This is a genomic window from Burkholderia sp. NRF60-BP8 (assembly GCF_001522585.2).
In the GTDB taxonomy this organism is placed as follows: Bacteria; Pseudomonadota; Gammaproteobacteria; order Burkholderiales; family Burkholderiaceae; genus Burkholderia.
Genome location: NZ_CP013373.1, coordinates 2044966 through 2158505, shown reverse-complemented (window position 1 = coordinate 2158505; position 113540 = coordinate 2044966). Strand labels below are relative to the sequence as shown.

The 113540-nt window shown below is 67.5% G+C and carries 102 protein-coding genes and 3 tRNA genes (2 of these 105 only partly in view); 57 read left to right on the top strand and 48 right to left on the bottom strand.

Going from position 1 to position 113540, the window contains the following annotated elements:
* The 9 genes from rseP to WS54_RS23405 form a co-directional block, all read left to right on the top strand.
* Nucleotides 1-1101, top strand: partial view of an RIP metalloprotease RseP gene (gene rseP / locus WS54_RS23445; RefSeq protein WP_059780850.1) — the 3' portion only. Its footprint begins 273 nt before the window's first position; the window shows 1101 of its 1374 coding nt (coding positions 274-1374); the start codon falls outside the window, past its left edge; the stop codon is at nucleotides 1099-1101.
* A 61-nt stretch (nucleotides 1102-1162) separates the two neighbouring features.
* Entirely contained in the window at nucleotides 1163-3472 is a 2310-nt protein-coding gene (gene bamA, locus WS54_RS23440; RefSeq protein WP_006478499.1) for an outer membrane protein assembly factor BamA, read from the top strand.
* Between the two features lie 64 nt (nucleotides 3473-3536).
* Nucleotides 3537-4034, top strand: coding sequence for an OmpH family outer membrane protein (locus WS54_RS23435; protein ID WP_034207658.1), 498 nt, complete (start codon nucleotides 3537-3539; stop codon nucleotides 4032-4034).
* 16 nt (nucleotides 4035-4050) lie between these two features.
* A complete protein-coding gene (gene lpxD / locus WS54_RS23430; RefSeq protein ID WP_059780851.1) occupies nucleotides 4051-5130 on the top strand; it encodes a UDP-3-O-(3-hydroxymyristoyl)glucosamine N-acyltransferase in 1080 nt (359 codons plus the stop codon).
* A gap of 129 nt (nucleotides 5131-5259) precedes the next feature.
* Entirely contained in the window at nucleotides 5260-5727 is a 468-nt protein-coding gene (gene fabZ / locus WS54_RS23425; RefSeq protein ID WP_006495559.1) for a 3-hydroxyacyl-ACP dehydratase FabZ, read from the top strand.
* 67 nt (nucleotides 5728-5794) lie between these two features.
* A complete protein-coding gene (gene lpxA, locus WS54_RS23420; RefSeq protein ID WP_059780852.1) occupies nucleotides 5795-6583 on the top strand; it encodes an acyl-ACP--UDP-N-acetylglucosamine O-acyltransferase in 789 nt (262 codons plus the stop codon).
* A 3-nt stretch (nucleotides 6584-6586) separates the two neighbouring features.
* Nucleotides 6587-7756 carry a lipid-A-disaccharide synthase gene (gene lpxB / locus WS54_RS23415; RefSeq protein ID WP_059780853.1) on the top strand — a complete coding sequence of 390 codons (1170 nt, stop codon included), beginning with the start codon at nucleotides 6587-6589 and terminating at the stop codon, nucleotides 7754-7756.
* A complete protein-coding gene (gene rnhB / locus WS54_RS23410) occupies nucleotides 7753-8397 on the top strand; it encodes a ribonuclease HII (RefSeq protein ID WP_034207654.1) in 645 nt (214 codons plus the stop codon). Before lpxB ends, rnhB begins: the two co-directional genes overlap by 4 nt.
* Nucleotides 8394-9176, top strand: a complete 783-nt coding sequence (locus WS54_RS23405; protein ID WP_059780854.1) for a TrmH family RNA methyltransferase — start codon at nucleotides 8394-8396, stop codon at nucleotides 9174-9176. Before rnhB ends, WS54_RS23405 begins: the two co-directional genes overlap by 4 nt.
* A 102-nt stretch (nucleotides 9177-9278) precedes the next feature.
* Here WS54_RS23405 and ppsR read toward each other — a convergent pair whose 3' ends face one another.
* Nucleotides 9279-10094, bottom strand: coding sequence for a posphoenolpyruvate synthetase regulatory kinase/phosphorylase PpsR (gene ppsR / locus WS54_RS23400; RefSeq protein ID WP_034207652.1), 816 nt, complete (start codon nucleotides 10092-10094; stop codon nucleotides 9279-9281).
* A gap of 376 nt (nucleotides 10095-10470) precedes the next feature.
* On the opposite strand from ppsR, the gene ppsA reads away from it, so the two are divergent.
* From ppsA to WS54_RS23380, 3 genes are all read left to right on the top strand, one after another.
* On the top strand, nucleotides 10471-12870 hold the full coding sequence (gene ppsA / locus WS54_RS23390) for a phosphoenolpyruvate synthase (RefSeq protein ID WP_034207651.1): 2400 nt from the start codon (nucleotides 10471-10473) through the stop codon (nucleotides 12868-12870).
* Nucleotides 12871-13079: 209 nt separating this feature from the next.
* A complete protein-coding gene (locus tag WS54_RS23385; RefSeq protein ID WP_059780855.1) occupies nucleotides 13080-13514 on the top strand; it encodes an NfeD family protein in 435 nt (144 codons plus the stop codon).
* A 32-nt stretch (nucleotides 13515-13546) separates the two neighbouring features.
* The gene (locus WS54_RS23380) at nucleotides 13547-14482 is read left to right on the top strand and encodes an SPFH domain-containing protein (protein WP_034207649.1); all 936 of its coding nucleotides are present in this window, start codon (nucleotides 13547-13549) and stop codon (nucleotides 14480-14482) included.
* Between the two features lie 271 nt (nucleotides 14483-14753).
* On the opposite strand, the gene smpB is transcribed toward WS54_RS23380, so the two are convergent.
* Nucleotides 14754-15200 (bottom strand): SsrA-binding protein SmpB, encoded by a 447-nt coding sequence (smpB, locus tag WS54_RS23375; RefSeq protein ID WP_034181129.1) that lies wholly within the window; start codon nucleotides 15198-15200, stop codon nucleotides 14754-14756.
* Nucleotides 15201-15299: 99 nt separating this feature from the next.
* On the opposite strand from smpB, the gene WS54_RS23370 reads away from it, so the two are divergent.
* The gene (locus tag WS54_RS23370; protein WP_034188832.1) at nucleotides 15300-15737 is read left to right on the top strand and encodes a type II toxin-antitoxin system RatA family toxin; all 438 of its coding nucleotides are present in this window, start codon (nucleotides 15300-15302) and stop codon (nucleotides 15735-15737) included.
* A 4-nt stretch (nucleotides 15738-15741) separates the two neighbouring features.
* On the top strand, nucleotides 15742-16065 hold the full coding sequence (locus WS54_RS23365; protein ID WP_050012887.1) for an RnfH family protein: 324 nt from the start codon (nucleotides 15742-15744) through the stop codon (nucleotides 16063-16065).
* A gap of 42 nt (nucleotides 16066-16107) precedes the next feature.
* On the opposite strand, the gene WS54_RS23360 is transcribed toward WS54_RS23365, so the two are convergent.
* From WS54_RS23360 to WS54_RS23350, 3 genes are all read right to left on the bottom strand, one after another.
* Nucleotides 16108-17073, bottom strand: a complete 966-nt coding sequence (locus WS54_RS23360; RefSeq protein WP_059780857.1) for a DMT family transporter — start codon at nucleotides 17071-17073, stop codon at nucleotides 16108-16110.
* A 117-nt stretch (nucleotides 17074-17190) separates the two neighbouring features.
* A complete protein-coding gene (locus tag WS54_RS23355; RefSeq protein WP_059781090.1) occupies nucleotides 17191-17877 on the bottom strand; it encodes a Vgb family protein in 687 nt (228 codons plus the stop codon).
* Nucleotides 17878-17908: 31 nt separating this feature from the next.
* Nucleotides 17909-19129 carry a hypothetical protein gene (locus tag WS54_RS23350; protein ID WP_059780859.1) on the bottom strand — a complete coding sequence of 407 codons (1221 nt, stop codon included), beginning with the start codon at nucleotides 19127-19129 and terminating at the stop codon, nucleotides 17909-17911.
* A 114-nt stretch (nucleotides 19130-19243) separates the two neighbouring features.
* Between WS54_RS23350 and WS54_RS23345 the strand changes: the two genes are divergently transcribed.
* The 5 genes from WS54_RS23345 to guaA all read left to right on the top strand — a co-directional run bounded on the left by WS54_RS23345 (nucleotide 19244) and on the right by guaA (nucleotide 24905).
* Nucleotides 19244-20008 carry a DUF899 domain-containing protein gene (locus WS54_RS23345; protein WP_059780860.1) on the top strand — a complete coding sequence of 255 codons (765 nt, stop codon included), beginning with the start codon at nucleotides 19244-19246 and terminating at the stop codon, nucleotides 20006-20008.
* 27 nt (nucleotides 20009-20035) lie between these two features.
* The gene (locus tag WS54_RS23340; RefSeq protein ID WP_059780862.1) at nucleotides 20036-20839 is read left to right on the top strand and encodes a DUF2182 domain-containing protein; all 804 of its coding nucleotides are present in this window, start codon (nucleotides 20036-20038) and stop codon (nucleotides 20837-20839) included.
* Nucleotides 20840-21111: 272 nt separating this feature from the next.
* Nucleotides 21112-22572: an IMP dehydrogenase gene (gene guaB / locus WS54_RS23330; RefSeq protein WP_034207642.1), complete on the top strand. Its 1461-nt coding sequence runs from the start codon at nucleotides 21112-21114 to the stop codon at nucleotides 22570-22572.
* A gap of 6 nt (nucleotides 22573-22578) precedes the next feature.
* On the top strand, nucleotides 22579-23178 hold the full coding sequence (locus WS54_RS23325; protein WP_059780865.1) for a hypothetical protein: 600 nt from the start codon (nucleotides 22579-22581) through the stop codon (nucleotides 23176-23178).
* Between the two features lie 107 nt (nucleotides 23179-23285).
* Nucleotides 23286-24905: a glutamine-hydrolyzing GMP synthase gene (gene guaA, locus WS54_RS23320; protein ID WP_059505925.1), complete on the top strand. Its 1620-nt coding sequence runs from the start codon at nucleotides 23286-23288 to the stop codon at nucleotides 24903-24905.
* A 212-nt stretch (nucleotides 24906-25117) separates the two neighbouring features.
* Here guaA and WS54_RS23315 read toward each other — a convergent pair whose 3' ends face one another.
* On the bottom strand, nucleotides 25118-25735 hold the full coding sequence (locus WS54_RS23315; protein ID WP_059780866.1) for a 3'-5' exonuclease: 618 nt from the start codon (nucleotides 25733-25735) through the stop codon (nucleotides 25118-25120).
* Between the two features lie 154 nt (nucleotides 25736-25889).
* On the opposite strand from WS54_RS23315, the gene WS54_RS23310 reads away from it, so the two are divergent.
* On the top strand, nucleotides 25890-26474 hold the full coding sequence (locus tag WS54_RS23310; RefSeq protein ID WP_059780867.1) for a 2'-5' RNA ligase family protein: 585 nt from the start codon (nucleotides 25890-25892) through the stop codon (nucleotides 26472-26474).
* An 84-nt stretch (nucleotides 26475-26558) separates the two neighbouring features.
* On the opposite strand, the gene WS54_RS23305 is transcribed toward WS54_RS23310, so the two are convergent.
* The 8 genes from WS54_RS23305 to WS54_RS23270 form a co-directional block, all read right to left on the bottom strand.
* A complete protein-coding gene (locus WS54_RS23305; RefSeq protein WP_059780868.1) occupies nucleotides 26559-27008 on the bottom strand; it encodes an acetyltransferase in 450 nt (149 codons plus the stop codon).
* A gap of 94 nt (nucleotides 27009-27102) precedes the next feature.
* Nucleotides 27103-27582, bottom strand: coding sequence for an NUDIX hydrolase (locus WS54_RS23300; RefSeq protein ID WP_082725067.1), 480 nt, complete (start codon nucleotides 27580-27582; stop codon nucleotides 27103-27105).
* A gap of 43 nt (nucleotides 27583-27625) precedes the next feature.
* On the bottom strand, nucleotides 27626-28663 hold the full coding sequence (locus WS54_RS23295; RefSeq protein ID WP_335671746.1) for an NAD(P)-dependent oxidoreductase: 1038 nt from the start codon (nucleotides 28661-28663) through the stop codon (nucleotides 27626-27628).
* Nucleotides 28617-28895, bottom strand: a complete 279-nt coding sequence (locus WS54_RS23290) for a gamma-butyrobetaine hydroxylase-like domain-containing protein (protein WP_059780877.1) — start codon at nucleotides 28893-28895, stop codon at nucleotides 28617-28619. Before WS54_RS23290 ends, WS54_RS23295 begins: the two co-directional genes overlap by 47 nt.
* Nucleotides 28892-29887, bottom strand: coding sequence for a HEAT repeat domain-containing protein (locus WS54_RS23285; protein ID WP_059780879.1), 996 nt, complete (start codon nucleotides 29885-29887; stop codon nucleotides 28892-28894). Before WS54_RS23285 ends, WS54_RS23290 begins: the two co-directional genes overlap by 4 nt.
* Before the next feature lie 134 nt (nucleotides 29888-30021).
* Nucleotides 30022-30267, bottom strand: coding sequence for a 4Fe-4S dicluster domain-containing protein (locus WS54_RS23280; RefSeq protein WP_059780882.1), 246 nt, complete (start codon nucleotides 30265-30267; stop codon nucleotides 30022-30024).
* Nucleotides 30268-30278: 11 nt separating this feature from the next.
* On the bottom strand, nucleotides 30279-32018 hold the full coding sequence (locus tag WS54_RS23275; protein ID WP_059780887.1) for a fumarate reductase/succinate dehydrogenase flavoprotein subunit: 1740 nt from the start codon (nucleotides 32016-32018) through the stop codon (nucleotides 30279-30281).
* Nucleotides 32015-32785 (bottom strand): GntR family transcriptional regulator, encoded by a 771-nt coding sequence (locus WS54_RS23270; RefSeq protein WP_034207584.1) that lies wholly within the window; start codon nucleotides 32783-32785, stop codon nucleotides 32015-32017. Before WS54_RS23270 ends, WS54_RS23275 begins: the two co-directional genes overlap by 4 nt.
* Nucleotides 32786-33101: 316 nt before the next feature.
* Between WS54_RS23270 and WS54_RS23265 the strand changes: the two genes are divergently transcribed.
* From WS54_RS23265 to WS54_RS23210, 12 genes are all read left to right on the top strand, one after another.
* Complete coding sequence (locus WS54_RS23265; RefSeq protein ID WP_034207583.1) at nucleotides 33102-34325, top strand: MFS transporter; 1224 nt, start codon at nucleotides 33102-33104, stop codon at nucleotides 34323-34325.
* Nucleotides 34326-34629: 304 nt separating this feature from the next.
* Nucleotides 34630-35031, top strand: a complete 402-nt coding sequence (locus WS54_RS23260; protein ID WP_027784729.1) for a DnaJ family domain-containing protein — start codon at nucleotides 34630-34632, stop codon at nucleotides 35029-35031.
* Nucleotides 35028-35624: a tRNA adenosine(34) deaminase TadA gene (gene tadA / locus WS54_RS23255; RefSeq protein WP_059780889.1), complete on the top strand. Its 597-nt coding sequence runs from the start codon at nucleotides 35028-35030 to the stop codon at nucleotides 35622-35624. Before WS54_RS23260 ends, tadA begins: the two co-directional genes overlap by 4 nt.
* Before the next feature lie 101 nt (nucleotides 35625-35725).
* Nucleotides 35726-36664, top strand: coding sequence for a muramoyltetrapeptide carboxypeptidase (gene ldcA / locus WS54_RS23250; protein ID WP_059780891.1), 939 nt, complete (start codon nucleotides 35726-35728; stop codon nucleotides 36662-36664).
* Between the two features lie 309 nt (nucleotides 36665-36973).
* Nucleotides 36974-37678: a GntR family transcriptional regulator gene (locus WS54_RS23245; RefSeq protein WP_059780893.1), complete on the top strand. Its 705-nt coding sequence runs from the start codon at nucleotides 36974-36976 to the stop codon at nucleotides 37676-37678.
* Nucleotides 37679-37827: 149 nt separating this feature from the next.
* Nucleotides 37828-39312 (top strand): NCS1 family nucleobase:cation symporter-1, encoded by a 1485-nt coding sequence (locus WS54_RS23240; protein WP_059780896.1) that lies wholly within the window; start codon nucleotides 37828-37830, stop codon nucleotides 39310-39312.
* A 10-nt stretch (nucleotides 39313-39322) separates the two neighbouring features.
* Nucleotides 39323-40114, top strand: coding sequence for an aspartate/glutamate racemase family protein (locus WS54_RS23235; protein WP_059780898.1), 792 nt, complete (start codon nucleotides 39323-39325; stop codon nucleotides 40112-40114).
* 161 nt (nucleotides 40115-40275) lie between these two features.
* Nucleotides 40276-41229 carry an allantoinase PuuE gene (puuE, locus tag WS54_RS23230; RefSeq protein WP_034207577.1) on the top strand — a complete coding sequence of 318 codons (954 nt, stop codon included), beginning with the start codon at nucleotides 40276-40278 and terminating at the stop codon, nucleotides 41227-41229.
* The gene (uraD, locus tag WS54_RS23225; RefSeq protein WP_059780900.1) at nucleotides 41226-41747 is read left to right on the top strand and encodes a 2-oxo-4-hydroxy-4-carboxy-5-ureidoimidazoline decarboxylase; all 522 of its coding nucleotides are present in this window, start codon (nucleotides 41226-41228) and stop codon (nucleotides 41745-41747) included. The genes puuE and uraD overlap by 4 nt, the downstream gene beginning before the upstream one ends.
* Nucleotides 41748-41820: 73 nt before the next feature.
* Nucleotides 41821-42834 (top strand): allantoicase, encoded by a 1014-nt coding sequence (gene alc / locus WS54_RS23220; protein ID WP_034207575.1) that lies wholly within the window; start codon nucleotides 41821-41823, stop codon nucleotides 42832-42834.
* Complete coding sequence (locus WS54_RS23215) at nucleotides 42831-43343, top strand: ureidoglycolate lyase (protein WP_059505958.1); 513 nt, start codon at nucleotides 42831-42833, stop codon at nucleotides 43341-43343. Before alc ends, WS54_RS23215 begins: the two co-directional genes overlap by 4 nt.
* Before the next feature lie 201 nt (nucleotides 43344-43544).
* A complete protein-coding gene (locus WS54_RS23210; protein ID WP_059780902.1) occupies nucleotides 43545-44909 on the top strand; it encodes a hypothetical protein in 1365 nt (454 codons plus the stop codon).
* Between the two features lie 99 nt (nucleotides 44910-45008).
* On the opposite strand, the gene WS54_RS23205 is transcribed toward WS54_RS23210, so the two are convergent.
* Entirely contained in the window at nucleotides 45009-46202 is a 1194-nt protein-coding gene (locus tag WS54_RS23205) for a urate hydroxylase PuuD (protein WP_059780904.1), read from the bottom strand.
* Nucleotides 46203-46255: 53 nt separating this feature from the next.
* Complete coding sequence (uraH, locus tag WS54_RS23200) at nucleotides 46256-46609, bottom strand: hydroxyisourate hydrolase (RefSeq protein WP_027784716.1); 354 nt, start codon at nucleotides 46607-46609, stop codon at nucleotides 46256-46258.
* 529 nt (nucleotides 46610-47138) lie between these two features.
* On the opposite strand from uraH, the gene WS54_RS23190 reads away from it, so the two are divergent.
* Nucleotides 47139-48551, top strand: coding sequence for an 8-oxoguanine deaminase (locus WS54_RS23190; RefSeq protein WP_059780906.1), 1413 nt, complete (start codon nucleotides 47139-47141; stop codon nucleotides 48549-48551).
* Nucleotides 48552-48689: 138 nt separating this feature from the next.
* On the opposite strand, the gene WS54_RS23185 is transcribed toward WS54_RS23190, so the two are convergent.
* Together WS54_RS23185 and WS54_RS23180 are read right to left on the bottom strand one after the other, a co-directional pair.
* Nucleotides 48690-49619, bottom strand: a complete 930-nt coding sequence (locus tag WS54_RS23185) for a LysR substrate-binding domain-containing protein (protein ID WP_006762467.1) — start codon at nucleotides 49617-49619, stop codon at nucleotides 48690-48692.
* Between the two features lie 216 nt (nucleotides 49620-49835).
* Nucleotides 49836-50045, bottom strand: a complete 210-nt coding sequence (locus tag WS54_RS23180; RefSeq protein WP_006493215.1) for a dodecin — start codon at nucleotides 50043-50045, stop codon at nucleotides 49836-49838.
* Between the two features lie 147 nt (nucleotides 50046-50192).
* Here WS54_RS23180 and WS54_RS23175 point away from each other — a divergent pair, with 147 nt between their 5' ends.
* A complete protein-coding gene (locus WS54_RS23175) occupies nucleotides 50193-51086 on the top strand; it encodes an NAD(P)-dependent oxidoreductase (protein WP_059780908.1) in 894 nt (297 codons plus the stop codon).
* Nucleotides 51087-51152: 66 nt separating this feature from the next.
* On the opposite strand, the gene WS54_RS23170 is transcribed toward WS54_RS23175, so the two are convergent.
* From WS54_RS23170 to WS54_RS23155, 4 genes are all read right to left on the bottom strand, one after another.
* On the bottom strand, nucleotides 51153-51599 hold the full coding sequence (locus WS54_RS23170; RefSeq protein ID WP_179949053.1) for a hypothetical protein: 447 nt from the start codon (nucleotides 51597-51599) through the stop codon (nucleotides 51153-51155).
* A gap of 333 nt (nucleotides 51600-51932) precedes the next feature.
* Entirely contained in the window at nucleotides 51933-52364 is a 432-nt protein-coding gene (gene mscL / locus WS54_RS23165; protein WP_034207569.1) for a large conductance mechanosensitive channel protein MscL, read from the bottom strand.
* A gap of 236 nt (nucleotides 52365-52600) precedes the next feature.
* Nucleotides 52601-53779 carry a tetratricopeptide repeat protein gene (locus WS54_RS23160; protein ID WP_059780910.1) on the bottom strand — a complete coding sequence of 393 codons (1179 nt, stop codon included), beginning with the start codon at nucleotides 53777-53779 and terminating at the stop codon, nucleotides 52601-52603.
* 89 nt (nucleotides 53780-53868) lie between these two features.
* The gene (locus WS54_RS23155; protein ID WP_059780912.1) at nucleotides 53869-54549 is read right to left on the bottom strand and encodes a PspA/IM30 family protein; all 681 of its coding nucleotides are present in this window, start codon (nucleotides 54547-54549) and stop codon (nucleotides 53869-53871) included.
* 443 nt (nucleotides 54550-54992) lie between these two features.
* Here WS54_RS23155 and WS54_RS23150 point away from each other — a divergent pair, with 443 nt between their 5' ends.
* The gene (locus WS54_RS23150) at nucleotides 54993-57512 is read left to right on the top strand and encodes a penicillin-binding protein 1A (protein WP_059781093.1); all 2520 of its coding nucleotides are present in this window, start codon (nucleotides 54993-54995) and stop codon (nucleotides 57510-57512) included.
* 82 nt (nucleotides 57513-57594) lie between these two features.
* Here WS54_RS23150 and WS54_RS23145 read toward each other — a convergent pair whose 3' ends face one another.
* From WS54_RS23145 to mfd, 4 genes are all read right to left on the bottom strand, one after another.
* Nucleotides 57595-58029 (bottom strand): DUF3574 domain-containing protein, encoded by a 435-nt coding sequence (locus WS54_RS23145; protein WP_034207566.1) that lies wholly within the window; start codon nucleotides 58027-58029, stop codon nucleotides 57595-57597.
* A gap of 145 nt (nucleotides 58030-58174) precedes the next feature.
* Entirely contained in the window at nucleotides 58175-59194 is a 1020-nt protein-coding gene (locus tag WS54_RS23140; protein WP_034207565.1) for a threonine/serine dehydratase, read from the bottom strand.
* Between the two features lie 60 nt (nucleotides 59195-59254).
* Nucleotides 59255-60475, bottom strand: a complete 1221-nt coding sequence (gene argE, locus WS54_RS23135) for an acetylornithine deacetylase (RefSeq protein WP_059780914.1) — start codon at nucleotides 60473-60475, stop codon at nucleotides 59255-59257.
* A gap of 104 nt (nucleotides 60476-60579) precedes the next feature.
* The gene (gene mfd, locus WS54_RS23130) at nucleotides 60580-64050 is read right to left on the bottom strand and encodes a transcription-repair coupling factor (protein ID WP_034207563.1); all 3471 of its coding nucleotides are present in this window, start codon (nucleotides 64048-64050) and stop codon (nucleotides 60580-60582) included.
* A gap of 107 nt (nucleotides 64051-64157) precedes the next feature.
* Here mfd and ispD point away from each other — a divergent pair, with 107 nt between their 5' ends.
* On the top strand, nucleotides 64158-64868 hold the full coding sequence (gene ispD, locus WS54_RS23125) for a 2-C-methyl-D-erythritol 4-phosphate cytidylyltransferase (RefSeq protein ID WP_059780915.1): 711 nt from the start codon (nucleotides 64158-64160) through the stop codon (nucleotides 64866-64868).
* A 29-nt stretch (nucleotides 64869-64897) separates the two neighbouring features.
* The gene (gene ispF / locus WS54_RS23120) at nucleotides 64898-65380 is read left to right on the top strand and encodes a 2-C-methyl-D-erythritol 2,4-cyclodiphosphate synthase (RefSeq protein WP_034207561.1); all 483 of its coding nucleotides are present in this window, start codon (nucleotides 64898-64900) and stop codon (nucleotides 65378-65380) included.
* Nucleotides 65381-65491: 111 nt separating this feature from the next.
* On the opposite strand, the gene WS54_RS23115 is transcribed toward ispF, so the two are convergent.
* The 4 genes from WS54_RS23115 to ompR form a co-directional block, all read right to left on the bottom strand.
* Nucleotides 65492-66019 (bottom strand): carboxymuconolactone decarboxylase family protein, encoded by a 528-nt coding sequence (locus WS54_RS23115; RefSeq protein ID WP_006478562.1) that lies wholly within the window; start codon nucleotides 66017-66019, stop codon nucleotides 65492-65494.
* A 76-nt stretch (nucleotides 66020-66095) separates the two neighbouring features.
* Nucleotides 66096-66644: a peroxiredoxin gene (locus tag WS54_RS23110; protein ID WP_034207560.1), complete on the bottom strand. Its 549-nt coding sequence runs from the start codon at nucleotides 66642-66644 to the stop codon at nucleotides 66096-66098.
* Between the two features lie 189 nt (nucleotides 66645-66833).
* Nucleotides 66834-68195 (bottom strand): ATP-binding protein, encoded by a 1362-nt coding sequence (locus tag WS54_RS23105; RefSeq protein WP_034207559.1) that lies wholly within the window; start codon nucleotides 68193-68195, stop codon nucleotides 66834-66836.
* Nucleotides 68196-68236: 41 nt separating this feature from the next.
* Entirely contained in the window at nucleotides 68237-68971 is a 735-nt protein-coding gene (ompR, locus tag WS54_RS23100) for an osmolarity response regulator transcription factor OmpR (RefSeq protein WP_006478565.1), read from the bottom strand.
* A 258-nt stretch (nucleotides 68972-69229) separates the two neighbouring features.
* Here ompR and WS54_RS23090 point away from each other — a divergent pair, with 258 nt between their 5' ends.
* The 3 genes from WS54_RS23090 to WS54_RS23080 all read left to right on the top strand — a co-directional run bounded on the left by WS54_RS23090 (nucleotide 69230) and on the right by WS54_RS23080 (nucleotide 72415).
* Complete coding sequence (locus WS54_RS23090; RefSeq protein WP_034207558.1) at nucleotides 69230-69508, top strand: hypothetical protein; 279 nt, start codon at nucleotides 69230-69232, stop codon at nucleotides 69506-69508.
* Nucleotides 69509-69642: 134 nt separating this feature from the next.
* Nucleotides 69643-71139: a DUF1800 domain-containing protein gene (locus WS54_RS23085; RefSeq protein ID WP_059781096.1), complete on the top strand. Its 1497-nt coding sequence runs from the start codon at nucleotides 69643-69645 to the stop codon at nucleotides 71137-71139.
* Between the two features lie 55 nt (nucleotides 71140-71194).
* Nucleotides 71195-72415 carry a DUF1501 domain-containing protein gene (locus tag WS54_RS23080; protein ID WP_034207557.1) on the top strand — a complete coding sequence of 407 codons (1221 nt, stop codon included), beginning with the start codon at nucleotides 71195-71197 and terminating at the stop codon, nucleotides 72413-72415.
* 10 nt (nucleotides 72416-72425) lie between these two features.
* Here WS54_RS23080 and hpnD read toward each other — a convergent pair whose 3' ends face one another.
* Entirely contained in the window at nucleotides 72426-73259 is an 834-nt protein-coding gene (gene hpnD / locus WS54_RS23075; RefSeq protein WP_034207556.1) for a presqualene diphosphate synthase HpnD, read from the bottom strand.
* 246 nt (nucleotides 73260-73505) lie between these two features.
* On the opposite strand from hpnD, the gene WS54_RS23070 reads away from it, so the two are divergent.
* A tRNA-Leu gene (locus WS54_RS23070) sits at nucleotides 73506-73592 on the top strand.
* Here WS54_RS23070 and WS54_RS33760 read toward each other — a convergent pair.
* The 5 genes from WS54_RS33760 to WS54_RS23045 all read right to left on the bottom strand — a co-directional run bounded on the left by WS54_RS33760 (nucleotide 73583) and on the right by WS54_RS23045 (nucleotide 77919).
* Nucleotides 73583-73987 (bottom strand): hypothetical protein, encoded by a 405-nt coding sequence (locus WS54_RS33760; protein WP_159086702.1) that lies wholly within the window; start codon nucleotides 73985-73987, stop codon nucleotides 73583-73585. The two genes, WS54_RS23070 and WS54_RS33760, sit on opposite strands and share 10 nt — an antisense overlap.
* A 189-nt stretch (nucleotides 73988-74176) precedes the next feature.
* A complete protein-coding gene (locus WS54_RS23060; RefSeq protein ID WP_034207554.1) occupies nucleotides 74177-74407 on the bottom strand; it encodes a hypothetical protein in 231 nt (76 codons plus the stop codon).
* 110 nt (nucleotides 74408-74517) lie between these two features.
* Nucleotides 74518-75627 (bottom strand): class II histone deacetylase, encoded by a 1110-nt coding sequence (locus WS54_RS23055; protein ID WP_059780917.1) that lies wholly within the window; start codon nucleotides 75625-75627, stop codon nucleotides 74518-74520.
* A 14-nt stretch (nucleotides 75628-75641) separates the two neighbouring features.
* On the bottom strand, nucleotides 75642-76850 hold the full coding sequence (locus tag WS54_RS23050) for an MFS transporter (RefSeq protein WP_059780919.1): 1209 nt from the start codon (nucleotides 76848-76850) through the stop codon (nucleotides 75642-75644).
* A gap of 22 nt (nucleotides 76851-76872) precedes the next feature.
* Entirely contained in the window at nucleotides 76873-77919 is a 1047-nt protein-coding gene (locus WS54_RS23045) for a porin (RefSeq protein WP_059780921.1), read from the bottom strand.
* Between the two features lie 302 nt (nucleotides 77920-78221).
* Between WS54_RS23045 and WS54_RS23040 the strand changes: the two genes are divergently transcribed.
* Nucleotides 78222-79373 (top strand): helix-turn-helix transcriptional regulator, encoded by a 1152-nt coding sequence (locus WS54_RS23040; protein ID WP_059780922.1) that lies wholly within the window; start codon nucleotides 78222-78224, stop codon nucleotides 79371-79373.
* A gap of 105 nt (nucleotides 79374-79478) precedes the next feature.
* Nucleotides 79479-80477 carry a 2-dehydropantoate 2-reductase gene (locus WS54_RS23035; protein WP_059780924.1) on the top strand — a complete coding sequence of 333 codons (999 nt, stop codon included), beginning with the start codon at nucleotides 79479-79481 and terminating at the stop codon, nucleotides 80475-80477.
* Between the two features lie 263 nt (nucleotides 80478-80740).
* Here WS54_RS23035 and WS54_RS23030 read toward each other — a convergent pair whose 3' ends face one another.
* Complete coding sequence (locus tag WS54_RS23030) at nucleotides 80741-81190, bottom strand: MarR family winged helix-turn-helix transcriptional regulator (RefSeq protein ID WP_034207548.1); 450 nt, start codon at nucleotides 81188-81190, stop codon at nucleotides 80741-80743.
* A gap of 62 nt (nucleotides 81191-81252) precedes the next feature.
* Complete coding sequence (locus WS54_RS23025) at nucleotides 81253-82398, bottom strand: glycerate kinase (RefSeq protein WP_059780926.1); 1146 nt, start codon at nucleotides 82396-82398, stop codon at nucleotides 81253-81255.
* A gap of 390 nt (nucleotides 82399-82788) precedes the next feature.
* On the opposite strand from WS54_RS23025, the gene tig reads away from it, so the two are divergent.
* From tig to WS54_RS22995, 6 genes are all read left to right on the top strand, one after another.
* The gene (gene tig / locus WS54_RS23020) at nucleotides 82789-84135 is read left to right on the top strand and encodes a trigger factor (RefSeq protein ID WP_034207546.1); all 1347 of its coding nucleotides are present in this window, start codon (nucleotides 82789-82791) and stop codon (nucleotides 84133-84135) included.
* Between the two features lie 140 nt (nucleotides 84136-84275).
* The gene (gene clpP, locus WS54_RS23015) at nucleotides 84276-84929 is read left to right on the top strand and encodes an ATP-dependent Clp endopeptidase proteolytic subunit ClpP (RefSeq protein WP_006496351.1); all 654 of its coding nucleotides are present in this window, start codon (nucleotides 84276-84278) and stop codon (nucleotides 84927-84929) included.
* Between the two features lie 164 nt (nucleotides 84930-85093).
* The gene (clpX, locus tag WS54_RS23010; protein WP_006489345.1) at nucleotides 85094-86365 is read left to right on the top strand and encodes an ATP-dependent Clp protease ATP-binding subunit ClpX; all 1272 of its coding nucleotides are present in this window, start codon (nucleotides 85094-85096) and stop codon (nucleotides 86363-86365) included.
* 197 nt (nucleotides 86366-86562) lie between these two features.
* Nucleotides 86563-88986 carry an endopeptidase La gene (lon, locus tag WS54_RS23005; RefSeq protein WP_050013282.1) on the top strand — a complete coding sequence of 808 codons (2424 nt, stop codon included), beginning with the start codon at nucleotides 86563-86565 and terminating at the stop codon, nucleotides 88984-88986.
* A 207-nt stretch (nucleotides 88987-89193) separates the two neighbouring features.
* Nucleotides 89194-89269, top strand: a tRNA-Val gene (locus WS54_RS23000).
* Nucleotides 89270-89292: 23 nt separating this feature from the next.
* A tRNA-Asp gene (locus WS54_RS22995) sits at nucleotides 89293-89369 on the top strand.
* A 223-nt stretch (nucleotides 89370-89592) separates the two neighbouring features.
* Here WS54_RS22995 and WS54_RS22990 read toward each other — a convergent pair.
* Entirely contained in the window at nucleotides 89593-90984 is a 1392-nt protein-coding gene (locus tag WS54_RS22990) for a DUF1254 domain-containing protein (RefSeq protein WP_059780929.1), read from the bottom strand.
* A 494-nt stretch (nucleotides 90985-91478) separates the two neighbouring features.
* On the opposite strand from WS54_RS22990, the gene WS54_RS22985 reads away from it, so the two are divergent.
* The gene (locus tag WS54_RS22985) at nucleotides 91479-93413 is read left to right on the top strand and encodes a SurA N-terminal domain-containing protein (RefSeq protein WP_059780932.1); all 1935 of its coding nucleotides are present in this window, start codon (nucleotides 91479-91481) and stop codon (nucleotides 93411-93413) included.
* Nucleotides 93414-93496: 83 nt separating this feature from the next.
* Here the strand turns inward: WS54_RS22985 and WS54_RS22980 are convergent, their stop codons facing one another.
* On the bottom strand, nucleotides 93497-94165 hold the full coding sequence (locus WS54_RS22980; RefSeq protein ID WP_059780934.1) for an arylesterase: 669 nt from the start codon (nucleotides 94163-94165) through the stop codon (nucleotides 93497-93499).
* On the opposite strand from WS54_RS22980, the gene WS54_RS22975 reads away from it, so the two are divergent.
* On the top strand, nucleotides 94164-94877 hold the full coding sequence (locus tag WS54_RS22975) for an ABC transporter ATP-binding protein (RefSeq protein WP_011549613.1): 714 nt from the start codon (nucleotides 94164-94166) through the stop codon (nucleotides 94875-94877). The two genes, WS54_RS22980 and WS54_RS22975, sit on opposite strands and share 2 nt — an antisense overlap.
* 68 nt (nucleotides 94878-94945) lie before the next feature.
* Here WS54_RS22975 and pgi read toward each other — a convergent pair whose 3' ends face one another.
* The 3 genes from pgi to WS54_RS22960 form a co-directional block, all read right to left on the bottom strand.
* Nucleotides 94946-96568 carry a glucose-6-phosphate isomerase gene (gene pgi / locus WS54_RS22970; protein WP_059780936.1) on the bottom strand — a complete coding sequence of 541 codons (1623 nt, stop codon included), beginning with the start codon at nucleotides 96566-96568 and terminating at the stop codon, nucleotides 94946-94948.
* A gap of 111 nt (nucleotides 96569-96679) precedes the next feature.
* Entirely contained in the window at nucleotides 96680-98224 is a 1545-nt protein-coding gene (locus tag WS54_RS22965) for an NAD(P)H-hydrate dehydratase (protein ID WP_059780938.1), read from the bottom strand.
* Between the two features lie 55 nt (nucleotides 98225-98279).
* Nucleotides 98280-99581 carry an FAD-dependent oxidoreductase gene (locus tag WS54_RS22960; protein WP_059780940.1) on the bottom strand — a complete coding sequence of 434 codons (1302 nt, stop codon included), beginning with the start codon at nucleotides 99579-99581 and terminating at the stop codon, nucleotides 98280-98282.
* A gap of 328 nt (nucleotides 99582-99909) precedes the next feature.
* Between WS54_RS22960 and purL the strand changes: the two genes are divergently transcribed.
* On the top strand, nucleotides 99910-103974 hold the full coding sequence (gene purL, locus WS54_RS22955; RefSeq protein ID WP_059780942.1) for a phosphoribosylformylglycinamidine synthase: 4065 nt from the start codon (nucleotides 99910-99912) through the stop codon (nucleotides 103972-103974).
* 5 nt (nucleotides 103975-103979) lie between these two features.
* Entirely contained in the window at nucleotides 103980-104525 is a 546-nt protein-coding gene (locus WS54_RS22950) for a GNAT family N-acetyltransferase (RefSeq protein ID WP_059780944.1), read from the top strand.
* Between the two features lie 171 nt (nucleotides 104526-104696).
* Here WS54_RS22950 and WS54_RS22945 read toward each other — a convergent pair whose 3' ends face one another.
* The 5 genes from WS54_RS22945 to WS54_RS22925 all read right to left on the bottom strand — a co-directional run bounded on the left by WS54_RS22945 (nucleotide 104697) and on the right by WS54_RS22925 (nucleotide 108515).
* Entirely contained in the window at nucleotides 104697-105479 is a 783-nt protein-coding gene (locus tag WS54_RS22945; protein WP_034207536.1) for a peptidylprolyl isomerase, read from the bottom strand.
* Between the two features lie 18 nt (nucleotides 105480-105497).
* Complete coding sequence (locus WS54_RS22940) at nucleotides 105498-105806, bottom strand: BolA family protein (RefSeq protein ID WP_034207535.1); 309 nt, start codon at nucleotides 105804-105806, stop codon at nucleotides 105498-105500.
* Between the two features lies 1 nt (nucleotide 105807).
* Nucleotides 105808-106338 (bottom strand): septation protein A, encoded by a 531-nt coding sequence (locus WS54_RS22935; protein WP_006483893.1) that lies wholly within the window; start codon nucleotides 106336-106338, stop codon nucleotides 105808-105810.
* 130 nt (nucleotides 106339-106468) lie between these two features.
* A complete protein-coding gene (gene msrB / locus WS54_RS22930; protein ID WP_034207534.1) occupies nucleotides 106469-106900 on the bottom strand; it encodes a peptide-methionine (R)-S-oxide reductase MsrB in 432 nt (143 codons plus the stop codon).
* 46 nt (nucleotides 106901-106946) lie between these two features.
* Nucleotides 106947-108515, bottom strand: a complete 1569-nt coding sequence (locus WS54_RS22925) for a protein adenylyltransferase SelO (protein ID WP_059780947.1) — start codon at nucleotides 108513-108515, stop codon at nucleotides 106947-106949.
* Nucleotides 108516-108692: 177 nt separating this feature from the next.
* Here WS54_RS22925 and WS54_RS22920 point away from each other — a divergent pair, with 177 nt between their 5' ends.
* The 4 genes from WS54_RS22920 to WS54_RS22905 all read left to right on the top strand — a co-directional run.
* Nucleotides 108693-110336, top strand: a complete 1644-nt coding sequence (locus tag WS54_RS22920; protein ID WP_034207532.1) for a 3-(methylthio)propionyl-CoA ligase — start codon at nucleotides 108693-108695, stop codon at nucleotides 110334-110336.
* Between the two features lie 189 nt (nucleotides 110337-110525).
* A complete protein-coding gene (locus tag WS54_RS22915; protein ID WP_034207531.1) occupies nucleotides 110526-112610 on the top strand; it encodes a 3-hydroxyacyl-CoA dehydrogenase NAD-binding domain-containing protein in 2085 nt (694 codons plus the stop codon).
* A 44-nt stretch (nucleotides 112611-112654) separates the two neighbouring features.
* Entirely contained in the window at nucleotides 112655-113287 is a 633-nt protein-coding gene (gene pncA / locus WS54_RS22910; RefSeq protein ID WP_006483895.1) for a bifunctional nicotinamidase/pyrazinamidase, read from the top strand.
* A gap of 50 nt (nucleotides 113288-113337) precedes the next feature.
* Nucleotides 113338-113540, top strand: partial view of an acetyl-CoA C-acyltransferase gene (locus WS54_RS22905; protein ID WP_034207530.1) — the 5' portion only. 976 nt of this gene lie beyond the right edge of the window; the window shows 203 of its 1179 coding nt (coding positions 1-203); its start codon is at nucleotides 113338-113340; its stop codon lies beyond the right edge, outside the window.

Here is a 113540-nt window from a genome sequence, read left to right as displayed (position 1 = left end):
TTCAATCGCCAGTCGGTCTACAAGCGCATCGCGATCGTCGCGGCCGGGCCGATTGCGAACTTCCTGCTGGCAATCGCGCTGTTCTCCGCCGTATTCGCCACCGGCGTGACCGAGCCGGCCGCGATCGTCGCGCCGCCCGCCGCCGGCACGGCGGCGGCCCGCGCGGGCTTCGACGGCAGCGAGACGGTCGTGTCGATCCGCGACGCGCAGGGCGGCGAGTCCGAACCGGTGCGATCGTGGTCGGACCTGCGCTGGAAGCTGCTGTCGGCCGCGTTCGACCATCGCGAGGTCGTGCTCGGCGCGCGCGACGGCAATGCGACGTTCGATTTCCGCGTCGACCTGCGCAACGTGCCCGACAGCCAGCTCGACGACGACTTCATGGCTCATCTGGGCTTCGAGGCCGGCGGCGGCGCGTTGTCGGTCGCGTCGGTGCAGCCGGGTAGCGCGGCGGAGCAGGCCGGCCTGAAGGTCGGCGACAAGCTGGTCGCGCTCGACGGCAAGCCGCTCGGCGGCGCGGCGCGCTTCATCGATACGGTGAAGCACCACGCGGGCCAGCCGCTCGACCTGCAGATCGAGCGCAACGGCGCCGCGCAGACGGTGTCGATCGTGCCGCAGATGCAGCGCGACGACGAATCCGGGCAGCAGGTCGGCCGGATCGGCGCGGCGCTGTCGATGCACGCGCCGTCGGTGGACGTGCGCTACGGGCCGATCGAGAGCCTGCGGCTCGGCGCGCACCGCACGTGGGACATCTCCGTGTATTCGCTGAAGATGTTCGGGCGGATGATCACGGGTAACGCGTCGCTGAAGAACCTGTCCGGCCCGGTGACGATCGCCGACTACGCAGGCAAGAGCGCGCGGCTCGGCCCGTCGGCGTTCCTGTCGTTCCTCGCCCTTGTCAGCATTAGCCTTGGCGTCCTGAACTTGTTGCCGATTCCCGTTTTGGACGGGGGGCATCTGTTATATTATGCGGTTGAAGCCGCGACCGGGAAAGCCGTCTCGGAGCGTTGGCAGCTGATTCTGCAAAGAGCCGGGTTGATCTGCATCGTCGCATTGTCGGCGATCGCGCTGTTCAACGATTTGGCTCGGTTAATCCATTTCTGAAGCGTCAGGCGGCGGCCGCGGGTCAGCCGCCCGATTTGATGCAGCTAAATATTGGGGATGCATGTTGTTCAAACCTCATCGCTTTGTACCTAAGACAGTTGCAGCGGCCGCGCTCGCCGCGCACGGCCTCGCGGCGCATGCAGCGGCACCGTTCGTGGTGCAAGACATCAAGATCGAGGGGCTGCAGCGCGTCGAAGCGGGTTCGGTGTTCGCCTATCTGCCGATCAAGCAGGGCGATACCTTCACGGACGACAAGGCATCCGAAGCAATCCGCGCGTTGTACGCGACGGGCTTTTTCAACGACGTTCGCATCGCCACGCAAGGCAACGTCGTGATCGTGCAGGTGCAGGAGCGGCCGGCCATCGCGTCGATCGACTTCACCGGCACGAAGGAATTCGACAAGGACAACCTGACGAAGGCGCTGCGCGCGGTCGGCCTCGCCGACGGCCGCTACTACGACAAGGCGCTCGTCGACAAGGCGGAGCAGGAGCTCAAGCGCCAGTACCTGACGCGCGGCTTCTATGCGGCCGAGGTCAAGACGACGATCACGCCGGTCGACGCGAACCGCGTGTCGATCCTGTTCGCGGTCGCCGAAGGCCCGAGCGCCAAGATCCGGCAGATCAACTTCATCGGCAACAAGGCGTTCAGCACCAGCACGCTGCGCGACGAGATGCAGCTGTCGACGCCGAACTGGTTCTCCTGGTACACGAAGAACGACCTGTACTCGAAGGAGAAGCTCACGGGCGACCTCGAGGCCGTGCGCTCGTACTACCTGAACCGCGGCTACCTCGAGTTCAACATCGAGTCGACCCAGGTGTCGATCTCGCCGGACAAGAAGGACATGTACCTGACGGTCACGCTGCACGAAGGCGAGCCGTACACGGTGTCGGGCATCAAGCTGTCGGGCAACCTGCTCGATCGCGAGGCCGAACTCAACAAGCTGATCAAGATCAAGCCGGGCGACCGCTTCTCCGCCGAAAAGCTGCAGCAGACCACCAAGTCGATCGTCGACAAGCTCGGCGAATACGGCTACGCATTCGCGACCGTCAATGCGCAGCCGGACATCGACCAGGCGAACCACAAGGTGAACCTGAACCTCGTCGTCGACCCGAGCCGCCGTGTGTACGTGCGCCGCATCAACGTGGTCGGCAACACGCGCACGCGCGACGAAGTGGTGCGCCGCGAAATGCGCCAGCTCGAAAGCTCGTGGTTCGACTCGAACCGCCTCGCGCTGTCGAAGGACCGCGTGAACCGTCTCGGCTACTTCACCAACGTCGACGTGACGACGGTGCCGGTGGAAGGCACGAACGACCAGGTCGACGTGAACGTGAAGGTCGACGAAAAGCCGACCGGCGCGATCACGCTGGGCGCCGGCTTCTCGTCGACGGACAAGGTCGTGCTGTCGGCCGGCGTGTCGCAGGACAACGTGTTCGGTTCGGGCACGAGCCTGTCGGTGAACGTCAACACCGCGAAGAGCTACCGTACGCTGACCGTCACGCAGGTCGACCCGTACTTCACGGTCGACGGCATCAAGCGGATCACGGACGTCTTCTACCGCACGTACCAGCCGCTCTACTATTCGACGAGCTCGAGCTTCCGGATCATCAGCGCGGGCGGCAACCTGAAGTTCGGCATTCCGTTCTCGGAAGTCGATACCGTCTACTTCGGCGCGGGCTTCGAGCAGAACCGCCTCGACGTCGATTCGAACACGCCGCAGAGCTACCAGGATTACGTGAACGAGTTCGGCCGCGTGTCGAACACGGTGCCGCTGACGGTGGCGTGGTCGCGCGATGCGCGCGACAGCGCGCTGATTCCGAGCCGCGGCTACTTCACGCAGGCGAACATGGAGTACGGCGTGCCGGTCGGCAAGATCCAGTACTACAAGGCCGACCTGCAGGCGCAATACTACTATTCGTTCTCGCGCGGCTTCATCCTGGGCCTGAACCTGCAGGGCGGGTACGGTAACGGTATCGGCAACCCGTACCCGATCTTCAAGAACTACTACGCGGGCGGTATCGGCTCCGTGCGCGGCTACGAGCCGAGCTCGCTGGGCCCGCGCGATACGAAGACGAACGACCCGATCGGCGGTTCGAAGATGCTGGTCGGCAACATCGAGCTGACGTTCCCGCTGCCGGGCACGGGTTACGACCGCACGCTGCGCGTGTTCACGTTCCTCGACGGCGGTAACGTGTGGGGCAATGCGCCGGGCGGCACGAGTACGGGCGCCAACGGCCTGCGCTACGGCTACGGCGTGGGTCTCGCGTGGATCTCGCCGATCGGCCCGCTGAAGCTGAGCCTCGGCTTCCCGCTGCAGAAGCATGAAGGCGACCAGTACCAGAAATTCCAGTTCCAGATCGGGACGGCGTTCTGACCGAACGCATGACAACAGCAACGAGAGGGTAATTTTGCTAACCGGTAAGTTTTCGAAACGAGTGATGTGCGCGCTGACCGTTGCGCTGGCCCTGGGCGCGGCGACGGTGCACGCACAGGACGTCGCCCGCATCGCGGCGGTCAATTCGGATCGGATCCTGCGCGAGTCGGCGCCCGCCAAGGCGGCGCAGACGAAGCTCGAAGCCGAGTTCGCGAAGCGTGACAAGGATCTGCAGGATCTCGCGGCACGTCTGAAGTCGATGTCCGATTCGCTCGACAAGAACGGCACGTCGTTGTCGGCGGCCGATCGCGCGCAGAAGCAGCGCGATCTCGCGCAGCTCGACACCGACTTCCAGCGCAAGCAGCGCGAGTTCCGCGAAGACCTGAACCAGCGTCGCAACGAAGAGCTGGCTGCCGTGCTGGAAAAGGCGAACAAGGTCATCAAGCAGATCGCCGAGCAGCAGAATTACGACCTGATCGTGCAGGAAGCCGTGTACGTCAGCCCGCGCATCGACATCACCGACAAGGTGCTCAAGGCGCTCGCGTCCGGCTCGGCGAACTGAACGGAGCAGACGACGAATGGCATTGACGCTCGAGGAACTCGTAAAGCGGTTCGGCGGCGAGATCGCCGGCGACGCACAGTGCACGGTCGGCGGCCTCGCGCCGCTCGACCAGGCAGGCCCTCAGCAACTCGCGTTTCTCGCGAACCCGAAGTACCTGTCGCAGGTCGAGACGACCCGCGCCGGCGCGGTGCTGATCGCGCCGAAGGATCTCGAAAAGCTGGGCGCGGCCGCCACCGGTCGCAACTTCATCGTGACGCCGAATCCGTACGCGTACTTCGCGCGCGTCGCGCAGATGTTCATCGATCTCGCCACGCCGCCGCGTGCGGCCGGCGTGCATCCGAGCGCGACGATCGATCCGGCCGCGCAGGTCGCCGCGACCGCGGTGATCGGCCCGCACGTGACGGTCGAAGCCGGCGCGGTGATCGAAGACGGCGTGCAACTCGACGCGAACGTGTTCGTCGGTCGCGGCACGACGATCGGCGCCGGCTCGCATATCTATCCGAACGCATCGGTGTACCACGGCTGCAGGATCGGGCCGCGCGCGATCATCCACGCGGGCGCCGTGATCGGCTCGGACGGCTTCGGCTTCGCGCCGGATTTCGTCGGCGACGGCGACGCGCGCACCGGCAGCTGGGTCAAGATCCCGCAGGTCGGCGGCGTGACGATCGGCCCGGACGTCGAAATCGGCGCGAACACGACGATCGACCGCGGCGCGATGGCGGATACCGTCATCGAGGAATGCGTGAAGATCGACAACCAGGTGCAGATCGGCCACAACTGCCGGATCGGCGCGTACACGGTGATCGCCGGCAGCGCCGGCATCGCGGGCAGCACGACGATCGGCCGCCACTGCATGATCGGCGGCGCGGCGGGGATCGCCGGCCACGTGACGCTCGGCGACTATGTCATCATCACCGCGAAGTCGGGCGTATCGAAATCGCTGCCGAAGGCCGGCATCTATACCAGCGCATTCCCGGCCGTCGACCACGGCGAATGGAACAAGAGCGCCGCGCTCGTGCGCAACCTCGACAAGCTGCGCGAGCGCATCAAGGCGCTCGAAGCCGCGCTCGCCGCCCAGGGCGGCGCCCACGCCTGAGCCCATCATGCGAGACCACGAACCGGGCACGGCCAGCGCAACCGGCCCGGTTCGTCAGACTGGGCCGCACGGCGGCCCGCTTCAGCCTTTGCATCACCACCGCGCAGCCTCTGCGTGAGACGAACCATCATGAGCACTGAAAAAATCAATCTCGACATCCACAAGATCCTCACGCTGCTGCCGCATCGCTACCCGATTCTGCTCGTCGACCGCGTGCTCGAACTCGAACCGCACAAAGGGATCAAAGCGCTGAAGAACGTGTCGATCAACGAGCCGTTCTTCCAGGGGCACTTCCCGAAGCGGCCGGTGATGCCGGGCGTGCTGATCCTCGAGGCGCTCGCCCAGGCCGCGGCGCTGCTGACGTTCGCGGAAGAGCAGCCGAAGGATCCGGAGAACACGCTGTATTACTTCGTCGGGATCGACGGTGCCCGCTTCAAGCGCGTGGTCGAACCGGGCGACCAGCTGATCCTGAACGTGACGTTCGAGCGCTACATCCGCGGCATCTGGAAATTCAAGGCGGTGGCGGAAGTGGACGGCAAGGTGGCGGCGGAAGCCGAACTGATGTGCACGGTCAAGACGGCCGACGCGGCGCCCTGAGCGACGCGGCACGCATGGATAACGTAACGCGAGCAACGCGACACATCATATCGAGAGGCAACGGCGCATGACCAGGATTCATCCTACCGCGATCGTCGAGCCGGGCGCGCAGATCGACGAATCGGTCGAGATCGGCCCGTACGCGATCGTCGGCCCGCACGTCACGATCGGCGCGCGCACGACGATCGGCTCGCACAGCGTGATCGAAGGCCATACGACGCTCGGCGAGGACAACCGCATCGGCCATTACGCGTCGGTCGGCGGCCGTCCGCAGGACATGAAGTACAAGGACGAGCCGACCCGGCTCGTGATCGGCAACCGCAACACGATCCGCGAATTCACGACGATCCACACGGGCACCGTGCAGGACGTCGGCGTGACGACGCTCGGCGACGACAACTGGATCATGGCCTATGTGCACATCGGCCACGACTGCCGCGTCGGCAACAACGTGATCCTGTCGAGCAACGCGCAGATGGCCGGCCACGTCGAGATCGGCGACTTCGCGATCGTCGGCGGCATGTCGGGCGTGCATCAGTTCGTGCGCATCGGCGCGCATTCGATGCTGGGCGGCGCGTCGGCGCTCGTGCAGGACATTCCGCCGTTCGTGATCGCGGCGGGCAACAAGGCCGAGCCGCACGGGATCAACGTCGAAGGGCTGCGCCGGCGCGGTTTCTCGGCCGACGCGATCTCGGCGCTGCGCAGCGCGTACCGCGTGCTGTACAAGAACAGCCTGTCGCTGGAGGAAGCGAAAGTGCAACTGCGCGAACTCGCGCAAGCGGGTGGCGACGGTGATGCGCCGGTGAAGGCGCTCGTCGAGTTCATCGACGCGTCGCAACGCGGCATCATCCGCTAAGCGATGCCGCTCCCGACCAATCAGCTGCGGCTCGCGATGGTGGCCGGCGAGCCGTCGGGCGACCTGCTCGCGGCGTCGCTGCTCGGCGGCCTGCGCGAGCGGCTGCCCGAATCGGCCCAGTATTACGGGATCGGCGGGCAGCGCATGATCGCGCACGGCTTCGACTCGCACTGGCAGATGGACAAGCTGACCGTGCGCGGCTACGTCGAGGCGCTGGGTCAGATTCCCGAGATCCTGCGGATTCGCGGCGAACTGAAGCGCCAGTTGCTCGCCGAACGGCCGGATGCGTTCATCGGCGTCGACGCGCCCGATTTCAACTTCAACGTCGAGCAGGCCGCGCGCGACGCGGGCATCCCGTCGATCCACTTCGTGTGCCCGTCGATCTGGGCGTGGCGCGGCGGCCGGATCAAGAAGATCGCGAAGTCCGTCGACCACATGCTGTGCCTGTTCCCGTTCGAACCGGCGATTCTCGACAAGGCCGGCGTCGCATCGACCTACGTCGGCCATCCGCTCGCCGACGACATTCCGCTCGAACCCGACACGCACGGCGCGCGCATCGCGCTGGGCCTGCCGGCCGACGGCCCGGTGATCGCGGTGCTGCCGGGCAGCCGGCGCTCGGAGATCGCGCTGATCGGCCCGACGTTCTTCGCGGCGATGGCGTTGATGCAGCAGCGCGAGCCCGGCGTGCGGTTCGTGATGCCGGCGGCGACGCCCGCGCTGCGCGAGCTGCTGCAGCCGCTCGTCGACGCGCACCCGCAGCTCGCGCTGACGATCACCGACGGCCGCTCGCAGGTCGCGATGACGGCCGCTGACGCGATCCTCGTGAAAAGCGGCACCGTCACGCTGGAAGCCGCGCTGCTGAAGAAGCCGATGGTGATCTCGTACAAGGTGCCCTGGCTGACCGGGCAGATCATGCGCCGGCAGGGCTACCTGCCGTATGTCGGCTTGCCGAACATCCTGGCGGGGCGTTTCGTCGTGCCCGAGCTGCTGCAGCATTTCGCGACGCCCGAGGCGCTCGCCGACGCGACGCTCACGCAGCTGCGCGACGATGCGAACCGCCGCACGCTGACCGAAGTGTTTACCGAAATGCATCTTTCGCTGCGGCAGAACACGGCCGCGAAGGCGGCCGAGGCCGTCGTGCGCGTGATCGAGCAACGCAAGGGGCGCGCATGACCGCCGTCCGTGCACCGCGCCGCCGCGCGTCGAGCGACGTGCAGGGCGGTTTCGATTTCAGCCGCCCGGACGAGATCGTCTGCGGCGTCGACGAAGCCGGCCGCGGCCCGCTCGCGGGGCCGGTGGTGGCTGCCGCGGTGATTCTCGATCCGGCGCGGCCAATCGACGGGCTCGACGATTCGAAAGTGCTGTCCGCGAAGAAGCGCGACATGCTGTACGACCTGATCGTCGAGCGTTCGCACGCATACTGCGTCGCGTCGGCGAGCGTCGACGAAATCGATACGCTGAACATCCTGCACGCGACGATGCTCGCGATGAAGCGGGCCGTCGAAGGGCTGTCGGTGCTGCCGACGCTCGCGCAGATCGACGGCAACCGTTGCCCGACGCTGAACGTGCGCGCCGAGGCGATCGTCAGCGGCGACGCGCTCGTGCCGAGCATCTCGGCCGCATCGATCCTCGCGAAGGTCACGCGCGACCGGATGCTGGTCGATCTGCACGAACGCTTTCCGGTGTACGGCTTCGACGTCCATGCGGGCTACGGCACCGCGAAACATCTTGCCGCATTGCGCGAGCACGGCCCGTGCGAAGCGCATCGGCGCTCGTTCGCGCCCGTGCGTGCGGCGCTCGATCTGATTCGATGAAAAGCATTACTTCCCGCGACAACCCGCTGTACAAGCGCCTGAAGGCGCTCGCGGGTTCGACGGCCCATCAGCGCCGCAGCGGCCAGGCGCTGCTCGAAGGTTTCCATCTGGCGAGCGCATACCTCGACACGGGGGCGACGCCCGAGCTGTGCGTCACGACCGAAGGCGCGCTCGGCCACGCCGACGCGCAAGCGATCGTCGCGCGTATCGACGCGCAGCGGATTGTCACGCTGCCGGACGCGCTGTTCGGGCAACTGTCGAACGTCGTCAACGGCGTCGGCTTCCTGCTGCTGGTCGACCGGCCGGCGCAACCGCTGCCCGAACGCGTGACGGATACGGCGGTCGTGCTCGACGGCGTGCAGGATGCGGGCAACGTCGGTTCGATCCTGCGCAGCGCGGCGGCGGCCGGCGTGCGTCACGTGTTCTGCGCGCCGGGGACGGCCCATGCGTGGTCGTCAAAGGTGCTGCGTTCGGGCATGGGCGCGCATTTCCTGCTGTCGATCCATGAGGATATCGACGCGGCGGCGCTGGCCGAACGCCTCGACGTACCGGTCGCGTTGACCGACTCGCATGGCGCGCAGGCGGTCTACGACTGCGATCTGTCGGGGCCCGTTGCATGGGTGTTCGGCAACGAAGGTGCCGGCGTGTCGGCATTCTGGCGCGACGCGGCCACGCATCGCGTGACGATTCCGCAGCCGGGCGGGATGGAGTCGCTGAACGTTGCGGCGGCGGCGGCGGTGTGCCTGTTCGAGCAGGTGCGGCAGCAGCGGCCCGCGTGACGCCGCACGCGCGTATTTGCCGTCAAACGAAACGAGGCCGCGTTCGACGCGGCCTTTTTGCTGTTGGCGGCGGCCTCGCGGCCGCGCCGGCGGGGTGGGCCGTCAGTACGACTGCCGGTCGAGGCGGATTTCCTGCAGGATCGTCGTCGCGATTTCCTCGATCGACTTGTGCGTCGACGACAGCCACTTGATCCCTTCGCGGCGCATCATCGCCTCGGCCTCGTTGATCTCGTAGCGGCAGTTCTCGGGCGCCGCGTACTTGCTGCCCGGCCGGCGCTCGTTGCGGATCTCCGACAGGCGCTGCGGGTCGATCGACAGCCCGAACAGCTTGTCGCTGTACGGCGACAGCGCCGACGGCAGCTTGCCGCGTTCGAAATCCTCCGGAATCAGCGGATAGTTGGCGGCCTTCACGCCGTACTGCATCGCGAGGTACAGGCTCGTCGGCGTCTTGCCGCTGCGCGACACGCCGACGAGGATCACGTCGGCCTCCGACAGGTTGCGGTTCGACTGGCCGTCGTCGTGCGCGAGCGAGAAGTTGATCGCCTCGATCCGCGTCTTGTATTCCTCGGTGTCCGCATTCTGGTGGCCACGGCCCATCGCGTGACTCGACTTGAGTTCCAGTTCCTGCTCGAGCGGTTCGACGAAGCGCTGGAACATGTCGAGCACGAGCGCGTTCGAGCGCTTGACGATGTCGTTCGACTCGCTGTCGACGAGCGTCGTGAACACGATCGCGCGACGGCCGTCGTGCACGGCGGCCTCGTTGATCTTCTCGACGGTCGCATAGGCCTTGTCGAGCGAGTCGACGAACGGCACGCGCACGAGGCGGAATTTCTGGTCGAACTGGGAAAGGATCGAATGCGCGAAGGTTTCGGCAGTGATCCCGGTGCCGTCGGAGACGATGAATACGGTAGGCAGCATGAATCTGGACGTCGAGCGTGAAGGGCAGTTGCGCGGGCGGCTGGAGGCGAGCCTCCAGACCCAGTGACAAGGTCGCGCCACATCCGGCAGCCGGCACGGTAGAATAGCGGCAACCTGTTGGATAAGCAATTGCGGGGGCAGGGCGCGAACGGCGCTCGGTGGCTGGGCCGCGCGATTCCCGAATTCCCGGCAAGTCTGGCGATTTGTCTGAAAATATCGCCCTTCTGCCGGGATTTTTGCAAATCGGGTCGGAAGATTTCCGCCGCTGCGAGTGTTTATCTAACAGGTTGCGCAAGACGCGCCGCGCCTTTTTGCAAGCGCCCGCGTTCGAGCCCACTTGCGCGATCGAGCATTTTTTTCACACTTAGGGGCTTGTATGACTAACGCAGCAAACGTCGCAAAGGACCAGGCGTATGTAATTCCGTTCGAGCAGTTGCGGATGACCGATGTGGAGATCGTGGGCGGCAAGAATGCGTCGCTCGGCGAGATGATCAGCCAGCTTTCCGAAGCAGGCGTTCGCGTCCCCACCGGTTTCGCCACGACCGCGCTCGCATTCCGCGATTTCCTCAAGCACAACGACCTGACCGACCGGATCGCCAAGCGTCTCGAGTCGCTCGATATCGACGACGTGAAGGCGCTCGCCGAAGCCGGCGCCGAAATCCGCAAGTGGATCGTCGACGCGCCGCTGCAGCCGCGCCTCGAGCAGGAAATTCGCGCGCAGTTCGAAGTGCTGAAGAACGGCTCGCCGAGCGAACTGTCGTTCGCCGTGCGCTCGTCCGCGACCGCGGAAGACCTGCCCGATGCATCGTTCGCCGGCCAGCAGGAGTCGTATCTGAACGTCGTCGGCATCGACGACGTGCTCGACCGCATGAAGCACGTGTTCGCGTCGCTGTACAACGACCGCGCGATCTCGTACCGCGTGCACAAGGGCTTCACGCACGCCGAAGTCGCGCTGTCGGCCGGTGTGCAGCGCATGGTCCGCTCGGACGTCGGCGCCGCCGGCGTGATGTTCACGATCGACACCGAATCGGGCTTCAAGGACGCCGTGTTCATCACGTCGAGCTACGGTCTGGGCGAAACCGTCGTGCAGGGCGCGGTGAACCCGGACGAGTTCTACGTGTTCAAGACGACGCTCGCGCAGGACAAGTACCCGATCATCCGCCGTTCGATCGGCTCGAAGCTGATCAAGATGGAATTCACGCAGCCGGGCGAGCCGGGCCGCGTGAAGACGGTCGACGTGCCGCACGAGCAGCGCAACCGCTACTCGATCACCGACGACGACGTGATCGAGCTCGCGAAGTACGCGGTGATCATCGAGAAGCACTACCAGCGTCCGATGGACATCGAGTGGGGCAAGGACGGCCGCGACGGCAAGATCTTCATCCTGCAGGCGCGTCCGGAAACGGTGAAGAGCCAGGCAACCGGCAAGGCCGAGCAGCGCTTCAAGCTGAAGGGCCAGTCGCAGGTGCTGGCGACGGGGCGTGCGATCGGCCAGAAGATCGGCGCGGGCCCCGTGCGCGTGATCCAGGATCCGTCGGAAATGGAACGCGTGCAGCCGGGCGACGTGCTGGTGGCCGACATGACCGACCCGAACTGGGAACCGGTGATGAAACGTGCAGCGGCGATCGTCACGAACCGCGGCGGCCGCACCTGCCACGCGGCGATCATCGCGCGCGAACTCGGCGTGCCGGCCGTCGTCGGCTGCGGCGATGCGACCGACATCCTGAAGGACGGCGCGCTCGTCACCGTATCGTGCGCGGAAGGCGACGAAGGCAAGATCTACGACGGGCTGCTCGAGACGGAAGTCACGGAAGTGCAGCGCGGCGAACTGCCGGAAATCCCGGTCAAGATCATGATGAACGTCGGCAACCCGCAGCTCGCGTTCGACTTCTCGCAACTGCCGAACGCCGGCGTGGGCCTCGCGCGTCTCGAGTTCATCATCAACAACAACATCGGCGTTCACCCGAAGGCGATTCTCGAGTACCCGAACATCGACCAGGACCTGAAGAAGGCGGTCGAGAGCGTGGCGCGCGGCCATGCGTCGCCGCGTCAGTTCTACGTCGACAAGCTGACGGAAGGCGTTGCGACGATCGCGGCGGCGTTCTATCCGAAGCCCGTGATCGTGCGTCTGTCCGACTTCAAGTCGAACGAGTACAAGAAGCTGATCGGCGGTTCGCGTTACGAGCCGGACGAGGAAAACCCGATGCTGGGCTTCCGCGGCGCGTCGCGCTACATCGCCGACGATTTCGCGCAGGCGTTCGAGATGGAATGCCGTGCACTGAAGCGCGTGCGCGACGAGATGGGCCTGACCAACGTCGAGATCATGGTGCCGTTCGTGCGGACCGTGAAGCAGGCGGAGCGCGTCGTCGGCCTGCTCGAGAAGTTCGGGCTGAAGCGCGGCGAAAACGGCCTGCGCCTCGTGATGATGTGCGAAGTCCCGACCAACGCGATCCTCGCCGAAGAGTTCCTGGAACACTTCGACGGCTTCTCGATCGGCTCGAACGACCTCACGCAGCTCACGCTCGGCCTCGACCGCGATTCGGGCATGGAACTGCTGGCAGTCGACTTCGACGAGCGCGACCCGGCCGTCAAGTTCCTGCTCAAGCGTGCGATCGATACTTGCCGCAAGATGGGCAAGTACGTCGGTATCTGCGGCCAGGGCCCGTCCGATCACCCGGACTTCGCGCAATGGCTGACCGACGAAGGCATCGTGTCGATCTCGCTGAACCCCGACACGATCATCGATACGTGGCAGGCGCTCGCCAACCGGAAGTAACGGTCGGTCATGCAACTTCGGCGAAAGTGCGGTCCGCCGCGCTTTCGTTGAAGGCAAAATGCAAGGTTCGTGCTATAAACACCCCGGTAAGCACCGGGGTGTTTTTTTTCGTCGGTACGCGTGGGCCATCTCAAGCGCACCGGCCGCTGCGCACAGCCGCGCGCGCAGCGAATATAGTGAGCATCGGGGACGTTTTTCGGGAGACCACAATGATGTCGGGGCATCTGTTCTGGTGGGTCGGAGTCGGCGTGCTGGTCGTCGCCGAATTGCTGACCGGCACGTTCTATCTGTTGATGATCGCGCTCGGCTTTCTCGCGGGCGGGCTGTTGCAACTGGCCGGTTTCGCGCCGCACGTGCAGTTCGGCGCGGCGGCCGTGGTCGCGATCGTCGCGATGATCGTGCTGCGCCGTTCGGGGCTCGGCCGCAAGCAGAAGCGCGACACGTCGACGAATCCCGACGTCAATCTCGATATCGGCTCGACCGTTACGGTCGACGCGTGGCGTGACGGCCGCGCGCGCGTACGGTATCGCGGCGCCGACTGGGACGTCGAGCTCGCGCACGGCGAGCGCGACGATGCGCACGTGTACCAGGTGAGCGCCGTGCGCGGCAACCGCCTCGTGGTCGTGGCGAAACCCGCGGGCTGATCGTCCGCTGATACAACAAGGAGGAAATATTCATGGATTCGCTGATCATCTGGGTTGTCCTGCTCGTCATCGCGATCGTGATCGTGTCGAAGACGGTGAAGATCGTGCCGCAGCAGCATGCATGGGTGCTCGAGCGCTTCGGGCGCTATCACGCGACGCTGTCGCCCGGTCTCAATATCGTGCTGCCGTTCGTCGATCGCATCGCGTACCGGCACGTGCTGAAGGAAATTCCGCTCGACGTGCCGAGCCAGGTCTGCATCACGCGCGACAACACGCAGTTGCAGGTCGACGGCGTGCTGTATTTCCAGGTGATGGATCCGATGAAGGCGTCGTACGGGTCGAGCAACTTCGTGCTCGCGATCACGCAGTTGTCGCAGACGATGCTGCGCTCGGTGATCGGCAAGCTCGAGCTCGACAAGACCTTCGAGGAGCGCGATTTCATCAACCACAGCATCGTGTCGGCGCTCGACGACGCCGCGGCGAACTGGGGCGTGAAAGTGCTGCGCTACGAGATCAAGGACCTGACGCCGCCGAAGGAGATCCTGCACGCCATGCAGGCGCAGATCACCGCGGAGCGTGAAAAGCGTGCGCTGATTGCTGCATCCGAAGGCCGCAAGCAGGAACAGATCAACCTCGCGTCGGGGGCGCGCGAAGCCGCGATCCAGAAGTCCGAAGGCGAGCGGCAGGCCGCGATCAACCAGGCGCAGGGCGAAGCCGCCGCGATTCTGGCGGTGGCCGAGGCGAACGCGCAGGCGATCCAGAAAATCGCGACCGCGATTCAGTCGCAAGGCGGGATGGACGCGGTGAACCTGAAGGTCGCCGAGCAGTATGTCGGCGCGTTCTCGAATCTCGCGAAGCAGGGCAACACGCTGATCGTGCCGTCGAACCTGGCGGATCTCGGCACCGCGATCTCGTCGGCGCTGACGATCGTCAAGAGCGCGGGGGCGGCCGCGGGCGCGAAGGGCTGAACGTGACGCGCGTAGTTAGCGTGCCCGCGATGCAGCGTAGGAGAGGCTGTGCGACGGGATTGCGCCGCGCATGTGCTGAAGAGGTGCGCGGGCATGCGGCGAATCGTCGCGCAGCTTCAGCGTAGCCGCGTATGCATGGCCGGAGCGCGACGCAGCGATTCATCCGGCGTAGTGAGCGGCGGTCCGGCCGGCGCTCACACGCATTGCACGACACAATGCAACACGGCCCGCTTCGAGCGGGCCGTGTCGTTTGCGATGCAGGTCGTGCGGGTCAGGCGCCGGCGCGCATGATGCGCGCCTTCTCGCGTTCCCAGTCGCGTTTCTTTTCGGTTTCGCGCTTGTCGTGCAGCTTCTTGCCCTTCGCGAGCGCGATGTCGCACTTCACGCGACCGCCCTTGTAGTGGAAGTTCAGCGGCACGAGCGTGTAGCCGCGCTGCTCGACCTTGCCGATCAGCTTCTTGATTTCCTCGCGGTGCAGCAGCAGCTTGCGCGTGCGAACCGGGTCGGGCTTGATGTGCGTCGAGGCTTCGGGCAGCGGGCTGATATGGGTGCCGATCAGGAAGATCTCGGCGTTCTTCACCACGACGTAGCCTTCCTTGATTTGGCCGCGCCCGGCGCGCAGCGCCTTGACTTCCCAGCCTTCGAGCACGAGCCCCGCCTCGTAGCGTTCCTCGATGTGGTAATCGAAGTGCGCTTTCCTGTTGTCGATGATGCTCATGAAAGGATCGGGCCAAGTCGTTTAAAATCACGATTTTAGCAAAGCGGGGCGAGAATCGCCCGGCTTGGCGTTCCCACTTTGAGCGATGCCGCGCGATTTATGGCAGATGTCCAGAAAACCGTATTGATCCGTCATTCGGCGGAACAGATGTTCGACCTCGTCACCGACGTGGCCGACTACCCCAATTTCCTGCCCTGGTGCGGCGGTGTCGAGATTCGCCGTCAGGACGAGAGCGGGATGGAAGCGCGCATCGACATCAACTTCAAGGGCATCAAGCAGCATTTCGCGACGCGCAACACGCAGCAGCGCCCGACGCGGATCGACATGGAGTTCACGGACGGCCCGTTCAAGAAGTTCACGGGCTCGTGGCGCTTCACGGCGCTGCGCGCCGATGCGTGCAAGATCGAATTCGCGCTGCATTACGAATTTTCGAGCATCCTGCTCGAGAAGATCATCGGGCCGGTGTTCAGCCACATCGCGAACACGTTCGTCGATTCGTTCGTGAAGCGCGCGGACCAGCGCTACGGAAAGGGGTGACGCGATGCTGTCGATCGAAGTCTGCTACGCACTGCCGGACCGCCAGACGCTGATTCCGCTGTCGTTGCCCGAAGGCGCGACCGTGCGCTCGGCAATCGACGCGAGCGGCGTGCTCGCGCTGCATCCGGAGATCGATCTCGCACACGCGAAGACGGGCGTCTACGGCAAGCTCGCGCCGCTCGACGCGCCGCTCGTCGATCACGACCGCGTCGAGATCTACCGTCCGCTGATCGTCGATCCGAAGCTCGCGCGCCAGCGGCGCGTCGACAAATCTCGCCGCGACGGCTCGATCGAGGGCCGCAAGTGGATGCACAAGGACGCGCGCTGACGCGTCGTTCGCCCCGATTGGTCTGATCAAACGCCGCGGCGCTCAGTGGGCCGCGGCGTTTGCGTTTGCCGGCGCGCTGCCCGGCGTGTCGCCGTGCCGTCGCACCGAGCCGTATACGCCGGCGAGCAGTAGCACGAGTGCGGCGATCTCGAGCGCGTGCGGCATCCGCCGGTCGTACACGAACGCGTACAGCATCGCGAACACGGTTTCGAACACGATCAGCTGACCCGACAGCGTGAGCGGCAGCCGCTTCGACGCGGCATTCCACAGCCCGTTGCCGAGCCACGACGCGCCGATCGCGAGCACGAGGTTCAGCAGCCAGAACAACTGCCAGCGCGACGCCGGGACGGCCGGCTGCACCATGCCGGCCGGCAGCGCGAGGATCGCCAGCCAGCAGAGCCCGCCGAGCAGGCCCGTCACGACACCCCACAGCACCGACCATTCGTTGCCGCCGAAGCGGTGATGACGTTGCAGGTAGCGTGCATTCGCCACCGCGTACCAGGTCCAGCTCGCGAGCGCGCCCGCCGCGCACGCGATGCCCGCGAGTTTCTGGGCCAGCGTCGTGGCGTGCGCGGCTTCGGACGTGAACAGGTCGACGTTGATGCAGACGATGCCGGCGATCACCAGCGCGAGCGGGGCGGCGAGCCGCCGCAGCGGCACGGCGCCATGGTCGCCGAGGCCCGCGAGCGTGACGGTCACGGGCAGCACGCCGACGATCAGCGAACTCGGCGCGATGCCGATCAGGTGCACGGCGCCGGACAGCAGCATGTAATACGCGACGTTGCCGACGATGGCGAGCTTCACCAGGGCGGCGAGATCCTCGCGGGTCAGCCGCGCGAGCAGCGAGCGGGCGGCGGGCAACGCGGCCGCGAGCGACACGAGGCCGTACATCGCGTAGCGGCCGGCGCTCAGCAGCAACGGCGAGAAATCGGTCAGCAGCCGCGGAACGAGAAACACCATGCCCCACAGGGCGCCTGCCAGGACACCGTACACCACGCCGCGCTGCATCGACCGCTCCGAACAAATGACCGAGGTGCGCGCATCTTAGCGAGGCCGTCGCGGCGGCGTCTTGTTCATTCCTGCACTCGGGGCGCGGCGCGTCGAACGGCTTCGACGGGCGGCGCATCAATCTTCTGCCGGATCGGGTGGCGCCTGCGTGCCGTCGGTGGCGGCACGCGTGCGCGCCGGGCGGCGCACGGCGCGCAGCTTGCCGCTGTTGCCGCCGCCGCAGTAGAAGCGGTCGTGACCGTCGGATTCGAGCCCCGAGACGCCGACGCCGGCCGGCATGTCGATCTGCTCGACCACCTGGCCCGTGCGCGGATCGATGCGCCGCAAGTCGCTCTGGTCGGCTTCCCACGTGCCGTGCCACAGCTCGCCGTCGACCCACGTCACGCCGGTGACGAAGCGGTTCGATTCGATCGTGCGCAGCACGGCGCCCGATTGCGGATCCACCTGATGAATCTTGCGTTCGCGGTACTGGCCGACCCACAGCGTGCCTTCCGCCCACGCGAGCCCCGAATCGGCGCCGCCGCCGGGCGCCGGAATCGTCGCGAGCACGCGGCCCGATTCGGGGTCGATCTTCGCGATGCGGTCCTCGACGATCTGGAACAGATGGCGGCCGTCGAACGCGGTGCCCGCGTGCGCGGCGACGTCGAGCGAACGGACGGTCGTGCCGCGCTCGGGGTCGAGCGCATTCAGCTTGTCGCCGGACGCATACCACACGTGCTGCCCGTCGAACGTGACGCCGTGTACGCCGTCGACGCCCGGAAACGGGCCGTACTCGCGAAGGATGTCTGCAGCGGAGCGTTTCATGTTCGTCACCTCGTCGTTCGATGAGGCCATCCTAATCGCCCGGCAACGCGACCGGGAGTAACAAGGTCGTCGCGAATCCGGGCAGCGGCGGCGTCAGCCAGCGGCGCGCGCGTCCGCGCCCGAGCGCCTGTACCTTGCCGGTTTCCGCGAGCGCATCGAGCGCGCGCTGCACGGTGCGCTGGCTGGCGCCAAGTGCGAGCGCCAACGCGGAGCTCGACCACGCTTCGCCGTCGGCGAGGAGCGCGAGCACGGCCGCATGGCGATCGTCGACCGGGCGCGCGAGGACGACGGTCTCGCGCACGCCGAGCGGCTCGAGCGCGAAGCCGCGCGGCGTCGCGACGACGTTCGCGAGCGGGCGCAGCACCGCGCGCAGCCGGCCCATCTCGACACGCAGCCGCGCGCGATGCGATTCGTCGGCCTGTTTCGCGCGGAACGCGGCGGCGACGAGCGCATTTCTCGACACGTCGGCCGGCCATGCCTCGCCGAGCGCACGGGCGAGCACGAACAGCACCGGACGCCGCGCGAGGGACACGGTCGTGCGCGCATCGCGCACCGTGTGGCGGCACGCGTCGACGACGAGCGCATTCGACTCGAACAGCGTCTCGACTTCGTCGAGCGGCACGAGCCGCGACGTGCCGCGCGCGATGAGCCGCGCGGCCGGTGCGTCGAGCACGCGCGCGGCGGTGTCGACCTCGGCCGCCAGCGCGGCGATGCCGGCGGCGTGGGCGGCCGTTCGCGCCCGGGCAAGCGCCGCACGGGCCGCGTGCGTGCGAATGCGGCGCATCGCGATACCGGCCGCGATCAGTTCATGGGCGGCGCGCGACGCGGGCGGCAGCGGCGTGGGATCGAGATGCGCGAGCAGCCGCTCGGCCTCGTCGAGACGGCCGATCAGCAGCAACCGGCGCACGCCGAGGTAGCGGGCATGCGCGGCGTTCGCGCGGTCGCCGTGCGCATCGAGCGTCGCGCAGGCCGCATCGAGCGCACGCGCGGGCCAGTGCAGGTCGCGCGACGCGAGCGCGATCTCGGCTTCCGCGACGACGCAGCGCGCCCGTGCGACCGCTTCCTTCGCGCCGAACGCACGGGCGGCGCCGCGCACGAGCGCCCGTGCACGGTCGAAATCGCCGAGCTGCGCGAGCGCGATGCCGCGCAGCGCGAGCGCCGGCGCATCGTCGCGCAGCGCGACGCGGTTCAGCGCACCGAGCGCGTCACCGGCGGCGAGCGCGTGCGCGGCCGCGGTGATCAGCGAATCCATTCGAATCCCGACACACTTGTCACTCCCTCCGGTCCGATGCCCGGCACTAATCTAGCACCACGCACACGGCCCCGTACGCCGTGCCCGGATACCCATCGGAAGGAGGAACCCGCAATGACGACCCATCTCACCGGAACCCGCGACGAATGGCTGGCCGAACGCCGCGCGCTGCTCGATGCGGAAAAGGCGCTGACGCGGCAAAGCGACGAACTCGCGCGGCGGCGCCAGGCGCTGCCGTGGGTGCGCGTCGACAAGACCTACCGGTTCGATACCGAAGCAGGGCAGGCGACGCTCGACGACCTGTTCGGCGGCCGTTCGCAATTGCTCGTCTATCACTTCATGTTCGGCCCCGACTACAAGGCCGGCTGCCCGTCGTGCTCGGCGCTCGCCGACGGCTTCGACGGCTTCGCCGTGCATCTGGCGCATCACGACGTGACGCTCGCGGCCGTGTCGCGCGCGCCGCTCGCGAAACTGCTCGCCTACCGACAGCGGATGGGATGGACGTTTCCGTGGGCGTCGTCGGTCGGCAGCGATTTCAACTTCGACTTCAACGTGTCGTTCACCGAAACGCAGCAGCGCGCGGGCGACATCGAATACAACTATGCGCGGGCCGCTCACGCGATGGACATGGATCCGCCGCCGGCGCCCGTCGTGCAGTTCGCGGCCACGTGCGGCACCGACGCGGCCACGTATTCGCTCGACCGGCCGGGGATGAGTGCGTTCGTGCGCGAGGACGGCGCCGTCTATCACACGTATTCGACCTACGCGCGCGGCCTCGACGGATTGTGGGGAATGTACCAGTGGCTCGATCGCGCGCCGCGCGGCCGCAACGAGGCCGGCCCGTGGTGGCGCCGTCACGACGAGTACGCGCGCGGCTGAGCGGCCGGCTGCGAGCGGGAGCGCGCGATGACGCGGCCGACAACCGGCGACGCGGCAGCCGATCCGCGGGCCTTCGGCGCGGCGGCCGTGGCCGTGTTCGTGCTCGCCGCGATGGCGACGCTGGCGCAGCACGCGTCGATGGCCGCGATGGGCGGCGAACCGATGTCCGGCGGCTGGGTGGCCTCGGCCGTCTGGCTGCGGCCGTGCGGCCGGGGCGCCGGGCGCGCATTCGCGGCGTTCGTCGGAATGTGGGGCGCGATGACGGTGACGATGATGCTGCCCGTGCTCGCGCCGCAGCTCTGGCATGACTGGCAGCGCATCGGTCCGCGGACGGCGCGGTCGGCCTGGCTCGTCGTCGTCGTGGGGGCGGGATATTTCTCGGTCTGGATGGCGCTCGGGGCGCTCGTGTTTCCGGCCGGCGCCGCACTGACGACGGCCGGCGCCCGGCTCCCGGCGCTCGCCCGTGCGATGCCCTTCGCGGCCGGCGCCGTCGTGGCGGCCGCGGGCGCGTTGCAATTCTCCGGCTGGAAGGCGCGCCGGCTGGCGTGCTGCCGGCACGCGGCGGCGCACGCGCCCTGGCCGCGGGCGGCGCCGGTCACGGCATGGCGGTACGGCGTGCGCGCTGCCACCCGATGCGGCGCGTGTTGCGGGAACCTGATGGCGGTCGCGCTGGCGGCCGGCATGATGGATCTGCGCGTGATGGCCGCGGTGACGGTGGCGATCGCCGCCGAACGCGTGGCGCCGGCCGGCGAACGCGTCGCGCGGATCGTCGGTTGCGCGGCGGTGGCGGGCGGCGCGGCGATGATCGTCCGCGCGGCCGGGCTGGCGTGACGCGCGGCACGCCAGCCGCTGCGGCGGGGCGCCTGGCCGTGCGCGGCCGCCGCCGCGGCCGTGGCTCCGCCGCGACACGGCCGCGTGCCGCCCGGCCGCGGTTGCGCGAATGGCTCGATGCGGCGATGAAACGAAAAGCGATCGAAAACGAACCGAACGGCGATCCGAACGATTCGGCCCCCGAACGGCCGAAACCGGCTAAGCCGTTGTTCGTGTTGTGAAAATTCGCAGCGCTTCGCGTATAATTCGCTTTTGCGCCCATAGGATTTGCCATGCGTCTGATCCAAAAAGCACTCACTTTCGATGACGTGCTCCTCGTTCCCGCCTTCTCCGACGTTCTCCCGCGCGACACCAGCCTCAAGACCAAGCTGACCCGCAACATCTCCCTGAACATGCCGCTCGTGTCCGCCGCGATGGACACGGTCACCGAAGGTCGCCTCGCGATCGCGATGGCGCAGCAGGGTGGCGTCGGTATCGTCCACAAGAACCTCACGCCGGCCGAACAGGCCCGCGAAGTCGCGAAGGTCAAGCGTTTCGAGTCGGGCGTCGTCCGCGACCCGATCACGGTCCCGCCGCAAATGAAGGTGCGCGACGTGATCGCGCTGTCGCGCCAGCATGGCATCTCGGGCTTCCCGGTCGTCGAAGGCCCGCAGCTCGTCGGCATCGTCACGAACCGCGACCTGCGTTTCGAAACGCGCCTCGACGAGCCGGTCAAGTCGATCATGACGCCGCGCGAGCGCCTCGTCACGGTCAAGGAAGGCACGCCGCTCGCCGAAGCGAAGGCGCTGATGCACAGCCACCGCCTCGAGCGCGTGCTGGTCGTCAACGACGCGTTCGAGCTGCGCGGCCTGATGACCGTCAAGGACATCACGAAGCAGACCGAGCACCCTGACGCGTGCAAGGACGAACACGGCAAGCTGCGCGCAGGCGCGGCGGTCGGCGTCGGCCCGGACAACGAAGAGCGCGTCGAGCTGCTGGTGCAGGCCGGCGTCGACGTGATCGTCGTCGATACCGCGCACGGTCACAGCAAGGGCGTGCTCGAGCGCGTTCGCTGGGTCAAGCAGAACTTCCCGCACGTCGAGGTGATCGGCGGCAACATCGCGACGGCCGCCGCCGCGAAGGCGCTGGTCGAGTACGGCGCGGACGCGGTCAAGGTCGGTATCGGCCCGGGCTCGATCTGCACGACGCGGATCGTCGCGGGTGTCGGCGTGCCGCAGATCAGCGCGATCGCGAACGTCGCCGAAGCGCTGAAGGGCACCGGCGTGCCGTGCATCGCCGACGGCGGCGTGCGTTTCTCGGGCGACGTGTCGAAGGCCCTCGCGGCCGGCGCGAACGCGGTGATGATGGGCAGCATGTTCGCGGGCACCGAAGAGGCGCCGGGCGACGTGTTCCTGTACCAGGGCCGCCAGTACAAGTCGTATCGCGGCATGGGTTCGGTCGGCGCGATGAAGGACGGCGCGGCGGACCGCTACTTCCAGGACAACTCGGCGAACATCGACAAGCTCGTGCCGGAAGGCATCGAAGGCCGCGTCGCGTACAAGGGTTCGGTCAACGCGATCCTGTTCCAGCTGGTCGGCGGCGTGCGCGCCAGCATGGGCTACTGCGGCTGCCGCACGATCGACGAGCTGCACGAGAAGGCCGAATTCGTCCAGATCACCGCGGCGGGCATGCGCGAGTCGCACGTGCACGACGTGCAGATCACGAAGGAAGCGCCCAACTATCACGTGGACTGATCGCCGATGAAACCGCTGCTGCGAGCCGTGCTGATCGTCGATGCCGTGCTGCTGCTGGCGTTCGGCGTGCTGTTCGTGCTGACGCCCTGGCAGGCGCTGTTCAACGCGCTGCAACTGGCGAACGTCCAGCCGGCGATGCTCGGCCAGGCGTTCGGTATCGCGCTGCTCGGGCTCGCGTGGCTCGCGTTTCATGCGGCGTTCAACGGCGACCTCACGGCGCCCGTCGCGCGGTCGGTCGGCCACGTGTACTGGCTGACCGGCGTGCTGACGGTCGTGTGGTCGATCGGCACCGGCAGCGGGCCCGCGCTCGCGGCCGCCGGCCGGGTGCTGTCGGCCGTGGCCGGAGTCGCGCTGATCGTGCTCGGCCTCGGCGGCGTGCGGCTCGCATCGGCCGTGCGCCGGCGCGAGAAAGTGCAGGCGCTCGAAGGCCGGAGCGCGCAGCGTCCGGTCGAACCGGCGCCGGCCTCCGCAGCGCAGCCGCGGGTCGAGCCGGTCGTCGGCCGTCCGGTGGCGCCTTCGGCGCCGGCCGCGGCGACCTCGTCGGCCGCGTCCGACCGCGCATCAGGCAGCGTCGCGTTCGACGCGCGCCCGCCGTCGCAGGATTGACCGGCGATGCGTCGCGCGTGCCGCCTGCCGCCCGACGCCGCCGACCATGCTTTTGACGCAGCGCTCGATGCGCTGCTTTTCTTATTCTCTTCATCCCGTCCGCAGCCATGCACGACAAAATCCTGATTCTCGACTTCGGTTCGCAAGTCACCCAACTGATTGCACGGCGCGTGCGTGAAGCGCACGTCTACTGCGAAATCCATCCGAACGATGTGTCCGACGACTTCGTCCGCGAGTTCGCGCCGAAGGCGGTGATCCTGTCGGGCAGCCACGCGAGCACGTACGAAGACCATCAGCTGCGCGCGCCGCAGGCCGTGTGGGAGCTCGGCGTGCCGGTGCTCGGCATCTGCTACGGGATGCAGACGATGGCCGTGCAGCTCGGCGGCAAGGTCGAGTGGAGCGACCATCGTGAATTCGGCTACGCGGAAATGCGTGCGCACGGCCATACGCGCCTGCTCGACGGTATCGAGGATTTCACGACGGCCGAAGGCCACGGGATGCTGAAGGTCTGGATGAGCCACGGCGACAAGGTGGCCGAGCTGCCGCCGGGCTTCGCGCTGATGGCGTCGACGCCGAGCTGCCCGATCGCCGGCATGGCCGACGAGGCGCGCGGCTACTACGCGGTGCAGTTCCATCCGGAAGTCACGCACACCGTGAAGGGCCGCCAGATCCTCGAACGCTTCGTGCTGCAGATCGCCGGCGCGAAGCCCGACTGGATCATGAAGAACCACATCGAGGAAGCCGTCGCGAAGATCCGCGAGCAGGTCGGCGACGAGGAAGTGATTCTCGGCCTGTCGGGCGGCGTCGATTCGAGCGTCGCGGCCGCGCTGATCCATCGTGCGATCGGCGATCAGCTGACGTGCGTGTTCGTCGATCACGGCCTGCTGCGCCTGAACGAAGGCAAGATGGTGCTCGACATGTTCGAGGGCCGCCTGCATGCGAAGGTCGTGCACGTCGATGCGTCCGACCAGTTCCTCGGCCACCTGGCCGGCGTGACCGATCCGGAAGCGAAGCGCAAGATCATCGGCCGCGAGTTCGTCGAGGTGTTCCAGGCCGAGGCGAAGAAGCTGTCGAAGGCGAAGTGGCTCGCGCAGGGCACGATCTACCCGGACGTGGTCGAATCGGGCGGCACGAAGACGAAGAAGGCGACGACGATCAAGAGCCACCACAACGTCGGCGGCCTGCCGGAGACGCTCGGCCTGAAGCTGCTCGAGCCGCTGCGCGACTTGTTCAAGGACGAAGTACGCGAGCTGGGCGTCGCGCTCGGCTTGCCGCCGGAGATGGTGTACCGCCACCCGTTCCCGGGCCCGGGCCTCGGCGTGCGGATTCTCGGCGAAGTGAAGCGCGAGTACGCGGACCTGCTGCGCCGTGCGGACGCGATCTTCATCGAGGAGTTGCGCGGCACGACGGCCACCGCGCAGGACGCGGCTGCCGGCCTGTGCGGCGAGGCCGACGTCGGCAAGACGTGGTACGACCTGACGAGCCAGGCGTTCGCGGTGTTCCTGCCGGTGAAGTCGGTCGGCGTGATGGGCGATGGGCGGACGTACGACTACGTGACGTCGCTGCGCGCGGTGCAGACGACCGACTTCATGACCGCACACTGGGCGCACCTGCCGTATGCACTGCTCGGCCGCGCGTCGAACCGGATCATCAACGAAGTGCGCGGGATCAACCGGGTCGTGTACGACATCTCGGGGAAGCCGCCGGCGACGATCGAGTGGGAGTGAGCAATCCGACTGAACCGGCGTTCGATTCCGCTTGTGCCGTTGCGCATCGCTTGATGTCGCGATAGTTCGCAAGCGGGTTGCCGGTTTGGATGGCATGCTGCCCCGGCTCACGCGGGCAAGAAACGGCCTGGCAATTCATTGCCAGGCCGTTTTGCGTTAACGGGTGCAATCAGTCAGCGCGTGTCGTGTTTTCCGTTCCGGGACGGGATGCGTCACGCACACGCCCGCCCAAGCGACCGCAGATACATCGGCACCTTCGCCTTGGTCGTCGCCTGAACCCGCGACATCAGCGCGTGATCGATCCGGTCTAGCCCGTAAGTCCGCGAGATATCCTGCTGCAACCGGCACCACAGATGCCCAGCCATCTCGGCATCGACCATCGCGCGGTGCGCACGGCCCGTCTGCGGCAACCGCAGCATCTCGGCCAGGCTCGACAGGCGGTGACTCCTGGCGTCCGGGTAGATCCGTCTCGCCACCAGCATCGTGCACGCAAACGCATGGTCGGCCGACATGCCGAGCATCCCCAGTTCCGACTGCCAGAAGCGATTGTCGAAACCGGCGTTGTGGGCGACGACCGCATGCTTGCCGACGAACGCCGCCGCTTCCTTCATGACCTCGGACGCTGGTGGCGCCGCCGCGATCATGTCGTTGGTGATGCCGGTGAGCGCAACGACATCCGACGGGATGCGTCTGCCTGCATTCATCAAACTCTGGAAACGGTCGACGATTTGCCCGTCGCGCAGCAGGATGACGGCAATTTCGGTCGCACGGTCGCCCAGATTCGGCGACAGCCCGGTTGTTTCGAAGTCCAGTACCGCGACGGTTTGCATGGTTGAGTTCGGATGCTTCATCAGAGGGTGTCGAGTCTGGCCGAGAGGGTAGCATCTCCGTGCTCGCGAACGGCGGATTCATCGATCGGCGAGCGGGCCGGCGTTCGATTGACGATAATGAAAATCCCGTTCCAGGCCTGTCGGACGTGCTGTCGTGACTCAACTGACGCTACCCGGATTCGATGCGCCGCCGCCGGCGCCCGTGCACCGCTTCTTTTTCGCCGTGCTGCCGGACCTGGTCACGGCGGCGCGCATTGCCGGCCTTACCGAAAGCATGCGGCTGGAGAAGGACAGTCTGGTGGGCACAGAGCGTCTGCACATCACGTTGGGCTCGCTCGGCGACTTCGCTTACGTGCCGGGCGCTACCCTTGCACGGGCACGTGCGGTGGCGGACCGCATGGACGTGCCGTCTTTCTCCGTGACGTTCGACAAGATCGTCAGCTTCAACGGGCGTCCCGGTCATCAGCCGCTGGTGTTGATGGGGCGGGCCGGTCTGGACGGCTTGATCGATTTTCGGCGGCAGTTGCGAGAGGCGCTGAAACGGGCAGGCGTGCGCGTTTTTCCTTCGGGTTTCACCCCGCACGTGACGCTGCTGTATGGCGCACGGAGGCCCGATGAGTATCGGATCGAGCCGATTACCTGGACCGTGTTCGACTTCGTCCTGATCGATAGCTGGCTCGGCAAGTCGCACTACGACGTGTTGGGGCGCTGGCCGCTGGCGACCGGCAACTCCTCGTGATAATCGCGATACCGCAAGGGCGGTGTCGTTTCAGCGCGTCCGGCCCGGGCCGGTGCCGTGTCCCGTTCCTGCCCGGACTCCGGCTCAGTCCCGACCACTCCCGCGATAACGAAGATGAATCAGCGGATAAGGCCGCCCCTGTCCATCCACCTCCGACCTCCCGCAGCGCTCGAATCCGAGCCGCTCATAAAACCCCGCCGCCGCTTCGTTCTGTTCGTTGACGTCGGTCGACAGGTCGGGATGGCGCTCGAGTGCTTCTTCGACCAGCCGCCGCCCGACGCCCGTGCCATGGTGTTCAGGATCGACGAACAGCGCCTCCATGTGACTGCCGTCGAGCAGCATGAAACCGATCGGGCGATCGGTTTCGTCGACGGCCAGCTCGAGCGGTGCGCGCGGTAAAAACGCGACGACTTCGGATTCGATGGAACGACGATCGTCGTCGCTCAGGAAGTGATGGGTGGCGTCGACGGCGTTGCGCCAGATATCCAGCACGCGCGTGCCGTCGGCCTGGGTGGATGGTCGAATTCTGATCATGGTTTGATAGGTTGTGATTCGGCGGCGCTCGACAGGTTGTCGGCGCCGTGACGGAGCGAACGCATCGCGCCGATACGCAAGCGGCAGCGAAGCGTCAGGCGGATGGCGGACGCGCGTTGCCCAACACCGCCGCCCGCTCGATCGCCCGTCGCGCGACGTCGCGCACGCCCGCGCTCATCGGCAAATCGTCGCGCTCGAGTTCGTCGATGTCGAACCAGCGTGCGTCGAGCGCATCGTCGCCGGCGGCCGGCGTGCCGCGCAACCATCTGCACAGCACCGCGACCAGGATGAAATGCTGGCGCACGGCGCCGTGCGCATCGTAATCGAACGCGTCCAGCGCGGTAAAGGCGTCGAGCGCTTCCACGTCGACCGTCGTCTCTTCCGCGATCTCGCGCACGACCGCATCCGCGAGCGGCTCGCCCGGCTCGATCTTGCCGCCGGGGAAGCCCCAGCAGCCCGCATCGGGCGGATTCGCGCGGCGCACGAGCAGCACGTCGCGTTCGCGCAGCACGATGCCGATCACGGCGGGAACGGGGCGCAAGGAAGCTGCGTGGCCGGTTGCGGACAGGGTCATACGTATCCGTTGGTTCGAACGAGCGCGTGAGCGTACACGCGGCTCATCGGGCGTTCCCGGTACGCCGTTCGATCGCGCGGATCACGGCGACCATGTCGGCCGCGCCATGCCCGGCCTGCTCGGTTTCGCCGTAAAGCGCGTGGCAGATGTCGAGCAGCGGCGACGCGATGCCGATGCCCCGCGCGGATTCGGCGACGAGGCGCGCATTCTTCAGCACGTCGGTGATCGCCGCCTGCACCGAGAAATCTTCCGCGACGAGCTTGCCGAGCTTCACGCGCGACACGTCGCTCGCCATCGGGCCTGCGTTCAGCACGTCGGCGAAGCGCGCGAGGTCGATACCGTGACGCTGCGCGAAATGCGTGGCTTCGGCGAGACCGGTGACCATCGTGATCAAGAACAGGTTGACGGCGAGCTTCATCGTCAGCGCCGACGGCACGTCGCCGCACACGAAACTGTCGCGGCACAGCGGCTTCACGAGCGCGCGGACGGCATCGACGTCGTCGGGTGCGCCGGCCAGCATCACGACGAGCTGGCCGGCTTCGGCCGGCTTGCGCGAGCCCGATACCGGCGCCTCGACGTAGCGGCCCGACGCGGCGGCGATGGCGTCGGCGAGCGCACGCGAGTATTCGGGCGCATTCGTACCCATGTTGACGATCGTGTGCCCGCCGGCCCGCGCGGCAAAACCGGGCGTGCCGCGCGCGAGGACGGCATCGATCGCCGCGTCGTTCGCGAGCATCAGGATCACGGTGCGGCAGGACACGAATACGTCGTCGATGTCCTCGGCCACGCGCGCGCCGGCGTCGCGCAGCGCATCGTCGTTGCCGTGCGAACGGCTCCACACGACGAGCGGCGTGCCGGCCTGAGCGAGATTGAGCGCCATCGGCGTGCCCATCACGCCGAGGCCGATGAATCCGACTGGGGTTTGCATGGTGCTGCTCCCACGGTAGGTGGCGGCGATCGTGGGCGTCAGTATCGCAGCGTTTTCGCATGCCTGCCATCCAGCCCGCTCGACCGCGACAGCCGCATCGTCGCCGCTACGCGATCTCCGCCAGGTACGGCCACGGATAAATGCCGCGTGCATGACCGTCGCCGAACAGGAAGCGTACGCCGTAGCCGAGCGGTTCCACGCCGTCCAGCGTCAGGTCCGGCCGCGCGTCGATGCGGCCGCCGTCGAGCCGGATCTTGCGGCATTCCGCACACGGGCAATCGCTACGCAACCGCGCAAAGTCGATGCGTTGCGCCGAGCCGTCAGGCCAGGACAGCGTCAGTGCGCGTGCCGGGCGATCGAGTGCGATTTCGATCGGCGTAATCATCGCGACGCCTCGTCGATCTGTCCGATCGCGATCCGCACGGCCTTGCGGACTTCGGGGTCGCGATCGTCGAGCGCGTCGTGCAGCGCGGGCAGCGTCGCCCGGTCGCGCAATTCGCCGAGCGCGAGGGCGGCTTCCTTGCGCAGATTGCTGATCGCATGCGCGAGCAGCGCGACGACGGCCGGTGCCGCGGCCGCATCGCGCAATTGGCCGAGCGCGCGGACGGCGCGCACGCGCACTTGCCAGTAATCGTCGTCGAGCGCGGCGACGAGCGGGTCGCGCGCAACGGCGACGCGCAGCTTGCCGAGCGTGGCGGCCGCTTCCTCGCGCACCTGCCATTCGACGTCGCGCAGCGCCGCGAGCAACGCGGTGACGACGGCGGTATCGCCGGCCGCTGCAAACCCGATCGCGCCGACCGCGGCGCGCCGCACGTCGGCATCGGCGTCCGCGGTCGCGACGCGGGCGAGCGGCGGCAGCGCGCGGCCGTCCTTGAGCCAGCCGAGCACGACGACCGCCTCCGTGCGTACGGCGGCGGCGCTCGCGTCGAGCGCGCGCAGTGCGGGCGCGAACGCGTCGGGGTCGCGCAATTCGCGCAGGCCGCGCAGCACGGCGGTGCGCACGAACGGCTCGGGCCGGTCGGCCCAGCGGCGCAGCACGGCGCCCGATGCCGCGTCCTTCAGTTCGGACAGGCTGTGCGCGGCCGTTGCGCGCACGCCGTCGTCCGGATCGAGCAGCGCATGGCACAGCGCGTCGACGACATCGGGCTGCTCCCACGCGTCGAGCACGCGTGCGGCTTCGCTGCGCACGTCGGCCGACGGGTCGTCGCGCAGCGCCGCGACGAACGACGGCACGAGTTCGGGCGCCTCGAGATCGGCGAGTTCGAGCAGTGCGACGCGGCGCACCGAGGCATCGGCCGCGGCGAGGCGCGCGACGAGCGCCGCATGATCGGCGGACGGCATGCCGGGCAGCGGGAAAGCGGGGGAAGAAGCGGTCATGGCGAAAAGTCGGTGCGGTGAGTGGGCCAGTACGCGCGCTCAGGCGGCGTCGCGCAACAGCGCGAGACAGCAGCGCTCGATGTCGACGCACGCCGGCTCGATCGTACTGTCGTCGATGCGGGTGGCGCGCCGTGTCAGCGCAGCAGGTAAGGGATGTCGACCTTGACCGCGCCGGTCGGGCAGTCGCGTTCGCACGGCATGCAGTACCAGCATTCGTCGAACTGCATGTACGCCTTGCCCTTGGTGACGTCGATCGCGAGCAGGTCGAGCGGGCACACGTCGACGCAGACGGTGCAGCCCTTGTCGGCGATGCACAGCGTCTCGTCGATCGTCACGGGCGCGCTGCTGCGCTGGAAGATGTCGTGCGGGGTATGGGGCATGGCAAGGTTCCTCAAAGAGCGGCCGCGAGGGCGGCCGGTTCGCGGATGCGCAACTGCGCGTAGGCGCCGCGTTCGTCGTCGGCAAGCGGCACGACGTACGGTTCGACCGGCCGCTTCTCGCTGCGCATCGCGCCCGCGGCATCCTTGCGCAGCCACGTATGGCAGAACCATTCGGCGTCGTTGCGGTGCGGGAAATCGACGCGATGGTGGTACAACCCCCAGCGGCTCTCGGTGCGGAACAGCGACGCGCGTGCGGCCATTTCCGCGCAGTCGCGGATCGCGCGCACTTCGGCCGCGCGCATCAGTTCGTGCGGGTTATCGGCCTTGATTTCTTCGATATCCTCAGTAATTTCGTCAAAACGTTGCAGCCCGATTTCCATCTTGCGCGTCACCTTCGGCGGTTGCAGATAGTCGTTCACCATGCGGCGCAGCTTGTACTCGACCTGCGCCGGCGCCAGGCCGCGCTCGCGCAGCAACGGCGCGAGCACGCGCGAACGCTCGGCGTCGACCTGTCGGTCGTCCACCGGCGCGTGTTCGCGGCCGGCCGCGTAGTCGGCCGCATTTTGCCCGGCGAACCAGCCGTACGTGAATGCGCCGAGCATGTAGTTGTGCGGAACGGCCGCCATGTCGCCGGCCGCGTACAGCCCCGGCACGGTCGTCTCCGCGCGCGCATTCACATATACGCCCGATGCGCTGTGGCCGCTGCAGAAGCCGATCTCCGAGATGTGCATCTCGACCATCTGGCTGCGGTAGTCGGTGCCGCGCCCCGCATGGAAACGGCCGCGGCTCGGCCGTTCGTTCGTATGCAGGATCTGCTCGATGGTCCGGATCGTTTCTTCCGCGAGATGGTCGAGCTTCAGGAACACGGGGCCGTTGCCGCTCTGCAGTTCCTGGTAGAACTCCCACATCATCTGGCCGCTCCAGTAGTCGCATTCGATGAAGCGTTCGCCCTTGCCGTTCGCGGTGAAGCCGCCGAGCGGGCCGGTCACGTACGCGCAGGCCGGGCCGTTGTAATCCTTGATCAACGGATTGATCTGGAAGCATTCGAGGTTCGCGAGCGCCGCGCCCGCGTGATAGGCCATCGCGTAGCCGTCGCCCGCGTTGGTCGGGTTCTCGTACGTGCCCATCAGGTAGCCCGATGCCGGCAGACCGAGGCGGCCGGCCGCGCCGCAGCAGAGGATCACGGCCTTCGCGCGGATCACGTGGAATTCGGCGGTGCGGCAGTCGAAGCCGAGCACGCCGCTCGCGCGGCCCTGCGCGTCGGTCAGCACGCGCGTCGCGACGATCCGGTTCGTGATCGCGATGCGTGCGCGCTTCAGTTGCCGGTACAGCACCTTCTTGATGTCGTGGCCCTCCGGCATCGGCAGCACGTACGAGCCCATGTGATGGACCTTCTTCACCGCGTAGTCGCCGGTGCCGTCCTTCTCGAACTTCACGCCCCAGCGATCGAGCTGCTCGATCGTCGTGAAGCTGTGCGCGGCGTACGCGTATACGGCTTCCTGGTCGACGATCCCGTCGTTGGCGATCGTGATCTCGCGCGTGTACTGCTCGGGCGTCGCATGACCGGGGATCACCGCGTTGTTCAGGCCGTCCATCCCCATCGAGATCGCGCCGCTGCGTTTCACGTGGGCCTTCTCGAGCAGCAGCACGCGCAGGGACGGATCGCGCTCCTTCGCCTTGATGGCGGCCATCGGGCCGGCCGTGCCGCCGCCGACCACGACGACGTCGTATTCGTGCACATGGGTATTCATCGCGGGTTCCTTGCAGGTTTGCGTGCCTTCTGCCGGTCGACGCGCAGCCGGTACTGGAAGGCGTCGCCGCGGAAGTAGAGGGTTTCGTAGTCGATCGGCGCACCGGACGCATCGTGCGTGAGACGCTCGATACGCAGCACGGGGCTGCTTTCCTCGACGTGCAGCGCGTCGACGATTTCGTCGTCGGCGAGGATCGCGTCGATCGACACGTCGGCATGACCGAGCGCAATGCCGCAGTCGTTCTCCAGGATCAGGAAGATGTCGCGGGTCGCGAGATCGGCGCCGGCGAGGCGCTTGCCGAGCGCCTCGGGCACCCAGGTCTGTTCGAGCGACACGGGTTCGCGGTTCAGCAGCCGCACGCGATGGATCTCGACGAGCGGTGCGCCTTCGGGCACGTTCAGCTTCGTCGCGAGATGGCGATCGGCCTTCACGGTGCGCAGGCTGCGCAACTGGTTGACGATCTCGTAGCCCATCGACGACATCGCCTCCGCGAACCCCTGCAGCGACGTCACGTTCTGGAAGGCCTTCGGCTTCGACACGAACGTGCCCTTGCCGTGCAGCTTGAACAGCAGACCTTCCTTCTGCAGGTCGCCGAGCGCCTGGCGCACCGTGATGCGGCTGACGTCGAACGTCGCGCAGAGTTCGTGCTCGGACGGCATCCGGCTGTGCGGCGCATAGGTGCCGTCGAGAATGCGCGCGCGCAGCGTGTCCTTGATCTGCACGTAGAGCGGGGCCGCGGACAGCGGCACGACGTTGGGTGGCGTCATCGGTCGACTTGTTATGACAAGATGGGGCGAGTGTAGCCAGCGCACGTGCGCGCCCCAACCAACCATTTCTGCTTTCGAATTTCCCGTTGCGGAAAAGCGGGGCGGCAGGCGGCGGGGCGACCGGACGATCCGACCCTTGCGATCGGTGCGGGATCGCCGACAATAAAAAATCCGCAGATCATGCGCCGCGCATGTCGATTTCCCGATGCGTCGTCCGTCGTATCGATAACGACCGGGCCGCGCGCCGCGCCATGCAGCGGACACCCGGTTGCCGCGAATGGCGCAACGAACGAGGAGATACCCGATGACACGCCACATGCCGGATTCCCGATACCGCTGGGTGATCGTCGCCGCGGGCGGCCTGATGGGCTGCGTCGCGATCGGCGCGATGTTTTCGTTGCCGGTGTTCCTGCGCTCCATCGCGCGCGAGACGGGCTGGTCGATGACCGGCATTTCCGCCGCGATGACGCTCGGCTTCATCGCGATGGCGTTTGCGAGCATGGCGTGGGGCAGCCTGTCGGACCGCGTCGGCACGCGGCCGGTCGTCGTCGCGGGCGCCGTGCTGCTGTCGGCGAGCCTGGCGCTCGCGAGCCGCGCGCCGTCGCTGCTCGTGTTCCAGCTGAGCTTCGGGCTGGCCGTCGGCAGCGCGACAGCCGCGATATTCGCGCCGATGATGGCGTGCGTGACCGGCTGGTTCGACACGCACCGCAGCCTCGCGGTATCGCTCGTGTCGGCCGGCATGGGGATGGCGCCGATGACGATGGCGCCGCTCGCCGCATGGCTCGTGTCGGTGCGCGACTGGCGCACGTCGATGCTGCTGATTGCCGTGCTGGCGGCCGTCGTGATGATTCCGGTGTCGCTGCTGGTGCGCCGGGCGCCGGCGCTCGACGCTGCAGCCGCGCACGCGGCGCCCGCGCCAGCGTCCGCCGGCGCGCCCGCCGCGATGTCGGTCGCGGATGCGCTGCGCTCGCCGCAGTTCGCGGTATTGCTGCTGACCAATTTCTTCTGCTGCGCGACGCATTCGGGCCCGATCTTCCACACGGTCAGCTACGCGGTGACCTGCGGGATTCCGCTGATCGTCGCGGTGTCGATCTACAGCGTGGAAGGGCTCGCGGGCATGGGCGGCCGGATCGCGTTCGGGATACTCGGCGATCGCCTCGGCGCGAAGCGCATGCTGGCGGCGGGATTGCTCGCGCAGGCGTTCGGCGCGCTCGGCTATTACTTCGTGCGCTCGCTCGACGGCTTCTACGCGGTCGCGACGCTGTTCGGTTTCGTCTATGCGGGCGTGATGCCGCTCTATTCGGTGCTCGCGCGCGAGAATTTCCCGCTGCGGATGATGGGCACCGTGATCGGCGGCTGCGCGATGGCCGGCAGCCTCGGGATGGCCGCGGGCCCGGTCGCGGGCGGGCTGATCGTCGACGCGCTCGGCAGCTACGGCTGGCTGTACCTCGGATCGTTCGCGATCGGAGTCGGCGCGTTCCTGATCGCGACGATGTTCCGGCCGTTCGCGAAAGCGCGGCCGGAAACGGTAGCGGCGTAATCGGGCGGCAAAGGCGGGGTGGCGAAGGCGGGGAGGCGAGCAGGCGGCCGGCATTTTCGTCGGGGCGGCGGTGGGCTGCGGGATCGTCGTGGATCAAAAATGGGCAGGCCATCGCCGCCGTCCGGAAGCGTCCGCACCGGCGCTCGGCCTGCTGCGGCGCAGCACAGCGGCAAGTGACGGCGATCGGCGCGCATGCGCTGCGATTCGGTCCCTAAAAACGCAATATCGAGCATATATTCGAAGGGCCTGTCATACCGGCGTCACCCTGCTAGAATTCGGCCTGCCGCATTGTTCCGATTGACTGATGAGATTGCTTGACGCCCTGGTCGAACAACGTATTGCCGCCGCCGCCGCGCGGGGCGAGTTCGACGATTTGCCGGGTACCGGCGCGCCGCAGGCGCTGGATGACGACCTGCTCGTGCCCGAGGAGGTGCGGGTGGCCAACCGTATCCTGAAGAACGCGGGCTTCGTGCCGCCGGCCGTCGAGCAACTGCGCGCGCTGCGCAACCTGCACGACGAAGTGCAGGCCGTCAGCGACCGCGCCGCGCGCTGCCGGCTGCAGGCGAAGATCCTCGCGCTCGACATGGCGCTCGAATCGCTGCGCGGCGGCCCGATGGTGATGCCGCGCGATTACTGCCGGCGCATCGCGGAACGCCTGTGCGAGCGCGGGCTCGACGACGCGCCCGCCGAAGCGGGGACGATGTGACGTCCGACGCGGTGCACGACGCAGCCCGCTCGGCAGCCGCCGCGGCCGCTGACCCCGCCGCCGATTCTCCCGTTCACGAAGCCGCGCCCGTATCGGCGCGCGACCTGCATTTCATGCGTCTGGCGCAGGCCGCCGCCGAAGAGGCGCGCGCGGCCGGCGAAGTGCCGGTCGGTGCGGTGCTCGTGCGCGGCGACGAAGTGATCGCGCGCGGCTTCAACCATCCGATCGGCGGGCACGATCCGTCCGCGCATGCCGAAATGGCCGCGCTGCGCATGGCCGCGCAGCAGCTGCGCAATTACCGGATGCCCGGCTGCGAGCTGTATGTGACGCTCGAACCGTGCCTGATGTGCGCGGGCGCGATCATGCATGCGCGCATCGCGCGGGTCGTCTATGGCGCGGCCGATCCGAAAACGGGCGCGTGCGGCAGCGTGATCGACGCATTCGCGAATCCGCAGCTCAACCACCACACCGAAGTGATCGGCGGCGTGCTCGCCGACGAGTGCGGCGCCGCGCTGAAGTCGTTCTTCGCCGAGCGCCGTCGCGCGCTGCGCGAAGCGCGGCTCGCCCGCGACGCCGAATCGGGCGCGTCATAGGCGCCGCCGTCGCGCCCGTCGTGGCGGGCGTGCACGGTTTTCGTGAACCGGACACGGTTCGGACCCTCTAAGCAGGTTTGACGATCCCGACACCTTTCGCCATGTCCTTCCAGCCCGCCGCGTCCTACACCATCCGCCTGCTGGCGCCGTCCGGCTATCCGCACGACCCCGACGCGATCAACCGCGCGCTCGAGCGCCTCAGCAGCGCACAGCAGCGCATCGAGAACATCGAGGCGACGCAGCGGCGCTTCCAGCGTTTCGGCGGCACCGACGGCGAGCGGGCGGGCGACCTGAACCGCCTCGCCGATCCCGAGCGGCCGCTGCCGGACATCGCGCTCGCGGTGCGCGGCGGCTACGGCGCCGCGCGCATCCTGCACGGGCTCGACTATCGCGGGCTCGAGCGCCGGCTGCGCGACCAGCCGATCGCGCTCGTCGGTCACAGCGACTTCACGGCGATCCAGCTGGCGCTGTACGCGAAGGCGCGCATCAAGACGTTCGGCGGCCCGATGCTGTCGGCCGATTTCGGCGCGGAAACGCCGAGCGACTTCACGATGCAGCATTTCTGGCAGACGCTGACGCAGCCGAGCACGACGATCGTCGCCGACGCACCGCAGGTGCAGACGGTGAACGTGACGGGCACGCTGTGGGGCGGCAACCTCGCGATCCTCACGTCGCTGGTTGGCACGCCGTACATGCCCGACATCGAGGGCGGCATCCTGTTCATCGAAGACGTCAACGAGCAGCCGTTCCGGATCGAGCGGATGATCTATCAACTGCACCTGTCGGGGCTGCTCGCGCGCCAGCAGGCGCTCGTGCTCGGCCAGTTCACCGGTGCGCGGCCGTTCGAGTACGACAACGGCTACGACATGCAGGCGATGATCGACCAGGTGCGCGCGGTGGTCGGGATTCCGGTCGTCACGGGGCTCCAGTTCGGCCATGTGCCCGACCTGTTGACGCTGCCGTTCGGCGCCCAGGCCCAACTGGTCGCGAATGCGCACGGGTTCCGGCTGACGTTGTCGGACTATCCGCATCTCGGCTGATGCCGGCGCGATCGATTCGAAAGGCGGGTTTCCCCGCCTTTTTCTTTATGTAAGCGCGCAACTAACGGTCAATATTTTTCGTCGACGTCCACACGATCCATGTTTGATTTTGCACCATTTTTGTCAACAAAATTGCCGGGAGGGTATACGACGAGAAGGGCCTCCGTATTGCCTGACAGGCTTGTCGTGCATGGATTTCGTGCGCGTTGCACCGAATGGAGACGCGCCGACGCACGCCGATCGTGCGAAATCTCGCAAAAGAATTGTTGACAATCTTTATGTCCATCCTAGGATGAGGACCATCACACGATGCAGATCATGAACGAGCCCGATTCCCATCCGTCCGGCGCAGCCGGTCCCGAAGCGATCGCCGAGCGCATCCGCACCGCGATCCTCGAGCATCGGCTCGCGCCCGGCGCGAAGCTGACGGAGGCGCAGCTCTGCGACGTGTTCGGCGTGAAGCGCGGGACGATCCGCCAGGCGCTCGCGCAGCTCGCGACCGACAAACTGGTCGACCTCGAGCCGAACCGCGGCGCGTTCGTCGCGAGCCCGTCGCTGCAGGACGTGCACGAAGTGTTCGAGATGCGCCGGATCATCGAGCTGGCCGTGGTCGAGCGGCTCGCGACCGGCCCCGGCGCCAAGCGGCTGAAGGGCGTCGCGGCGCTGATCGACAAGGAACGCAAGGCGTTCGAGCGGCACGACTTCGCGGCGTGGATCCGGCTGTCGGGCGAATTCCATACGGCGCTCGCGACGCTGATGGGCAATGCGACGCTCAGCGAGTGCCTCGAAGGGCTCGTCGCACGCTCGACGCTGATGTCGGCGCTGTACGAATCGCACGGGCGCAGCCCGTGCTCGTGCGACGACCACGACGAGATCCTCGCCGCACTGGAGGCGGGCGATCCGAAGCAGGCGGTGACGCTGATGGCGCGCCACCTGCAGCATGTCGAACTGAAGATGCTGGACCGGCCCGCGCAAGGGCAGGTCGATTTGCGCGAAGTGTTCGGCGGCGCCTGAGCGGCGACGCGAACCCGGCCGCGCGCCACACGACGAGAGCAATGCAGGCCCGCGGTGTTTGCCGAGGGCCGCTGGTCCGACTCCGGGCGACGATCCGGAGCGATATCGATGACGGTGGAGCGGCCTGCCGGCCGCGTCAAGGAGAAGTCATGGCTCAATTCAGTGTGGCGCACGACAGCGCCTATCCGGCGGAAGAAGGCGGCGAGGGCGGCGGTCCGGCATTGCCGGACGGTTACAGCGAACGTCTGTACAACGAAGATTTGGCACCCCTTAAAAATCAGACATGGGGCGCGTACAACATCTTCGCGTTCTGGATGTCGGACGTGCACAGCGTCGGCGGCTACGTGTTCGCGGGCAGCCTGTTCGCGCTCGGACTGACGAGCTGGCAGGTGCTGATCGCGCTGATCGTCGGCATCGGTCTCGTGAACGCGCTGTGCAACCTCATCGCGCGGCCGAGCCAGCAGATCGGCGTGCCGTATCCGGTCGCGTGCCGCGCGACCTTCGGCGTGCTCGGCGCGAACGTGCCGGCCGTGATCCGGGGGCTGATCGCGATCGCGTGGTACGGCATCCAGACCTATCTCGCGTCGAGCGCGCTCGTGATCGTCGTGCTGAAATTCTTTCCGCAGTGGCTGCCGTATGCGGACGTCCATCGCTACGGCTTCCTCGGGCTGTCGGCGGTCGGCTGGGCCGGCTTCATGCTGCTGTGGGTGCTCCAGGCGTTCGTGTTCTGGAACGGGATGGAGACGATCAAGAAGTTCATCGACTTCGCGGGCCCGGCCGTCTATGTCGTGATGTTCATCCTGGCCGGCTACATGGTGTGGCGCGCGGGCTGGCGCAACATCGGCATCAACCTCGGCGGCGTCAAGTATCACGGCGCGGAAGTGATTCCGGTGATGATCACCGCCGTGTCGCTCGTCGTGTCGTACTTCTCCGGGCCGATGCTCAACTTCGGCGACTTCTCGCGCTACTGCCGCTCGTTCGGCGACGTGAAGCGCGGCAATTTCTGGGGGCTGCCCGTCAACTTCCTCGCGTTCTCGCTCGTCACGGTGATCACCACCGCCGCGACGCTGCCGGTGTTCGGCGAACTGATCACCGACCCGGTCGAGACGGTCGGCCGCATCGACCATCCGACCGCGGTGATCCTCGGCGCGCTGACGTTCACGATCGCGACGATCGGCATCAACATCGTCGCGAACTTCGTGTCGCCCGCGTTCGATTTCTCGAACGTCGCGCCGCGCCTGATCAGCTGGCGCGCGGGCGGGATGCTCGCCGCCGTCGCGTCGATCTTCATCACGCCGTGGAACCTGTTCAACAACCCGGCGGTGATCCATTACACGCTCGACGTGCTCGGCGCGTTCATCGGCCCGCTGTACGGCGTGCTGATCGCCGACTTCTACCTCGTCAAGCGCGGCCGCCTCGTGCGCGACGACCTGTACACGATGTCGGAAAGCGGCGCGTACTGGTACACGGGCGGCGTGAACCGCCGCGCGCTCGCCGCGCTGCTGCCGGCCGCGGTGATCGCGGTCGTGTGCGTGATGGTGCCGGGCTGGCAGGGCGTCGCGAATTTCTCGTGGTTCATCGGCGCGGGGCTCGGCTTCGGGTTCTACCGGCTGCTTGCAAGCGCGAAGGCGTAAGGAGCCTGCGATGAAGATCCGACTGATCAATCCGAATACGACGCAGCGGATGACCGACGCGATGGGCCGCTGCGCACGCGAGGTCGCGGCCGCCGGCACGGAGATCGTGGCCGTGAGTCCGCCGATGGGGCCGCCGTCGATCGAAGGGTATTACGACGAGGCGCTCGCGACGCCGGGGCTGCTCGCCGAGATCGCGCAGGGCGAGCGCGACGGCTGCGACGCATATGTGATCGCGTGTTTCGGCGATCCGGGCCTGTATGCGGCGCGCGAGCTCGCGCGCGGGCCGGTGATCGGCATCGCCGAGGCCGCGATGCATGCGGCGAGCGTGCTTGCGCCGGGCTTCTCGGTCGTCACGACGCTCGCGCGCACCTGCGGGATGGCGTGGCACCTCGCGGAGCGCTACGGGATGAAGCGGTTCTGCCGCAACGTGCGCGCGACCGACGTCGCGGTGCTCGAACTCGACCGGCCCGGCTCGGCCGCGCGCCGGATCATCGTCGACGAATGCCGGCGCGCGCTCGACGAGGACGGCGCCGACGCGATCGTGCTCGGCTGCGCGGGGATGGCCGAATTCGCGCACGAGATCGAGCAGCAGATCGGTGCGCCGGTGGTCGAGGGCGTCACGGCGGCCGTCAAGTGGGCCGAGGCGCTCGTCGCGTTGCGCCTCGCGACCGCGAAGCGCGGCGACTACGCGCGGCCGCTGCCGAAGCGCTACGACGGTGCGTTCGCCCGCTTCAGCCCGCCGGACGGGGAGGCGGCGGAACCGGTCGCGGATTTGCCGCACCCGCACATACACACCGTCTGACATGCACTATCTGCGCCGCTGTATGGGCGCGTATGAACGTTTTCGCTACACTGGGCCGTCGTCGCATCGGCTGGTGCGGTCCGCCTCCGGGCGCCGCGCAGTCGATGCGAACCCTATATTTCAGCCTGCTCACTCGGCCCGCTTTCGTTGCCTTTCGAACCATGTCACTCGATCCCAACTATCCTCGCGACCTGATCGGCTACGGCCGCCATCCCGTTCAGGCGAACTGGCCGGGGCGCGCCCGCGTCGCCGTGCAATTCGTGCTGAATTACGAGGAGGGCGGCGAGAACTGCGTGCTGCACGGCGATCCGGGCTCCGAGCAGTTCCTGTCCGAAATCGTCGGCGCGGCCGCGTATCCGGACCGCCACATGAGCATGGAGTCGATCTACGAATACGGGTCGCGGGCCGGCGTGTGGCGCATCCTGCGCGAATTCGAGAAGCGCGGGCTGCCGCTGACGGTATTCGGCGTCGGCATGGCGATCGAGCGTCATCCGGAGCTCGCGCGCGCATTCGTCGAGCTCGGCCATGAAATCGCGTGCCACGGCTGGCGCTGGATTCACTACCAGAGCATGACGCCGGAACTCGAAGCCGAACACATGCGCCTCGGGATGGAAGCGATCGAGCGCGTGACGGGCGAGCGCCCGCTCGGCTGGTATACCGGCCGCGACAGCCCGAACACGCACCGCCTGGTCGCCGAATACGGCGGCTTCCTGTACGACTCCGACAACTACGGCGACGACCTGCCGTTCTGGATGGACGTCGAGGTGTCGGGCGGGCGCACGTCGCCGCAACTGATCGTGCCGTACACGCTCGACACGAACGACATGCGTTTCGCGACGCCGCAGGGCTTCAACACCGGCGATCACTTCTTCCACTACCTGCGCGACGCATTCGACGTGCTGTACGCGGAGGGCGACGAGGCGCCGAAGATGCTGTCGATCGGCATGCACTGCCGACTGCTCGGCCGGCCGGGCCGGTTCCGCGGGCTGCAGCGTTTCCTCGATCACATCGAGAAGCACGATCGCGTATGGGTGACGCGCCGTGTCGATATCGCGCGTCACTGGCGTGAACATCATCCGTATCAGCCCAATCATCGAAACGAAGGGAAAGCATGAAGGCGATGCGCTACACGTTGGAACAACTGAACACGATGGCGCCGAGCGCATTCGTCGCGGCGTTGTCGGGGATTTTCGAACATTCGCCGTGGGTGGCCGAGGTCGCCGCGGGCGAGCGGCCGTTCGCGAGCATCGACGCGCTGCACAAGACGATGTCGGATGCGGTGGAAACGAGCAGCGAAGCGCGCCAGCTCGCGCTGATCAACGCCCACCCGGAGCTGGCCGGCAAGGCCGCCGTGCGCGGCGAACTGACGGCCGAGTCGACCCGCGAGCAAAGCGGCGCGGGCCTCGACCAGTGCACGCAGGAAGAATTCGACAAGCTGCTGACGCTGAACCGCACGTATCGCGAGAAGTTCGGCTTCCCGTTCATCCTCGCGGTGCGCGGCTACGACCGCCACGGCATCATCGCGAACTTCGAGTCGCGCGTGAATCATTCGCGCGCCGAGGAGCTGCGCGCGAGCCTCGACCAGATCTACCGGATCGCGCGCTTTCGCCTCGACGACCTGATCGACGCCTGACACCGCCGCCCGACACCGCAACGGCCTGCTGCGTCGCAGCGGCCCGATCGCCTCACTGAAACAAGGAAACATCATGGCTGTTCCGCTTCTCGATCCGAACGCACCCGATTTCACGCGGCGCTACGTGAATCTTGCCGACCCGCGTCTCGGTGCGCAGGCGCTCGAGGCCAGCGACGATTTCTTCGCGCCGAAGGACCGGATGCTGAACCCCGAGCCGGCCGTCTTCATCCCCGGCAAGTACGACGACCACGGCAAATGGATGGACGGCTGGGAGACGCGCCGCAAGCGCACGACCGGCTACGACTGGTGCATCGTCAAGCTCGCGCGCCCCGGCGTGATCAAGGGCTTCGACATCGACACGAGCCACTTCACCGGCAACTTCCCGCCGGCTGCGTCGATCGAGGCCGCGTTCGTGGCCGACGGCGCGCCGACGCAGGCGACCGAGTGGGTCGAGATCGTCGCGTCGACCACGCTGCAAGGCAACAGCCATCACTACGTCGAAGCGAGCGACGCGCGCGCGTTCACGCACCTGCGCGTGAACATCTACCCGGACGGCGGCATCGCGCGCCTGCGCGTGTACGGCCAGCCGCAGCTCGACTGGGCCGGCGCGAGCGCGACCGAGCAGTTCGACCTCGCGGCGATGGAAAACGGCGGTTACGTGGTGGCGGCGAACAACCAGCACTTCGGCGTCGCGTCGAATCTGCTGCTGCCGGGCCGCGGCGTGAACATGGGCGACGGCTGGGAAACCCGCCGCCGCCGCGAACCGGGCAACGACTGGGCGATCATCGCGCTCGCGCACCCGGGCGTGATCCGCAAGATCGAAGTCGATACCGCGTTCTTCAAGGGCAACTACCCGGATCGCTGCTCGATCCAGGCCGCCTACGTGTCGGGCGGCACGGACAGCTCGTTGATCACGCAATCGATGTTCTGGCCGGTGCTGCTCGGCGAACAGAAGCTGCAGATGGACAAGCAGCACTACTTCGAACACGACGTCGCGTCGCTCGGCCCCGTCACGCACGTGCGGCTGAACATCATTCCGGACGGCGGCGTGTCGCGCCTGCGACTGTGGGGGACGCTCGACAAATGAAGACGCTTGCCATCGAACCGCTGACCAAGGAAGCATTCGCGCCGTTCGGCGACGTGATCGAAACGGAAGGGGCCAAGCAGATCCCGATCAACCTCGGCACGACGATCCGCTTTCACGATCTCGCGAAAGTCGACGTGACCGATGAAGGTGGTCGCACGCTCGTCAACCTGTTCCGCGGCCAGCCGCGCACGCTGCCGTTCGAGGTGAAGATGCTCGAGCGCCATCCGCTCGGCAGCCAGGCGTTCGTGCCGCTGAACGACCAGCCGTATCTCGTCGTCGTCGCGCCCGCGGGCGAACTCGATCCGGCGAAGATCCGCGCATTCGTGACGAGCGGCTGGCAGGGCGTCAACTACGCGAAGGGCGTATGGCATCACCCGCTGATCGCGTTGGGCGGCGTGAGCGATTTCATCGTCGTCGATCGCGGCGGCGACGGGCTGAACCTGAACGAGCAGGATCTGCAGGAGTCGCTGTGGCTCACCGAGGATGCACTGGATGCGGTGACGGCCTGAACCGACGGCGGCGTTACTCGGGAAGCCCGCGCACGATGCGCGGGCTTTTTTCATTTCGCTGCACGGTTGTCGCGCGAGGACTTTGCATATTCCATATCGTTGGTTCGTCGCGGCACGGGAGCCCGGTATCTTGACCGCTTTGTCGGCCCGGCGGGCCGATGCGTTCCGAATCCTCGAACCTCCTCCCACGAACATCCCGATATGAACGGAAGACTCCCGATCGCCGCGGCAGTGGCGGCGGCCGTGCTGGCGCTCGCCGCATGCGGCGGTAGCGACGGCGGCATCGTCGCCAGTACCGGCACGAGCGCGGCCCGTAGCGCGAACCCGCTTGCCACGCCCGATCAGATCGCGGCGGAGAAACTCGCGCTCGAACTGGTGGCCGCGCCCGCGGTCGTGCAGGCGAAGGCTGCGCTGAAGGCGCAATGGCTGGCCGCGGCCCAGGCGGTGGGCGGCGTGCCGGACGAGTCGCTCGCCTATCTGCAGACGGCCGTCGACGAATCGGCGATGTCGAGCGCGCTCGCGATCACGAACCGTGATCCGAACGCGCCGAAAGTGATCTCCGGACTCGCCGCGCCGCATACGTGGTTCGGCATCGACGTGCCGGGCTCGCGCACGACGTTCGACAATCCGGACACGATTTATCGCAGCTTTCCGGTCGACCCGACGGCGCGTTACGTGATTCGCGGTAGCGTGCATCGCGACGGCCCGGTCGACAGCAACGTCAGCTTGTGGGACAGCCGTCACGCGACGCTGTCGAATCTGACCGGCGATCAGCTGCGGGTCGGTGCGGACGGCAGCTTCACGATTACTGCGGATTCCGGCGCGGGAGACGGTACCGGCAATCACGTCGTGTTGCCGGCAGTCGCCGCATCGTTCTTCATTCGCGATACCGTCGCCGAATGGGGCGTGCAGCAATTCGACGATCTGTCGGTCGAGCGCGTGTCCGGCGCTTCGTCGGTGGCGGTGCCGACCAAGGCCGAGATGATCGCCGCGCTGGCCGCGCAGGTCGGCAACGGCGGCAGCACGTTCGCCAGCTACAACGCGCTCGCGAACGCGCAGCCGGTCAATACGATTCCGGCCGTATCGCTGGGCGGCTCGGCCGGGCGGCTGTCGACGCAGGCGGCCACCTACAGCGCGTTCCGGATCGCCGACGACGAAGCGTTGGTGGTGACGGTCAGCCTTGGCGGCGCGAAATACTTCATCGCGCCCGCCTATGGCCGCTGGCTGATCACGACCGACTACGTGAATCACACGCAGTCGCTGAACAACAACCAGGCGGTCGCGAATCCGGACGGTACGCTCACGTTCGTCGTATCGCCGAGCGATCCGGGCGTCTACAACTGGGTGGATACGGTGGGCATCCACGAAGGCTTTCTGAATCTGCGCTGGCAAGGGTTACCCGCGACGTCGGCCGGCGCGGCGCCTGCCGCGCATGCGACGCTCGTGAAGCTGGCCGACCTGCGCTCGGTGCTGCCGGCGACGACGCGCTACGTCACGCCGGCGGAGCGGGCGACACAGCTTGCCGCGCGCAAGGCGAGCTACGCGCCGCGCTATTCGGCCGGCTGACCGGTGCGGCTCGACGTCGCCGTCGAGCCGCATCGCGGTATACAAAAAAACAGGCCCGCCGAAGCGGGCCCGTCGTTCAGGCGCGGTCGAACCGGGCGCTTACTTCGCGGCGCCGCCCTCGAACCAGGCGGCGAGCTTCGTCCGCTCGTCGTCGGTCATGTGCGTGACGTTGCCGATCGGCATCGCCTTCAGGCGCACGGCTTGTTCGTAGATACGCTGCGCGTTCTTCGACACTTCGTCCGGCGTGTCGAACATCACGCCCGCGGGCGCGCTGCCCATCAGCGTCGGCTTCGACGAGTGGCACTCGACGCAGCGCTGCTGCAGGATCGGCATGATGTCGTTGATCACGATCTTCGGTGCGTTGGCCGCTTGCGCTTCCGGGGCGACCGGCTTCGGCATCGTCCACACCAGCGCGCCCGACAGCAGCGCGACGCCGCCGATCGGCAGGTACCACAGCTGCTTGCCGCGGTGGCGCATCACGAAGAACTGGCGAATCAGCGCGCCGGCCAGCATGATCAGCACGAGCACGACCCAGTTGAACTTGTTCGTGTACGTCATCGCATAGTGATTCGACAGCATCGCGAACACGACCGGCAGCGTGAAGTACGTGTTGTGCACCGAACGCTGCTTGCCGCGCTTGCCGTAGATCGGGTTCGGTTCCTCGCCCTTGAGCATCTTGTCGACCATCTTGCGCTGGCCCGGGATGATCACGAAGAACACGTTCGCCGACATGATCGTCGCGAGCATCGCGCCGACGATCAGGTAGGCGGCCCGGCCCGAGAAGATGTGGCACGCGAGGTACGCGGCGATCACGACGTACAGGCCGACGCAGATGCCGAGCACGCGATCGTTGGTGCCGAGGATGCGGCACAGCGAGTCGTAGACGATCCAGCCCGCGGCGAGGAAGCCGAGGGCTGAGGCCACGGCGACCACCGGGCCCATGTCGAGCACGTTCTTGTCGATCAGATACGTGTTCGGTGCGAGCAGGTACAGCACGAAGAACAGCGTGAAGCCCGACAGCCACGTCGTGTACGACGGCCACTTCGACCAGTGCAGGTCGTCGGGCATTTCCGGCGGGGCGACCGTGTACTTCTGCATGTTGTAGAAACCGCCGCCGTGGACGTGCCACAGCTCGCCGAACACGCCGCGCTTGCGCTGGTTCGCGTCGGTCGGCGGTTTCAGGCTGTTGTCGAGCGCGACGAAATAGAACGACTCGCCGATCCACGCGATGGCGACGATGACGTGCAGCCATCGCAGCGCGAGGTTCAGCCAGTCGGTGATGAAGCCTTCCATGAAACTCCTCCAGACTCAGATCGTTTGTCTTGATGCAGGCGCCGATTCGTCTGTCAGCTGCCGCGATAGGTGCTGTACGACCACGGCGACACGAGCAGCGGCACGTGGTAGTGCGAGCCGGTGTCGGCGATGCCGAAGCGCAGGACGACGCGGTCGACGAAGCGGGGTTCGGGCACCTTCACGCCGAGCGCCGCGAAGTAGTCGCCGGCATGGAACACGAGTTCGTATTCGCCGGCGGCGAGCGCGGCGCCTTCGAGCAGCGGTTCGTCGCAGCGGCCGTCGCTATTGGTCAGCACGGTCTTGATCGCGCGGCGCGAATCGCCGTCCAGCGCGTAGAGGTCCACCTTGATGGCGGCGCCGGGGCGACCGTGCGCCGTATCGAGTACGTGGGTAGTGAGCTTTCCCATTCGTTGTTCCTTGTGTGAATGCGAGGTTCGGCGGCGACTCGATCCATTGACCGTGCGGCGGATCGAGGCTCCACGTCACGTGGCTACATACCCGTCGGCGAGATTGAAGCGAGCGCCGTGCAGGCATTGTAAAAAGGTTCCCCGCGCAAATACGGGCGCGATATCGAAGATAATGCGCCGCGCATGAGCGGCTGTCGACTGCACGCCGGAACGGCTTCGAGCGCGGATTTCGGGCACCCGTCGGGGCACCCTCGGGGCGCCCGGCGGGGCGTCGGGCGGCGTACCATACCGAATCCCTGAGGGGCGGTATTCCGGATCGCGTATTGTGCGCGGCGCGCGCCTGGGCGATCCTCCCGTCGTGCGCGTCGGCCCGTGGCCGGCGCGTACCCCGAAGACGGCGAGCACGCCGGGTAACCGGGCCAGGGCGTTCGAACGGACGCAGGCACCGGGGCGTGCCGCGATTCAGCGTTCGAACGGCTGTGTGACCGCCTCCAGGACAGCCCTGGAGGCAGACCGACGCGGAGAACGCATGAATCTCGAGCAGCACGCCGGCGCACGCGCGCCGAACTCCTCTTCATCCCGCCCGACGACCCTGCTGGTCAAGCACGCTGACGTGCTCGTGACCATGGACGACACGCGCCGCGAGTTGCGCGACGCGGGGCTCTACATCGAAGACAACCGGATCGTCGCGGTCGGCCCGACCGCCGAGCTGCCCGACACCGCCGACGAAGTGCTCGACCTGCGCGGCCACCTCGTGATCCCGGGGCTCGTGAATACGCACCACCACATGTACCAGAGCCTCACGCGTGCGGTGCCGGCCGCGCAGAACGCCGAACTGTTCGGCTGGCTCACGAACCTGTACCGGATCTGGGCGCATCTGACGCCCGAGATGATCGAGGTGTCGACGCTCACCGCGATGGCCGAGCTGCTGCAGTCGGGCTGCACGACGTCGAGCGACCATCTGTACATCTACCCGAACGGCAGCCGGCTCGACGACAGCATCGGCGCCGCGCAGCGGATCGGCATGCGTTTTCACGCGAGCCGCGGCGCGATGAGCGTCGGCCAGCGCGACGGCGGACTGCCGCCCGATTCGGTCGTCGAGCGCGAACCCGACATCCTGCGCGACGCGCAGCGCCTGATCGAGACCTATCACGACGAAGGCCGCTACGCGATGCTGCGCGTGGTGGTCGCGCCGTGCTCGCCGTTCTCGGTGAGCCGCGAGCTGATGCGCGACGCGGCCGTGCTCGCGCGCGAGTACGGCGTGTCGCTCCACACGCACCTCGCGGAGAACGTCAACGATATCGCGTACAGCCGCGAGAAGTTCGGGATGACGCCCGCCGAATATGCGGAAGATCTCGGCTGGGTCGGCCACGACGTGTGGCATGCGCACTGCGTGCAGCTCGACGAGGCGGGCATCGGCCTGTTCGCGCGTACCGGCACGGGCGTCGCGCACTGCCCATGTTCGAACATGCGGCTCGCGTCCGGCATCGCGCCGGTGAAGAAGATGCGGCTCGCGGGCGTGCCGGTCGGCCTCGGCGTCGACGGTTCCGCGTCGAACGACGGCGCGCAGATGGTGGCGGAAGTGCGCCAGGCGCTGCTGCTGCAGCGGGTCGGCTTCGGGCCCGATGCGATGACCGCGCGCGAAGCGCTCGAGATCGCGACGCTCGGCGGCGCGAAGGTGTTGAACCGCGACGACATCGGCGCGCTGAAACCCGGCATGGCCGCGGACTTCGCCGCGTTCGACCTGCGTCAGCCGCTGTTCGCGGGCGCGCTGCACGATCCGGTCGCGGCGCTCGTGTTCTGTGCGCCGTCGCAGACGGCGTATACGGTGGTGAACGGCAAGGTGGTGGTGCGGGAAGGGCGGCTCGCGACGCTCGATCTGCCGCCCGTGATCGAGCGTCACAACGCGCTTGCGCAGGCGCTGGTGGAAGCGTCGCGCTGACGCGCCGGCGGGGCGGTGGCGCCGCACGCGACGCGGCGGCCGCACGGCCGTTGCGGCCGTGACCCGCCGCGCCGCGCACCGGCCCGCCGCGTAACGGTGCGACCGGCGCGACCGGCGCGCACCGCGCGCCGTATGCGATTACGCCTCGATCAGCGTGCGGGTGGCTTCGGCGACGAGGCTGCGCAGCCAGCGCACTTCGTCGGAGTAATGGCAGCGCTCGTGCCACAGCTGGTAGTACTGCATCGGCGGGAAGTCGAGCGGTGCGGGCACGACCGACAGCGGCAGGAACTTCGCGTAGTGATCGGCGAACAGCCGCGTGGTCGTGAAGATCAGGTCCGACTTCACGAGCACGTAAGGCGCGAGGTTGAAGTACGGCAGCGTGACGACCACATGACGCTTGAGCCGCTCGCGCGCGAGATGCACGTCGATCGCGCCGCGCTGGCCGACCGAATACGGCGTCGGCGCGAGATGCGGTGCGTTCAGGTACTGGTCGAGCGTGAGCCCGCCGCGCTTGGCGAACGGGTGCGTGTTGCTCATCAGGCAGACGATTTCGTCGACGAACAGGTTCGACAGGTGCAGCTGCTCGGGCGGCTCGGGCCAGTTGCCGACGACGATGTCGAGCTTGCCGTCCTCCAGCGCGAGCTCGTAGTCGAACGCGGGGCCGAGCGAGTGGAACTCGAGCGTCGCGTTCGGCGCGGCCTGACGGAAGCGTTCGACGACCGTCGGCACGAACAGCACGTTCAGGTAGTCGGGGCAGCCGATCCGGTAGCAGCGGATCGACGTGGCCGGGTCGAAATTGTGCTGCTGGAACTTGATGCGCTCGATTTCACGCAGTGCGTTCTGCACGGGCTCGAGCAGGCGCAGCCCGTATTCGGTCGGCACCATGCCGGATTTGCCGCGCACCAGCAGCGGATCGCCGGTGATGTCGCGCAGGCGCCGCAGCGCGGCGCTGATCGCCGGTTGCGACTGGTTCAGTTTGACGGCCGCGCGCGTGACGCTGCGCTCCATCAACAAGGTGTGCAAGACGCGCAAGAGGTACGTGTCGATCGCCTCGCGTTGCTGACTCATGTTATCTCCGGTTTATATGGCTGGGCTGATCGAGGGGGTGGTCGGGTATATCGTTTTTAATATGAACGAAAATCAGCGTCAAGAGATGGATACCCGCGGATGCCCGCCGGCCAGGCCGCGACGAGGGACCTGAACGGGGGAGGCGGGGCGCGCGGCGCCGCGCGGATCCGAACTGTGCGGATCCGGCGCGTGGCGCGAGGGGAGGCGGCGGGTGCGTCAGTCGTCGATGCGCATGCCGACCTTCAGCGTGACCTGCCAGTGCACGACCTGGTCGCCTTCGATGTGGCCGCGCGTTTCGGTCACCTGGAACCAGTGCAGGTTGTGCAACGTCTTGCCGGCTTTCGAGATCGCGTTGCGGATCGCGTCGTCGCTCGATTGCCGCGACGAACCGGTCAGCTCGATCATCTTGTACACGTGGTCGCTCATGATGCGCTCCCTGGGACGTTCGTATGGTGGGCCGGTGCAACGCGCGGTCCCGCTACGGTCCCGCTACGGTCCCGTGCGTGCCCGGCTTCTTTGAGTGATAGGTATGATGGGCGGCAAGTGCAACCCATATCGGAGACGAGGAACATCGTGGAAGTCGGATTTTGCGGACCGGGATTGATGGGCGCGCCGATGATTCGGCATCTGCTGGCGGCCGGGCATCGCGTCCGCGTGTGGAATCGCTCGCGCGACAAGGCCGACGCGCTGGTGAAGGACGGTGCGCAGGTGGTCGGCACGCCGCGCGAGCTGGCCGAGCGCGTCGAGACGGTATTCGTGTGCGTGCTCGACGGCCGGGCGGTCGGCGACGTCGTGTTCGGCGAGCACGGGCTGCTGTCCGGCGACGCGAGCGCGCGCCGTGTGCGGCGCATCGTCGATCATTCGAGCATTCCGCCGGCCGCCACGCGCGACTACGCGGCGCGCGCGGCCGCACTCGGGGTCGGCTGGGTCGATGCGCCGGTGTCCGGCGGCGTGCCGGGCGCGCAGGCCGGCACGCTCGCGGTGATGGCCGGCGGCCGCGCGGCCGATCTCGACGCGGTGCGCCCGCTGATCGATACGTATGCGTCGCGCATCACGCACATGGGCGACGCCGGCGCCGGCCAGACGGCGAAGCTGTGCAACCAGGCGATCGTCACCGCGACGGTCACCGCGATCGCCGAGGCGGTCGGCCTGGCGCAGGCGAGCGGCATCGACGCCGCGCGTCTGGCCGAGGCGCTGGCCGGCGGCTGGGCCGATTCGGTGCTGCTGCAGACGTTCGTGCCGCGCATGACGTCGGGCGGCCATCCGCCGATCGGCGCGCTGAGTACGTTTCAGAAGGATGTCGATGCCATCGCGGACGCCGCTCGCGACACGGGCGCGGTGATGCCCGTGTCGGCCACCGTGCAGCAGGTGCTGAGGCTCGGCGCCGCGCAGGGGCTTGCCGGCGCCGATTTCGCCGCGTTCATCGACATCGTGCGACCGAACCCCGGCCGTCGGCAGGCGTCGTGAGCGGCAAGCGGGGCGCGTGAATGGCAGATGGGCCGCCCGGAGGCGGCCCATCGAATGACCGGCGGATCAGCCGAGCGAGCGGGGTGTCGTGTCGCCCGCGTTCTGGCGGCCGAGGCCGCCGCGCAGGCTGGCTTTCGTGCCTGCACCAAACTCGGGCAGGATGCGAGCACGCGCGCGGCTCGCGAAGACGAGGAAGCCGAAGCCGTTCGCTTCGTACCAGTATCCGCCGTTCTCGAGGCCGTCGAGGGGCTGCTCGAGCGCGTTGGCGATCGATTCGATGCAGCGCTTGCGCAGCTCGGCGATGGCCGGATAGGGCGGCTGCGCGCCGCGTACGCTGCACAGGAGCACGTCGAGGCCGGGCAGCACGTGCGCATAGAGGACGGGTTCGTCCTGCGCGCGGGCGCGAGCAATCTTGGTGTCGAGCTGGGCAAACGGTTTCGAGTGGCGCAAGACCGCGAGGAATGACTCCTGGCCATCCTGTTGCACACGCCGACGTTTTTTCGGGAAGGACATAAACACTCGCCTCAAAAACAATTGCAAGAAATGCGGCACTTTCATGCGACCCACTCCCGGCTATGTACGCCGCATGTCGATCCTTTATAGCACACGAAAATGCTGCATTCGTGCAGTACGACGATCAATGTCTCCCGTCGACCTGCTCGCCATGATCGACACAGCCAGCGTCTTGGCGCCCGTACTGTCGTTTAGTCTCCATCATAGACCTGCTTTTCCCGCGCGTGCATTCGCGCGTCACAAAAAAATGAGATAGGCCGCATGCGGCGGTGCATCGTGCGCGCAATAAAAAGGCCCGCACGAGGCGGGCCTGGCGGGCGGAGCGCGTGGCGATCAGCGCTGCTTGAGCGAATCGCGGATCTCGCGCAGCAGCACGGTGTCTTCCGGCGTCGCGGCCGGCGCGGCTTCTTCCGGCTTGCGCAGCTTGTTGATGAATTTCACCATCAGGAAAATGATGAACGCAAGGATCACGAAATTGATCGCGACGGTAATGAACGAGCCGTAGCCGAACGCGGCGACGCCCGCGGCCTGCAGGTCCTTGAACGAATCGGGATTACCCTTGAACGACGGCGGGATGGTGCCGAGCAGAACGAACTTGTTCGAGAAATCCAGGCCGCCGGTCAGCACGCCGATGACCGGCATGATGAGGTCCTTCACGACCGAGTCGACGATCTTCGAGAACGCGCCGCCGATGATCACGCCGACGGCGAGATCCATCACGTTGCCCTTGACGGCGAACTCCTTGAATTCCTTGATGATGCTCATGAGCGGCTTTCTCCTGGTTGGGGGCGAGGGAGGCGTGCCGCGACGCGCTGGATTGCTTTGCGTCGAATGAGGGTCGGTGGCACGCCGATGGCCGCATGATAGCGAACGTGCCCCATTGCCGGTAGTCCATCTTGAAATGATTGACAAATCCGCGCGTCGGCGCGGCCGGTCATACAGCGGGGCCCGGCGTGCGTGCCGGGTGTCGACACGCACGTCGACGCCCGGTGCGCGCGTGCTCAGGTGTTGTCGTCGGTCCAGCCGTCGTCGTTGCTGCCGAGGTCCATCCCGCCGCCGCCGCTGCCGTCGCTCCAGTTCGAATCGTCGCCGCGGCCGAGATCGAAGCCCGGATCGGCTTCGTGCCGGCGATGCTCGCCGTCGACGATCACGTCGCGCTCGACCACGCGATCGCGGCCGCCGGACATCGCTTCGCCGAGCAGCACGCCGGTCAGCAGCCCGCCCATTCCGCCGCCGAACCCGCCGCCTTGCTGGATCACGACGGGCGGCTGCTGTTGCGGATACGGTTGCTGCGGCGGGTAGGGCTGTTGCTGATACGGCTGGCCCTGCGCGCCCGTCATGCGGTCGGCTTCCTGCGCGTACACGGAGCCGCTGCCGTTCGCCGGGGCCGCGGGCTGCGCGGCCGGGTCGGGGCGGCCTTCGACGCGCGCCTTCACGCTGGCGTGACGCTGTTCGAGTTCGTCGACGCGATACGGCGGCACCGGATTCTTGCCGTTCGACAGCGTCTCGACGAGCGTGCGCGCGTCGTTCTCGATCGCTTCGAGTTCGCCGGTCAGCGCCGCGGCGCCGGGTGCCGTCGACAGTTTCGCATCGAGCTTCAGCGGCCGGATGTCGTTCAGCACGTCGGTCGCGCGCTTGAGCTGCGTGCGGCGTTCGTCGTCGGCGCGGCCGTTGTCGGCCGTGCGTGCGCGCCGCAGCGTCCAGCGCAGCACCAGCGCGATCACGGCGACGATCAGCCCGAGGCCGATCCACATGCCGGTCGACGGGCCGTGCTTGTCGGCCGGTGCGACGGCGGGAGCGAGCCCCGGCTGCAGCGTGCCGGCTTGCGTGGCCGACGGCGTGTTGCCGCTCACGCGCGCGGCGTCGGCGCGAATGCGCGACTCCGTCTGCGCGAAACGCGACGCGTCGGTGAAGCGCAGTTGCGGATCGAGCGATTTCGCGCGTTGCAGTTGCGCGAGCGCGTCGGACGCGCGACCTTCGCGGTCCAGCACCTGCGCATACAGGTAGCGCGCGTGCGCGTTGTTCGGATGGGCGTCGATGACTTGCGACAGCTGCGTGTCGGCGCGTTGCCAGTCGCGCTGCGCGATCGATTGCTCGACCTGCTGCAACGACGGGACCGCAAACGCGGCGGACGACAGCAACATCAGCGAGAGGCCGAGGGCGGCGAGGGATTTCTTCATGGTCGAACCGGGCGCAGGCGCCCGTCTCCTGACGATCGGTGCGCGCCGCGCACCCGGGCCGGGGCGCGGCGCGGTTGCCCGCGCGGCGGTTACTGCGCGGGCGTATCGAGCTGCTTCTTCAGCGCGGCGAGGCGATCCTCGACCGACGGGCCCTTGTTCAACGCGGCGAGCTTGTCGTCGAGCGCCTTGCCGCTCGACGTGTCGGCCGAATTCAGGCGCGCGTCCGAGCGTGCGTTCTGCAGCGCGACCTTGTCCTCGAGCTTCTGGAAGTCCTCGGACAGGTTCTTGCCGCCGATGCCGCCCAGCGCGCTGGCGGCCACGTCCTTCGCCTGCGCGATTTCCTGCTTGGCCTGCAGGATGTTCGAGCGCGCATTCAGGTCGTTGCGGCGCTGACGCATGTCGGCGATCTGCCCCTTCAGCTTCTCGACCGACGGCTCGAGCGTCGTCAGCTCGGCCGCGAGCGCATCGCGCTCGGCTTCCGCGTTCGCCTGCGCGGCGAGCGCCTCGCGGGCGAGCGCTTCGTCGCCGCCCTGCAGCGCGCGCTTCGCGCCGTCCTCGTATTTCCTCACCTTGTCGTCGGCCGCATCGCGCTTGCTGCGCTGGGTCGCGACCTGTGCCTCGATCTCGATCAGCGAATTCTCGGCACGGCCGATGCTGTCGTCGAGCTCCCGCACGATCTGCCGTGCGTCGCGCGACGGATCCTGTACCGAATCGGCCGCGTCGTTCAGCAGGCCTTTGATCGTGCGCGAAATAGAGTCGAAAAGCGACATGAAATCCTCCGTGGTTGAAAGGCGCCGCGTGACCGCGGCAGTGCCCGCCGCGAGCCGGTTTCGGCCCGCGTGAGCCGGCGGATATTACACCACCGGTTCACTTAAATACGGCTTAAACGCGCGAGTTCAAGCGGCTCGCGCATCAGGATGCCAAACCTTTCGCAACTGAAAGAAAATCGCCCGCGCGTGCCGTATCGCGTGTCCATCATAGGCCGAGGATGCCGACAATACGTTCCGGAAATCACGGCATTGCGGGAATTTTTACAAAAAATCGCGAAGGCCTCCGGTCGATTTCATTAAAATGCGCTGTCACGTCGCGGGAACGGATCGCCGCGCGGCGGGGTCTGTCGACGTGACAGCCGCATCTCGATGCACCCACTCCGATTCATCCGCTTGCATTTCCGCATGCGTCCGAGGGCGCGATGTACGCCCGCCATTCCGACATGCCAATTATCAAACGACCGCCTTCTTCTTCCGACAGGAACGAACCCCACTACACGCTGCGCCGTTCGCCGTCCGGAGCCTATTACCCCGACGACGACCGCGACGACGGCCGCCGTGCGCAGCCGCGCAGCGGAGGTGACGGAGGGCGCCGCCGCACGTTCGGCTCGCGCGTCGCGCTGTGGTTCGTCGGCCTGTTCGCGACACTGGCGGTCGTCGGCGCGCTGATCGTCGGCTACGCGCTGGTCGTGATGGCGCCGCAACTGCCGTCGCTCGATGCGCTGACCAACTACCAGCCGAAGGTGCCGCTGCGCGTGTTCACCGCCGATCATGTGCTGATCGGCGAGTTCGGCGAGGAGCGCCGCAGCCTCGTGCGCTTCCAGGACATACCCGACGTGATGAAGAAGGCCGTGCTCGCGATCGAGGACTACCGCTTCTACGAGCACGGCGGCGTCGACTTCCTCGGCATCCTGCGCGCGGGCGTCGCCGACCTGATGCACGGCGGCGCGCGCCAGGGCGCGAGCACGATCACGATGCAGGTCGCGCGCAACTTCTTCCTGTCGAGCGAGAAGACCTACACGCGCAAGATCTACGAGATGCTGCTCGCGTACAAGATCGAGAAGGCCCTGACGAAGGACCAGATTCTCGAGCTGTACATGAACCAGATCTATCTCGGCCAGCGTTCGTACGGCTTCGCGGCCGCGGCGCGCGTGTATTTCGGCAAGGACCTGAAGGACATCACGCTCGCGGAAGCGGCGATGCTCGCGGGGCTGCCGAAGGCGCCGTCCGCGTACAACCCGGTCGTCAATCCGAAGCGCGCGAAGGTGCGTCAGGAATACATCCTGAAGCGCATGCTCGACATCGGCTACATCACGCAACCGCAGTACGACGAAGCGATCAAGGAAGAGATCCACGTGCGCACGCCGGGCAACCAGTACGCGGTGCACGGCGAGTACGTCGCCGAGATGGTGCGGCAGATGATGTACGAGCAATACAAGGACGAAACCTACACGCGCGGGCTGACCGTCACGACGACGATCAACTCGGCCGACCAGGAAGCCGCGTATCAGGCGGTGCGTCGCGGCATTCTCGACTACGAGCGCCGTCACGGCTATCGCGGCCCGGAAGCGTCGATCAACCTGCCGCCGGCCGGCGACGAGCGCGACGAGGCGATCGACGACGCGCTCGCCGATCACCCGGACAACGGCGACCTGCAGTCGGCGGTCGTGCTGTCCGCCTCGCCGAACGCGGTCGAGGTGCAGTTCGTCGGCGGGGCGACCACGACGATCGGCCCGGCCGGGCTGCGCTTCGTATCGGCCGCGCTCGGGCCTCGCGCGAACAACACGCTGCGCATCAAGCCGGGCTCGGTCGTGCGCGTGCTGAAGGACGGCAAGACGGGCTGGCAGGTCGTGCAGTTGCCGCAGGTCGAAGGTGCGCTCGTCGCGATCGCGCCGCAGGACGGCGCGATCCGCTCGCTCGTCGGCGGCTTCGACTTCAACAAGAGCAAGTTCAACCACGTGACGCAGGCATGGCGGCAGCCGGGCTCGTCGTTCAAGCCGTTCATCTATTCGGCGTCGCTCGACAAGGGGCTCGGGCCGGCGACGATGATCAACGACGCGCCGCTGTACTTCCCGCCGAGCGTGCCGGGCGGCACCGCATGGGAGCCGAAGGACGACGACCAGCCCGACGGCCCGATGACGATGCGCACCGGCCTGCAGCGTTCGAAGAACCTGGTATCGATCCGGATTCTCGCGTCGATCGGCACGCAGTATGCGCAGCAGTACGTGACGCAGCGCTTCGGCTTCGATCCGGCGAAGACGCCGCCTTACCTGCCGATGGCGCTCGGCGCGGGCCTCGTGACGCCGCTGCAGCTCGCGACCGGCTACGCGGTGTTCGCGAACGGCGGTTACAAGGTCGATCCGTACCTGATCGCCGAAGTCGACGACGCGCGCGGCCAGCCGTTGCAGAAGTCGCAGCCGGTGGTCGCGGGCGGCACGGCGCCGCGCACGATCGAAGGCCGCAACGCGTACGTGATGAACAGCCTGCTGCATTCGGTCGCGACGGCCGGCACGGGCGCGGGCACCAACGCGCTGGGCCGCAACGACCTGCAGGGCAAGACGGGTACCACGAACGACGCGAAGGACGGCTGGTTCGCCGGCTATCAGCAGTCGCTCGTCGCGGTCGCGTGGATGGGCTTCGACCAGCCGAAGAGCCTCGGTAGCCGCGAATTCGGCGCGCAGCTCGCGTTGCCGATCTGGGTGAACTACATGCGCACCGCGCTGAACGGCGTGCCCGAGCAGCAGATGCCGATGCCGGACGGCCTGACCACGATCGACGGCGAGCTGTACTACGCCGATCGCACGCCGGGTAACGGCTTCGTCGCGAACGTCGACATCAACCCGGCCGAGAACGCGATCAGCGCGAACGACGCACTCGGCTCGGCCGGCGCGGCCGGGCTGGCGCCGCCGCCCGTCACGCCGCAGGAGAAACAGCAGATCATGGACATGTTCGAGAACAAGTGAGCGGTACGTTGTTCTTCACCCATGCGACGGGCGCCTTCGGGCGCCCGGTTTTTTTACGCGGCCGGCGGCGGAAGACGGTGCATCAGAACGACGCGCAGGCCGGCACGACGGTCATGCCGACCGATTGCTGGTGAAATCGCCGGGCGTACGCTTGCCGGATCGCGGCGAGCCGCGTGCGCGTGTCCGGCGTATCGTCGGCGATGATACGGATGACGAAGCTGTCTTCGTGCGTGACCCCGCCGGTCGCGCGATCGCGCCATTGGCCGTGCGTGTCCCAGTAGGTGAGACCGTCGGGGAAGCGCGGCGTGACCGTGTCGGCGAGGAACGCCGCGCGTTCGGCATCGGTGACGGGGCCGCGCCCCGCGATGTCGCGCCCGAACAGCAGATCGGCCTGCAGCATGCGGCTTTCGCCCGGTGGCGTGCAGGACGCGGGTGGTGCGCTGGAGGTGAACGAGGGCGGCGCCGCGCAACCGGCGAGCAGTGCGAGTGCCGCCGCGCATGCGGCCAGCCGCCGCATCTGCCCATTTCGTGACGATCGACCTTCGCGCGCGCAAAACGCTGCACGCTCAACCACTTGCGTGTGTGTCCGGCGGGTTATCAACAGGGCTGTCAACATAATCTGGGGATAACCCTCGGTTGGCCTGCGCAGGCGCGCGGCGCGATCAGTGCTGCAGTTGCGCGTGCGCGAGATGCATGCCGAGCGTGGCGGGGTCGGTATTCGTGCCCGACAGCAGCACGCCGACGCGCTTGCCCTGCAGCGTTTCGCGCAGCGGGCCGAGCAGCGCGGCGAGGGCGGCCGCGCAGGCCGGCTCGACCGACAGTTTCAGGTGCGAGAACAGGAACAGCATCGCGGCGCGCAGCGCGTCGTCGGATACGGTGACGATCCGCTCGAGGTGGCGCCGGCACAACTGGTAGCTGTATTCCTCGGTATGCGGCGCCATCAGCGAATCGGCAATCGTCTGCATCGCGCTCATCTTGATCGTGTGATTGGCCGCGAAGCTGCGGCTCATCGCGTCGGCGCCTTCCGGCTCGACGCCGTACACGCGCACGCGCGGATTCGCGAGTCGCAGCGCGGTCGCCATGCCGGCCGCGAGGCCGCCGCCGCCGATCGGCACGATCACCGCGTCGAGGTCCGGCGTCTGCGTCGCCCATTCGTAGCCGAGCGTCGCGGTGCCGAGGATCGTGTGATAGCCGTTGAACGGATGAATGAAGAAGCGGCCTTCCTCGGCCTCGATGCGCCGCACGAGATCGAACGCCTGCGACGCGCTGCCCGTCAGCACGACTTCCGCGCGGTACTGCTTGCATTGCGCGATGCGCGTCGGGCTCGCGGTATGGAACATCACGACCTTCGCGCTGCTGCCGAGCCGCATCGCCGCATACGCGACGGCCGCCGCATGATTGCCGGCCGACACGCAGGTGACGCCGGCGTTCTTGCGGCCTTCGTCGAGCGCGAGCAGGTGCGTGAACGCGCCGCGCGCCTTGAAGCTGCCGCTCGCCTGCAGCAGCTCGAACTTGAAGTTGACGTGCGTGCCTTCGAGGGACGGCAGGTCGGCGCGCTCGAACACGGGCGTGCGCGCGACCCACGGCGACAACGCGAAATGCTGCGCGGCGATTTCGTCGAGCGTCGGAATCGGCTCGCCGTCGATCGTCGTATGGGCGGTGCCTTGCTGTTCAGTCGACATGACGTGGCGGGGGGCGGAGTGGACCGGCCCGCGCACGCGGGCCGGCGTGGCGGGAGGCAGTCAGTGCGCGTCGACCGACATGCTGCGGATGAACTTGCGCAGGAACTGCTCGCAGCCGGCGAGCTGCGCGAGCTCGACATATTCGTTCGGCTTGTGCGCCTGCTCGATGTTGCCGGGCCCGCACACGACGCTCGGGATGCCCGCGCGCTCGAACAGGCCGGCCTCGGTGCCGTACGCGACCTTGCGCTTGTCCTGGTCGGCCGTCAGCGCGCGCACGAGCTGCGTGATCGCGGCCTGTTCGGTCGCGTCGAGGCCGGGCGCCGCGGCGATCTTCGAGAACTCGATCGCGGCGTTCGGATGTTCGCGCAGCATCTGCGGCAACAGCGTTTCCTGCGCATACGCTTTGATGCGCGTGAAGATCTGCTCGGGGTCGAGCGTCGGCAGGTTGCGGAATTCGAAGTCGAAGCGGCACTCGGCCGGCACCGTGTTGATCGCGTTGCCGCCCTGGATCGTGCTCGTCTGCGCGGTGGTGAACGGCACGTCGTACAGTTCGTCGAACGGGCCTTCGGTGCGAAAGCGCTCGGCGATGTCGCGGATGTGGCAGATGAGGCGCGCCGCATACTCGATCGCGTTGAGCCCCTTCGGCGTCAGCGACGAATGCGCGGCATGGCCGCGCACGCAGCAGCGGTATGCGTTGATGCCCTTGTGCGCGATGATCGGCCGCATGCTGGTCGGCTCGCCGACGATGCAGCCGGACGGCTGCACGCCGCGCTTCACCAGATCGGCGATCATCAGCGGCGCGCCCGCACAGCCGATTTCCTCGTCGTACGACAGCGCGAAATGGATCGGCTTCGCGAGCTTCGTCGCCTGCATCTCGGGCAGCAGCGCGAGCGCCGCGCCGATGAAGCCTTTCATGTCGCAGGTGCCGCGGCCGTACAGGCGGCCGTCGCGGATTTCCGGCGCGAACGGGTTGCTGTCCCATTGCTGGCCGTCGACCGGCACGACGTCGGTGTGGCCCGACAGCACGATGCCGCCGTTGGTCGAGCCGTCGTGCGCGGGCACGGTGGCAAACAGGTTTGCCCAGCCTTCGCGCGGATCGTGCGTGATCGTCGACGCGATGCCCTTCGCGGCGAGCGCGTCGCGCACCGTTTCGATCAGGCCGAGGTTCGGCACGCGGCTCGTCGTGTCCATCGACACGAGCTGCTTGACCCAGGGCAGGCTGACGAGCGATGCGTCGCCTTCGGTTGCGGCGGACGGTGCGGTCGCGTCGAGAGTGGACATGGCAAAACTCCGTCTGATGAATGGGAAATCATACTCAAAAACGCGCCGGCCCGCCTTCGTCGGGCGCGATGCGGTGCAGCAACGTCGCGCCCGTCAGGATCGCGTCAACGCGCCGCGACGGCCGCCCCCTGTTTCGGGCCGAGCGCGCGCAGCGTTTCCTTGATCGTCGACACGCGGATCGCGAGGTCGGGCGAGCGCGTCTCGATGCGCAGCTTGTCCTGCCCCGCGAGCTTGATATGGCGATGCTTCTGCACCATCTCGATGATCCGCATCGGGTCGATCGGCGGGTTCGGCTCGAACTGCAGACCGATCGCGGCCTCGCTCGCGTCGATCTTCACGATGCCGAGCGGCTTCGCGGCGATCCGCAGCCGGTGCGTCTCGACGAGCGCGTGCGCCTGCGGCGGCAGCTTGCCGAAGCGGTCGATCAGTTCCTCCTGGATGCCGTCGATCGCGTCGCCGTGCTCGCAGTTCGCGAGCCGCTTGTACAGCGACAGCCGCTCCTGTACGTCCGCGCAGTAGTCGGCCGGCAGGATCGCGGGCGCATGCAGGTTGATTTCGGTCGTCGCGGCGAGCGGGGCGGTGAGGTCGGGCTCCTTGCCGTTCTTCAGCGCCTTCACCGCGTCGTTCAGCATGTCCGTATAGAGCTGGAAGCCGATCTCGTGGATTTCGCCCGACTGCTTGTCGCCGAGCACTTCGCCGGTGCCGCGGATCTCGAGGTCGTGCATCGCGAGATAGAAGCCCGAGCCCAGCTCCTCCATCTGCTGGATCGCTTCCAGCCGGCGCTGCGCCTGCTTGGTCAGCGACTGCGGATCGTGGACCAGCAGATACGCATACGCCTGGTGGTGCGAGCGGCCGACGCGGCCGCGCAGCTGGTGAAGCTGCGCGAGGCCGAACTTGTCCGCGCGGTGCATGATGATCGTGTTCGCGCTCGGCACGTCGATGCCGGTCTCGATGATGGTCGTGCACAGCAGCACGTTCGCGCGTTGCGCGACGAAGTCGCGCATCACGCGTTCGAGTTCGCGTTCGTGCATCTGGCCGTGCGCGATCACGATGCGCGCCTCGGGCACGAGCGCCTCGAGCATCGCCTTGCGGTTCTCGATCGTCTCGACTTCGTTGTGCAGGAAGTACACCTGGCCGCCGCGCTTCAGCTCGCGCAGCATCGCCTCGCGGATCACGCTTTCTTCCTCGCGCCGCACGAAGGTCTTGATCGCGAGCCGCTTCTGCGGCGCGGTCGCGATCACCGAGAAATCGCGCAGCCCTTCGAGCGCCATCCCGAGCGTGCGCGGAATCGGCGTCGCGGTGAGCGTCAGCACGTCGACTTCCGCGCGCAGCGCCTTCAGCGCTTCCTTCTGGCGCACGCCGAAGCGGTGTTCCTCGTCGATGATCACGAGGCCGAGGCGCTTGAACTGCACGTCCGACGACAGCAGCTTGTGCGTGCCGATCACGATGTCGACGCTGCCTTCGTTGATCTGCGCGATCGCCGCGTTCACTTCCTTCGCGGTCTTGAAGCGCGACAGCTCGACGATCCGCACCGGCCAGTCCGCGAAACGGTCGGCGAAGGTCTGCGTGTGCTGCTCGGCGAGCAGCGTGGTCGGCGACAGCAGCGCGACCTGCTTGCCGCCCAGCACCGCGATGAACGCCGCACGCAGCGCGACCTCGGTCTTGCCGAAGCCGACGTCGCCGCACACGAGGCGATCCATCGGCTTGCCGCTCGTCATGTCGCCGATCACGGCCGCGATCGCCGCAGCCTGGTCGGGGGTTTCCTCGAAGCCGAAGCTTTCCGCGAATTTCACGTAGTCGCGCGGATCGAGCGAGAACGCGTGGCCTTCGCGGGCCGCGCGGCGCGCGTACAGGTTCAGCAGCTCGGCGGCCGTGTCGCGGATCTGCTGCGCGGCCTTGCGTTTCGCGCGCTCCCACTGGCCGGAGCCGAGCGCGTGCAGCGGCGCGCTGTCGGGATCGGCGCCGCTGTAGCGCGAGATCACGTGCAGTTGCGCGACGGGCACGTAGAGCTTGCTGTCGCCCGAGTATTCGAGATGCAGGAATTCGGTCTCGCCTTCGCCGAGATCCATCGACACGAGGCCCATGTAGCGGCCGATGCCGTGCTGCGCGTGGACGACCGGGTCGCCGACCTTCAGCTCCGACAGGTCGCGCACCATCGCGTCGACGTTGCTCGCCTGTTCCTGCCGGCGGCGGCCCGCGCGGCGGCCGAGCGCGCCGTACAGCTCGGTCTCGGTGACGATCGCATAGCCTTCGCCCGGCACCGCGAAGCCGGTCGCGAGCGGCGCGACGCCGAGCGCGAAGCGTTCGTCGCTCGCGAGCCAGCCCGCGAAGTGGTCGTTCGACGCGGGGCGCAGGTGATGCTCGGCGAGCAGTTGCAGGATCGTCTCGCGGCGGCCGGCCGATTCGACCGTCAGCAGCACGCGCTTGCCCGACGATTCGACGAACCTGCGCAGCGAGGCGAGCGGATCGTCGGCATGGCGGTCGACGGTGAGCTCGGGCAGCGCGGTCGCCCAGCCGCCGGCCGGCTGCGCGGGCAGCACGACGCGCGCGAACGGCTTCGCGAACGCGAAGAAATCCTCGTCGGACAGGAACAGCCGCTGCGGCTCGAGGATCGGCCGCTCGCGATCGTGCGCGAGGAACGCGTGACGCTGCTTCGTATCGGCCGTGAAGCGGCGGATCGATGCGTCCAGATCGCCGGCGAACACGAGATGCGCGTCCTGCGGCAGATAGTGGAACAGCGTGGCCGTCTCGTCGAAGAACAGCGGCAGGTAATACTCGATGCCGGCCGATGGCACGCCGTTGCCGATGTCCTTGTAGATCGGCGCGCGGCTCGGGTCGCCTTCGAAGGTTTCGCGCCAGCGGCTGCGGAAGGCCGTGCGCGCGGCTTCGTCGAACGGGAACTCGCGGCCGGGCAGCAGGCGCACGTCGCGCACCGGGTAGAGGCTGCGCTGCGTGTCGGGATCGAACGCGCGGATCGAATCGACCTGGTCGTCGAACAGGTCGATCCGGTACGGCAGCGGCGAACCCATCGGGTACAGGTCGATCAGCGAGCCGCGCACGCAGTATTCGCCGGGGCGCACGACCTGGCTCACGTGCTCGTAGCCGGCCAGCGTGAGCTGGGCCTTCAGCTTCGCCTCGTCGAGCCGCTCGCCCTGCGCGAACGCGAACGTGTACGCGGCCATGAACGACGCCGGCGGCATCCGGTACAGCGCGGTCGTGGCGGGCACGAGCAGGATGTCGCAGCGGCCCTCGCCGAGGTCGTGCAGCGTCGCGAGCCGCTCCGACACGAGGTCCTGGTGCGGGGAGAAGGTGTCGTACGGCAGCGTTTCCCAATCGGGCAGCAGGCGCACGCGCGCATCGGGCGAGAAGTAGGGGATTTCCTGCGACAGCCGCTGCGCGTCGACCGCGTTCGCGCAGATCACCGCGAGCAGCGGCACGTCCGGACGGTTGTCGGCGAGATAACGGGCGATGGCGAGCGCGTCGGCGGAGCCGTGCGCGCCGTCGAAGGCGAAACGCTGGCCGGGCTTGACGCGGGCAACGGGTGAAGCGGACGGGGTGGAAGCGTTATCTGGCATAGGGACGACAGGGGTGGCGTGCACGGGCGCAGCGCGGTGCGCCGGTCGAGACGAAAGACCTATTATAAAATCCGCTTCTCGATTTCATCTTTCCGGCGTTTGCCTTCGTGACTCCCCGACTTTTCGCCCTGATTCCCTGTGCCGGCACGGGCAGCCGTTCCGGCTCGGCCGTGCCGAAGCAATATCGCACGCTGGCCGGCCGCGCGCTGCTGCACTACACGCTCGCCGCGTTCGACGCGTGCAGCGAGTTCTCGCAGACGCTCGTCGTGCTCGCGCCCGACGATTCCCATTTCGACGCACGCCGCTTCGCGGGCCTGCGCTTCGCGGTGCGCCGCTGCGGCGGCGGCTCGCGGCAGGCGTCGGTGCTCAACGGGCTGCTGGAGCTGGCCGAATTCGGCGCGACCGACCACGACTGGGTGCTCGTGCACGACGCCGCGCGCCCGGGCATCACGCCGGCGCTGATCCGCACGCTCGTCGCGACGCTGAAGGACGACCCGGTCGGCGGCATCGTCGCGCTGCCGGTGGCCGACACGCTCAAGCGCGTGCCGGCCGGCGGCGACGCGATCGCGCGCACGGAGTCGCGCGACGCGCTGTGGCAGGCGCAGACCCCGCAGATGTTCCGCATCGGCATGCTGCGCGACGCGATCCTGCGCGCGCAGCGCGAAGGGCACGACCTGACCGACGAAGCGAGCGCGATCGAATGGGCCGGCCATACGCCGCGCGTCGTGCAGGGCAGCCTGCGCAATTTCAAGGTCACGTACCCGGAAGATTTCGCGCTCGCGGAAGCGATTCTCGCGCGGGCCGCGAACGCTTCCTGACTTTTCCTTCATCTCAAACCGGATTACGCATGGATTTCAGAATCGGACAAGGCTACGACGTGCATCAGCTCGTCCCGGGACGCCCGCTCATCATCGGCGGCGTGACGATTCCGTACGAGCGCGGTCTGCTCGGCCACTCGGACGCGGACGTGCTGCTGCACGCGATCACCGACGCGCTGTTCGGCGCGGCGGCGCTCGGCGACATCGGCCGTCATTTCTCCGACACGGACGCGGCGTTCAAGGGCGCGGACAGTCGCGTGCTGCTGCGCGAGTGCGTCGCCCGCGTGAACGCGGCCGGCTTCGCGATCCAGAACGTCGACAGCACGGTGATCGCGCAGGCGCCCAAGCTCGCGCCGCACATCGACGGGATGCGCGCGAACATCGCGGCCGATCTCGGGCTGCCGCTCGAGCGCGTGAACGTGAAGGCGAAGACCAACGAGAAGCTCGGCTATCTCGGCCGCGGCGAGGGGATCGAGGCACAGGCCGCCGCACTGCTGGTGAAGCAGGGCTGAAACCGCGACCGGGCGGCGGCGCCCGCGCGGCGTCCCGCCGGAAAGCAAAAATGCCACGCAAGCGCGTGGCATTTTTTCATGCGGAGCCGGCCCCGAGCGGGGCGGCGCGGCTTATTCGCCTTCGGCGGCGATCACCTGCGCGGCGGCGTTGATCACCGACGCGATGCGGCCGACGTCGCGCAGTTGCGTGACGGTCATCCCTTGCTCGTTCTTCAGCAGCGCATAGTGCGACTTCACGCAGAAGTGGCACTTGCCGACGATCGACGCGGCGAGCGCGTACATCTCGAACTTGCGCTTGTCGACGCCGCCGTGCGTCGCGTACGCGCCCATCCGCAATTCGGCGCGCTGCGTCTTCAGGTCGGCGTCGTCGGCCATCTCGACGTACGGATACCAGGTGTTGTTCATCCCCATCAGCGCGGCCGCCGTCAGCACGGCGTTCGTCTCCTCGGGCGACAGCACGCCGGCTTCGCGGATCGTCTTGACGAGCACCGTGCTCTTCGCCGCGATGGCCGCCGCCAGCGCTACGCCGACCGCGTCGGTGCCTTCGAGCGACGAGCGCGAGATCGTGCCGTCGAGGTTCAGGCGAATGTCCTTCGCGTAGTCGGGGATGCGTGCCTTAATCGAGTCGATGAATTCCATTGATATCTCCTATGGGTTGGCCGTTAAAAAAGCCCGCAGGCAGGACGTGCGCCGCGGGCTTCGTGCATCGATGCGCTTACAGCGTTGCGCCGCCGACTGCACGGTTGCACGGGCACAGTTCGTCCGTTTGCAGGCCGTCCAGAATGCGCAGGACTTCTTCCGGGCTGCGGCCGACGTTCAGGTTGTTCACCGAAACGTGCTGGATCGTGTTGTCCGGATCGACGATGAACGTTGCACGCAGGGCCACGCCGGCTTCCTTGTCGCGCACGCCGAGCTGGTCGATCAGTTCGCCCTTGACGTCGCCGAACGAATAGTGGTTCAGCTTGTCGAGGTCCTTGTGCTCACGGCGCCATGCGAGCTTGACGAATTCGTTGTCCGAGCTGCCGCCGAGCAGGACGGCGTCGCGCTCTTCGAACTGCTTCGTGAGCTTCGCGAACTCGACGATTTCCGTCGGGCACACGAACGTGAAATCCTTCGGATAGAAGTAGATGATCTTCCACTTGCCCGGGAACGACGCTTCGGTGATGGTCTCGAACGCCGACTGGCCGTTTTCCTCGTGATTGTTGAAGCCCGGCTTCGCGGCTACGACGGTGAAAGCTTCGAGTTTATCGCCCACGGTTTTCATGCGGATACTCCTGTGTGAGTTGGGAAGAAGACTGAGTCAAGCTACCTCGGTGCTGCAACGATGATGTGACAGCATGAAAGGGACTATAACACTATTGATGTTTCACTTCAATAGATTTTGACTAACGCCCTTCATAGCTTTTGTCAACCGGATCGATAGTGTGACGCGCAAGATGCGTGCGCGAACGTGTCATGCGGTCGCACGCGCCTTGCCGGCGCCGGGGAATTCGAGCGTGACTTCGAGGCCGGCTTCCGGGTGGCGGTTACGCAGGCGCAGCGCGCCGCGGTAGCGGCCGACGAGCCGCAGCACGATCGCCATGCCGAGCCCCGTGCCGTCCGCCTTGGTGCGCGCGGTGTCGACGCGGTAGAACGGCCGCATCACGAGCGGCAACTGATCCTCGGGGATGCCGGGGCCTTCGTCGCTCACCGACAGCTCGACGCGCGCATGCGACACGCGCGTCTCGAGCGTGATGCGCGAGATGCCGTCCTGCTTGCTCTGACCGTACTTGCGCGCGTTCTCGACGAGGTTGCCGATCACGCGCCGCATGTCGGTCTCGTCGGCTTCGATGATCGCGCTCGGCGCGAGCCGCGTGCGGATTTCGACGCCGTCCTCGCCCGACACGCGCGCGGCGACGTCCTGCGCGACCGACGACAGATCGACGGGCTCGGGCTTGCGCTGCGACGGGCGCGCGTAGTCGATGAAGGCCGCGATGATGCGGTCCATTTGCTCGATGTCGTCGACCATCGCGTCCTTGGTCGCCTGGTCGGACGGGCTCATCTCGGTTTCGAGCCGCAGCCGCGCGAGCGGCGTGCGCAGGTCGTGCGAGATGCCCGCGAGCATCAGCGCGCGATCGGCCTCGAGCTGTTCGAGGTCGCGCACCATCTGGTTGAAGCTGCGGTTGGTCTCGGCCGCGACGCCCATCCCGCGCTCGGGCAGCGGCTCGGGCGCCTGGCCCGAACCGACCTGGCGCGCGGCGAGCGCGAGCCGCGAGAACGGCCGGTTCACGAGGCTGGTGATGAACGCGGAGCCGAATAGCGACAGCGCGAGCGCGAACAGCCCCCAGCCGGCCCACTGCAGGCCCGTGACGTTGTCGAGCTGGTCGCGATCGAGCGCGACCCAGTAATCGTCGTCGTCGATCTTGAAGCTGATCCACACGCCGGGAATGTCGTTGACCGACTGCGCGATCACGGTATCGTCGCCGAGGCGGCTGCGGATGTCGTGTTCGATCAGGCGGGTCAGCGATTCGTCGGGCTGCAGCGTGAACTTGTCGGTTTTTTCGCGCGGGTACACGCGCACGCCCTCGTTGCTCTCGAGATCCTGCAGTAGCGCGCGCCGCAAGTCGGGATCGGAATAGAGCAGGGCGGTGCGGGTGAGTTTCACGACCGCGACGAGCTGGAGCGCGACGCGCTGCGCGCGCGGCTCGCGCTCGATCACGCGAAAGCTCTGGAACCACGCGGCGAGACTGACCGAGATCAGCAGCGCGATCAGCAGGAAGGTGCGCCAGAACAGCCCGCCGAACGCGAGCTGCAGAAGGCGCCGGTCGATACGCATGGGACGGGCCGTGGGCGGGGCGAAACCGGGAAGGAAAAAGCTCAGGCGGCGCCGTCCGGGATGAACACGTAGCCGAGGCCCCAGACGGTCTGGATGAAGCGCGGGCTGCCCGGATCCGGTTCGATCAGCTTGCGCAGGCGCGAAATCTGCACGTCGAGGCTGCGGTCGAACACTTCGTATTCACGGCCGCGTGCGAGCTCCATCAGCTTTTCGCGCGACAGCGGCTGACGCGGATGACGGGCGAACACTTTCAGCACCGAGAATTCGCCGGTGGTCAGCGGAATTTCCTGGCCGGACTTGGTCAGCGTGCGCGTGGCGAGATTCAGCGAGAATTCGCCGAACTCGAACACCTCGGTGGTTTCCGACGGTGCGCCCGGCAGTTCGGCCGGCGCCTGGCGGCGCAGCACCGCATGAATGCGCGCGACCAGTTCGCGCGGATTGAACGGCTTCGGCAGGTAATCGTCGGCGCCCATCTCGAGGCCGACGATGCGATCGACGTCCTCGCCCTTCGCGGTGAGCATGATGATCGGCGTGCGGTCGTTGCTGCCGCGCAGCCGGCGGCAGATCGACAGGCCGTCTTCGCCGGGCAGCATCAGGTCGAGCACGAGCAGGTCGAAACGCTCGCGGACCCAGAGCTTGTTCATTGCGGTCGCGTTTTCCGCGACGTAGACGTTGAAACCCTGTTCGCCGAGATAGCGGCGCAGCAGATCGCGCAGGCGAGGGTCGTCGTCGACGACGAGAATCTTGGAGGGGTTTTTCGTTTCCATGATCGGCATCTTATCGCGAATGGGAATTGGCGCACGGCCGCGTATTTTCGTGCGTTACAGTCGGTTACAAAATTTACCCGTAGTGTCGCGCCGAGTAAAGGCAGGCTATAGAGATTCCTTTACTCGAAGCCGAAATTCGGTAGATACTCCCCTGCACTCCATCTTTCATCTTTGTACACCCGAATTCCGCAGGGTTTTTCAAGTACCAGAGGTAGCCGGTTGCCGCGTGACGAAGGGAACAAATCGACCAAAGAAGCGAGGACGGTCATGCGATCTGCCCGGATTGCACTGATGCTGACGATCGCGCTTGCCGGTCCGTATGCGTCGAACCTCGCGTATGCGCAGCGCCCCGAGCAGGGCGCATCGTCGCGCAAGCTGCCGCGCGGCAAAGCGCCGCAGCCCGATCGCGCCGCCGATATGACGGCCCGTTCCGCCGTGCCTCCCGATCTCGAACAGCGCCGTCGCGACGGGCACATGACGCCCGAAGAGCGGCACCTGTTGCGCCAGCACATCGAAGACGCCGTGCGCGAGTTGTACAAGCGCTGATGCGTGCCGTCGTTCGCGTTGCGCGGAAATCCCCGCGCGGAAAGAATTCGTAGCATTTTTTCCGTCAACTTTCGGCCGCCGAATGCCGTTGTACGGGCATCCGCACCGCCGGTGCGTTCCGGGAGTCCATGACGATGAAAGCGAACGCTGCCGCACCGGCGCCGTCGCCTGCCATGCAGTCGCCGCTCGATGCCGACGACGCGGTGTTTTTTCTCGGTCGCACCGGTTTTTCTCCCGCTCCCGCCGAAGTCGCGCGCATCGTCGGCATGACGCGCGCGCAGGTCGTGGCCGATACGCTCGGCAGTGCACGGCGCGAACCCGTCACGACGTGGCCCGACTGGCTCGCCGAGCCGCCGCCGACACGCGCGCAGCGCCGGGCGCTGACGCCCGACATGCGGCGCGACGAGCAGCGCGAGCGCAATCGCCGCTACGATGCGTTGCGTGCGGCCTGGGTCAACGAGATGGTCGCGACGTCGTCGCCGCTCACCGAGCGCATGACGCTGTTCTGGCACGGGCATTTCACGTCCGGGCAGGACAAGGTGCCTTACCCGCAGACGATGGCCGCGCAGAACGCGCTGTTTCGCCGCGAGGCGCTCGGCAACTTCGGCTCGCTGCTGCACGCGGTCGCGAAGGATCCGGCGATGCTGCAGTATCTCGACGGCGCGAGCAATCGCAAGGGCCGCCCGAACGAGAATTTCGCGCGCGAGGTGATGGAACTGTTCACGCTCGGCGAAGGGCATTACACGCAATACGACGTGACCGAGGCCGCGCGCGCGATGACGGGCTGGACGGTCGATCCCGACACGCTGCGCTTCGCGGTGCGGCCCGAATGGCACGATGCCGGCGACAAGACGATCCTCGGCGAAACCGGGCCGTTCGACGGCGACGGCTTTCTCGACATCCTGCTGAAGCGGCCGGACACCGCGCGCTTCATCGCCGGCAAGTTGTGGCGCGAGTTCGTGTCCGATACGCCGGAGCCGCGCGCGCTCGACGCGGTGGCCGAGCGGTTTCGCGCGAGCGGCTACGACATTCGCGCGGCGCTCGCCGCGCTGTGGTCGACCGACGCGTTCTGGGATCCGCGCAACCGCGGCGTGCTGGTCAAGTCGCCGGCGGAATTCGTGGTCGGCTCGGTGCGGCTGTTCGACGTGGCGTACGGCGATCCGCAGATGCTCGCGAACACCGTGCGCACGCTCGGACAGAACCTGTTCTATCCGCCGAACGTGAAGGGCTGGCCAGGCGGCGCGTTGTGGATCAACAGCACGACGCTGCTGTCGCGCAAGCAGTTCGTCGAGCAGTTGTTCCGTGCGACCGAGACGGCCGGCATGCGGCCGCCGGCCCGTGCGATCGCGCCGTCGCCGAGCGCGCACGCGATGCCGGTGGCCGACGCGGCGTCCGCCGCCGGCCCGCGCGGCATGCCCGCGAAGCCCGCGCGCGGCGGCTTGCGTTTCGACCTCGAGCGCTGGCTCGCGCAGTATCGTGCGCGGCCGCAGGCGATCGCGGGACTGTCCACCGAGCTGCAATTGCAGCATGCGGTGCTGCAACTCTCGCCGGTCGCGGCGATCGACACGGATTCGACCGGCAGCGCGTATCTCGAGGCGCTGCTGATGGATCCGGCCTATCAACTGAAATGATGCGAACGACGACGAAGCGGGCGGCGGCCGCGGGCGGCGAACCAAAGGATGTGCGATGAACCGACGTGATTTTCTGACGCTGACGGGCGCCGCGGCGGCGGCCGGCGTGTCGATGTGGCAGGCGCCCGCGGCGGCGGCTGCCGCGCCGCAGGCCGGCCGAAAGCCTGCGGCCGGGTATGCGAACGTGCTGATCCTCGTCGAGCTCAAGGGTGGCAACGACGGCCTCAACACGGTGGTGCCGTATGCGGACCCACTGTACTACTCGTTCCGGCGCGGTATCGGCATCAAGCGCGAGCAGGTGCTGCAGCTCGACGCGCAGACGGGGCTGCACCCGTCGCTCGCGCCGCTGATGCCGCTGTGGCGCGACGGGCAGGTCGCGGTCGTGCAGGGTGTCGGCTATCCGCAGCCGAACCTGTCGCATTTCCGCTCGATCGAGATCTGGGACACCGCGTCGCGCTCGGATCAGTACCTGCACGAGGGTTGGCTCACGCGCACGTTCGCGCAGGCGCCCGTGCCGCCCGGTTTCGCGGCGGACGGCGTCGTGCTCGGCAGCGCCGAGATGGGGCCGTTGTCGAACGGCGCGCGCGCGATCGCGCTCGTCAATCCGGCGCAGTTCATCCGTGCGGCCCGGCTCGCCGAGCCGTCGTCGCTGCGCGAACAGAACCCGGCGCTCGCGCACATCATCGACGTCGAGAACGACATCGTGAAGGCGGCCGACCGGCTGCGCCCGCGCGGCGGGATGCGCGAATTCAGGACGGCCTTTCCGGCCGGCGCGTTCGGCACGTCGGTGAAGACCGCGATGCAGGTGCTGGCCGCGTGCGAAGCGTCCGGGCCCGGCGCGCAGGACGGTGTCGCGGTGCTGCGCCTGACGCTCAACGGCTTCGACACGCACCAGAACCAGCCGGGGCAGCACGCCGCGCTGCTCAAGCAGTTCGCGGACGGGATGAGCGCGATGCGCGCGGCGTTGATCGAACTCGGGCGCTGGAACGAGACGCTCGTGATGACGTATGCGGAATTCGGCCGGCGCGTGCGCGAGAACCAGAGCAACGGCACCGATCACGGCACGGCCGCGCCGCATTTCGTGATGGGCGGCCGCGTGGCGGGCGGGCTGTACGGTGCGCCGCCCGCGCTCGGGCGGCTCGACGGCAACGGCAACCTGCCGGTCGCGGTCGATTTCCGCCAGCTTTACGCGACCGTGCTCGGGCCCTGGTGGGGGCTCGACGCGACGCGCGTGCTGCAGCAGCGTTTCGACACGCTACCGCTGCTGAAGGCGTGATGCGCGCGGCTCAACGGCGGCGCGCGGCGCGCCACGCAATCCACAGCTTGCGGATCGGCGTCAGCGCGATGCGCTGATGCAGCACCTGGTAGCCGTCGCGCGCGATTTCGTCGAGCAGCGCGCCGGCCAGCGCGATCTGCGCGCGCAGCGTGCGTTGCGCGCGGCGTTCGGCGGCGGGAATCGCCGCATCGGCGGCCGCGAGCGCTTCGCGCGCGCGGGTCGTCTGGAATTGCAGCAATTCGGTGAACGCCGGGCTGTAGCGGCGGTTCAGCAGGTCGGCCGCGGTCACGTTGTAGCGCTGCAGTTCGTCGATCGGCAGATAGATGCGGCCGTGGCGCGCGTCGTTGCCGAGCTCCTGCACGAATTGCGCGAGCATCAGCGCGCGGCCGACGTCCGCGGCCCATGGCTGCGGGTCGGCCGGGTGCGCCGAACTGGCGCGCGCAACCAGCGACGCGAAGGTGCCGCCGACCTGCACGATATAGCGCTGCAGGTTCGCGAAATCGAGGTAGCGCGCCTGCTCGAGGTCCATCCCGTAACCGTTGACGAGCGTGCGCAGCGCATCGGCCTCGGCGGCGATCTCCGGGTGATGCTGCGCGAGCGCCTTCGTGACGGGGTGCGACGGTTGCCCGTCGGCCAGTGCCGCGAGTTCCTTGTGCCACCACGCGAGCTTCGTGTGACCGACGGTCGGATCGCTGGTTTCCTTGACGGTTTCCTCGAGTTCGCGGCGCAGCGCGAACAGCGCGGTCAGGCGCGGCTGCGTGGCGAGCGGCGCCTGACGCAGCGCGTAGTAGACGCTGGAGCCTGCGGGGGCGGCCTTTTGCTGACAGTAGTCGTCGAAGTTCACGGGCTGAATCGGTTGGGGCGGGTTCGGGGGACGCGCGGCGGCGCGCTGCCGAAACGTCGAGCGCGGCATTCTAGCACCGCGGCACGACGGGCGCCGGCGGGGCGAGACAAGCCCGCACGGATCGGGTAGAATCTCGCGCTCGCCTGATCGGGCGTGCCGGTTTTCGGGCCGGCTGAAGTGTCCCGAGCGGCCCCGGGCGCGTGGAGCACGCATCTTGCATCCCGCGCGGTCGGGCGACGGAAATGCGCGTGAGTGGCGAAATTGGTAGACGCACCAGGTTTAGGTCCTGACGCCCGCAAGGGTGTGCCGGTTCGAGTCCGGCCTCACGCACCAGAAGTCGAACGTGCCCCCGGCAGGGGGCCGTTCGCGAAAAAGCGCTGCCGGTCGGCTGACCGCAGCGCTTTTTTATTGACGCCGATTTCGCCGCCCGGCATCCGGACCTCGCTCGAAAAACCGGCCGCGTGTAATATCGTGCTCACTTTTCGTACAAGAAGTACAACGACACCGAGGGACCTGCCGATGAAACACACCGTACGTATCTCGATTTCCGTTCTGGCATGGATGCTGGCTGCGCCGACTTTCGCCAATACGCCTGCCGACAACATCGCGTGGAGTGCCACACCCGTGAAGACGGTTGCATCGTCGTCCGCATGCTCCGCGTATTCGGGGCGTGTAATGTCGAGCGGCGAACCGTTGTCGACGGAGGGGGTGTTGAAAGCGCTCGGCACGTCCCTGGCCGGCGCCGCGCTGGCTGCCGTCGCCGGCGGATATCAGGGCGCAGCCCCCAATCCGTGCCCGCGTCCCGGCCTGTGACTCGCTTGCAAGCGGATCGCGGAGCGCACCGCTTCAGTTGAAACGAGCGTGAAACGAAGCGCCGCGCGTCGCCCGACCGCGGCGCTTCGTCGTTTCCGGCGCGCCTATTCCCAGAAGCTGCGGATCGCGACGGCCACGATCACCGGCACCGAGAACACCAGCGGAATCGCGAAATACTGCGCTTCGCGATCGACGATCCAGCTATAGATCACCCACGCCGCGCCGATCGCGAACGTGATGAGACCGACCGTCACGGCGGCGATGTTCAGGGCCAGCTTCGATGGCTGGCGGCGCGTTTTGGCAGTGTCGTCGTTATCGCGCGGGGACGATTTCATCGGAAGAGTGCGGCCTCGGCCGGAACGGGAGTAAAAACACAGGAAACCCCATCCGTACCGATCGCGCAAGGGCCGGCGCATGCCGGCCCGGTATCGTTCGTCAGCGCGCGCTACAATCCGAACGACACGGCCAGTTCGTCGAGCAGTTCGCGCTGGAACGCGATGAACCGCTCGCCCGGCTGCTGCGCGATCGCCAGGTCGAGCATCGGGTCGGCGACCTCGGTGCGCAGGCCGGACAGTTCCTCGACGATCGCCAGCCCGCAGAACGGGACGTACGCCTCCGAATAGCCGCCTTCGTGAACGATCACGAGCCGCCCGCCGCAATGGCGTTGCGCGGCTTCCTTTACCGCGCGGGTCATGAACCGGTAGCTGTCGGTATGCAGCTGCATGCGCGCGAGCGGATCGACCGCGCTCGCGTCGAGGCCGCTCGCGATGACGATCAGCTCGGGGCGGAAACGCGCCAGCGCCGGCAGCACGATTCGCTCGAATGCATACCGATAGGCATCGTCGCCGCTGCCCGCGAGCAGCGGCACGTTCAGGTTCGCGCCGACGCCCGCGCCTTCGCCGCGATCGTCCGCGCCGCCGTAGCCGGGCGGGAAGCAGCGGTCCTGATGCAGCGAAATCGTCAGCGTATCCGGATCGTCGTAGTAGATCGACTGTGTGCCGTTGCCGTGATGCACGTCCCAGTCGATCACCGCGACGCGCTCGATGCCGTGCTTCGCGCGGGCGGCCTCGATCGCGATCGGGATGTTCGCGAGCATGCAGAAGCCCATCGGGCGGTCGCGCAGGCAGTGATGGCCGGGCGGCCGCGACAGCGAGAACGCATTCGCCGCGTGCTCGCCGACGACCGCATCGATCGCCGCGATCGCGAGGCCGGCCGACAGTGCGGCGATCTCGTAGCTGCCTTTGCCGAATGGCGCGAGATCGCCGAGGTCGCCACCGTTCGTGTCGCTCAGCGCGCGGAACGCGTCGAGATAGTGTGCCGGATGAATGCGCAGCAGGTCGGCGGTGGTCGCGGGTTCGGCGCCGCGCAGGTCGAGCTGCGCGGCCAGGCCCGACGCCTGCACGAGCGACAGGAAGCGGCGCTTCGAATCGGGCGATTCCGCGTAGCCCGCGCTCGACGGCGGCTGGACCCAGCCGCCGACCGGAAAGAACAGCGCGTGCGTGCCGCCGGTATGCCAGAAAGTGCGTTCGTCGGTGAAGAAGGCAGTGCGATTCATGTATGCGTGACCTGTCACGGTTGGGAGGAAACGGAAAGGCGCGCGCGGCGATCGATGTGGCGCAGCGCGGCGAACGACACGATCGCGACGGCCGTCGCGGCTGCGAACAGCGCGCGCATCGTGCCGCCGGCGTCGAGCATCAGGCCGGCCAGCAGCGGGCCGGCGGCGAGCCCCGCGCCGATCACGAAATTGAGCGTCGCGACGAGGCGGCCCGACGTGTCGATCTGCGCGACCGTCGCGAGAATGAACGGCAGCACGAAGGTCCACGCGAACTTGAACGTGAAGATCGCCGCGCCGTAGCCGCCGGTGTCACGCGTCGCCGCGAGCGCGACGAGCGACGCCGCGAGCAGCGCATAGCCGGTCGCCAGCATCGCGCGCCGCGCGAGCCGCCCGCCCGCGCACGACGCGAGCGCCGCGCCGGCGATCCCCATCACGCTCGCGATCGCGAGCACGTTGCCGGTCGACTGCGGATCGAGCCCGGCCTCGGCCGCCGCCCGGCTCGCGAACGTCCACACGCTGCCGATCGCGAGATAGAACGTCAGCACCGCGCCGATGGCGAGCACGACGAAGCGTCGCGGCGTCGGCGGCGCGTCGCCGCGCGCCGCGTACGCGGACGCCGCCCGCGTGCCGAGCGACGTCGGAAAGCCGCGCGACAGCGGCGCCGCGAGCAGCGCGAGCACGGCGAGCGCGACGTACAGCGCGCGTAGCCCGAACGCGGCGAACACGTGCGGCAGCACGAACAGGCCGATCGCGCCCGCGATCAACTGGCCGACGACCCACAGGCCGTACACGCGGTCGCTGTTGCTGCTCGTCGCCGCGCTCGTCATGCAGAGCACCATCAGCGAGCCGCCGCCGAGGGCGGTGACGGCGCGCAGCGCGAGCAGCGCGGCAAACCCCGGCATCCATAGCGCAGTCAGCAGGTTGCCCGCGCCGAACATCGCGATGGCGAACGCCGCGACGCGACGCGCGTCGACACGTCCGAGCCACAGGTACGACGGCACGGTCGCGAGGCTGAACGCGCCGAGTTCGACGAAGAAGTAGGTGCCGATCTGCGACGCGGACAAGCCGAGCTGCGTGGCGAGCTGACCGGCGACGGCGGGCGCCACGAGCAGCAACAGCGGCGTGATGGCCGCGAACACGACGAGCGCGACGAGCGTCGAGCGCGCGAACGTCGACGCATGGCCGTCGCGCGAGAGGGCGACATCCGGGGGCAGGGTCTTCATGACGGGATCTCGTTGGGGGGAATCAGAACAGGTGGTACATGCCGACCATCGCGCCGAACTGCGACGCGCCGGCGAGCGGCGTCGGGTCGTATTCGTAGACGGTCTGCGCGCTCTGGCCGCCGTTTCGCGCATAGCCGAGGTTCAGGTATGCGACGGTGCGCTTGGACAGCGCGTACGTGGTGCTCGCGATGAACAACGTCGGGTGGCCGATCGCCGGCGTGCGCGCATCGGTGTGGTAGACGCCCGCGTTCAGGCCGATCCCGTTCGACGTCAGGTAGCGCGCGCCGCCCCAGACGATCGTGCGAGCGGCGTCGAGGTCGCCGGTCAGGCGTTCGACGCCCGCATACACGGTGAGCGGCAGCGTGGCGAACGCATAACGCGCGGCGAGCGTGCCGAGTTCGCGACGCCGCGCGGACGCGTCGGCCGCCGCCGCTACGTCGCCGTGCGCCTGATGCAGCACCGCGCTCACCGACAGGCCGTTGCTCGTGTACTGGCCGCCGAGCTCGAGCACGCGTCCGGCGCGCGTATTGCCCGCGACGCCGGAGGTCGCGGCGAGCGCTTCGACGTCGAAGCCGGCGAACGTCGGCGACTGATATTTGACCGAGTGGTCGATGAAGTTCGCGTTGATCGGCACGAGCACGCCCTGGCCGCTGTACGACCCATACCAGAGCGGGTCGTAGAACAGTGTCTTGTCGAACAGCACGCTGAACTGGCGGCCGAGCGTGACGGTGCCGACCGGTCCCGCGATGCCCGCGTATGCCCCGCGGAAGAACGCGTAGCCGGGCGCGGTCGGGGTACCGTCGTTGACGTTGAAGCCCTGTTCCAGCTTGAACAGCGCCCGCCAGCCGCCGCCGAGATCCTCGTGGCCCTTGATCCCGACCTGCGAAGGCAGGATGCCGTAGTTCTGCAACCGCACGGCCGAATGGCGCCCGTCGGCGTGCGTCAGGTACTGCACGCCGACGTCGAGCGCGCCGTACAGCGTGAGGGCGGACTGCGCGTGCGCGGCGCCGCTGCATGCGGCAAGCGCCGCGGCGGCCGTGGCCGTGCGGATGAAGCGGGGTGTCGTCACGTGGGGTTCTCCATACCTTCCTGCGTCGGTTCGTCGTTGGTGTGGTCGCGACGCAGTGTCCGCAGCGGGAAAACCGTCGAACAGTCGTCCAGATGAACGGTGCGGAAAACCCGCGTTGCGCGGTGTGAACGCCGCGCAACGTCGCCGCGCGCCGTGCTGCGCAGCAGCAACGTGCGGTGTACCGTTCAAATGGATGGGGTTGGCGAGCGTTTCGGCGCCGTGGCCCGCCAAAAAAGTCGCTCGCTATAATCGGCCGGTATCGTTGCGCACATCGGCGGCCCGACCGGACAGGAGAGCGGAAGGTGAGGATCACGACGGATATCGGGCAGGACCTCGACGCGCTGCGCGACGTGCCGGCCGCCATCGCACTCGACGAATTCGCGTGGCCGCCGCTGCCGTCCCGGCGCGCCGATTTCGATGGCGTCACGCGCGGCGACGCAGCGCAGCGCGAACTCGGCCTGATGCTGCTCGACCTGTACGCGGTGGCCGCGCAGTCCGCCATCGGCGAATTCGAATACCGGTTCTTTTCGCTGCTGCAGGCGCTCGTTCCGTTCGATGCCGCGTGGACGGGCGTCGCGACCCATGTGCCGACCGGCCCGGTGATGCACAACAGCTTTTTATACCGGTTGCCGCACGCGTTCTTCATCGACTGGAAGCGCGTGCGCGATTGCGATCCGCTCGCGCGCCGCACGCTGCACGGCGCGCACGGCCGCGCGGTGCGGCTGTCGGTCGTCGAGCCGGGGCTCGATGCGCGGTTTCGCGACTGGTGCGTGAAGTACGGGCTCGCGCAATTGATGTTCGTGTGTACGCTCGATCGCCGCTTCGGCCTGACGACGTTCGTGTCGATCTACCGGCAGGGCCTGAACCGGCCGTTCAGCGACGACGACGCGGATCGTTTCGAGGAAGTCATTCCGCATCTCGCGGCCGCATTGACGATCAACCGCGCCGCGCAGCTCACGCGTGAACGCGAGCGCACCGACACGGTCGTGCCGGCGGCGCGTGCGCTGTGCGACAACTTCGGTGTGCTGCACCACGCCGATCACGATTTCGACGACGTGCTGCGCACCGAATGGCCGGCCTGGGCCGGTGCGCGCGTGCCGGAGCCGCTTGTCGCGCATCTGCGGCGCCAGCCGGGCCGGCCGTTCGTCGGCGACGCGCTGCGCATCCAGTGCGTGCCCGTCGCGGGGCTGTTCCAGATCGAGGCGCGGCCGCGCTCGCTGCTCGACCGGCTGAGCCCGCGCGAGCTCGCGGCGATCCGCTATTACGGCGCCGGGCGTTCGCACAAGGAAGTCGCGCAGCAGATGGCGATCTCGCCGACGACCGTGCGCCACTACCTGCGCTGCGCGTACCGCAAGCTCGGCATGCACGACAAGAGCCAGATCGCCGGCGTGCTCGGCGCGACCAGCGGCGCGATCGACGACGAAGCGGTGGAGGCGGGCAGCGTACCGCGCTGAGGCGCACGAACGCGTGCCGCCGGATGCGCGCTGCGCCGCCAGAATGGTTGTGTCTGCAACCATTGCGCGTTATGCTCGTCAGCTCCCGGGAGACGGAATGCCATCATGAACGACACGAATTCAGGGTCGGTGCGCGCGGCGGTGGTCGGGGTCGGCGCGATCGGCGGATTGCTCGCGGCCGCGTTGTCGAGAGCCGGCATGACCGTGAGCGCGTACGCACGCGGCGCGACGCTCGATGCGCTGAATGCGCACGGCGTGCGCGTGATCGACGAGGCGGGCGCAATCGCGTCGGTGCCGATGCGCGCAAGCGACGATGCGGCCGCGCTCGGTGTGCAGGACTATGTGGTGATCGCGCTGAAGGCACAGGCGCTGCCGGCGCTGGCCGCGCGCATTGCGCCGCTGGTCGGGCCGCATACGGTGATCGTCGCGGCGATGAACGGGCTGCCGTGGTGGTTCACGCACGGGCTCGAAGGGGCGATCGACGGTGTGCCGCTCGATGCGGTCGATCCGGCCGGCGCGGTGTCGGCTGCGTTGCCGCCCGCGCAGGCGATCGGCTGCGTCGTGCATCTGTCGTCGAGTACCGACGCGCCGGGCGTCGTGCGGCGCGGGCGAGGCAACCGGCTGATCGTCGGCACGCCCGATCCGCGGCTCGACGGGGCCACGGCGCGGTTCGCCGCGGCGCTCGCGGCCGGCGGTTTCGACGTCGAGACGACGCCCGCGATCCGGACCGAGATCTGGACGAAGCTGTGGGGCAACATGAACATGAACCCGCTGAGCGCGTTGACCGGGTCGACGGCCGAGCAGTTGCTCGACGATCCGTTCACGCAGGATCTCGCGCTGCGGATGATGGAGGAAGCGGCTGCGATCGGCGCGAGGCTCGGCTTGTCCGCCGGGATGAGCGGCCCCGAGCGGATCGCGGTCACGCGCAAGCTCGGCGCGTTCAAGACGTCGATGCTGCAGGATTTCGAGGCGGGGCGCTCGCTCGAGATCGGGCCGATCCTCGGCGTGTTTCCGGAACTCGGCCGCAAGCTTGGCGTGCCGACGCCGTACTGCGACGCGGTGCTCGGATTGTTGCGTCAGCGTGCGGCGAACAGTGGGTTGTAGTGAGCACGAGGCTGCCGGATTCGCGGCCGTCGGCGACGCCGGCAATGCGACCGCGCGTGCTTCGCGCGATGCCGTCGCGGTGCAAGACGGGCCGCCCGGACGGCGCGCCCGGACAAGCCACCCGGATCGGGTGTGACGCGACGCGGGCGGCTCGTCCGATTCGTCTGATCAATGCCGTCGCCGCGCTTCGCGAACCGGCGACGGCGGGGCCGACACGCCTTGCGACGATTCACTTCATCGCGCTTGACTTCGAAGCCGGTTACTCAGTCGTCGCGCTCGACTGCGTGCGCAACGACCTTGTCGAGCAGCCGCTCGAACGTCTGACGTTCGCTGTCGGACAGGCACGCGAGCAAGCCGTCGTTCCACTTGCGCACGATCGGCATGATCTTGCGATGCAGCGCTCGGCCGTCGGCGGTCAGCGCGATCAGCACGATCCGGCCATCTTCGTCGCTCGCGCTGCGCTCGAGCAGCCCCTGGCGCAGCAGCGCTTCGGCCGCGCGGCTTGCCTGGCTCTTGTCGAGATTGGTGTGGCGCGCGAGATCCATGATCGAGAACGGGCCGAATGCGCCGACGGCGGCGATCACGCGCGCCTCGGGCAGCGAGATGTCGAGCTTGTGCCGGTACACCTCGCCGATCCCGCGGTCGGAGCGCTTCGTGAGCGCATGGAGGCGATAGGTCAGAAACTGATCGAGCCCGGCTTGGCGGCCTTTCATGTCGAATCCTGAAGAAAAAGGGCGGGCCCGATTGTTCCTGTATCGCGCGCTCGGGTCAACGGTCAGTGTGCACCGTACTTCAGGCGTGTCAACTGTTCCGCTTCGTTCGCGAGCAGGTTGGCCGCGTCGCGGATCGCGACGTCGAGCGTGATCGGCCCCGGAGCCGGCGAAAAGCAGCCGGAGAAATGCTCGGACAGACGCGGCAGCGCGGCCGGGTCGACCGCGCCCGACAGCAGCGACGCGCTCACGCCGGCGGCCTGCGCGTGCCGGCATGCGATGAACGGCGCCTTGCCGTGCAGCGTCTGCACGTCGGAGCGGCCTTCGCCGGTGATCAGCCAGTCGGCGCCGGCCAGGGCGGCGTCGAGCCCGACCTGGCGCGCCACCACTTCGGCGCCGGCCTCGAAGCGTGCACCGAGCATGTGCAGCGCGAAACCGAGGCCGCCCGCGGCGCCCGCGCCCGGCAGATCGCGGCCGCGGCGATCGAGCGCGGCTTCGAGCAGGTCGGCGAAGCGGGCGAGGGCCGCATCGAGGGGCGCGACCTGCGCCGCCGTCACACCCTTTTGCGGACCGAACACGGCGGTGGCGCCATGCGTGCCCGTCAGCGGGTTGTCGACGTCGGACATGCCGACGAATTCCGTTTCCTTCAGGCGCGGATCGAGCCCCGACGCGTCGATGCGCGCGATGTCGGCGAGCCGCGACGGCACGGGCTCGACCGGCTGGCCGCCCGCGTCGAAGCACTGCAGGCCGAGGCCCGCGAGCAGCCCGGCGCCCGCGTCGTTGGTGCTGCTGCCGCCGAGCGCGACAAAGAAGCGGCGCACGCCGTCGTCGAGCAGCGCGCGGATCGCCTCGCCCATCCCGCGCGTGCTGCGCGCGTCGACCGGCACGCTCATGCCGACCGGGTCGGTAATCCCGACGATCTCGGCCGTCTCGACGATCGCGGTGCGCGCATCGATCACGCCCACCGCCGCGTCGCGCGCCGCCAGCGACGCGCCGGCCACCCGCAGCGTGCGCCGCGTGCCGCCGCCGGCCAGCATCGCGTCGAGCGTGCCTTCGCCGCCGTCGGCCATCGGGCAGCAGCGCACGACGGCATCGGGCCGGGCGCGGCGAATGCCGGTGGCGATCGCATCCGCGACCTGCTCGGCTGAAAGCGAGCCTTTGAACGAATCGGGCGCGACGACGACGACAGGCGCGGACGGGTGTTGCGGCATGGTGTCTCCGGAAGGCGTGATTGGTGTGAAGAATAAGGGGCGGGCCGAGAAGGCGGCTCACATGCTATCGGAGCTTACAGGATGGACGGCCCGGGGTGGATACGCCGTTCGGCATAGCCACGATCCGCGTGCATGGCCGTGCAACGCGCCGCCGACGGGGCAGGACGCACGCGTGTCGCGCCGATCTGGCGGTATGAGGAAAATTGTTTGCTAGAATAGTCGATTCTTCCGGCCAAAGCCGTGCTCCGAGCCGCTTGCGCTAGCCATTCGGCGCGTGCAGGGATGGCGTGGCGCTCCGGCGCGGCGTGCGAGTGCGACGCACCTCACGCTGCAGGCAGGCACGGCAAGGAAAACCCGATTCGCTCGAATAATTTTAGGACGATTGAAGCCATGGCTAACGTTGTTGAGAACCTCGGCAAGCTTGAACGCCGCGTGACGATTTCTTTGCCGAAAGACACCGTGCAGAAGGAAATCGACGCCCGCATCCAGAAACTCGCGAAGAACGTGCGCATGCCGGGTTTCCGCCCGGGCAAGGTGCCGCTGAAGATGGTCGCGCAACAGTACGCGGGTCAGGTCGAGGCGGAAGTGCTGAGCGACAAGATCGGCCAGGAATTCTTCACGATCAGCCGCGCGGAAAACCTGCGCGTCGCCGGGCAGCCGAGCTTCGAGCCGAAGCAGGAACAGGCTGAAGACGCATACGCGTTCGACGCGACGTTCGAGGTCTACCCGGAAGTGAAGATCGGCGATCTGGCGACGGCTGAAGTCGAGCGCTCGACGACGTCGATCGGCGACGCCGAAATCGACCGCACGCTCGACATCCTGCGCAAGCAACGCGTGCACTACCACGCACGCGGCGAAGCGGGCGAGCACGGCGACGGCGGCGCGGACACCGCAGCGAAGAACGGCGACCGCGTGACGGTCGACTTCGTCGGCAAGATCGACGACGTGGCGTTCCAGGGCGGCACGGCCGAAGATTTCCCGTTCGTGCTCGGCGAAGGCCGCATGCTGCCGGAATTCGAAACGGCGGCGCTGGGCCTGAAGGTCGGCGAACAGCGTACGTTCGATCTCAAGTTCCCGGATGACTACCACGGCAAGGACGTCGCCGGCAAAACGGCGCAGTTCACGGTCACGATGAAGAAGATCGAGTGGCCGCACCTGCCGGAAATCGACGCCGAATTCGCGAAGTCGCTCGGCATCGAAGACGGCGACCTCACGAAGATGCGCGCCGAGATCAAGGAAAACCTCGAGCGCGAAGCGAAGCGCCGCACGCAGTCGATCGTCAAGAACCAGGTGATGGACGCGCTGCTGAAGATTTCCGAGCTCGACGTGCCGAAGGCGCTGATCGAGCAGGATCAGCAACGCCTCGTCGAAATGGCTCGCCAGGATCTGGCGCAGCGCGGCGTGCCGAACGCGAAGGACGCACCGATCCCGGCCGAGATGTTCGCCGAGCAGGCCGAGCGCCGCGTGAAGCTGGGCCTCGTGCTGGCCGAACTCGTGAAGGCGAACGGCCTCGAAGCGAAGCCGGAACAGATCCGCGCGGAAGTCGACGAGTTCGCGAAGAGCTACGAAGACCCGAAGGAAGTGGTCCGCTGGTATTATTCCAACCAGCAGCGCCTCGCCGAGATGGAAGCGTTCGTCGTTGAAAGCAACGTCGTCGACTTCGTGCTGGGCAAGGCAAAGGTGACGGACAAGGAAGTGAGCTTCGAGGCACTCGCGAGCGCATCGGCGCAAGCGTAAGTGTCGCTCTAGCGGCGTGCCGGCTGTCGGAGCGACGGCCCGCACGCCGTTTTTACGTCAAGCGCACGGTTGCCATTAATATGGCGATTGAGCGGGCGGCTTCCCTCCGTTCAATTTTCCATTCGAACAAGGTTCATTGAATGATCACTCGCGCTGAATTGCTGGACATGCTTGCTTCGAACGCGCCGCAGGGTTTCGAGGCGCAAGCGCTGGGGCTGGTGCCGATCGTCGTCGAAACGAGCGGCCGCGGCGAGCGTTCGTACGATATCTATTCGCGTCTCCTGAAGGAGCGCCTGGTGTTCATGGTCGGCGAAGTGAACGACCAGACCGCCAACCTCGTGGTCGCGCAATTGCTGTTCCTCGAGAGCGAGAATCCCGACAAGGACATCAGCCTCTACATCAACAGCCCGGGCGGCTCGGTGTCGGCCGGGATGGCGATCTACGACACGATGCAGTTCATCAAGCCGGACGTGTCGACCCTGTGCATGGGTCTCGCGGCCAGCATGGGTGCGTTCCTGCTCGCGTCGGGTGCGAAGGGCAAGCGCTTCGCGCTGCCGAATTCGCGCGTGATGATTCACCAGCCGCTGGGCGGCGCGCGCGGCCAGGCGTCCGACATCGAGATCCAGGCGCGCGAAATCCTCTACCTGAAGGAACGGTTGAACAACCTGCTCGCGCAGCACACGGGCCAGGACGTCGAGCGCATCGCGCGCGACACCGACCGTGATAACTTCATGTCGAGCGAGGACGCGAAGGCGTACGGGCTGATCGATCAGGTGCTGTTGAAGCGCCCGTGAGCTTAAACGGGGTGCCGCCCCGATTCGTGCGGCGCCCCCGCAATGTCCCGAGTGCCCTGAGCATCTGCGGCAAGCGCATCCAGCCGGCTCCGGTCGCGCCCTAGGCGCGGCGTCCGGAGCAATCGGCGTATCATGTCATTTACCTGTCCGGAGGCTCTACATTCATGGCGGACAAAAAAGGTTCGAACAGCGAGAAGCTGTTGTATTGCTCGTTTTGCGGGAAAAGCCAGCATGAGGTGAAAAAACTCATCGCGGGCCCGTCGGTGTTCATCTGCGATGAATGTATCGATCTCTGCAACGAAATCATTCGCGACGAGGCGGCTGCCGCCGGCGTCGAGGCCAGCCTGTCCCGGTCGGATCTGCCGAGCCCGCAGGAAATTCGCGACATCCTCGATCAGTACGTGATCGGCCAGGAGCGCGCGAAGAAGATCCTCGCGGTGGCCGTGTACAACCACTACAAGCGCCTGAAGCATCTCGACAAGAAGGACGACGTCGAGCTGTCGAAGAGCAACATCCTGCTGATCGGCCCGACGGGCTCCGGCAAGACGCTGCTCGCGCAAACCCTGGCGCGGTTGCTCAACGTGCCGTTCGTGATCGCCGATGCGACGACGCTGACCGAAGCCGGCTACGTCGGCGAGGACGTCGAGAACATCATCCAGAAGCTGTTGCAGAACTGCAACTACGAGGTCGACAAGGCTCAGCGCGGGATCGTCTACATCGACGAGATCGACAAGATCAGCCGCAAGTCGGACAACCCGTCGATCACGCGCGACGTGTCGGGCGAGGGCGTCCAGCAGGCGCTCTTGAAGCTCGTCGAGGGCACGATGGCGTCGGTGCCGCCGCAGGGCGGCCGCAAGCACCCGAACCAGGATTTCATCCAGGTCGACACGACCAACATCCTGTTCATCTGCGGCGGCGCGTTCGATGGCCTCGAGAAGGTGATCACCGATCGCACGGAAAAGACGGGCATCGGCTTCGGCGCGACGGTCAAGAGCAAGCAGGAGCGCGACGCGGGCGAAGTGCTGCGCGAAACGGAACCGGAAGACCTGATCAAATTCGGTCTGATCCCCGAATTGATCGGCCGCCTGCCGGTGGTCGCGACGCTCGGCAAGCTCGACGAAGCCGCGCTGATGAAGATCCTGGTCGAGCCGAAGAACGCGCTCGTCAAGCAGTATCACAAGCTGTTCGCGATGGAGCGCGTCGAGCTGGAAATCCGGCCGGGCGCGTTGCAGGCGGTCGCCCGCAAGGCGATCCGCCGCAAGACCGGCGCGCGCGGTTTGCGTTCGATCATCGAACAGGCGTTGCTCGACGTGATGTACGAGCTGCCGACGATGAAAGGGGTCAGCAAGGTCATCATCGACGAGAACGTCATCGATGGGGACGGCAAGCCCTTGCTGATCTACGAGGACACGCCGAAGGTGGCGGGTTCGAACTGACCGGCTTGCCGACGATGTTCTGCGAAAAAGGCCGTTCATGAGTCCGTGGGCGGCTTTTTTTCGTTTATCTTGTGGGTAACTCTGACTCGACACGCGGTGGTTACTTTCTTACCGAATATTTCCCGCACTTGAAGGCTTGCAATTCGTTGTGGCGGCCTCAATTACCGAACAATTGATTCCACTCATGGGGAAATGAAATGTCAGGCACCCAACTTCTCCCGCCGGAACGCATCACGCTCCCGCTGCTGCCGCTGCGGGACGTCGTCGTTTTCCCGCACATGGTCATTCCGCTCTTCGTGGGCCGGCCGAAATCGATCAAGGCCCTCGAAGCAGCGATGGAAGGCGGCAAGCACATCATGCTCGTCGCCCAGAAAACCGCGGCCAAGGACGAACCGACCGAAAAGGACATGTACGAGGTCGGTTGTATCGCCAACATTCTGCAGATGCTGAAGCTGCCGGACGGCACCGTGAAGGTGCTCGTCGAGGGCTTGCAGCGTGCGAAGGCGTTGTCCATCGAAGAACAGGAGACGCAGTTCTCCTGCGAAGTGATGCCGCTCGAGCCCGACCACGCCGACAGCGCCGAGACGGAAGCGCTGCGCCGCGCGATCGTGTCGCAGTTCGACCAGTACGTGAAGCTGAACAAGAAGATCCCGCCGGAGATTCTCACGTCGCTGTCGGGCATCGACGAAGCGGGCCGTCTCGCCGACATGATCGCCGAGCGCCTGCCGCTGAAGCTCGACCAGAAGCAGCACATTCTCGAAATGTTCCCGGTCATCGAGCGTCTCGAGCATCTGCTCGCGCAACTCGAAGCCGAGATCGACATCCTGCAGGTCGAAAAGCGCATCCGCGGGCGCGTGAAGCGCCAGATGGAAAAGAGCCAGCGCGAGTACTACCTGAACGAACAGGTCAAGGCGATCCAGAAGGAACTGGGCGAAGGCGAGGAAGGTGCGGATCTCGAGGAACTCGAGAAGCGCATCAACGCCGCGCGCATGCCGAAGGAAGCCAAGAAGAAGGCCGACGCCGAGCTGAAGAAGCTGAAGCTGATGTCGCCGATGTCGGCGGAAGCCACCGTCGTGCGCAACTACATCGACACGCTGATCGGCCTGCCGTGGCGCAAGAAGAGCAAGGTCAACAACGACCTGTCGAACGCCGAGCAGGTGCTCGACGAGGATCACTTCGGCCTCGAGAAGGTCAAGGAACGGATCCTCGAGTATCTCGCGGTGCAACAGCGCGTGGACAAGGTCAAGGCGCCGATCCTGTGCCTCGTCGGGCCTCCGGGCGTCGGCAAGACCTCGCTCGGCCAGTCGATCGCCCGTGCGACGAACCGCAAGTTCGTCCGGATGGCGCTCGGCGGCGTGCGTGACGAAGCCGAGATCCGCGGCCACCGCCGCACGTACATCGGTTCGATGCCGGGCAAGATCCTGCAAAGCCTCGCGAAGGTCGGCGTGCGCAATCCGCTCTTCCTGCTCGACGAAGTCGACAAGATGGGCATGGATTTCCGTGGCGATCCGTCGTCGGCGCTGCTCGAAGTGCTCGACCCGGAACAGAACCACACGTTCGCCGACCACTACATCGAAGTCGACTTCGACCTGTCGGACGTGATGTTCGTCGCGACGTCGAACTCGCTGAACATCCCGCCGCCGCTGCTCGACCGGATGGAAGTGATCCGTCTGTCGGGCTACACGGAAGACGAGAAGGTCAGCATTGCCCAGCGTTACCTGCTGCCGAAGCAGAAGAAGAACAACGGGCTGAAGGAAGGCGAGATCGAGGTCACCGAACAGGCGATCCGCGACATCATCCGCTACTACACGCGCGAAGCCGGTGTGCGCTCGCTCGAGCGGGAAGTGTCGAAGATCTGCCGCAAGGTCGTGAAGATGCTGCTGCTGAAGAAGGCATCGGGCGCGATCAAGGTCGACGGCGAGAACCTCGATACGTTCCTCGGCGTGCGCAAGTACGACTTCGGCCTCGCGGCGAAGGAAAACCAGGTCGGTCAGGTGACGGGCCTCGCGTGGACGGAAGTCGGCGGCGACCTGCTGACGATCGAAGCCGCGGTGATGCCGGGCAAGGGCAACGTGATCCGTACGGGTTCGCTCGGCGACGTGATGAAGGAGTCGGTCGAGGCCGCACGTTCGGTCGTGCGCTCGCGTTCGCGTCGTCTCGGTATCAAGGACGAAGCGTTCGAGAAGCAGGACATCCACATCCACGTGCCGGAAGGCGCGACGCCGAAGGACGGTCCGTCCGCCGGCGGCGCGATGACGACCGCGCTGGTGTCGGTGCTGACGGGCATCCCCGTGCGGGCCGACGTCGCGATGACGGGCGAAATCACGTTGCGTGGCGAAGTGCTGCCGATCGGCGGGCTGAAGGAGAAACTGCTGGCGGCTCACCGCGGCGGCATCAAGCTCGTGCTGATTCCGGAAGAGAACGTGAAGGATCTCGCGGACATTCCGGACAACGTGAAGAACGCGATCGAGATCGTGCCGGTCCGCTGGATCGACAAGGTGCTGGAGCTCGCGCTCGAGCGTTCGCCGACTCCGCTGCCGCCGGAAGAAGAGGCGAAGGCTGCGGCACCGGTTGGCGAGGCGGCGAAGGATGCCGGCTCGACGGAAGTCGTCAAGCACTGAGGCCCCGAGCACCGTCGTTGTAGACGGTTGTTCACGAAACCCGCGGCGGTGTCCGCGGGTTTTTTTATGCGGATCGGAATCGTGCGAACGCGTGCGTTAAAAAAATTCACGCGCAGGCTTGGCAAAATGATCGGGGATGAATTAAACTTGCGGGCTCGCTGATTGTTGATGCGCAAGCGCAGATCGCAGTCGGAACGAATCGGAAACGGGTGCTTAGCTCAGCTGGTAGAGCGGCGCCCTTACAAGGCGTAGGTCGGGGGTTCGAACCCCTCAGCACCCACCAGTTTCACGATTCAGCCAGACCAAGGAGCGGTAGTTCAGTCGGTTAGAATACCGGCCTGTCACGCCGGGGGTCGCGGGTTCGAGTCCCGTCCGCTCCGCCAAACAAATGAAACAGCCCGCCTCGTGCGGGCTTTTTCATTTGGTATTCCCGTTGCGCCCGCTGGCGGGCGCACGACTGTGGAGCGGAGGAAGCCGCCGGTGCGGCTTCCGGCGGGACGCGAAGCGATGCGCACGACGTGCGGCCTGCGGATACGCGTCCCGTCCGTTCGCCGGAATTTCACGCCGCGGGAGCACCGGTTGTTTCCGGTGTGCGCAAACGGCATCTCATTGAACGCGTATCACCGGCGGCAGCTTGTAGGTTCCGTTCAGGAGCGGCGTATCGGGCAAGTACGTACGCAGCGTCAGATTGAACGCGCCGGCAGGAGCGGGCAACCAGTTGCTGGCCGGTACGCCCGCGGGTCGCGTGTGGCTGACGGTGAGCACGAGCGAGCCGTCGGTGGCGAACTGAAAGTTCGAGGCCGGATAGGACAGCGCATAGACTTGATCGGGATTCGGATAGAAGTATGCTTGCGCCTGGTTCGTGCCCCCGTACAGCGTCAATGACCAGAACGCGCGTGCCGGCGGAAGCTGCCCGGCCGGAAAAGTCATCTGATAGACGCCGCTGCCGTCGTAGTTCGCACCCGGCGCGTTCGCCGCGCCGGTGCTGGTGTAATAGATCGCTTCGCTGCCGGGCAGCGCGCCGAGGCCGTTCAGCGCAACGTTCGCCCGCAACGTGTAGTGGGTGCCATAGTTTCCGACGTCCGCCGGACCGCCTGTCCAGCCATTTGCGCTGGTACTCGTCTGGGCCGACGCTTGCTGCGTTTTGCCGCCGGTCGTCAGGCTCGCCAGCGCCTGCGTTGCGCCGGCGCTGATCGACGCGATGTCGGCAGACGACGGGTCGAAGGTCTGCGCCGGGCCGATGCCGATCGCGTCGAGCGCCGACAGCACGGCCGCGTCCTGCGGCGTGGGCGGGCTCTTTTTCAACAGCTGGTTCACGTACTGGAAATACGCTGGCCAGTTGGTATAACCGGGCGGCTTTTGCTTGTCCACGCTGTCCCACGTCGTGCCGCCGGTTCCAGCGGGTTGCGACGCCACCAATTGGTTCTGAACCGCCCACGCGGCCGGATAATCGCTCGCGTCGCTCACGTAAGTCCTCGCCAGGGCCCAGACCGCGTTGGTCGACGAGCGGAGCACGATGACCCCTGCGGGCGCTTCTCCGTGCCAGTTCGGCCCCACGACCCAAAAGACCTTCGCAACGCCGTTGTCGGCGCTCGTGCCGCGAATCGCGAAGTTGTTCGTATAGGCGTCCATCAACGCGAGGGAGAAGTAACGGTTACCGCTCGAGGGCGTATCGATTTGAACGGGGCCCGCGTCCAGTTGCAGCATGGCGACGGAATACAGCGTGTCGTGATTGGGCTTCGTCACCGTGGTGGACGACGCATCGGAGAGCCGGCGACCGTGAAGAAACGTATTCGGCGCAAGGCCCTGAGCGATGTAGCTCTGTCGCGTGGCGTAGAACTGGTACAGCGGAATCGTGAATATCGTCGCGCCGTTTGCAGCATTTTCGGTGGCGGCGGGCGAAACGTTCGAGCGGTCGACGCTGTCCCCGTTGCAGCCCGCCAGAAGGCCGAGCGAGACGGCCAATGCGACGATGCGCGCCTGGTGAAGAAAACTCATCGAATGGGTCGGTTGGGTTGAATGGTCGAATAGGCCGCGCCCCTTCGTCGCTCGGCCGACGAGCGTGGCACGGGTTGCATGGCGCGATTAGCGTATACGGCTTGGCATGCGCGACGAACGATCGATTTTCGATATGCAAAGTCCTATGACGCGTCGGCGAGGCGTCGATCGATCGGCGTCGTGCGGGATACCGCCGGCCGGCTCGGGTTGGGCTGTCACGATCCGGCGGCGACCCGGTCGCGGGAGCGCGGTCGGGCCTGATCTCTTTTTACCCGTGACGTTCCGCTCGGCTGCGGGCCACGGATGCGCACGCCGAGGCAGCGTGATTCGGCGGCCGTCGGTGCGGGCAAGCCGGCTTCGCAAACGAATCGCCGTGAGCGGGGCGTGCGCGCGGCCTCGGTCAAGGGGGCGACCACGCGGGCGAGGGCCGCTTTTCGCCCGTCCCACCCCGTATGTTGTAATATCGGACGTTTTGTCCAATTTTCCCGTCACGCATGCTCGATTTCTTCCGTAATCACCAGCGCCTGATGATGGCGCTCCTGCTCCTGATCGTCTTGCCGGGGCTGGGTTTCGTCGGAATCCAAGGCTTCCGCGGCTTCTTCGACGACAGTGCGAACGTCGCAGCAGTCAACGGGCACAAGATCACGCGGGTCGAATTCGACGGCGCGTTCCGCCAGCAGATCGACCAGGCGCGCCAGGCGCTCGGCGGGCAGTTCGACATCAAGATGTTCGACACGCCCGAGCATCGCAAGCAGGTGCTCGACGGCCTGATCCAGCAACGCGTGCTGGCCGACGAGACGCAACGCCTGCACCTGACCGCATCCGACAACGCCGTGCGCGACGCCCTGATGAGCGACCCGATGATCGCGGCGCTGAAGAAGCCCGACGGTTCGATCGACGTCGAACGCTATGCGCAATTGCTGTCGTTTCAGGGGATGACGCCGGAGCAGTACCAGGAGCGCGTGCGTTACAGCCTCGCGCTGCAGCAGATTCCGGCCAGCATCGTATCGAGCGCGTTCACGCCGAAGAGCCTCGCGCAACGCTTGTCCGAACTCGCCGCGCAGCAGCGTGAAGTACAGGCGCTCGTACTGAAGACGAGCGACTTCGCGGCGAAGGTCCAGCCGACCGACGCGCAGCTCACCGCGTACTACGACGCGCACAAGCAGAGCTTCGCGACGCCGGAAACCGCGACGATCCAGTACCTCGTCTATTCGCCGGCCGCGGCGGCCGCGAGCGCGCAGCCGACCGATGCGGACATCAAGAAGTTCTACGACGACAACCCGACGCACTTCCGTACCGAAGCGCAGGTGCGCGTGAGCCACATCTTCATCGCCGCGCCGGGCAGCGCCAGCACGGCCGACAAGGCAGCCGCAAAGGCGAAGGCCGAGCAGTTGCTCGCCGACGTGAAGGCGCATCCGGATCAATTCGCGCAGATCGCGCAGAAGAGCTCGCAGGACGCGCCGTCGGCGGCGAAGGGCGGCGATCTCGGCTTCATCACGCGCGGCTCGACCGCGGGCGGCAAGGCGTTCGACGATGCGGCGTTCTCGCTCAAGCAGGGCGACGTGAGCGGGATCGTGCAGTCGGACCTCGGTTTCCACATCCTGAAGGCGACCGAAGTGAAGCCGGCGGTCGTCAAGCCGTTCGCGGAAGTGAAGGACCAGATCGCGGCCGACCTGAAGCAGCAGTACGCGTCGAAGGCGTTCTCGGACAACGCGGAAGGCTTCACGTCGACCGTCTACGAAAAGGCGAAGACGCTGCAGCCGGCCGCGGACAAGTACAAGCTGACGATCCAGACGGCCACCGTCACGCCGACGCCGAATCCGCAACTGCCGCCGACGAACCCGTTGAACAATCCGAAGTTCCTGGCCGCCGTGTTCGCGAACGACGCCGTGAAGAACCAGAACAACACGCAGGCGATCGACGTCGGCAACAACACGCTGATCTCGGCGCGCGTGACCGACTACAAGCCGGCTGCCGTGCCCGCGCTCGACGCGATCAAGGACGCCGTGCGCCAGAAGGTCATCGCCGAGCAGGCCGCGGAACTCGCGAAGAAGGACGGTGCGGCGAAGCTGGCCGAACTGCAGAAGTCGAAGTCGACCGACGGCTTCGCGGCCGCGCAGAAGGTGTCGCGCACGCAATCGCAGGGCCTGACGCCGGCGGCGCTGAGCGCCGTCTACAAGGTCGATGCGAAGACGCTGCCGGCTTACGTCGGTGTCGACCTCGGCGCGGACGGCTACGCGATCTACCGTGTGAACGCGGTGATCCCCGGTTCGGCGGTCGATCCGCAGCAACTGGCGGCCGCGCAGCAGCAGATGGCGCAGGTCGACGCGCAGAGCGAAGGCGAAGCGTACCTCGCTGCGCTGCGCGACCGCTCGAAGGTGAAGCTGTACGGCACGACGGCCAGCCAGCAGCAGGACGGCGACAACTGAGCATCGTTTCGCCCGCAACCATCGAAAAGCCCCGCTCGAAGCGGGGCTTTTTGTTTTCCGGCTTTCCTGCGCGCGGCGGGCCGTCAGCCGTGCGGCTTGCCGAGCAACGGCTTCAGCGTCGGCCACACGTTGTCGAGCAGAATGCGCTGGGCCTGCTGCGCGGGATGCATCTGGTCGGCCTGGAACATGTCCGGCTTGTCTTCGATGCCGGCCAGCAGGAACGGCACGAGCGGCACGCCGAGATCTTTCGACAGCCGCGTATAGACCGCGTGGAACTTCTGCGTGTAGTCGGGGCCGTAATTGGGCGGCACGTACATGCCGACCAGCACGACTTTTGCCTGGGCGCGCCGCGCGCTCGCGACGATGTCGCGCAGGTTCTGCTCGGTCGTCGCGAGCGGCACGCCGCGCAGCGCATCGTTCGAGCCGAGCTCGACGACGACGATCGACGGCTTGAGCCGCTGCAGGACCGCAGGCAGCCGCGCACGGCCGCCGCTCGTGGTGTCGCCGCTGACGCTGGCGTTCGCGACGCTATAATCGATTCGCTCGGCCGAAAGCCGTTGCCGCAGCAGCGACACCCAGCCGGTGTCGCGCGGCAATCCGTATTCGGCCGACAGGCTGTCGCCGAGCACGACGATCACGGGCGGGCTCGATGCCGGCGCCGTCGCGGCGCGTGCGGGCGCGGTGACGGCCAGCAGGATGCCCAGCAGTGCGGCGGCCGCCGCGCGTCTTTTCCAGCGAAATGTCGTGTCCATGTTCAAGATTACCGATCCGATCATCGAAGTCCATGACGTGTGCAAGCGGGTTGCCGATGCAACGGGCGAGCTGACGATCCTCGACGGCATCACGCTCGCGGTGCAGCCGGGCAGCAGCCTCGCGATCGTCGGCGCGTCGGGTTCGGGCAAATCGACGCTGCTCGGCCTGCTTGCGGGGTTGGACAGCGCGACGAGCGGCACGGTTCGCCTGCTCGGTCGCGCGCTCGATCAACTCGACGAGGACGAACGCGCGGCGCTGCGCAACGGCGCGGTCGGATTCGTATTCCAGTCGTTCCAGTTGATGCCGCACCTGACGGCGCTCGAGAATGTGATGCTGCCGCTCGAACTGCAGGGCGGCATCAGCGCGCGCGATGCGGCCGACCGCGCCCGGGCGCTGCTCGTGCAGGTCGGTCTCGGCGAGCGTACCGCGCATTATCCGAAGCTGCTTTCGGGTGGCGAACAACAGCGCGTCGCACTCGCACGCGCGTTCGTCACGCGCCCGGCGATCCTGTTCGCCGACGAGCCGACCGGCAGCCTCGATGCCGCGACCGGCCACGCGGTCATCGACCTGATGTTCGAACTGAACCGCACGCATGGCGCGACGCTCGTGCTCGTCACGCACGATGCCGAACTCGCGCGCCGCTGCGCAACGACGGTCACGATCGACGCGGGGCGCATCGTCGCGCCGCACGCGGCTTCGCGCAACGCGTGAGCGTTCCGGCCGGCCGCGCGGGGCGGATCGCGCGGCCGGCACGGGCATGACGCGGTCGCGTCAGCGCTTCAACGCTTGAGCGCCGCGCGGGCGCGCTCGATCAACGCCGTGGTCGACGAGTCGTGCTTCGCTGGATCGACCGATTCGGCCGACAGGTCGGCTTCGACGACCTTGCCGAGAATCTTGCCGAGCTCGACGCCCCACTGGTCGAACGGATTGATGTCCCACACCGTCGCCTGCACCAGCACCTTGTGTTCGTAGAGCGCGATCAGCGCGCCGAGCGTGCGCGGCGTCAGCGCATCGACGAGCAGCGTCGTGGTCGGGCGGTTGCCGGGGAACGTCAGGTGCGGCGCGAGCGCTTCCTTGCCGGGCCCGGCGATCTTGCGCGCTTCTTCGAGCGTGCGACCGAGCATCAACGCCTCGCTCTGCGCGAAGCAGTTCGCGAGCAGCTTCGGATGGTGGCTCGCGAGCGGATGCTCGGGCGTCAGCACCGCGATGAAGTCGATCGGCACGATCGTCGGCCCCTGGTGCAGCATCTGGAAGAACGCATGCTGGCCGTTGGTGCCGGGCTCGCCCCACGTGACGGCCGACGTCGGGTAGTCGACGAAGGCGCCGTCCAGGCGCGCGGATTTGCCGTTGCTCTCCATTTCGAGCTGTTGCAGGTACGACGGCAGGTAGTGCAGCGCTTCCGAATACGGCGCGACGAGATAGCTCTGCGAGCCGAAGAAATTCCGGTACCAGATGCCGATCAAGCCGAGCAGCACCGGCAGGTTGCGCTCGAGCGGCGCTTCGCGGAAGTGACGATCCATGTCGTTCGCGCCGGCCAGCAACTCGTCGAACTGCTCGGGGCCCACCGCGATCATGATCGACAGGCCGACCGCCGACCACAGCGAATAGCGGCCGCCGACCCAATCCCACATTTCGAACACGTTGTCGGCGGCGATACCGAACTTCACGACTTCGGCCGGGTTCGCCGACACGCCGACGAAGTGCTTCGCGAGCGCCTCCTCGGGGCAGCCGCGCGCGACGAACCAGTCGCGCAGCGAGCGCGCGTTCGTCATCGTCTCGAGCGTCGTGAAGGTCTTCGACACGACGATCGCGAGCGTTTCCTCGGGATCGACCTGTTCGAGCACGCGTGCGAGATCGGCGCCATCGACGTTCGACACGAAGTGCGTCGAGATGTCGGGCGTCGCGACGTGGTGCAGTGCATGCACGACCATCTTCGGCCCGAGATCGGAGCCGCCGATGCCGATGTTGATCACGTGGCGGATGCGCTTGCCCGTATAGCCCGTCCACGTGCCGCCGCGCACGGCGCGCGCGAACGTCGCCATCTTCGCGCGCTCGGCGCTCACCTGCGCGTGGAACGGCGCCTGCGGGTCGGTCGCGCGCAGTGCGGTGTGCAGCGCGGCGCGGCCTTCGGTCGGGTTGACGATCTCGCCCGCGAACATCGCGTCGCGGCGCGCTTCGACGCCCGCGTCGCGCGCGAGCTGCACGAGCAGGCGCAGCGTTTCGTCGTCGATGCGGTTCTTCGAGAAATCGGCCGCGAGACCGCCGCCCGGAATCGTGAAGCGTTCGGCGCGGGTCGGCGCGCGGTCGTTTTCCGGCGCGAACCAGTCGCGCAGCCGCGCGTGGCGGATCCGTTCGAAGTGGGATTGAAGGGCAGTCCAGGCGGGGAGCGATTTCAGCGTCATGGCGGTTCGAGTGAAGCGTGAATCGGGAGGAATGCCGCGCCGGCTCATCGGGATCGGAAAGCCGGCGGACGAGAAGGCCCGCCGTGCGGCGGGGCAGTCAGTATAGCGGCGTTACGTGTCGGCGCGCGGCGACGGATAAAAAAGGCGATTGATCAGCGTGCGGACCATCGGCGCGAGCTCGCCCGCGGTCAGCCCGGCCGGGCCGGCGCCGTGCGCGGTCAGCGTATCGGCCGCGAGGCCGTGCAGATAGACGCCGGCCAGCGCGGCTTCGTACGGCGCGACCCGCTGCGCGAGCAGCGCGCCGATCAGGCCGCCGAGCACGTCGCCGGTGCCGCCGGTGGCGAGCGCCGCGTTGCCGGTCGGGTTGATCGTCACGCGCCCGTCGGGCGCCGCAATCACCGTGCCCGCGCCTTTCAGCACGACGATGCCCGCGTAACGGGCGGCGAGCGCCTGCGCGGCCGCGACGCGATCGCGCTGCACGGCTGCCGTGTCGCCGCCGAGCAGGCGTGCGGCTTCGAGCGGGTGCGGCGTCAGCACGCACGGCGTGCCGCGCACGCCGCGTGCGGCGACGGCGGTCGCGAGGTCCGCGTGCGTCGCGACGAGGTTCATCGCGTCGGCATCGAGCAGCGTCGCGACGTCTCGTGCGAGCACGTCGCGCACGAGCGTCGCCGCGGCCTCGCGCGTGCCGAGCCCGCAACCGGCCGCGATGGCGGTCATCGCGCCGAGGTCCAGGGTGTCGGCCGGATGCAGCATCAGTTCGGGAAACGGCGGATCGTACGGCGGCGCGCCCGCGCCCAGAAAGCCGACGTACACCTTGCCGGCGCCCGCGAACAGCGCGGCGCGGGCGGCGAGGATCGGGGCACCGCACGTGCCCGTGTCGCCGCCGAGCACCGCGAGGCTGCCGTACGTGCCCTTGTGGGACGAGAAGGCGCGCGCGGGCAGCGCCGCGGCGAACCGCGCGGGCGCGTTCAGCACGATGGCCGGCGCGGCGGGCGGCGCGACGTCGAGCGACGCGACGTGGATCTCGCCGGCGAGATCGCGGCCGTCGCCCATGTAGAGGCCGGGCTTCGCGCCGATGAAGGTGAGCGTGTGGGTGGCCGCGACGGCGACGCCCGCGCCGACGATCCGGCCCGTGTCGCCGTCGAGCCCGCTCGGCAGGTCGAGTGCGAGCACGCGGCGGCCGCCGCGCGCATGAGCGGCGATGCGTGCGGCCTGCTCGGCGAACACGCCGTCGAGCGCGCGGCCGAGGCCGATGCCGAACAGCCCGTCGACGACCCACGCGTAGCCTTCCAGCGACGCAGGCGGGGTGGTCGACAACGGCACGCCCGCCGCGCGCGCGAGGCCGAGCGCCCATTGCGCGTCGTCCGGCTTGACCGGCACCGGCATCCACGCATGCGTCGCGACACCGAGCTGCTGGAGCTGCGCGGCGGCCACCAGCGCGTCGCCGCCGTTGTTGCCGGGGCCGACCGCGAACCAGACGGGGCGATCGTCGCCGGCGACGCGCTCGGACAGCCAGCGCGCGGCGGCGGCGCCGGCGCGGCCCATCAACGTGTGCGGCGGCAGCGCGGCGGTCGCATCGGCTTCGGCCGCGCGCAGGTCGGCGACGCGCAGCAGCGCGATCGGATCGGAATCGGGAAGGGGGTGGGTAACGGTCATCGCGGGATCGTGGCGGCAGGCAAGGATGCCGCCACGGGTCGGCCCGCGGCGGCGGTCAGGTCGTGAAGCGGCCGGCGCTCAGCGCGGCGAGCGTGTCGGCGGACCAGTGCTGGACGTTGCCGCCCAGATAGTCGGTCACCACTTTAGCAGACCCGCACGCGAGGCCCCAGCCGGCCGGGCCATGGCCGAAATTGACGAACACGCGCGGATGCGGGGTCGGACCCACGACGGGCAGACCGTCCGGCGACAGCAATTGCATGCCTTGCCACGACAGCGCGGCCGAGATCTTCGCGGCGCCCGGCACCCAGTCGTGGACGGCCTGGCCGAGCAGCGCGAGCGCGGCTTCGGACAGCGGCTCGGCGAGCGGCTTCGCGGTCTCGGCCACGCTCTGCAGCACGGCGGCTCCACCGATGCGCAGCCGCTGGTGGGTGCGCGTGATCGAGATCCGCTTGATCGAATCGACGACGCTTAGGTGCGGTGCGTGTTCTTCGTACGCGACCGGCGCGGTGAGCGTATGGACGCGCACCGGGTGCAGCGGCAGGCGCCAGCCGAGCCGTTCGAGCAGCGCGAGGCTGCCGGCGCCGGCAGCGACCACGATCGCGTCGGCGGACATCACGTCGACCTCGCGCGCCTTCGCCGCGCTCCGGTTGCCCGGCGGCACGAGTTCGACCGCCGCGCGGCCGTTGTCGACGCGGATCGCGGCGACGTCCGCACCGAAGCGGAACTGCACGCCGTGCTCGTCGAGCGTCTGCTTGACCAGTTTCGCGAACAGCGGGCAGTTGCCGGTGCGCTCGGTTTCGAGCAGCACGCCGCCGGCGAAGCCGGGCTCGGCCGGCACCGACGGTTCGAGCGCCGCGCATTCGTCGGCGGTGAGCGTGCGGTACGGCTGGTCGAGCGTGCGCAGCAGGTCGAGCGCCGGTTGCAGCGCGTCCCAGTCGCGCGGATCGCGCACGACGTGCAGGATGCCGGGCTTCTGCTCGAATTCGAGCTCGAGGCGCGCCTCGATATCGGCGAGCGCGTCGCGCGACACGTCGATCAGCGGGCGCAGTCGTGCGTACTGCGCGGCGAACGCGTCGGACTCGCGCAGCGTGCCGAGCTGCTTGACGAAGTGGCGCACGCCGCCGTTGAAGCCCGGCTTGTAGACCACGCCGCTGTCGCGCGACTGGCGCTGGCGCATGAAAGTCGGGCCGAACCAGACGTCGAGCGGGCTCGGCAGCAGCGCGCCGCCGTCGCCGTAGGTCGCCCCTTGCGCGACGGTCGCGTGACGTTCGACCACGCACACGCGATGGCCGGCCGCGCGCAGCTGGTAGGCGGTGGCGACGCCGCTGATTCCGCCGCCGATGACGATGACATCCATTGGATTGCTTCGATGACGGGCGGCGCGCACGCCGCCCGGTGAGAATTCGCTGAGGGCCGGGCCCGGTGAACCCGGAATGATAGCGCCAAAAGCGCGCGAGCCGGCGCCGGCCGGAACATGGGCCGCGCGGCCGCGCCACGGCGGCCGGCGTGCAGGCACGCGCAGGCCGGTCCGGCGCGCGGCCGTGCGCGCCGCGCGCCCGGGCACCGGCGCGGTGCATGCGGACAACCGATCGGGGGGCTTGGGCGGCCGACTTCCGGGTATAATTACGGCCTTCCTTTCGCCCCACGTCGCCACCTCGCGCGACTCATCGACGTCAGTCCAGCCCATGGCTCACTTCTCGTGTTTTCCCGGCGCTTCGGCCCTCTCCGATTTCCGTCAAACCCGTCTGCTCGACACGCTCAGGCAAATCGACGCCAACATCGTCGCGGTGCGCGGCCAGTTCCTGCACTTCGTCAATGCGGCCGAGCCGCTGTCGACCGACGACAGCGCGCGCATCGATGCGCTGATGCACTACGGCGAGCCGTTCCGGCCGGCGGGCGAGAAGGGCGCGACCGAGACCTTCGTCGTGCTGCCGCGCTTCGGCACGGTCTCGCCGTGGGCGAGCAAGGCGACCGACATCGCGCAGCACTGCGGCCTCACGCACGTGCGCCGCATCGAGCGCGGCGTCGAATTCACGGTCACGCTGAAGTCGGGCCTCCTCGGCGGCAAGAAGGCGCTGTCGGACGACGCACGCGCGACCGTCGCGGCCGCGCTGCATGACCGGATGACCGAAAGCGTGGTCGCGGCGCGCGACGACGCGAAGCACCTGTTCGACGAGCTGCCGGCCAAGCCGCTCGCGAGCGTCGACGTGCTGGGCGCCGGCCGCGGCGCGCTGGAGCGCGCGAACGTCGAGCTGGGCCTCGCGCTCGCCGACGACGAGATCGACTACCTGGTCGACGCGTTCCGCAAGCTCGAACGCAACCCGACCGACGTCGAGCTGATGATGTTCGCGCAGGCGAACAGCGAACACTGCCGCCACAAGATCTTCAACGCGCAGTGGACGATCGACGGCGAAGCGCAGGACATGTCGCTGTTCGCGATGATCCGCAACACCGAGAAGCTGAGCCCGCAGGGCACGATCGTCGCGTATTCGGACAACTCGTCGATCATGGTCGGCGCCGAAGCCGAGCGCTGGTTCCCGCGCAAGGCGGGCGCGGCCGGCGAGCCGGGCGAGCGTTACGGCCGCCACACCGAGCTCACGCACACGCTGATGAAGGTCGAGACGCACAACCACCCGACGGCGATCTCGCCGTTCCCGGGCGCGGCGACCGGCGCGGGCGGCGAGATCCGCGACGAAGGCGCGACGGGCCGCGGCGCGCGTCCGAAGGCCGGCCTCACGGGCTTCACCGTGTCGAACCTCGACCTGCCCGACGCCCGCCAGTCGTGGGAAAACGCACGCGACGCGGCGCAGCCGGTGGCCGAGCGCAACCCGAACGAGCAGCACGGCCCGTACGGCCGTCCGGACCGCATCGCGTCGCCGCTGCAGATCATGATCGACGGCCCGCTCGGCGGCGCCGCGTTCAACAACGAATTCGGCCGCCCGAACCTCGGCGGCTACTTCCGCGTGTACGAGCAGAACGTCGGCGGCACGGTGCACGGCTATCACAAGCCGATCATGATCGCGGGCGGCCTCGGCAACATCGCGGATCAGCACACGCACAAGCACGACGTGCCGGCGGGCTCGCTGCTGATCCAGATCGGCGGCCCCGGCATGCGGATCGGCATGGGCGGCGGCGCGGCCAGCTCGATGGCGACCGGCGCGAACACGGCCGAGCTCGATTTCGACTCGGTGCAGCGCGGCAACCCGGAAATCGAGCGGCGCGCGCAGGAAGTGATCAACGGCTGCTGGCAGCTCGGCGCGGAAAACCCGATCCTGAGCATCCACGACGTCGGCGCGGGCGGCCTGTCGAACGCGTTCCCCGAGATCGTCGACGGCGCGGGCAAGGGCGCGCGCTTCGAACTGCGCAAGGTCGCGCTCGAGGAATCGGGCCTGTCGCCGCGCGAAATCTGGTCGAACGAGGCGCAGGAGCGTTACGTGCTGGCGATCGCGCCGGCCGACCTGCCGCGCTTCGAGGCGATCTGCGCGCGCGAGCGCTGCCCGTTCGCGGTGGTCGGCGTCGCGACCGACGAACGCCAGCTGAAGCTCGTCGACGACGAAGCGACGGGCGCCGACCAATACCCGGTCGACATGCCGATGGAAGTGCTGCTCGGCAAGCCGCCGCGCATGCACCGCGACGTCGCGCGCGTGCGCACCGAGCGTGCGCCGGTCGACGTGACGGGCGTCGCGCTGTCGGCAGTCGCGCTCGACGTGCTGAAGCATCCGACGGTCGGCAGCAAGTCGTTCCTGATCACGATCGGCGACCGTTCGGTCGGCGGTACGTCGGTGCGCGACCAGATGGTCGGCCCGTGGCAAGTGCCGGTGGCCGACTGCGCGATCACCGCGCTCGACTATGCGGGCTTCAAGGGCGAGGCGATGACGATGGCCGAGCGTACGCCGCTCGCGGTGATCGACGCGCCGGCATCGGGCCGCATGGCCGTCGGCGAAGCGATCACGAACATCGCGAGCGCGCCGATCGCGTCGCTCGACAAGCTGAAGCTGTCGGCGAACTGGATGGCCGCGTGCGGCACGGCCGGCGAGGACGCCGCGCTGTTCGACACGGTCAAGGCGATCGGCATGGAGCTGTGCCCGGCGCTCGGGATCGGCATCCCGGTCGGCAAGGATTCGCTGTCGATGAAGACGAAGTGGGACGAGCAGGGCGTCGCGAAGGAAGTGGTGTCGCCGGTGTCGCTGATCATCTCGGCGTTCGCGCCGGTCGAGGACGTGCGCCGTCATCTTACGCCGCAACTGCGCCGCGTGGCGGACGCGGGCGACAGCGTGCTGATCGCGATCGACCTCGGCCGCGGCAAGAACCGGATGGGCGGCAGCATCTTCGCGCAGGTCACGCAGCAGGTCGGCAATGCGACGCCGGACGTCGACGACGCGGAAGACCTGAAGCGCTTCTTCGACGCGATCCAGTCGCTCAATGCACAGGGCAAGCTGCTCGCGTACCACGACCGCTCGGACGGCGGCCTGTGGGCGACCGTGTGCGAAATGGCGTTCGCGGGCCATGCGGGCGTGTCGCTGAACGTCGACATGCTGACGCTCGACCCGGACCACGAATCCGACTACGGCGACGCGAAGGACTGGGCGAAACAGACGAGCGGCCGTCGCGACGACCGCACGCTGCGCGCGCTGTTCTCCGAAGAACTCGGTGCCGTCGTGCAGGTGCGCGCGTCCGATCGCGACGCGGTGCTCGGTGCGCTGCGCGAGTTCGGCCTGTCGACGTGTTCGCACGTGATCGGCTCGGTCAACGATCGCGACGTGATCGAGGTGTACCGCGATGCGAAGAAGATCTTCGACGCGCCGCGTACCGAACTCCATCGTGCATGGAGCGAAGTGAGCTGGCGCATCGCGCGCCTGCGCGACAACCCCGCCTGCGCGGACGCCGAATACGACGCGCTGCTCGACGCGGCCGATCCGGGCCTCTCGCCGGTGCTGACGTTCGATCCGGCCGACGACGTCGCCGCGCCGTTCATCGCGACGGGCGCACGGCCACGCGTCGCGATCCTGCGCGAACAGGGCGTGAACTCGCATCTGGAAACCGCGTATGCGTTCGATCGCGCGGGCTTCGACGCGCACGACGTGCACATGAGTGACCTGCTCGCGGGCCGCGCGACGCTGGCCGATTTCGCGGGCGCGGTCGCGTGCGGCGGCTTCTCGTACGGCGACGTGCTGGGCGCTGGCGAAGGCTGGGCGAAGACGATCCGTTTCAACGCGAACCTCGCCGACATGTTCTCGGCCTTCTTTGCGCGTCCCGACACGTTCGCACTCGGTATCTGCAACGGCTGCCAGATGCTGTCGAGCCTCGCGTCGATGATCCCCGGCGCCGAAGCGTGGCCGAAGTTCACGCGCAACAAGTCCGAGCAGTTCGAGGCGCGCTTCTCGTTCGTCGAGGTGGAGAAGTCGCCGTCGATCTTCTTCGCGGGGATGGAAGGCTCGCGCATTCCCGTGGCGGTCGCGCACGGCGAAGGCTATGCGGACTTCTCGCAGCAGGGCGACATCGATCGCGTGGCGGTCGCGATGCGTTACGTCGACCACCGCGGCGAAGCGACCGAGCGCTATCCGTTCAACCCGAACGGGTCGCCCGCCGGCATCACGTCGGTCACGACCGCCGACGGCCGCTTCTCGGTGCTGATGCCGCATATGGAACGCGTGCATCGCACGGTCACGATGAGCTGGCACCCGGAAGGCTGGGGTGAAGCGAGCCCGTGGATGCGTGTGTTCCGCAACGCGCGCCGCTGGATCGGCTGATCCGGATGATGTTCGACCCGAACGCGCCGGTCGAGGTCGTCACGCTGCGCGACGAACGTGCGGGCGAGGCCGACGCGATCGGCCGCGTGATCCGTGCGGCGTTCGCGGGCGAGCCGCAGGGTGGAGCGTTCGAGCAGCGCATCGTCGAGACGCTGCGCGCAGACGGTGCGCTGAGCGTCTCGCTCGTCGCGGAGCGCGACGGGCGTATCGTCGGGCACGTCGCGTTTTCGCCGGTCGCGATCGGCGGCGAGCCGGCCGGCAGCCAGCAGTGGTACGGACTCGCGCCGCTCGCGGTGCGGCCCGATTGCCAGCGCAAAAGCATCGGCGCGGGGCTCGTCCGCACGGGGCTCGACGCGTTGCGGCGGCTCGGCGCGCGCGGCTGCGTGGTGCTTGGCGAGCCGGCGTATTACGCACGCTTCGGGTTCGAACCGCACGGCGACATCGTCTTTCCGGGCGTGCCGCCCGAGTATTTCCTCGCGCTGCCGTTCGACGCATCGGCTCCGCTGCCGTCGGGCGAAGCGCGTTATCGCGACGTGTTTTATCCCGCGTAGCGAATGCTGCGGGCGGGGCGATGCCCGGCACGGGAAAGCCGCTCTTCGGAGCGGCTTTTTATTGCGCGTCGGCCAGGCGCCGCCGCGTCTCGACACCCATGTTCGTGCGCGCCCAAAGAAAAAGCCGCTCCGAAGAGCGGCTTCTCGATGCGTGTATGACGCGCGCCGGCGTTACTGGATCTTCGCCTGCTGGCGCAGACCTTCCTCGAACGCCTGCAGCTTCTGCTGCACGAGCTGCTGCGCGATCTGCGCCTTCACCTGATCGAACGGCGGCGGTGCGATGTCGCGGATGTCGTCGACGCGGATGATGTGCCAGCCGAACTGCGTCTTCACCGGCGTGTCGGTCATCTGGCCTTTCTGCAGCTTCTGTGCGGCCGCCGCGAATTCCGGCACGTACGCCTTCGGGTCGGACCAGTCGAGATCGCCGCCGTTCTTGCCCGAACCCGGATCCTTCGAGTATTGCTTCGCGAGATCCTCGAACTTCGCGCCGCCCTTGATCTTCGCGATCAGGTCCTTCGCCTGCTGCTCGTTGTCGACGAGGATGTGGTGCAGGTGGTACTCGCGGTTGCCGCCCACGCCCTTGACGAGCTGGTCGTAGCGCGCCTTCACTTCGGCGTCGGTCGGCTGGTTCTTCTTCAGGAAGCTCTCGATCATCGAGCGCAGCACGACCGTCTGCTGCGCGACGGCGACTTGCGCCTTCACGTCCGGCCGATTCGGGATGCCTTCGCGAATCGCTTCCTGCATCAGGATTTCGCGGTTCACGAGTTCCTGGCGCACGGCCTGCTGCAGTTGCGGGCCGTCGGTCTGGCCTTGCTGGACGAGCTGCGCGACCATCGCGTCGGCGCGCGACTTCGGAATCGGCGTGCCGTTCACGACGGCGATGTTCTGGGCAAATGCCGGTGCCGCTGCAAAAGCAGCCGCCGCGACCCACAGGCGGGGGGATTTCAGGATCATCGGGAATTCCTAATGAGACTAGATTGAAGATTCGTTGAATTCTTCGGGCGTGTAAGCCACGATCGCGAGCGCGTGAATGCCGCGCTGCATCGCATCAGCGAGCGCATCATACACCAGCCGGTGCCGTGCGACGCGCGGCTTGCCCGCGAACGCGGACGATACGATCGTGACCGTGAAATGACCGCCGGCGGCGGCGCCCGCGTGGCCTGCGTGCTGCGCACTGTCGTCGCGCACGGTCAGCGACAGCGGCGCGAGCGACGCGGTGAGGCGCGCTTCGATCAGCGCGATGCGTTCGTCGGGGGAAGCGTGCAGAAAGGCGTCGCTCATGTCATTCGTCCTTCAGGTACTTCGTGAGCCACAGGCTCTGCAGGATGATGAATACGACCATCGCGCCCGTCGTACCGAACAGCTTGAAATTCACCCATTGCGATTCGGTGAAGTTGTGCACCACGTACAAGTTCGCGACGCCGAGCACCGCGAAGAACAGCGCCCACGCGAGATTCAGCTTGTCCCACACGGGGGACGGCAGCGTGAGCTGCTTGCCCATCATCTTCTCGATCAGGTTCTTGCTGAACGCATAACGCGCGGCGAGCAACCCGATCGCAAACAGCCAGTACAGCACGGTCGGTTTCCATTGAATGAATTTCTCGTCATGCAGGACGAGCGTGGCGCCACCGAACACGACGATCACGCCGAGGCTGACCCACAGCATCGTGTCGACCTTCCGGTGCCGGAAGGCGACCCATGCGACCTGGGCCAGCGTCGCGACGATCGCGACGGCGGTGGCGGTAAAGATGCCCCAGACCTTGAAGGCGACAAAAAACAGGATGATCGGAAACAGATCGAACAGGAATTTCATGGCGCTCGCAGCTGCGTGACGGGCCGCCGGTGCGGCCTGTCATCGTTGTAGGGACCCGCCAGGCATCGCCGTCGCGGATCGGGGCGGTCCGGCCCGCGGCTGGCCGCCCGGCAGATCCGCCCGGCGCCGCTCATTCGTTTTCGGGTCGGGACTCGAAGTTTAACGCAGCCGAATTGATGCAGTACCGCAAACCGGTCTGGTCGCGTGGACCGTCCTCGAACACGTGGCCCAGATGCGCGCCGCAGTGGTTGCAGCGCACCTCGACGCGCACCATCCCGTGCGAGTAGTCGATCTTCTCGTCGATCACCTCGCTGTCGAGCGGCTTGAAGTAGCTGGGCCAGCCGCAGCCCGAGTGGAACTTGGCGCCGGATTCGAACAGCGGCGTGCTGCAGACGACGCACTTGTAGATGCCGGCGTCCTCGGTGTCGGTGTATTCGCCGGTGAACGCGCGCTCGGTCGCCGCGTGCTGCGTGACCTCGTACTGCATCGGCGTCAGGCGCCGGCGCAGTTCGGCGTCGTCCTTCTGGTACGGGTAGGTTTTGTCGTCGGAATCGTGTGACATGTGAGGGTTCTCCTGATCGGTCGGTCGGGTCGGACGCGTCGTGCGGTCACGACGAGCAGCTCACTTCGAGCGACCCGGCCCAGTCGGGCGGCAACGCCGCGTACGCTTCATGCTCCGGTTGTTCGTCGAACGGGCGGCGCAGGATCTGCGCGAGTCGCTCGACTTCCGAAAAATCCTTTTCCTTCGCGCGCCGGATCGCGACTTCGGCGAGATGGTTGCGAAGCACGTATTTGGGGTTCGCGCGGTTCATTGCAACCGCGCGAGCCGCGTCGTCGCGCGTTTCCTCGGACAGCCGCGCCCGGTAGAGGTTCGCCCAGGCGTCGAACGCTTCGCGGTCGATGAACAAGTCGCGCACGGGCGCGTCGCGGCTCGCGTCGTGCTTCGAGACCTGCGCGAGCCGGCGGAACGTCAACGTGAAATCCGCGTGGCTCGCGTGCATCGTCTCGAGCAGCTTGTTCGCGAGCTCGGCGTCGTTCTCGCGCTCGAGCGCGAGGCCGAGCTTCGCGCGCATCGCGCGTTCGAGTGCGGGACCGAAGCGCTCCGGAAACTTCGCGAGCACGGCCTGTGCATCGTCCACCGCGCGCTCGGCGTGTGCATCGTCGTCGGCGATCCCGTGCTGCAGCCCGATCAGCGGCAGCAGCGCCTGCGCGAGGCAGTAGCAGTTCCAGTGCGCGATGCGCGGCTGCATCCGGTACGCATAGCGGCCGCCGGTATCGGAGTGGTTGCAGATGTGGTTCGCGTCGAATGCGTCGACGAAGCCGAACGGACCGTAATCGATGGTCACGCCGAGAATCGACATGTTGTCGGTGTTCATCACGCCGTGGCAGAAGCCGACGGCCTGCCACTGCGCGACGAGGTCGGCCGTGCGCAGCGTCGCGGCTTCGAGCAGCGCGAGGTACGGATCGTCCGCGTCGCGGCAGGCCGGATAGAAGCGGTCGATCACGTGATCGGCAAGCTGGCGCAGCAGATCGGGGCGATCGTTCGAGAAGAAGTGCTCGAAGTGGCCGAAGCGCACGAAGCTTTCCGACACGCGCGTGACGACGGCCGCCGTCTCGATCTCCTCGCGCACCACCGGCTGGTCGGAGCCGATCACCGTCAGCGCGCGCGTGGTCGGGATGCCGAGGTGATGCATCGCTTCCGAGCACAGGAATTCGCGAATCGACGAGCGCAGCACCGCACGGCCGTCGCCCATCCGCGAGTACGGCGTGCGGCCACCGCCCTTGATCTGCAGTTCGTAGCGCCGGCCGTCGGTGCCGGGCAATTCGCCGATCGTCAGCGCGCGGCCGTCGCCGAGCTGGCCGGCCCATACGCCGAATTGATGGCCGGAATAGACCGACGCGTACGGCATCGCGTGCGCGGGCCAGTCGCGCGTCGGGTTGCCGGCGAACAGCTCGGCGAAGCCGGGCTGCGCGGCGATCGCGGGCGGCAGGTCGAGCAGTTGCGCGACTTCGTCGGAAAAGCCGACGACGTACGGCGCGGCGAGCGGCGCGGCCGGCAGCCGCGTATGAAACGCGTCGCCGAGCGTGACGAACGCATGTTCGGCGGGCGCGCCGAGCGTCGCGGCGAGGTCGGGCAGGGTGTCAGCCGCATCGGCTGCGCTTCGGGAAAACGACATGTTGAGCGCCTCTGGGTAAGCCGATATTGTAAGGCGGCGCCGCGCCGCCCGCATGGCGGCCCGCGCACCGCGCGCCACGCCCGTCCGGGGCCGCCGACGGGCGCGCACCGGACTGCTTCCGTACGGAAACGGCCCGCACGCTGGTCACCGATTCGCATCCTCGGGGAGAACAAGACGATGGGTAAGCCGTTGCTGGGCCAGATGATGGATGTGCCGCTGCTGGTGTCGTCGCTGATTTCGCATGCCGCGCGGCACGCAGGCGACACGGAGATCGTGTCGAAGCGCGTGGAAGGCGACCTGCATCGCTACACGTACCGCGATTGCGAACGCCGCGCGAAGCGGCTGGCGCAGGCGCTCGGGCGGCTCGGCGTCGAAACCGGCGACCGCGTCGGCACGCTGGCGTGGAACGGCTACCGGCATCTCGAGGCGTATTACGGGATCGGCGGGATGGGCGCCGTGTGCCACACGATCAACCCGCGCCTGTTTCCCGAACAGATCGCGTACATCGTCAATCACGCGGAAGACCGCTACGTCCTGTTCGACATCAATTTCGCGCCGCTCGTCGACGCGATCGCGCCGCAATGCCCGCACGTGAAGGGCTGGATCGCGATGACGGATGCCGCGCACCTGCCGTCCGGCGCGACGCCGTTCCTCTGCTACGAAACGCTCGTCGACGCCGAGGACGGCCGCTACGACTGGCCGCGTCTCGACGAGCAGCAGGCGTCGGGGCTGTGCTACACGTCCGGCACGACCGGCAATCCGAAGGGCGTGCTGTATTCGAATCGATCGACCGTGCTGCATGCGTACGGCGCCGCGCTGCCCGACGCGATGAACCTGTCCGCGATGGACGCCGTGCTGCCCGTCGTGCCGATGTTCCACGTCAACGCATGGGGGCTGCCGTACGCGGTGCCGCTGACGGGCGGCAAGCTGGTGCTGCCCGGCAAGGATCTCGACGGGAAATCGCTGTACGAGCTGATGGAGGCCGAGCGCGTGACGTTCTCCGCGGGCGTGCCGACCGTGTGGCTCGGCCTGCTGAACTACATGCGCGAAGCCGGCGTGCGTTTCTCGACGCTGAACCGCACGGTGATCGGCGGCTCCGCGTGCCCGCCCGCGATGCTGCGCACGTTCGAGGACGAATACGGCGTGCGCGTGATCCATGCGTGGGGGATGACCGAGCTGTCGCCGCTCGGCACGCTCGCGAAGCTCAACTGGGCGCAGTCGCAGCGGCCGCTCGACGCGCAGCGCCGGTTGCTCGAGAAGCAGGGGCGCGTGATCTGCGGCGTCGACATGCGCATCGTCGGCGAGGACGGTCGCGAGCTGCCGTGGGACGGCGTCGCGTTCGGCGAACTGCAGGTGCGCGGGCCGTGGGTGATCGACCGCTACTTTCGCGGCGACGCGTCGCCGCTGTCGGACGGCTGGTTCCCGACCGGCGACGTCGCGACGATCGACCCCGACGGCTTCCTGCAGATCACCGACCGCAGCAAGGACGTGATCAAGTCGGGCGGCGAGTGGATCAGCTCGATCGACATCGAGAACGTCGCGATCGCGCACCCGGGGGTGGCCGAAGCCGCGTGCATCGCCTGCGCGCACCCGAAATGGACCGAGCGGCCGCTGCTCGTCGTGGTGCCGCGCGAAGGCGCGAACCTGAGCCGCGACGCGCTGCTCGCGTTCTACGAGGGCAAGGTCGCGAAATGGTGGATTCCCGACGACGTCGTGTTCGTCGAATCGCTGCCGCACACCGCGACCGGCAAGCTGCAGAAGCTGAAGCTGCGCGAGACGTTCCGCGATTACGTGTTGCCGACGGCGGTGTGCGAGCCGTAAGCCCGACGCCCGGGCCGTTCCCGGCCCGCGAACCGGTCGCCCGATCCGTCCCCGGATCGGGAACGAAATTCAAATTGAACGACCGTGCTTTTTCGTTGTATGCTGCCTGCGTTCATCCGGACATGCGGCCGTTCGACCGCGCACAATGAAGCGCAGCCAATCCGGCGCGCGATGCATGGAGGCAGGCAGATGGCAGTGGACTACACGACTCGCGACGGCGTGGCCGTCGTCACGCTCAACAACCCGCCCGTCAACGGGCTCGGCCTGTCGACCCGTCAGGGCGTCATGGACGCGCTCGATCGCGCCGCGCAGGATCCGTCGGTCACGGCCATCGTGCTGACCGGCGCGGGCCGCGCGTTTTCGGGCGGCGCCGACATCACCGAATTCAATACGCCGAAGGCCCTGCAGGAGCCGACGCTGCACACCGTGATCCGTGCGGTGGAGGCGAGCGCGAAGCCGGTCGTCGCGGCGCTGCACAGCGTCGTGATGGGCGGCGGCCTGGAACTTGCGCTCGGCGCGCACTACCGCGTCGCGGCGCCCGGCGCGCAGGTCGCGCTGCCCGAAGTGAAGCTCGGGCTGCTGCCGGGCGCGGGCGGCACGCAACGCCTGCCGCGCGCGGTCGGGCTCGAAACCGCGCTGAACATGATCGTGTCGGGCGCGCCGGTCCCGTCGGAGCAACTCGCGAAGAGCGGGCTGTTCGACGAAATGGCCGACGGCGACCTGCTCGACGCGGCCGTCGCGTTCGCACGCAAGGTCGGCGCGCAGAAGGGGCCGCATCCGCGCGTGCGCGATCGCAAGATCGTCCATGAAAACGCGGCGGGCTTCATCCAGTTCGCGCGCAATTCCGCGCGGGCGGCCGCGCCGAATTTCCCCGCGCCGCACAAGTGCATCGACGCGATCGAGGCCGGCGTGCTGAACGGTTTCGACAAGGGCAGCATCGCCGAGCGCGAAGGTTTCGTCGCGCTGATGATGACGCCGGAAAGCCGCGCGCTGCGCCATGCGTTCTTCGGCGAGCGCGCGGCGAGCAAGATTCCCGACGTGCCGGCCGATACGCCGCTGCGCGAGATCCGCCGGGTCGGCGTGATCGGCGCGGGCACGATGGGCGGCGGGATCGCGATGAACTTCGTCAACGCGGGGCTGCCCGTCACGCTGCTCGAGACGAAGCAGGAGGCGCTCGAGCGCGGCCTCGCGACGATCCGCAAGAATTACGACGCGCAGGTGAAGAAGGGCAAGCTCACGCAGGAGAAGCTCGACGCGCGCATGGCGCTGATCGCGCCGACGCTGTCCTACGACGACCTGAAGGACGCCGATCTGATCGTCGAAGCCGTATTCGAGGAACTCGGCGTGAAGGAGCAGGTGTTCCGCAAGCTCGACGAAGTCGCGAAGCCGGGCGCGATCCTCGCGTCGAACACGTCGACGCTCGACGTCGACAAGATCGCGGCGTTCACGAAGCGTCCGCAGGACGTGGTCGGCATGCACTTCTTCAGCCCGGCGAACGTGATGAAGCTGCTCGAGGTCGTGCGCGGCGCGCAGACCGCGAAGGACGTGCTTGCGACCGTGATGGCGGTCGCGAAGAAGATCCGCAAGACGGCGGTCGTGTCGGGTGTGTGCGACGGCTTCATCGGCAACCGGATGATCGAGCAGTACATCCGCCAGGCGCTGTTCATGCTCGAGGAAGGCGCGCTGCCCGCGCAGGTCGATCGCGCGATCGAGAAGTTCGGGTTCGCGATGGGGCCGTTCCGGATGAGCGACCTCGCCGGCAACGACATCGGCTGGGCGATCCGCAAGCGGCGCTACGTCGAGCAGCCCGAGCTGCAGTATTCGAAGATCGCCGACCGCCTGTGCGAACAGGGCCGCTTCGGCCAGAAGACGGGCGCCGGCTGGTACGACTACGTGCCGGGCGATCGCAAGGCGAAGCCGTCGTCGCTCGTCGACGAGATGATCGTCGCGTATTCGAAGGAGCGCGGCGTCGAGCGGCGCAAGATCGGCGACGACGAGATCGTCGAGCGGCTGGTGTTCGCGCTCGTCAACGAAGGCGCGAAGATTCTCGAGGAGAAGATCGCGTCGAAGGCGTCCGACATCGACATGGTCTACCTGACCGGCTATGGCTTCCCGCTGTGGCGCGGCGGCCCGATGCTGTACGCGGACACGGTCGGCCTCTACAACGTCGAGCGCGCGATTCGCCGCTATGCGGCGGCGCCGAACGGCGACGCCTGGCGGCTCGCGCCGTCGATCGCGGAACTGGCGAAGGCCGGCCGCGGGTTCAACGGCTGACGCCGCCGCATCGCGGCGCGGCCGATCCTGTCTGGAGACACGCAATGAAACGCACCGACGACGTCCTGCTCGTGATCGACGTGCAATACGACTTCATGCCGGGCGGCGCGCTCGCGGTGCCCGACGGCGATGCGGTCGTGCCCGTGATCAACGCGCTCGCGCAACGCTTCGACCAGGTCGTGCTCACGCAGGACTGGCACCCGCGCGAGCACGTGTCGTTCGCGGCGAACCATCCGGGCCGCGAGCCGTTCTCGACGCTCGCGTTGCCGTATGGCGAGCAGGTGCTGTGGCCCGTGCACTGCGTGCAGGACACCGACGGCGCGGCGCTGCATCGCGACCTCGACATCCCGCACGCGCGGCTGGTGATCCGCAAGGGCGGCGACGCGCAGGTCGACAGCTATTCCGCGTTCGTCGAAGCCGACCGCACGACGCGCACGGGGCTCGCAGGCTACCTGCGTGAACTCGGCGCGAAGCGCGTGTGGTGCTGCGGGCTCGCGACCGACTATTGCGTCGCGTGGTCGGCGCTCGATGCGCGCGCGGCCGGATTCGAAGCCGCGGTGATCAACGATGCGTGCCGTGCGATCGACCTGAACGGGTCGCTCGCACACGCATGGCAGCAGATGCAGGCAGCGGGCGTCGCGCATGCGACGTCCGCGGGCGCGCGCCCGGCGGCGTAGCGCATTCCCCATCCGATTCAGGACATGAAGCAGGACCGAAGGAGACTCGCATGACCGAAGCCGTAATCGTATCGACCGCACGCACGCCGCTCGCGAAATCCTGGCGCGGTGCCTTCAACATGACGCACGGCGCGACGCTCGGCGGCCACGTGGTCGCGGCCGCGCTCGAACGCGCGAAGCTCGACCCGGCGCGCGTCGAGGACGTGATCATGGGCTGCGCGAACCCCGAAGGCGCGACGGGCGCGAACATCGC

What these genes read in the sequence shown, in the direction of transcription:
- WS54_RS23290 (WP_059780877.1), bottom strand. Translation starts at nt 28,895, where the DNA reads ATGATTACGCCGATCGAAATCGCACTCGATCGCCCGGCACGCGCACTG.
- WS54_RS23295 (WP_335671746.1), bottom strand. Translation starts at nt 28,663, where the DNA reads ATGCACGCGGCATTTATCCGTGGCCGTACCTGGCGGAGATCGCGTAGC.
- WS54_RS23315 (WP_059780866.1), bottom strand. Translation starts at nt 25,735, where the DNA reads ATGCAAACCGTCGCGGTACTGGACTTCGAAACAACCGGGCTGTCGCCG.
- WS54_RS22925 (WP_059780947.1), bottom strand. Translation starts at nt 108,515, where the DNA reads ATGTCGTTTTCCCGAAGCGCAGCCGATGCGGCTGACACCCTGCCCGAC.
- uraD (WP_059780900.1), top strand. Translation starts at nt 41,226, where the DNA reads ATGAAGGCGATGCGCTACACGTTGGAACAACTGAACACGATGGCGCCG.
- WS54_RS23265 (WP_034207583.1), top strand. Translation starts at nt 33,102, where the DNA reads ATGCCGGATTCCCGATACCGCTGGGTGATCGTCGCCGCGGGCGGCCTG.
- lpxD (WP_059780851.1), top strand. Translation starts at nt 4,051, where the DNA reads ATGGCATTGACGCTCGAGGAACTCGTAAAGCGGTTCGGCGGCGAGATC.
- smpB (WP_034181129.1), bottom strand. Translation starts at nt 15,200, where the DNA reads ATGAGCATCATCGACAACAGGAAAGCGCACTTCGATTACCACATCGAG.
- ompR (WP_006478565.1), bottom strand. Translation starts at nt 68,971, where the DNA reads ATGCCGATCATGGAAACGAAAAACCCCTCCAAGATTCTCGTCGTCGAC.
- WS54_RS23085 (WP_059781096.1), top strand. Translation starts at nt 69,643, where the DNA reads ATGAAAGCGAACGCTGCCGCACCGGCGCCGTCGCCTGCCATGCAGTCG.
- WS54_RS23155 (WP_059780912.1), bottom strand. Translation starts at nt 54,549, where the DNA reads ATGTCGCTTTTCGACTCTATTTCGCGCACGATCAAAGGCCTGCTGAAC.
- lpxA (WP_059780852.1), top strand. Translation starts at nt 5,795, where the DNA reads ATGACCAGGATTCATCCTACCGCGATCGTCGAGCCGGGCGCGCAGATC.
- WS54_RS22985 (WP_059780932.1), top strand. Translation starts at nt 91,479, where the DNA reads ATGCTCGATTTCTTCCGTAATCACCAGCGCCTGATGATGGCGCTCCTG.
- WS54_RS23340 (WP_059780862.1), top strand. Translation starts at nt 20,036, where the DNA reads ATGACGCGGCCGACAACCGGCGACGCGGCAGCCGATCCGCGGGCCTTC.
- WS54_RS22915 (WP_034207531.1), top strand. Translation starts at nt 110,526, where the DNA reads ATGGCAGTGGACTACACGACTCGCGACGGCGTGGCCGTCGTCACGCTC.
- guaA (WP_059505925.1), top strand. Translation starts at nt 23,286, where the DNA reads ATGCACGACAAAATCCTGATTCTCGACTTCGGTTCGCAAGTCACCCAA.
- WS54_RS23215 (WP_059505958.1), top strand. Translation starts at nt 42,831, where the DNA reads ATGAAGACGCTTGCCATCGAACCGCTGACCAAGGAAGCATTCGCGCCG.
- WS54_RS23205 (WP_059780904.1), bottom strand. Translation starts at nt 46,202, where the DNA reads ATGGAAGGCTTCATCACCGACTGGCTGAACCTCGCGCTGCGATGGCTG.
- WS54_RS23180 (WP_006493215.1), bottom strand. Translation starts at nt 50,045, where the DNA reads ATGAGCGACCACGTGTACAAGATGATCGAGCTGACCGGTTCGTCGCGG.
- WS54_RS23360 (WP_059780857.1), bottom strand. Translation starts at nt 17,073, where the DNA reads ATGCAGCGCGGCGTGGTGTACGGTGTCCTGGCAGGCGCCCTGTGGGGC.
- WS54_RS23170 (WP_179949053.1), bottom strand. Translation starts at nt 51,599, where the DNA reads ATGTCCTTCCCGAAAAAACGTCGGCGTGTGCAACAGGATGGCCAGGAG.
- WS54_RS23110 (WP_034207560.1), bottom strand. Translation starts at nt 66,644, where the DNA reads ATGAAAACCGTGGGCGATAAACTCGAAGCTTTCACCGTCGTAGCCGCG.
- WS54_RS22940 (WP_034207535.1), bottom strand. Translation starts at nt 105,806, where the DNA reads ATGAGCGACGCCTTTCTGCACGCTTCCCCCGACGAACGCATCGCGCTG.
- WS54_RS23405 (WP_059780854.1), top strand. Translation starts at nt 8,394, where the DNA reads ATGAAAAGCATTACTTCCCGCGACAACCCGCTGTACAAGCGCCTGAAG.
- WS54_RS23355 (WP_059781090.1), bottom strand. Translation starts at nt 17,877, where the DNA reads ATGAAACGCTCCGCTGCAGACATCCTTCGCGAGTACGGCCCGTTTCCG.
- WS54_RS23245 (WP_059780893.1), top strand. Translation starts at nt 36,974, where the DNA reads ATGCAGATCATGAACGAGCCCGATTCCCATCCGTCCGGCGCAGCCGGT.
- WS54_RS23090 (WP_034207558.1), top strand. Translation starts at nt 69,230, where the DNA reads ATGCGATCTGCCCGGATTGCACTGATGCTGACGATCGCGCTTGCCGGT.
- WS54_RS23140 (WP_034207565.1), bottom strand. Translation starts at nt 59,194, where the DNA reads ATGTCGACTGAACAGCAAGGCACCGCCCATACGACGATCGACGGCGAG.
- WS54_RS22975 (WP_011549613.1), top strand. Translation starts at nt 94,164, where the DNA reads ATGTTCAAGATTACCGATCCGATCATCGAAGTCCATGACGTGTGCAAG.
- WS54_RS23370 (WP_034188832.1), top strand. Translation starts at nt 15,300, where the DNA reads ATGGCAGATGTCCAGAAAACCGTATTGATCCGTCATTCGGCGGAACAG.
- WS54_RS22960 (WP_059780940.1), bottom strand. Translation starts at nt 99,581, where the DNA reads ATGGATGTCATCGTCATCGGCGGCGGAATCAGCGGCGTCGCCACCGCC.
- WS54_RS23285 (WP_059780879.1), bottom strand. Translation starts at nt 29,887, where the DNA reads ATGACCGCTTCTTCCCCCGCTTTCCCGCTGCCCGGCATGCCGTCCGCC.
- clpP (WP_006496351.1), top strand. Translation starts at nt 84,276, where the DNA reads ATGATCACTCGCGCTGAATTGCTGGACATGCTTGCTTCGAACGCGCCG.
- ppsR (WP_034207652.1), bottom strand. Translation starts at nt 10,094, where the DNA reads ATGCTGCCTACCGTATTCATCGTCTCCGACGGCACCGGGATCACTGCC.
- WS54_RS23235 (WP_059780898.1), top strand. Translation starts at nt 39,323, where the DNA reads ATGAAGATCCGACTGATCAATCCGAATACGACGCAGCGGATGACCGAC.
- WS54_RS23280 (WP_059780882.1), bottom strand. Translation starts at nt 30,267, where the DNA reads ATGCCCCATACCCCGCACGACATCTTCCAGCGCAGCAGCGCGCCCGTG.
- WS54_RS23105 (WP_034207559.1), bottom strand. Translation starts at nt 68,195, where the DNA reads ATGCGTATCGACCGGCGCCTTCTGCAGCTCGCGTTCGGCGGGCTGTTC.
- WS54_RS23185 (WP_006762467.1), bottom strand. Translation starts at nt 49,619, where the DNA reads ATGAGTCAGCAACGCGAGGCGATCGACACGTACCTCTTGCGCGTCTTG.
- WS54_RS22990 (WP_059780929.1), bottom strand. Translation starts at nt 90,984, where the DNA reads ATGAGTTTTCTTCACCAGGCGCGCATCGTCGCATTGGCCGTCTCGCTC.
- WS54_RS23350 (WP_059780859.1), bottom strand. Translation starts at nt 19,129, where the DNA reads ATGGATTCGCTGATCACCGCGGCCGCGCACGCGCTCGCCGCCGGTGAC.
- pgi (WP_059780936.1), bottom strand. Translation starts at nt 96,568, where the DNA reads ATGACGCTGAAATCGCTCCCCGCCTGGACTGCCCTTCAATCCCACTTC.
- WS54_RS22945 (WP_034207536.1), bottom strand. Translation starts at nt 105,479, where the DNA reads ATGATCCTGAAATCCCCCCGCCTGTGGGTCGCGGCGGCTGCTTTTGCA.
- WS54_RS23325 (WP_059780865.1), top strand. Translation starts at nt 22,579, where the DNA reads ATGAAACCGCTGCTGCGAGCCGTGCTGATCGTCGATGCCGTGCTGCTG.
- guaB (WP_034207642.1), top strand. Translation starts at nt 21,112, where the DNA reads ATGCGTCTGATCCAAAAAGCACTCACTTTCGATGACGTGCTCCTCGTT.
- WS54_RS23060 (WP_034207554.1), bottom strand. Translation starts at nt 74,407, where the DNA reads ATGAAATCGTCCCCGCGCGATAACGACGACACTGCCAAAACGCGCCGC.
- WS54_RS23115 (WP_006478562.1), bottom strand. Translation starts at nt 66,019, where the DNA reads ATGGAATTCATCGACTCGATTAAGGCACGCATCCCCGACTACGCGAAG.
- WS54_RS23145 (WP_034207566.1), bottom strand. Translation starts at nt 58,029, where the DNA reads ATGCGGCGGCTGGCCGCATGCGCGGCGGCACTCGCACTGCTCGCCGGT.
- argE (WP_059780914.1), bottom strand. Translation starts at nt 60,475, where the DNA reads ATGTCCACTCTCGACGCGACCGCACCGTCCGCCGCAACCGAAGGCGAC.
- uraH (WP_027784716.1), bottom strand. Translation starts at nt 46,609, where the DNA reads ATGGGAAAGCTCACTACCCACGTACTCGATACGGCGCACGGTCGCCCC.
- WS54_RS22935 (WP_006483893.1), bottom strand. Translation starts at nt 106,338, where the DNA reads ATGAAATTCCTGTTCGATCTGTTTCCGATCATCCTGTTTTTTGTCGCC.
- WS54_RS23300 (WP_082725067.1), bottom strand. Translation starts at nt 27,582, where the DNA reads ATGACCCTGTCCGCAACCGGCCACGCAGCTTCCTTGCGCCCCGTTCCC.
- lon (WP_050013282.1), top strand. Translation starts at nt 86,563, where the DNA reads ATGTCAGGCACCCAACTTCTCCCGCCGGAACGCATCACGCTCCCGCTG.
- WS54_RS23270 (WP_034207584.1), bottom strand. Translation starts at nt 32,785, where the DNA reads ATGACGCCACCCAACGTCGTGCCGCTGTCCGCGGCCCCGCTCTACGTG.
- fabZ (WP_006495559.1), top strand. Translation starts at nt 5,260, where the DNA reads ATGAGCACTGAAAAAATCAATCTCGACATCCACAAGATCCTCACGCTG.
- clpX (WP_006489345.1), top strand. Translation starts at nt 85,094, where the DNA reads ATGGCGGACAAAAAAGGTTCGAACAGCGAGAAGCTGTTGTATTGCTCG.
- WS54_RS22920 (WP_034207532.1), top strand. Translation starts at nt 108,693, where the DNA reads ATGGGTAAGCCGTTGCTGGGCCAGATGATGGATGTGCCGCTGCTGGTG.
- puuE (WP_034207577.1), top strand. Translation starts at nt 40,276, where the DNA reads ATGTCACTCGATCCCAACTATCCTCGCGACCTGATCGGCTACGGCCGC.
- WS54_RS23055 (WP_059780917.1), bottom strand. Translation starts at nt 75,627, where the DNA reads ATGAATCGCACTGCCTTCTTCACCGACGAACGCACTTTCTGGCATACC.
- WS54_RS23305 (WP_059780868.1), bottom strand. Translation starts at nt 27,008, where the DNA reads ATGATCAGAATTCGACCATCCACCCAGGCCGACGGCACGCGCGTGCTG.
- WS54_RS23435 (WP_034207658.1), top strand. Translation starts at nt 3,537, where the DNA reads ATGTGCGCGCTGACCGTTGCGCTGGCCCTGGGCGCGGCGACGGTGCAC.
- WS54_RS23210 (WP_059780902.1), top strand. Translation starts at nt 43,545, where the DNA reads ATGAACGGAAGACTCCCGATCGCCGCGGCAGTGGCGGCGGCCGTGCTG.
- WS54_RS23030 (WP_034207548.1), bottom strand. Translation starts at nt 81,190, where the DNA reads ATGAAAGGCCGCCAAGCCGGGCTCGATCAGTTTCTGACCTATCGCCTC.
- WS54_RS22950 (WP_059780944.1), top strand. Translation starts at nt 103,980, where the DNA reads ATGATGTTCGACCCGAACGCGCCGGTCGAGGTCGTCACGCTGCGCGAC.
- WS54_RS23240 (WP_059780896.1), top strand. Translation starts at nt 37,828, where the DNA reads ATGGCTCAATTCAGTGTGGCGCACGACAGCGCCTATCCGGCGGAAGAA.
- WS54_RS22980 (WP_059780934.1), bottom strand. Translation starts at nt 94,165, where the DNA reads ATGGACACGACATTTCGCTGGAAAAGACGCGCGGCGGCCGCCGCACTG.
- WS54_RS23260 (WP_027784729.1), top strand. Translation starts at nt 34,630, where the DNA reads ATGAGATTGCTTGACGCCCTGGTCGAACAACGTATTGCCGCCGCCGCC.
- WS54_RS23160 (WP_059780910.1), bottom strand. Translation starts at nt 53,779, where the DNA reads ATGAAGAAATCCCTCGCCGCCCTCGGCCTCTCGCTGATGTTGCTGTCG.
- alc (WP_034207575.1), top strand. Translation starts at nt 41,821, where the DNA reads ATGGCTGTTCCGCTTCTCGATCCGAACGCACCCGATTTCACGCGGCGC.
- WS54_RS23190 (WP_059780906.1), top strand. Translation starts at nt 47,139, where the DNA reads ATGAATCTCGAGCAGCACGCCGGCGCACGCGCGCCGAACTCCTCTTCA.
- WS54_RS23275 (WP_059780887.1), bottom strand. Translation starts at nt 32,018, where the DNA reads ATGAATACCCATGTGCACGAATACGACGTCGTCGTGGTCGGCGGCGGC.
- WS54_RS23380 (WP_034207649.1), top strand. Translation starts at nt 13,547, where the DNA reads ATGGATTCGCTGATCATCTGGGTTGTCCTGCTCGTCATCGCGATCGTG.
- ispF (WP_034207561.1), top strand. Translation starts at nt 64,898, where the DNA reads ATGGATTTCAGAATCGGACAAGGCTACGACGTGCATCAGCTCGTCCCG.
- ldcA (WP_059780891.1), top strand. Translation starts at nt 35,726, where the DNA reads ATGTCCTTCCAGCCCGCCGCGTCCTACACCATCCGCCTGCTGGCGCCG.
- WS54_RS23050 (WP_059780919.1), bottom strand. Translation starts at nt 76,850, where the DNA reads ATGAAGACCCTGCCCCCGGATGTCGCCCTCTCGCGCGACGGCCATGCG.
- pncA (WP_006483895.1), top strand. Translation starts at nt 112,655, where the DNA reads ATGAAACGCACCGACGACGTCCTGCTCGTGATCGACGTGCAATACGAC.
- msrB (WP_034207534.1), bottom strand. Translation starts at nt 106,900, where the DNA reads ATGTCACACGATTCCGACGACAAAACCTACCCGTACCAGAAGGACGAC.
- ppsA (WP_034207651.1), top strand. Translation starts at nt 10,471, where the DNA reads ATGACTAACGCAGCAAACGTCGCAAAGGACCAGGCGTATGTAATTCCG.
- WS54_RS23025 (WP_059780926.1), bottom strand. Translation starts at nt 82,398, where the DNA reads ATGCCGCAACACCCGTCCGCGCCTGTCGTCGTCGTCGCGCCCGATTCG.
- rnhB (WP_034207654.1), top strand. Translation starts at nt 7,753, where the DNA reads ATGACCGCCGTCCGTGCACCGCGCCGCCGCGCGTCGAGCGACGTGCAG.
- purL (WP_059780942.1), top strand. Translation starts at nt 99,910, where the DNA reads ATGGCTCACTTCTCGTGTTTTCCCGGCGCTTCGGCCCTCTCCGATTTC.
- bamA (WP_006478499.1), top strand. Translation starts at nt 1,163, where the DNA reads ATGTTGTTCAAACCTCATCGCTTTGTACCTAAGACAGTTGCAGCGGCC.
- WS54_RS23365 (WP_050012887.1), top strand. Translation starts at nt 15,742, where the DNA reads ATGCTGTCGATCGAAGTCTGCTACGCACTGCCGGACCGCCAGACGCTG.
- WS54_RS22965 (WP_059780938.1), bottom strand. Translation starts at nt 98,224, where the DNA reads ATGACCGTTACCCACCCCCTTCCCGATTCCGATCCGATCGCGCTGCTG.
- WS54_RS23035 (WP_059780924.1), top strand. Translation starts at nt 79,479, where the DNA reads ATGAACGACACGAATTCAGGGTCGGTGCGCGCGGCGGTGGTCGGGGTC.
- tig (WP_034207546.1), top strand. Translation starts at nt 82,789, where the DNA reads ATGGCTAACGTTGTTGAGAACCTCGGCAAGCTTGAACGCCGCGTGACG.
- mscL (WP_034207569.1), bottom strand. Translation starts at nt 52,364, where the DNA reads ATGAGCATCATCAAGGAATTCAAGGAGTTCGCCGTCAAGGGCAACGTG.
- WS54_RS23385 (WP_059780855.1), top strand. Translation starts at nt 13,080, where the DNA reads ATGATGTCGGGGCATCTGTTCTGGTGGGTCGGAGTCGGCGTGCTGGTC.
- WS54_RS23080 (WP_034207557.1), top strand. Translation starts at nt 71,195, where the DNA reads ATGAACCGACGTGATTTTCTGACGCTGACGGGCGCCGCGGCGGCGGCC.
- WS54_RS23345 (WP_059780860.1), top strand. Translation starts at nt 19,244, where the DNA reads ATGACGACCCATCTCACCGGAACCCGCGACGAATGGCTGGCCGAACGC.
- lpxB (WP_059780853.1), top strand. Translation starts at nt 6,587, where the DNA reads ATGCCGCTCCCGACCAATCAGCTGCGGCTCGCGATGGTGGCCGGCGAG.
- mfd (WP_034207563.1), bottom strand. Translation starts at nt 64,050, where the DNA reads ATGCCAGATAACGCTTCCACCCCGTCCGCTTCACCCGTTGCCCGCGTC.
- WS54_RS23150 (WP_059781093.1), top strand. Translation starts at nt 54,993, where the DNA reads ATGCCAATTATCAAACGACCGCCTTCTTCTTCCGACAGGAACGAACCC.